Genomic DNA, 110,732 nt, shown 5'->3' with positions numbered 1-110,732 from the left:
CAGCAGGTCGTTCAGCGAATCCAGCGCCCACATGCCGCGGGTGATCTTGCGCACCGTCGAGCCGGCAAAGCTGTTGGCGTGCCAGTCCGTGGAGAAGCGCTGCACCTTATGGAAGCCGTTATTGACCACATCAGCCATGGTGCGCAGCGTCAGCCGGATGATGCCGTTGAAGATGAACCAGCGCAGCGCGACGCTGGTGAAGCCGAGCACCACGACGACGACGAAGGCGCTGAGCGCGCGGTCGGGCGCATTGCCGCCGGCAATGGCATCGACGATGCGGCCGGAGAAGACCGGCACCATGACTTCGGCCAGCGTGCTTGAAATCACCAGCACGATGATGGCGCCGACCAAGGCAGGCCGGTGGCTCCAATGATGAAAAACAAAGCCGAGCACCTGGCGATAGGCATCGGCACGGAAATCGAGCTTCTTGCGCGTCATTGAATTCAGCCCGGCCCATATCGGCGCCGGTCCTCAAATAGAGAGTTGAAAGGCGCACAGCCCAGGCGGGAGACGAAGTGATCCCGTCAGATCAATCGGGCTGTGAAGAAAGAGAAAACCGCATGTCGGGCGCGCTTAAGGCGGGCCGCGAATGGAAATGACCTAGCGTCGGTTCATTCCACGGGAGGTTTCGATGATCACTGATGTCATTCAACGCCTCCCTGTTGTTCGATCTGAAGCGGTGAGCGTTTTGTAGCTGAGCATTTCGGCCTTGCCAAGCGAGAAATTACAACCTGGCGGAAAGTGATGCGGAAACGACACAATTGGGGCGTGGGGAAGGGCAGGTTGCTCACAGCGATTGCAGCGTCGGACGCGATGCGGTTTCGAGGTTTGCCGCACGTAGCAGCGTAAGGATAAGCCCCGAACGATCTGATCTTGCCGTAATTCCGCTGTTTAAGAGGCGGCCGGTATTTTTACTTTGCCGGCCGTTATTTTTCACACGATAGCAGGGAGCTTGCCGGGCACTACAGCGTAAAGTCTGCGATATAGTTCTTTCGCTTTGGAAAGACGGTCTCCATCCGCCTTCTCCGGTTTGCGCCTCGCTGTCTCAGCCCATGGATCCTTGAATTCGTCCGACAGGAAAAGTGCTGTTGCAGCAAGTTCCAGCTCTACCGAGTCCGCTTCAGCGGCCGTCTTCGCGAGTTTCAGACGCTCCGGCGGACCGTTCGGTGCCTCAGGAGCGACCAGAGAAAAATCTGAATAGAAGCCGCCCCATGAGGCCGGGCAAACTTTCTCGGAAACATTTCTCAACGCGACTGCGTCTTCGGTCGCAGTCGCGAGTTCCTCGCTGAATGGACCGTAATGCTTGTACTTAAATTGAAAACCGTCGCCGAGGTTGGCCATCTCCAGAAAAAAGGACACCTTCTGGAGCTTTGTGCGTCCAACTATACGGCCCCCAGCATCTCTAATGATACTTTCGACCTTTTCACTGTCTCGCATTGCCAATCTCCCCATCAACTATTGCGTCGACGACTTTCTGCGTTTCCATGTCACTCCGCTTGCAATAAACTCTGAACAGTTTGAACGGTTTCACAGCAGCGACAACGGCTGATCGTTGCTTCAGATCCACGAGCTTTCCGCCATTCGTATAAATGTTGATCCGATCGAGCGGCCCCTGTGTCTCCTCGACCAGTTTGTAAGGCGACCGTTGGGCCTCATCCAGGTGGATTGGCGGCACATTCGCATCCTGACTCCCTAGCCAATCAGTCAGCTTTTCCTTAATTTTTGCGCAGCATGCATCGATCTCTTCGTCGGCCTTACCTGAGTCTTCAATAGCGTGCGCGACCTTCTCTCGAATATCTACGCATTTCCCCAATTCTCTATACCTCAGCGATTGAGCGAGGCTGGCGATCGCACCATCTGCCGCTTCGCACATGAGTGGCAAAGCTCCCCACACAGAAGTGTCATCGAGACCGAGTGCGGACTCCACATCGTCAGGGTGCCTGGCAAAACGGACTATCGGATGGTTGTTTGGCAGCCCAGTTGTACTTACGCTATCATCTTGAACAAGCATGATTGTTCGGTAGAGCAGTTCGCCGAAAATCTTCTCAGCGCCACGGGTTGCCTTGTGGAAATAGACAGTCGGATAGAGTTGGAAGAGACCAAGAACATAAGCCTCCGCGCCAAAAATTGCTTTGGGACCCAGGACGAAGGTTTCGATCTCGCCAATCGAGGATTCGTCAACACCAAAGGGTACGCTGGCGATCTGCAAGTTTGCGATCAGCCACTTGAAATCGATTCCTGCGTGCTGCGTCCCTGTCATCAGACGATCGCGGCGCATATAATCGAGACGATCGGCATCGAACTGGCTCGAAACCACCGCTCTGTAGACGTTTTTCTTGCCACGACCGCGAATGATATCGGCCACGTCATTTGCGAAACCGCTTCCGAGTTCATTTAGAACCGTTGCGACTTCGCTATCGCGGATAAGGACATCGCTAACATGCTCGTGGTCGGCCATCTTCAGGCCAAGGCGCTTGCCGACGCTCTCGAAGGCATGGCTAAAGGGTCCGTGCCCGAGGTCGTGCACCAAAGCAGCAGCAAGTGCCTGTCGCATCTTAGAATCTTCTACCTTATGTACGTGCCTGCCGATGACTTCCATCAATATGCGCGCGGTGTGGAACACTCCGATACTATGGGCCAGCCGAGAGTGCGTTGCGCCTGGATAGACCAGATCGGAAAATCCAAGCTGCTTCACACGTCGAAGCCGTTGAAAAGGTTTCGTTTGGATGGCTTTCCAAAGAACCCCTTCGAACTCGTCTCGCTCGGTATCGAATTCGATGAGATCATGCAGGGGATCACGAATTCGCTGTCTCATAATTAGATTTGTTCCTACTTTGTTCTGATCTCGATTTCAAGTCAAATTCTTCCTGATTCGCTCTTAAGATGCATTTAAAGTCTGTGGTTGCGATCATTTCTCTATCAAATCGCGACTCTAATGATAGTGAAAGAACAGGCAGCTGATGCCGCGACACCTCATGTTCGTGATGCTTGGAATTCCGCTTCGGGCCAATTTCAGGCCCCGGCATACAATGGCTGCATGTCCGCTTTCATTCTGTAGAGCCCAACAGGGGGGCAGTCCGCTGTCGGCCCTAAATCGGTCGTTCCTTGATGCCCGGCCAACGTCCGCTCCTGGCGCAAACCTGACGCCGATACTCCTTGTGGACTGTTGGGCCTTCCACCTGTTGGAGAAGCAAGATGCGGGGCAGCTTTGACAGTGGGAGTGGTGAGCAGCGTGCCTAGCGGCTCCGACAAGTGGTATAGTTGAATTTCGGTCGTTTCGCCTGAGACGATGCGGGAAAGGAACTATCCCATGGGAGACCAAAAGCGCCCGCTGCAACCTGGAGAAACCGCGCCCGCCTTTACGCTCGCCGCGGCCAATTTCGACGGAATGGTGTCTTTCGCCGATTTGAGGGGGCGCCCGTTCCTGATCGGTTTCTTTCGCGGGCTGCACTGCCCGTTTTGCCGGCGTCAGGTCGAGCAGCTTTCCGGCATACAGCCCGCCCTGCGCGCTGCCGGGGTGGAGACCGTGGCCGTTATCAATACGCCGGCGGAACGCGCTCGGCTGTATTTTCGCCACCGTCCGACGCCGGTAACGCTGCTGTGCGATCCGGACTGCCTGACGCATCGGGCCTACGGCGTGCCGCATGGCGAGTTCCTGCCCGATGGGAGCCGCGAGCAGCCCGAATGGCCTTATCGCGCGACGATGGCGCAGTTCCAGGCGGCGCGCATCAACCCCACGGGTGAGTTGCCGGAACCGCTGCACCCGATGGAAGCCAACTCGGTGCTCAACGCCAAGGACGGCTTCGAACTCGATGAAGCCGATCATGCGATCTTTGCGAAACATGCTACCCAGCTCGTCGGCCACTTCCTGGTCGATGCGAACGGCACCATCGCCTGGGCACGAATTGAGGCGCTGGGCGGGCCGAACAGCCTTTGCATCTTCCCGACCGCAGCGGAGATCATCGCCGCCGCGGGCGAGCTTGGACGCTGACCGGCAGCGAGCCGCCTGCCGGTATGTCGCAAGCTGACGCCGACAGGCGAGAGCCGCGTGAAATGACGACTGCCGCATCATTGGAGGAGGGGCCCGCCGCCTCCATCTGTGCAGCGCATGGGAATTGTGGCATAACTGGGCCATGGCGATACATGTCTTGGCGGTCCATCGCGACACAGTCGGGACGGAACGGGCGGCGGGCGGTTCGCTTGCGGGCGCTTATTCCGTGGGGATTTTCTGCTGGCTGCTGTCGGCCGGCGTCTATATCGCCGCGAAATGGGTTTCTTCGGAGATGCCGCCCTGGGCGCTTTGCTTCTGGCGCGTGCTGATCGCCTGGGCGATCCTGATGCCGATCGTGTCCCGGCATTTCGGGGCGATGGCCGCGCTCGTGCGGGCGCGCGGCCTCGAGCTGCTCTTCATCGGCGGCATGGGGCTTGCGATCTGCCAGGGCCTGATTTTTGTCGGCCTCGAACATGCCGATGCCACGACCGCCGGCATCATCATCGCCCTGATCCCGATCATCACCATGATCCTTGCCCGTTTCATGCTGGCCGAGCCGATGGGACGCTGGCAGGTGATCGGATCGATCCTCGCCTTTCTCGGGATCGTCGTCATCATCGTCAAGGGCAGCCCGGCCGCGCTCCTGCGCCTCGACCTCAATCCCGGAGAGCTGTGGATCGTCGCCGGCGCGTTCTGTTTCAGCCTCTATACGGTCCTGCTCCGCCGGGCGAAATTCGATCTCAATCGCCTTGCGCTGCTGGTCCTCCTGCTCGGCCGGGCGGTGCTGACGGCGCTGCCCTTCTACCTGTTCGAGCTTGTCTCCGACGAGCGCTCGACGCTGAATGCCAGCGGCCTCATCGCGCTCGCCTATGTCGCGATCCCGGGCGGCGCGGTCATGTATTATCTCTTCAATCGCAGCATCGAGGCCTTGGGCGCGGCGCGGGCGGGCGTGCTGCTTTACATCCAGACGATCTTCATCGCCGTGCTCGCCTACCTGATCCTCGGCGAACAACTGCAACGCTATCATCTCGAAGGCGCAGCACTCATCGTCGCCGGCCTGCTTCTCATCATCCTGCTGAAACCGGCGACCGGAGCGAAGGCGACCAAAGCCTGAGGACGAGCGCAATGGCTTTCCCAGTGAGGCTTCCAACAGGTGGGCGGTCGTCCGAACCGACGATTACCGCATCATTGGGGGAGGGGCCGGCCGTTGCTCCGCCACTGCCTGCGGGACGAGCGACAGGGCAGCGATGCCAGCCTCATCGGCCGCGCGCAGAAGCGCTTCGCGGAATTGCTCCGGGGCAATCTTGCCGCTCAATGCGTCGACGCAGGCTTTCACGGCAGCGACGTATTCCTCGCCGTCATCGCAAGGCCAGTCGTTGATCAGGAGACGCGCCGCGTCGCCCAGCGTCCATACGATCTTGCGAGATCTCGGGCCGCGCAAAGCGAACCCAACCGGCGTGAATGCTGATGAGGTATTCCAACACATGTCCTCGCCCCCAAGGCACGGGTATTCTGTCCCCAAACTCAATATACGCGCGTATTTTGTAATTTGGAATTGAAATTTATCGTGAAAGCACCGCTTGGACGCGAAGCGTGGCAGGCCCGAATCCGCTGTCTCCAGAAGTAGGTATCCGTCTCCGCTCTAGAACAGGTCCGCCTCGTCCTTCCAACGAACCAGCGCAAATTGCTCGATCTCATATTCGCTGCGCAGATGATCGCCCCAGGAGAACCAACGCCCGATGGGATCTTCGCCCTCGGGGCGAAAGGTCGATGCCGCGGTGTTCTGATCGCCATCGACGCCGGCTATCAGTTCACTCAGCATTTGGTCCGATCCATCGGGAGAGAGTTTCTCTCCGCCATCGAGGAACCTAGCCGAGACTTTGTCGAGGAATGTTGCTAGGCTCATTGACCCGTCGGGCAGCGCCTCAGGCGAATGAAAGCAAAGGTCGGTCCCACTTTCAGTAAAGCTGTATCTATGCGACGCGGTAGTGACCGCAGCGTGCGGCGGCACAGAGATATGCTCAGCGAAAACCGGCATTCGGTCGAACCGAATCCGACGCCCGCCGTCCTCTAGCATCACATCCTCGATTTCCCAGGGATGGTGGCGCCAGAAGCGCCCCCACCGCGCGAGACCGGACCAATGCAAGTTGAGCCGGTATGCCGAGCGATCCAGAAACAGTGGGCAAACATAAGCCGCATCACCCAGGCCGCGATTGCGCAATCGTTCACGCAAGCGGAATAGGACATTGTGCTGAAAGTCGCGATGCGTCTCCCGCTTCTGGCGCAGCGGGAAGTAGAGGGCGCGCGGCGTCGTGATCAGCCCCGCCTTGCGGCGGTCGGTAACAATCTTCGAGGTGCTGAAATCCGGATAGGCCGTCGGCCGCTTGAACTGCATGTAGAAGGGTCGAAATCCGCGGATTCTGCCGTGGAGCCGTGCATCCGCGCCGAGCCAGCGCTCCTTGCCTCTCGAAAACGGCTCGATCGAAAAGCGATGTCGGGGAAAACTCAACAGAGTCAGGAAGGATTCCAAGGCGAAGCCGACGACATCTTCCGTATAGTTGGCGTCAATTCGCATACCTTGTCTCATAGTTTTCCCTCGCTAGGTTTCCGTCGATTGGCACACCGAAGGGTTCGATGTAAAACCTTCTCACGCGCTTGGATTGCTGCCGCGAGGCGAGATTTACGTCAAGCCGTGTCATTCTTCAAACCAGGGAGGTCTCATGCCGAAGGTAGTCGGATTGACGGTGTGTTCTTCAGGGCGGCGGACCCGCCGGCCTCGCGGGCTGGTATGAGAGACACCTTGGCATTGCCGACCTGCACAAGTCCGTATGGCGGCAGGAGGCAGGGATGACCATTTTTGGCCCTTTCTCCGAAAACACCGACTATTTCGGGCGAGCAGAACAACAGTGGATGATCAACTTCCGGGTCGATGATCTCGATGGGCTCATGGCGAACCTTGCGGCAAGCGGGATCGCGGTGGAAACACGGGCCGCGTGGAACTCCGAAGTCGGCCGCTTTGCCGGGATTCACGATCCTGAGGGCAACCCGATCGAGCTCTGGGAATCCGTGACGGTGTGAGGGCGAAGGCTCGTCAATCCATACTCTGTGAAGGGCAACTGACGGCAGGTGGCCCTAAAGATATCAAGCGCCACCTATCTCTTGAGGAGGAGAAGAATGAAACGCATCGAGAGGGAAGTGAGCGGCGGCTGCCAGTGCGGGGCCGTGCGCTACCACGCGACCGCAATGCTCGACAATTCGCATCTCTGCCATTGCCGCATGTGCCAGAAAGCCTCGGGCAATGCCTTTGCCGCGCTCGTCGCCGCGCCCGATGATGCGCTCGTCTGGACACGCGGCAAGCCTGATGTCTGGAAGAGCTCGGAGCTTGTCGAGCGCGGCTTCTGCGCCAATTGCGGCACGCCGCTGTTTTTCCACCACCTCGAAAACGGCCGCACCAACCTGATGATCGGTTCGCTCGACGATCCGCACGCCTTCCCGCCGCTTGCCAATACCTGCACCGAAAACATGGTGGCGTGGTTCGATACGATCACCGATATGGAAAATACCGGGCCGACCGAAAACAACGGCGCCGACTGGGCGGCGGCGATCAGGAAGAGCAGCAACCAGCATCCCGATCATGACACCGCCGCATGGGCGGCGAGGGAGCGGGATCGCTGAGCACTATTCCCACGGCTGTGCCCGCGGTGCAAAACCAATTGCAAAATAAAAGCAGTCAAGTTAACTTCGGATACTCTGACAACCTCCGCACGGATGCGCCCTCCAGGGAAAGGAAGTGGGTATGGCCAAGCTCGTATTCGGAATGAACCAGTCGCTGGATGGTTACGTCGATCATATGGCGTTTGGGCCGAGCCCGACGCTCTTTCGCCACTTCATCGAGTCCACCCGGCAGCAGGCGGGCAGTGTTTATGGCCGCGTAATGTATGAGATCATGCGGTACTGGGATGAGGATCATCCGGAATGGGGTGCGGACGAGCACGCCTTCGCGGCGGCGTGGCGGAGCCAGCCGAAATGGGTCGTCTCGCGCTCGCTGACGTCGGTCGGGCCGAGCGCGACTCTCGTCAAGGGCGATCTCGAGGGCGCGATGCGGGCCTTGAAGGCCGAGCGGGACGGGGAGATCGAGGTTGCCGGCCCGAACCTGGCGCGGAGCCTGACCGAACTTGGCCTGATCGATGAATATATCATCTATCTGCACCCCGTCGTGCTCGGTCACGGCGCGCCGTATTTCGCCGCGCCCCGGCCGCCGCTGCGGCTTTTGAGCCAGGATCTGATCGACGAGAATGTGATCAGACTGGTTTACGTTCCCGCCTGATGCGGCGCGGCTATTGCCGCGCGGGCTGAAAGAGTTCGACGAGATTGCCGGAGGGATCTATCAGCAGGATCTGCGAGCCTCCGGGGCCGGTGACGACATCGTTGCGGAAGCGGACGCCGCTTGCCCGCAGGCGCGCCACCTCGGCCGCGAGATCGTCGACGACGAGATGAATGCGGTTCCAGCCGCCTGGAACCGGCTGCTCGCCATCGGGCATCGGCCGGCCCGCCGAGCTTGCGGGGCCGCTCAAGAGCAGCCGCAGCGCGCCGCGCTTGACGTCCGCGAAGGCCGGGGCATGCTTGGAAATCAGGGAAAAGCCGAGATGGGCGACATACCAATCGATTGACGCCTCGACGTTCTCGACCATGTAGCGCACGTTGACTGTCTCGTCGGCCATGGCTGCCTCGCAAGGGCTGGAGAAAACGGCGAGAGTTTAACAGACCGGCCTCCGATTGGGAAACCGCCTTCACCGCCGTCTCGGGCAGGTGGGAGGTGCTTTTTGAAGCTACCGGCAACGCATTGCAAAACCCTCGGCCTTGTGCCGAGGATCTGCGCTTGTCGGTTAAGTGACTGAAAATAAGTGTTTTTCCAGCTAGCCAATTATCGTGGTCAGATGCTCGGCACAAGGCCTGATATGACGGAGGAGACGCTGTCGACAAACTCAAGCTGGCGGCTGCGAGGCCGCCGGTTTTCCCGCGCTACATTGCTGGCATGGATATCATCTATGCCTTGCTCATCGTCGCCGCGGCCATAGCGATCATCTATCTGGCCGGCCGATGGAACACATCGGATGCCGATCACTATATGGGTTTCGACAATCTGCGTTCGCGCCGCAAGCGCCAGGCCGAGAGCCCTGATGACGATGGGAAGCCGGAGTGAGCCGCCGTCAGCGTGAGGCGCGCTGACGCAGGATCGCTGCCGCGTTGGCCGGCATCGGCCGTTCGATACGCTTGTAGACGCTGCCGTCGCGCGTTCTGTTCACCAAGCCGACATCGCAGAGTTCGCGCCGCAGCAAAGCGTGATCTCCGAAGAGGTGCCTGTCGCGGAGGAGGGCGCTGACTTCTTTTTCCGGCATTTCGCGCGCCGCCGGAATTTGCGACCAGAGGACCCAAAGCGCGGTTATCTGATCCATCCGCCGCGAGGGCCATCGCATCAGGCGAAGGTCGCCGTCGAAGCTGCGGAGAACCCTGTCGATGAGCTTGCGGTCGATCTCCGGCTCGGCAGCGGGCGCCGATGCGGGAAGGATTTGTTCGCTGCCCGATGGATCGGCCTTGGCGCGCAGGTTCTGGAAATTGCCATGACCGGCGGCTCTGGCGAGCATGTTGAGGAATTGCAGGTGAGAGGGAAGCCCCTGATGCAGGGAGAGCTGCGTGCGCAGCGATTTGGCGAATGCGGAGGTGTCGCTCACGCTGAGCGGAATGAGTTTTCTGGACATGACCTATCCTTTGGTCGTGCCGTTCCAAACGGATGATCGGTGATCGCCCTTCCGACATGGCACGGGATCGGTGTCCATATCTCAGTCATTGTCAGGTTTAGCGTGTTCCGGAGAACGGCGATGCCTGGGTGAACTGTTGACCCAGTGCAGGAATTAGCACTGCGGGCTGGATGTTTCAACTGTCAGCCTTTGGCGAAGTCGGCGGCGGTCAGGGGGATGGGCCGGTAGCCATTGATGTCCGCGATGCCACCGATGCCGCGGCTTCCGCCAGTTGCCAAAGCGACGACATCTCTCATCCTGGCTGGCCTCCCGAAGCAGCTGAGAAGGGCATATAGGCACTGCGGCGCGTCCGGTGCGACGGCTTTTTTAGAAGCGCCGGCGCCTGTTGGATTCGTTCGCGGCAGCCGGCCCCTATTCGACGAGGCCGAGGATCGGGCCGTAGCCGCCGTGCCAGGAGTAATCGTTGCGGCGCAGCGCCGGATCGTAAAGCCCGACGCCGCGCCCGCCATCGAGGAAGAGGGCGTCCGGGCATTGCAGCTCATCGCGGAACAGCCGGGCGAAATCGTGGAAATTCACCGCGTCCTCGCTGATCGCGAAGCGCACCGCGCCGCCGGCGCAGATGCCGACGCCGTTGCGGCGGGTCTTGTCGGTCGAGCCGGGGATGAAGATCGGGTTGAGCTTGCCTGAGATGACCAGCATCGGCCCGGACTGGGTGGCGAAACGCGCGGCCGGGCGGCGCTTCAGGAATTCGTCGGTCGGCAGGATCTTTGCGCCGGCGTCATCGAGAAGGAACACGCCGTTCGGCTTCTTGTAGAAATTCGGCACCGGCCCGGCCGAGCCATCGGTCTTCGCCTTGTTGACGGGCTTCAATTCCTTGCCGTTCTCGACGTAAAGGCCGAGCGGCGAGAAATCCTGCCGATACATGCCGGCATTGACGGCAAAGACGAGCGTGCGCCCCTCGGCCTGCAGGGCTTCGGCAAGGCTTGAGAAATAGCGGTAGGGCTCGCCGGCGGCATCCTTCCAGAACAGCCGCAGGTCGGCTTTGTCAGGATCGACCGTGCAGACGATGTAATCCGCGCCTTCGAAGCTTTGCGGCTCGCAGGGGGCGGCCTGGGCTTGTTGCAGAGAGGCGATCGTTGCCGCCAGCATGGCGACGGCGGCGAGGAGGGCGGGTTTGAGCGATTTGGTCGGCATGCGTTTTCTCTCGGGTCGGTGAGACTGCAATATGTGGTCGGCGGGGCAGGGGCAATGATTGGATCGGGTGGAGGTCGTTAAAACCCCTCCCCACCTCATTTAAAAGCCACTATCAATGTTCTTGTTATGTTCATATCAATCCGCTATGAAGTCTGTCAGTTCCGCAACCGGGAGAGGGACGTTCATGAGTGTCTACGCAACTGTCGGCGCAATCGATTCCGCCAGGTCGAATGCCTTTTACGATGCCGCTCTGGCCACGATCGGCTGGAGCAAACATCAGGAATTTCCGGGCTGGCGCGCCTATTCCGAGGGCGGCAGGGGCGAAGGTTTCATCCTCTGGGTCTGCAAGCCGTTCAATGAAGAACCGGCGACCGCTGGAAACGGCGCGATGATCGGCTTCATGGCCAAGTCCCGCGCCGAGGTGCATGCCTTCTACGAAGCCGCCATGGCGAGTGGCGGAACGGACGAGGGCGGACCGGATCAACGGCCGCAATACGGGCCGAACTGGTACGCCGCTTATTTGCGCGATCCGGCCGGGAACAAGATTGCCGTCGTCTATAATGGGTGACGGGGAAGCGGGGTCGCAGGCCGAACCAAGGGAAGGACTGGGAATGTCTGAGCTGTGGGAAGCCCAGCGGAGGCTGCAGGCCGAGGCCGATGAGGTCGTTCAGGCGCTGCAGCTCGACGCGCTTCTTGGCGATCTCGGACAGCCCCGGCCGCCCCTTTCCCTATTCACGCACCCTGCCGACCGAGTTCGGGCTCGCCGATGCGGCGTGCGGCCGGGGCCAGGGCCTTGGTGACGAAGAGGGCGGCCAGGATGAGGGGGACGACGGTCCAGTAGGAGATGCGGATGCCAAAGTGTTCGGCGATGAAGCCGAGAAGCGGTGGGCCGGCGAAGAAGACGACGAAGGTCGTCTGGCCGAGGGCGGCGACGTTGACCGAGGCGGGGCGGTCGGTGCGGCGGGCCGCTGCCGAGATGGCGAGCGGATAGACCGAGGAGCAGCCGATGCCGGTGAGGCCGAAGCCGAGCAGTGCGATGGCGGGATGCGGCGCGGTCGCGACCATGATCAGGCCGACGGTCGTGAGCGCAAGCAGGGCGATTGCGACCGGGCGCGGATTGAAACGGTCGACGATCGGGTCCATGGCGAGCCGGCCGATGGCGATCGTGAGCGAGAATATGGCGACGCTCAGCCCGCCGATGAAGGGTTCGACCGCAAAGACGTCGCGCATGTAGATGGTCGACCAATCGACGCTCGCGCCTTCGGCGAGAAGGGGTGCCGCGGCGATCAGGCAGAGAGGCATGAGGCCGAGCGTCGGGAGGGCGATATGCGAGGCGTCGCCGGGATGGGCATCCGGCCGCTTCGGCGCATTCGCGATGCCGGAGAAGACGATGGTTCCCGATATCAGCACGGCGGCCAGCACGATGAGGCCATGGATTTCGATGGAGATGCCGGCCTGGCGCATGCCGGCGGCAACGAAGGCGGTGAGGCAGAAGCCGAGGCTCCACATGCCATGGGCGCGGCTCATGATGCGATAGCCGAGCAGCGCCTCGTGGCGGTCGGTCTCGATATTGGCGTTGATTTCGAAGGCGCCGGTGAAAATGCCGGCAAGGAAGAACAGCGGCGCGGCGGCGAGCGCCGACGGCATCCAGGGAATGGCCGCAAACAGGCTCGCCGCGCCGAAGACGGTGGCGAAGGCGGTGCTGCGCGCGCCGAGCCTTTCGATGAGCCGCACCGAAAAGGTCAGGCCGAAGAGGACGCCTGACGACATGGCGACGAGGAGCACGCCGAGCTCGCCTTCGGTCAAGGCGAATTTCACCTGCAGATCCGCCAGGCGAGACAGCAAGGCTCCGAGCGAAACGGCTACGGCGAACTGGATGAAGAAAATGCGGTGATGCGGCTTCATGTCGGGCTTTGCTCCGTGCGCGGGAACTCGACTGCGGAAACGCGGGTGGGATGCTTCGGGTTCGCCGGCACCTGGAATCGTTGCTGTGCGCATGTCCTGGAAGGGCTTTTGCGTGACATGCTTTGGCCTTCGGCGCAATAGCCGGATAAGGCGCGGGCGGCGGTGGGTTCTGAAATCGCGGATTGGCGTAGGGCTTGCCGGCCGCTGCAGTCGGGCGGTTCCGCCGTCGGTCAATCCTGCGGCGCCGGTTGAGCGGAACCTCGCAACTATCGGGAAGCGAATCGAAAAACTCTTGAAGGGCGGCGGCAGCGCATGTGGGCTCTGGATCTAGAGCTAGCCGATATCGGCGTCGGCCCGGAAATAGAGCCGCTGGATGACGGCCATGATCAGGGCGGTCGCCCAGCCGAAGATAATCCAGCCGTTGACCGCTTCGAAGACGGAGACCTGCCGCCAGTCCTTTCCGAGCACGATGTCGCCGTAGCCGACCGTGGTGAAGGTGACGGTCGAGAAGTAGACGGCGTCCTCCAGGGTCGGCAGCGCGCCCGAGGCGTAATAGAGCAGGGCCCAGATGCCGATGTCGAGCACGATGGGTATCAGGAGATAGCTGACCCAGACGACCGTGGCGGCGGTGGCGTGACGGCTGAGATAGTCCGGCTCCATCCGCCTGAAGACACGCAGCCCCACCGCCATGAACAGCGCCTGTATCGCAACCGTCGCCGCGATCAGCGCGGCCGCAAGGAGAAGTTTGACAAACACGATGCCTCCGATGCGCGCGTCAACACGGGAGCTGGCTGTGGCCGCTGCTGCGGGCGGCCAATCGTTCGGACAATGCGATCTGGTTTCCGGCGTCTTCGGCGCGGGCGCGTCTCAGGAGCCAGGCAATGAGGCAACGGGCCTCATGCCGTTCGAGCAGGATTGCGGTGGCGCCCACCTCGGCTGGCCGCCCGGTTTGCCGGTCGACGACGTTGACCAGGTTATGGCGCGTCGGGACGCATCGGTAGCGCGTGGGCATGCTCGCTTCCCCGGGTTCGGTGCGACGCTCGATCCCCGTTCTCTTCGAGAACCGGGCATGTGCGCCGTCGATAAGCATAGCAATCCGTCCGTTCGCCGCATTGAGCGAGATCAATCCTCACCTTCTCCTGTCTTGATCCGGGTCAATGCACGGCGGCGGCCATCGCTGTATGCGTAGAGGTGTCAACGTCAGGTGGACTCCGTCGTGGAAAAGGTTCGACAGGCACAGGGAACCTCACGCTTCGCCGCGGCAAGAAACGCCGTGATGGCCGAGCTTCGCAATGCGCCGCTTCTTTGTCTCCTCGTCTTCGTGCCGGTGGTCATCCTGACCGAGATCGCCGCGCCGGAGGCCCATACCCTGTTGTTCGTGCTTTCGGTGCTCGCCATCGTGCCCCTGGCGGCACTTCTCAGCCGCGCGACGGAAGCGGTCTCGGCCCGCACGGGAGATGCCGTCGGCGGCCTGCTGAACGCCACGCTCGGAAACCTGACGGAACTCGTGATCGCTTTTGCCGCCCTGCAGGCCGGCCAGTATCTTCTCGTCAAGGCATCGATCGCCGGCGCGATCGTCACCAACACGCTGTTCATGATGGGCGGGGCTTTCCTGCTCGGCGGACTGAAATATCATGTGCAGGAGTTCAACCGCGTCAGCGCGCGCTTCCAGGCCTGCCTGCTTTTCCTCGCGACCGTCGCCATGCTGGTGCCTTCGGTGATCGGCAGCGTGGATCAGGGGGCTGACATTTCACATCCGCTCAGCCTCGGCATCGCCCTGATCCTCATCGCGGTCTATGCGATGGGCATGCTGTTTTCGCTGAAGACGCATCGCGAACTCTTCGCCAGCGTGGCGGAAGCAGCGGAAGAACACGGCAACTGGCCGCTCTCAACCAGCATCACGGTGCTGGTCGTCGTCACGCTCTTCGTGGCATTGATCAGCGAAGTCTTCGTCGGATCGGTCCAGGTGGCGGCCGAGCAGATGGGCATGACGCCGGCATTCGTCGGCTTTATAGTCGTGGCGCTGGTCGGGGCGGCGGCGGAAATGACCACCGCCTTTTCCGCCGCGCGCGCGAACCGCCTCGATCTCAGCGTCGGGATCGCGCTCGGCAGCGCCTCGCAGATCGCGCTCTTCGTCGCGCCCATACTCGTCGTCATCAGCTATTTCATCGGCCCGGAGCCGATGTCGCTGCAGTTCTGGCCGGGCGCGGTGACGATGATCTTCATCGCCACGATGGCGGCGACGCTGCTTTCGAATGGCGGGCGCGGCGCCTGGTATGTCGGCGTGCTGGCGCTTGCCGTATATTCTATTTTCGGTCTCACGCTCTTCCTGCTGCCGCCGGCGACGCCCTCGTAAGTGTTTCGCGCGCAACCAAGCGAAGCAACTCCAGCTAAATTAATGCCTACTCCATAGTGATTATTGCACCTTTAAGGTGCAGGTGATAGTTATACTTTGCGAATCAATCCTATTATTCAAATATTGAGAGGGCGAGACATGCATAAGGTCATTGATAGCCCATGGGAATTGGGCCGTTACGCCAACGAGCTGAAAGCATCTGGCGTCGAGACGATCATTCGTTACTATAATCACAGCAATTCGACCCGGTTGCCGCAGAAGCGGATCGAGAAGGCCGAATATGACGATATTCTGGAGGCGGGGCTCTCGCTGGCCGTGGTTTTTCAGCAGAGAGGCGGCGTCGGCGGCAATATCGGCGATCTCGATACCGAGTCCGGGGCGCGGGACAGCGAGCGTGCCCTGGCTCTCGCCGAGACCTATGGGCAGCCGGAGAATTCGGCGATCTACTTCTCCGTCGATCATGATTACTACAAGGCGGCGGATATCGCTTCGATCAAAGCTTACTTCAAGGCCGTATCGAGGGCACTGAACGGCAAGTACCGTGTCGGCGTCTATGGGTCGGGCGCCGTGGGCAAGGCGGTTCGCGATGCCGGTTTCGTGGACTTCATCTGGCTCGCGGCGGCGACAGGCTGGTCGGGCACGCGGGAGATGCTCACCACCGACCAATGGGCGCTCTACCAGATCCATCCGCCGCTCAATTATCGCGGGACCGGCTATGACGGCAATATCGTCGGCGGGAGATGGAAGGATTTCGGCCAGTTCCGCGCCGGCGAGGAGGGCAGCGCCTTCGCGCTCGGCGCCTCACGCGGGCTGGCGGCTGCCGTGGAACGGCATTCGGAGCTTGCCGAAGTCAGCGCCGCCGGCGGGCTCAACCTGCGCCGGGGGCCGGGCGAAAGTTTCGCCGTGGAAAGGGCGCTTCCGCTCGGCACGCCGGTGACGATCCTGGAACGCAACGGCGAATGGGCCAAGGTCGATCTCGACGGCGACGGCACGGTCGACGGCTATATGCATGCGAGCTTCCTGAGGGTGCTCTCCGGCGGCTTCCCGATCGAAGAGGCGATCGGCACGACACCTTACCGTGTTGCCAGGGCGGAGCTGGCAAAGGGTGTGGGCGAGGTGGCCGGCCCGGGCAACAATCCGCGCATCGTCATGTATCACAAATCGACCAATCACTGGTCCGGGACGGATGACAGCGTTGCCTGGTGCTCCTCCTTCGTCAATTTCTGCGTCGAGCAGGCCGGCATGATCGGCACCGACCGGCAGGATGCGCGAAGCTGGAAGAACTGGGGAGAGAACGTGACCGACAATCCGCGGGAAGGCGACATCGCCGTCTTCGCCCGCGGCGCGGTGAGCGGCTCGGACGGGCATGTCGGCTTCTTCGTCGCCGACGAGGGAGGCCCGACGGTGAAGATCCTCGGCGGCAATCAGAGCGACAGCGTCTGCTACCAGAACTATCCGAAGGACGGCGATCTCGGCGGCACGCATTACAAACTGCTCGGCATCCGCAGGGGGTGAGCGGAACGTTGGGCGGGAGTCGGTTGCGGCAGCCCAGCGTGAGGGGCTGCCGCGCCGGCGTTAAAGCCCGGTGCTTTTGCCTTATACTCGGCCCGGCGGAAGAGCCAGGTCGGTAATGCGGGCGGCGCCGAACGCAGTCGTGTGAGGGAGACTCTAGCGACGGACGCCGTGAGCGGCGAGTGAAAGGCAAACATCGCCTGTTGCCGAGCAAGACCACCAACTCGACCTTTGGGCTTTTGCGATCACTCCGGTTTGCAATCGAGTATACAGCTTCTGGGAGAGTGTGGCCGGGCTACCAATCAGCGTCTTAAGTGGCGTTTCACTAGAGGGGGTGAAAATGACGAGATTTCTCAGCTTGTTGATGACTCTTATTTCGATTGGAACCCTGGTGGCATGCACAAGCATTGTTGCCGAACCCACAAATACAAGATCGAAAGTAATCTACGCGAAGGACGGGCGAACCCGATTTGTAACGAAGAACGCGCCTCACGGCACAACTGCAGGCACAATATCCGACCCGCAGCTTTATCTTGTTGAGGAGAGAACCGGCGGTGGCCGCACAACGTTGCACTGGTTTTTTAGCTATACGTACGACAATCGCAGAGGCACCCACGGCTTCAGCAAGAACTCAAGCCATCATTCTCAAAGGCTTTATGTAACGATTTGGAAGGACATAGCGGCTCCGGGGCGCGATAGGCGATTGAAAACTGTATCCACTCAGATACAACGGGGGAGGTGCTGGCGCATTCGCTCTGACGAAGAGGGCATTTTCCCGAGCAACTTCTTCGATCAGATGGATTATTTCACGCTTAGCTGGGATCCCCGTTTTATTTGGGCGAAGAACGCGTGCCCTTGACGTCGTGACCCCGCAGACTCAAAGTTGCGGCCTTTACCAGGCGGTGCGGGCGGCGCCGAGTGCGGTCGTGTGAGGGGAGGAAACCTGGGCGACCTGGGCCTTCAGCGATACGGCGCAGTTTCCCGGAAAACTCAGCTTGTGCAGCATCAAATGCTTCAGCAACGCCTCGGCGTCGCGCTCTTCGGTAAGCGGAAATGTCACGGTCATGCGCGTTCCTCCAACGAAACCACTGAGCATCCGCATAAAGTTAAAATCCAGAATCTGTTGCATCGCAACAAGAAAATTTTAATGATAAAATTAAAATCGATTAATTTTTTGGTGGGGTTTTTAAGATCGTTTTAAATGGGTCCTGGGGGCGCGGGGGCCGAAGGTGTAACGCGCTTAAACCCTCGCAATCAAATCGCGGCCTACGGGTTTCGGGCGTTCGCTGCGCAGGACGATGGCCGTCGTCACCGAGCCGTACCGGGCGACGGAATCGACGATGCGCTCCAGATCGGCCGGCGATGGGACGACGACCTTCAGATGAAAACAGTCTTCTCCCGTCAGCCGCAGCACTTCGATGATCTCCGGCATTTGGGAAAACTGTTTCAGGCAGGGTTTGATATGTTCGTGCGTCGTGCGCAGACGAATGACCGCCATCATGCCGAGCCCGAGGGAGGCAGGATCGACGACAGCCCTGTAGCCCGTGACGATGCCTCGCTCCTCCAGCCGTTTCAGCCGCTCGGAGGCGGCGGGCTGGGAGAGGCCGACCTTCCTGCCGAGTTCCGAAACGCTGATCCGCCCGTCGTTCTGGAGGATCTCGATCATGGCGATGTCTGTCGGATCGAGCCCTGGGCGATTTTCGGAGAATTTTGCCATTTGCCTTGAATCCATCGGTTTCTGCTTCTCTTTTCCGATGGATGCCAATTCTCCCGGCTGATGTAAATCGCCAGAATGCGCCGACAGCAATGAAGAGGTGAAGCAGTGAGCGAATTCATTCATCTGCCCGGCATCGGCAATTCGGGAAGCAGCCATTGGCAGACGCGCTGGGAGGAGGCCGATCCCTCCATCTGCCGTTTCTCGCCGGCAAGCTGGGACGAGCCGGAGCTTTCCGATTGGATTGCGGCGCTGGACTGCGCCGTGCGGGCCGCTGTAACCCCGCCGGTTCTCGTGGCGCACAGCTTGGCGTGCCTGCTGGTCGCGCATTGGCAGACGATCTCGGACGCGCCGGTGGCGGGCGCGTTCCTGGTCGCCGTGCCCGATCCTTCCTCCGCGGCATTCCCTGCACAGGCGGCCGGTTTCGCAGACGTGCCGCAGCAACGCTTCCGTTTCCCATCGCTGATCGTGGCAAGCACCGATGACCCCTATGGTTCGCTGGGCTATTCGCAAACGAGAGCCGCTGAATGGGGAAGCGACTTAAAAATCATCGGCGCGGCCGGCCATATCAATGGACAGAGCGGATTGGAAAGCTGGCCGGAGGGGGTGAGGTTGCTGAAAGCGTTCGCGGGATGAGGATTGCAATCGGGGTGTCGTCAGCCCTGCCCATCCACCTTCATCCTGAAATACACAGCCCCACTATACAGCTATGGCAACGTACAAGGATGAGGTCGGAGAGAGGTTGCGGCGTGAGGCTCGAGCGCCTTCGGGCTACCTCAGGCTGAACGTCTTCTGCTTTCTTTCACTCGTCGTTTTCGCCTTGTTGCCGCTGGCCGGCGAGGGCCGGTTGCCTTCGCGGCGCTCCCGTCTCGTCGCCTGCTACGGGCCGTTGCAACCTCCAGGTCGCATTCCTACGTATCCACCAGATGGAGCGAGGGAGAAACCATGAACAATCAGGGGCCGAAGGCGAGCAATCGGCGGTTCCTTCATGGTTTCAGGTCGTTGTTGGAAGCTGTTATCGAAGGGGCTTGTGAGGCCGATGGGGAAATTGCCTTTCTGGTGATGGCCGCGGCCTTCCTCATCCTTGGCCTCATCTACATACCTGGCGTTTTATACGAACTGATCGGCCGGGGCTGGAGAGCTTGCCGGTATTGGCGCGTTCGGGCGCGGCGTGGCACGGTGCTCGTCCGGCGCTGACGCACCTATCGCCATGCTCGGCGCAAGGCCGAGCATGGCGATAGGGTGGCGGTTAGGCCTTCAGCGCCGCGGCGTAATCGGCGGCATAGGTCTTCAGCGAACGCGGCGGCTTGCCGGTCAGCGTCTGGACATCGCCGGTGACGACGGCGGTCCAGCCCTGGCGGACCGGGTAGAAGATCGAGGCGAGGAAGCTGGCGTAGTCGGCTGGCACGCCGGCGCCGGTGAGGATGCCGATGAAGGCCTCGTCGGTGATGGCGTCATAGGCGACCGGTTTGCCGATGGCCTCGGAAAGGATGGCGGCGGCTTGTGTATAGGACAGGGCTTCCGGGCCGGTGAGGTTGAAGGCTTTGCCGTCGAAGGCCGGCGAGGTGAGGGCGGCGATGGCGCTTGCGGCGATATCGCGGGCGTCGATGAAGCTCGACTTGCCTTCGGCGGCGGGAAGCGCGATCTGGTCGTGGTCGATGCCCGGCTTCCAGAAGGTGTGGAAATTATCGGCGAACCAGTTCGGACGCAGGATGACGTAAGGCGTACCGGATTTTTCCAGCGCGATCTCGACCTGGCGATAGGGGATGGAATCATCGGCATCGACGCCGATGACGCTCTGGAAGACCACCTTCACCTTGCGGCTCGCCGCCGCTTCGATGACGGGCAGCAGCAGGCCTTTGGCATCGACATAGCCGGAGGCGAGAAGCACATGGGCGCGGTCGACGCCTTCGAACGCCGGGCCGAAGGTTTCCGGCCTGGCATAGTCGAAGACGACGCCTTCGGCGCCCGCCACCGGCTTGCCTGCGCGGGAAGCGGCCCTGACGGTCTCGCCCTTGGCCAGCAGCCCTTCCACCACATGCTTGCCGACGGTGCCCGTCGCGCCGAGAACGAGAATTGTGTTGCTCATGCCATTCTCCTTGGTATCTATTGGAAACTATCTAACCATGAGATAGATACAGGCAATTCAGGATTATAAAAGAGAGCACTTTTTCGTAACATGGTTTCGTCAGGGAAACCGCTGGTTTCCCCGAGGAAACCGGGAAGGGAGCAGAGATGACGGCGATGCAACAGGCTTATGACGTCTATGAGGACCGCTGCCCGACGCGGCTGGTGCTGGACCGGCTGGCGGACAAATGGGCGCTGCTCATTCTCGACCGGCTGAAGGGCGGGCCGATGCGCTTCAACCATATCCGCCGCGATATCAAAGGCATATCGCAGAAAGTTCTGGCGCAGACGTTACGGAAGCTCGAGCGCAACGGGCTGCTCTCCCGCACGATCTTTCCGACCGTGCCGGTGACAGTCGAATATGCGCTGACGCCGCTCGGGCGCACCCTGACCGACACGGTTTCGGCCCTGACGCATTGGGCCGAGAAGAATATGGATGCGATCTTTGCCGCGCAGCGGGCTTATGATGAGGCCTATCCGGGGTGAGGTTCTCTTGAGCGCCGGCGGTTGGGCGATGCAAGGAGCAGCGCTGGAGCGTGTGCTTCGAGGCTTCGCCCTTTCGGGCTGCGCACCTCAGCATGAGGGACGTTGGAGGATGCCGAGGATCGGTCGGAGGTCACTCGACCTGGATGTGAATATGGTCGTCGTGGCGGGCGGCGCGGCAGCCCTGGAAGCGGATGTGGGGATCGGTGATCCCGAGCGCGTTCTTCAGATGCGGCTCGATGAAGATTTTCTGCAGGCGGAAGCGGCTGACGCCTTCCGTCGTCAGCCAGGCGATGGCGGCCGAGGTGCGCTGCTCTTCGATCCGGTAGGCCGGAAAGAGCGGCTGCAACGCGTCGAAATCCCAGCGGGTGGTGAGCCAGTCGTGGCGGCCGGCACAGGGCAGTTCGTCGCCGGCGGCGGGTTCCTCGAAGGCGAAATAGCCGATCGGGGAGCGGGTCGCGCCATTCAGGAAGGCGCCGTCGGCATCCTTGTAGTAATAGGCGAAGTCGAGCTTCTTGCCGTCGGTATGCGAGAGATGCGGCAGCAGCGGAAAGCCGTTGAGGAAGGGGAAATTCGCATCCAGCGCGACGGTGACGGTGCCGGGAAATTTCTGATCCATATGCGCGGCGAGCGCCTGTGCGAGATCGCGGACCTCTGAGGTGACATAGTTGCGGTTGAGCAGGCAGTAGATCGGGGAGCGGACCACGAGCCTGTCGGCGGCATTCGACAGGCAGGAGAGGGGCACCCGGCCGAATGCCGGCGCGGTGAGGCTCGCGGCGAAAGCGGCGCCGGCATAAAGCAGCAGGAAGAGGGCGAGCCTTGCGGGAAGACGCCGTATGCCGATGGCGCGGGCGGCGGCAAGCGCGAGGAGATAGGCAATGCCGCCGATCTGGGTGAGCAGGGTGAGGATGACGACGATCAGGGCGTGGAGGGTAAAGCGGAGCACCGGGCGGCCTTGCTGTATGGAGGTTGCATTGCCTTAGGTGAGGTGATGGGGATGCGCAAGATGGGGGCGCGGCGCCTCGTACTTCGAGGTTGCTGCGGGGCGCCATCTCTCCTCCCTCATGCTGAGGTACGCAGCCCGTAGGGCGGAGCCTCGAAGCACGCGCCGCCGCGTTGCTTCTTGCATCACTCAACCGTTGGCGCGCCCGCCTCGTCCTTCAAGGCCCTTCGGGGCACCTCAGGATGAGGCTTCGAGCCCCCTTGCGGGGCACCTCGGGATGAGTCTTCGAGGCCGCTTCCAGGATTCTACTGGTGGTCCATCTGCTGCGACAGCTCGGCGAAAAGCTGCTCGGGGGCGGTTTTCGTCTGGACGAGGTCGACGGCGATGGTGATGGCGCGGCGGCCTTCGACGCTGTCGATGTCGAGCTTTTTCTCGCTGCACCATTGCTGAACGGCGTCGGTGACGAGGTTTATCTCGCTGTCGTCGAGGGAAATGAGAGACTGGAGCAATTTCGTGCCCCCCGTTGAACGGCAAGAGCACGTATGAACTCCCAAGCGGTCCCGCCGAATGATCTGATGGGCCGACGCCGATGATTGTACGCTATTCGAGCGGGAACGCCACGTCTATTTCAGACGGTTCGTTTGTGCACCGTCGCGGGGCGGCGGCTATTTCGCCAGCACGATATGCGTGGCTTTTTCGCTGGCGACATGTTCGGTGACGCGGAAGCCGAGCGCGGGCAGGTCGATGCCTGCAAACATCGCTTCGCCCTGGCCGAGCAGGACGGGGGAGGCGACGAAATGCAGTTCGTCGACGAGATTCGCCTGGAGATACTGGCGCACGGTCGAAACGCCGCCGCCGATCTTGACGTCCTTGCCGCCGGCCGCGGCCTTCGCCTGATCGAGCGCCTCATGAATGCCGCCGGTGATGAAGTGGAAGGTGGTGCCGCCCTCCATGACGATCGGCGCGCGCGGGTAATGGGTGAGGATGTAGGTCGGCGCGTGATAGGGCGGGTTCGGACCCCACCAGCCTTTCCAGGCATCGTCGGGCCACTCGCCGCGGATCGGGCCGAACATGTTGCGCCCGAGGATGAAGGCGCCGAAATTGGCCATGGCGCGCGAGGCGTAATCCTCGTCGATGCCTGTCGAGCCGTCGTCCTTTCCCATCATCGCGCGGAAGGTGCGGGTGTGGAAGAACCATTGGAACATCTCCGGCCCGCGCTTTCCGAGCGGATCATTGACGCTCTGCTCCGGCCCGGCGCCGAAACCATCCACGGAAACGGAAAATCCTGCAACGCGCACCTTGGACATGTTTTCCTCCACCTGATTGCAAATTGAAACTAGTTGTTTTCTCGCATAAGTGATCCTATAATGCAACTGGTTTCTGCAGGAGATGTTTCGTGGATATAGAATTGCGGTCCGGCTGCCCGATCAACCTGACGATGGAAGTGCTCGGCGACCGATGGAGCCTCATTATCATCCGCGACATCATGTTCGGCAACCGCCGGCATTTCCGCGATCTGCTCAACCATTCGGAGGAGGGGATCGCCTCCAACATTCTTGCGGCGCGGCTGAAGCGGCTGCTCTCGCTCGGCTTCATCAGCAAGCGCGACGATCCGAGCCACAGCCAGAAAGCGATCTACAGCCTGACGGAACCGGCAATCCAGCTCGTTCCCGTTTTGGCCATGATCGGCGCCTGGGGACGGCGCCACCTGCCGGTGAGCGAGGATCTCAGCATCCGTGCCGAGCTCCTGGAAGAGGGCGGACAGCCGCTGTGGGACGAATTCATGGAGGACCTCCGGCAGATCCACGTCGTCGATCCGATCGGCGGGGCGAACGGGACGGTGACGTCGCCGGTGCTGAAGCGGCTGACGGCGGCGTTTCTGGCGGTGCGGGAGAGGATGGCGGCTATGTAAGCTGGGGGCGACAATGAAGGGTGTGCCTGGTGGCCCCCTCATCCGACCCTTCGGGCCACCTTCTCCCCGCTGGGGAGAAGGGACCAAGCCGCACGGCCGTCATTCCGACAGCCGAAGTTCTAGAGGGAGTGAGGCGCTGCCACGATTCCGCTTCTCCCCAGCGGGGGTCCGAAGGACGGGCGAGACCCGTGGCTCGCCCCGGTTGATGCCGGCAGGCAGATGAGGGGGCTGCGTGGCAGGGCGTTTCTTTCATTCGCGCCTAGCCGCAAGTGGATCTACCTCACGAACAGTATCACCAACGGCCCCGCCAGCAGGCTGGCGAGGATGAAGGCGGAGAGGAAGTAGGTCTCCAGGATACGGAGGATGAGCTTGAGGTGGGGCATCTTGGTGTCCTGAATTGCGATGCCCGATCCTCGGCGGCAACAATTGCGGCAGCATGACCGGCTGCCTTTCAAGTTCCGCAATGTTGCTGCAACCCTTGCGGCCGAAACCGGGGTGCAAGGGTTGGGTGGCGATGCGGATTTTGTTGATCGAGGATGAGCGGGAACTGGCCGGAGCGCTGTCGGCGGCGCTTGGGAAGCATGGGATCGTGACGGATCACACCGCACATCTGGCCGACGCCGTGGAGCTGACGCGGCAGAATCTCTATGATGCGATCCTGCTCGACCGGCGGCTGCCGGATGGTGAGGGGCTGCGGTTCATTCCGGAACTCCGGCGGACGGGAAGGGATACGCCGATCATCGTGCTGACGGCGCTGAACGAGCCGAAGCAGCGGGTGGAAGGGCTGGATCTCGGCGCCGACGATTATCTCGGCAAGCCGTTTCTGGTGGAGGAGCTGATGGCGCGGCTGAGGGCCGTGCTGCGCCGGCCGCCCAACCTTTCCGAACTGAAGATCACGGCCGGGCGGATGGTGATCGATCCCTTACATTTGAGCGTCAGCGTCGGTGACGTGCCGCTCGATCTGCCCCGGCGCGAGCTTCTGGTGCTCGCCGCTCTCGCCAAGCGCAAGGAGAAGACCGTGCTGCGCTCGACGCTGGAGGCCGCGGTCTACAATTATGAGGAAGAGATCCAGTCGAACGCGCTCGATGCGCATATATCGCGGCTGCGCAAACGGCTGTCCGATGCGGGTGCGGAGGTTTCGATCCACAATATCCGTGGTGTCGGTTATCTCATGAGGGAAGAGTGATGAGCAGGGAAAGCAAGGCCAATCCGTCGCTCTGGTGGCGGCTCAGCTGGCAGCTCAGCCTCGTTTTCGCAGGCGTGGTGACGGCCGTCACCATCGGGCTCTGCTTCTATGGCGCGACGATCCTTTCGCCGAACGTCGCTTTGGAGGACCATGTCACCGCCGCGTTGACGCCGGCCGTTGCGCTCGATGCCGAAGGGCGGCTCGAGATACGGGATACGCCGGAGCTGGAAGCGCTGAAGCGAGAGTATGACGGGCTCTGGTATGTCGCGGCCGTACGGAATGGATCTTACGTCTCCTATGGCACCATTCCTGCCGCTTATGGCGAGCTTGCGCGTCTGACCTATCTGTTCGAAGGGGCCGATATCAGGGGGGCGGCCGGCACGGACGAGATCGCCTCGGTCGAAAGCGCTGAGACCCCGATCGGCGAGCTCAGGGTGCTGTTCGGTGGCGTCGCCGACAAGGGCTGGCCGGTTCTGACCCTGATGGGGGCGGTTTATCCGATCTACGTGCCGCTGTTTGCCATCGCCTTTCCCGCGGTTTTCCTCGCCGTACCCAGGATCGTGCGGCGCGGGCTTGCCAGTGTCAGCGAGGTTGCCCGCAAGGCGTCGGAAATCGAGCCGCGCCGCTACGATGCGCGCCTGCCGCTGGACGGCATTCCGAGAGAGGTCGCTCCGCTGGTGATCGCCTTCAACGAGGCGCTCGACCGGCTTGAGAACGAGCACCGCAAGCGGCAGCACTTCCTGATGGATGCGGCGCATGAGCTGAGGACGCCGATCGCGATCATGCAGACGCGGATCGATGGAACGGCCGAGGGGCAGGACCGCCGGCGATTGCTCGACGACGTCGCGCGTCTGGCCGAGACGGCCGAACAGCTGCTCGATTTCGAGCGCAACGATCAGGCGACCGATCTTCATGAGAACGTCGATCTCGTCGAAATCGCCCGCACGGTGGTTGCCGACCTTGCGCCGTTGGCGATCGGCGACGGCTACCAGATCTCGTTTCAGAGCGAAGTCGAGAGGCTGGAGCGCAAGGGCAGCCCTTCGGCCCTGCCGCGGGCGGTCAGCAACCTGGTGCGCAATGCTATCGATCATGGGGGCGGGAGCGGCATGATTACGGTTTCGGTGTCGGCTTCCGGCGGTGGGCGGATCAGTGTCACCGATGAGGGACCCGGCATTCCGGCCGAGCATCGCGAGCTGGTGTTCGAGCCTTTCTACCGTGTGACGCCGAAGAGCAAGGGGGCGGGGCTCGGCCTCAGCCTGGTCAAGCAGATCGCGCTGAACCACGGCGGCGAGGTCCGCATCGAGAGCCGCGCTGCCGGCGCCGAGGTGGCGATCCAACTGGGATAGGCCGGTTGTTTCCGGCAGCCGATGCTGCCGGAAACGGTGTAATGCTGCGGCAATTCTTGGCCGCCACTTTCGCCCGAGATCATCGGCGACGGAGGCCAGACAGAGTGCACAGCAATTCCTTCCCTTCATCCCTTTCAAGGGCTTCGAAGACCATTTTCATCGCCTTGTCGCTGGCGCTTGCCGCGGCGGGGTGCAGCTCGGTGCCGCTCAAGGAGGGCGGGACGCTGACCTCTTATTCCAATCTCGGTGCGCCCAAGGGCAAGCTCTCGAAATCACGCGTCTATGTCGATGGCCTCAGCCTCGCGCCGATGAAGACGGTCGCCATCGAACCGACGCGCTTCGCCTTCAGCGCCGCGAGCCGCATCAAATCGCCCGATGACCGGGCGATGGTGTCGAACGCGCTCGACCGGGCGCTCTGTATTTCCCTCAGCGACCGATATCAGATGGTGCAGCCCGGCGCGCCCGCGGACCTGACGGTCCGCTCGGTCGTCACCGACATCGTGCCGACCAGCAAGACGATGGCAGGGGTTTCCACGGTCGTGACCGTCGGCACGGGCTTCGTGCTGCCGGTCGGTGTGCCGCGCCTGCCGGTCGGGCTCGGCGGGCTGGCTGTCGAGGCCGAGGCGGTCGACAAGTCGGGCGCGCAGCGCGCGGCGATGGTCTGGGCGCGGGGCGCGAACTCGCTGCAGAACAACCCGCGCGTTTCCCAGGTGGGCGATGCCTACGGCCTTGCGGCAAAATTCAGCGGCGAATTTTCCCGCATGCTGATTGCCGGCAAGGAGCCGAAAGGGCTGGATCTCTCGCTGCCCTCAGGCCAACGCGTGAAATCCTGGTTCGGGGGCAAGCCGAAATACGTCGCCTGCGATGCCTTCGGCCGCGAGCCGGGGCTGATCGGCGCGGTCGCCGCCAAATACGGCGCACCGCCGCAATGGACCGAGAAGAAGCCGAAGGCGTCGGCTTACTGACAACACGCCCGGCCTTACCCCGAGGCTGGGCTGACGGGACGGATGGGGCAGGGACGACACGCCTTGCTCCGTCCGTCTTTGCGTTCGGGTGTTTTTCTCAGGTGAGAGGCAGGAAAAAGCCTCGCACGTTCATGCGGGCTCGCTTGCTGATAACGTCTCCTCCGTCATACTCGGCCTTGTGCCGAGTATCTAACCACTGCAGTTGTTTGGCAGGAAAATATCGTCAACAGCAAAAAGCCCCGCACGTGATGCGGGGCTCCTGCAGTGCCGGCGGACTGGAGTTATCGGCACTGGCGGCGTGGGCCGTAGTTCGGCTGGTAGGTGTTGTCGTAGGCCCGGTAGGACCGATAGCGGGCGTAGCAATATTCGGCATGCGAGCTGTAGCCACGTGAACTGTAAGCGCGCGGCTGCGAGGCGATGATGCCGCCGATGAGGGCGCCGGCTGCGAGGCCGCCGATGATGGCGCCTGCATTGTTATCGTCATAGTCGCGGTAGTGACGATAGCGGCGGTCATAACGGCCATAGCGGTCGTCCCGATAGTAGTTCCGATCGCGATAGTAGTGGCGTCTTGGATACCACCTGCGGCCATTATTGAACTGGCCTGGGCAGTTGGTGAAGTTGTTGCAGCCGACCGCGATGATCCGGGCATCGCTGCCTTCGGCCGCCGGCTGCGCTGCCTGCTGTACCGGCGTCGGCACGAAGGCGGGGCCCGCGGATGCCGGCATTCCGGAGAAGGCCGTCGCTATCGACAGGGCAATGATGGCGAATCTTTTCATATCACTCACCTTGGGTAAACGGATGTATCGAGGGGATAACGCAACGGAAGGGATTTGGTTTCATTTTGGGATGAATGGGCCTTTCACGGGCGGAATATTCGGCGAAACGTTCAAATTGCAAGAAGATGCTCAATGAGATCTTTATGGGCAAGCTGCTTCAATACTCCTGATGTAACGGCATTCTCATGCGTAGCGGAAGGACTATCATGCGGCTCTCCAGGATTCTCGGCGTTCTCTGTCTTTCAACGACCGTGGCGCTGGCGCCTCTCAACATTATCTTTACCGATCTGACCCCGGCTTTCGCCAAGGGCGGCAACGGCGGCGGTGGTGGTAACGGCGGCGGCGGAGGTGGCGGCGGGAATGGCGGCGGCGGTGGAGGCGGTGGAGGGAGCCACGGCAGCGGGAGCGGGAGCAGCGGCAGCCATGGCGGCGGCAGCAGCAAGAGCGGCAGCGGCAAGGGCAGCGCCAGCTCCAGCGGCAAGACGACCGGCAGCCGCAGCGCGAAAAGCTCGGGCAAGACGGTCCAGAGCGGCAAGACGAAGTCGCCCAAGCAGACCGTCAGCACGAAGGGCGCGACCAAAAAGACGACCATCGCTTCGGCTCCTGCGACAAAGCCCGCCAAGAAGCCGGCTGCCGAGCTTGCCGGGCTGAACTCGCTGAAGCGCAACTACCATGCGCTGATGAATACCGCAGATCCCAAGATGGCGGCGATTTCGGCCTATGCCACCGCCTATGCGCAGTATGAACTGGCAAACGGCGTGGCGCCGCCGGCTGACGATCCCGTTCTCGGCGACGCCGCCCTGGCGGAAGCTCTGGCTTCGGCAACCAAGACCGGCACGCTCAGCCCCGAAGCCTTGGCCTGGGCCAAGGACACGCTCGGCATCGGCACGGCCGTCGGCACGATCGACCAGATGAGGGACGCGCTGGCGGCAGCGGCGCCGGCTCCGGTCACGGAAGAACCGGTGACGGAGACCCCGACGACCGAGACCCCGGCAACCGAAACCCCGACTGGCGAAACCGCCGAGGGCAGCGAGGCGACCGACCCGGCCACGACCGTGGAAACGACGCCGACCGAAACGGAAAACACCACGGAAACCACCGAAGCCACGCAGACCGTGGATGAGACCGAAACCTCTGCCACGAGCACCGAGACGACGAGCCCCTGATTTTCCGCGAGAGTATTTGGTTTTGCCGAGTTCATTGCCCCTTGGTCGACGAGGGGCAATGTCGTTTCCGCGGTCCCGACAGCAGATCAGTCCGGCTGCTTGATCTCGATAGGGCTTTTCATGATGATTTCATGATGCGGGAACGGGATGGAGATGCCGGCTTTCTTGAAGGCATCCCAGAGCGCCATCAGGACTTGCCCACGAACATTCGTCAGCCCGTTCGCCGGGTCCGAGATCCAGAAGCGAAGACGAAAGTCGAGCGAGGAAGCGCCGAAGGCGGTTAGCCAGCAGACGGGTGGATTATATTGGTTTGCGACCCGGGGCACGGTCGATGCCGTCGCAATGGCGATCTTAACGACCTGATGCGGATCGCTGTTATAGGACGTCCCGAAATCGACGTCGATGCGGACATAATCACTGGAGAACGACCAGTTGACGACCTGCTGCGAGATGAAGTCCTCATTCGGAATGAGGTACTCCTTGCCATCGCGGGTGATGACGGAAACGAACCGCGAGCGCAGGTCACGGATCGATCCGAACGTATCGCCAAGGGTGATCGTGTCACCCGGCTTGATCGACTTGTCGATCAAGATGATGATGCCGGATATGAAGTTCGATACCACTTTTTGAAGGCCGAAGCCTATTCCGACGCCGACCGCGCCTGAGAAAATGGTCAGCGCCGTAAGATCGACCCCGGTCGCCGACAAAGCGATGGCTCCCGCGATGATGATCAGGCTGATCTTGATGAATTTGCTGATCAGCACCTTGATGGAAGGCGACAAGTCGGCCGACAGCTGAACCCAGTGGGAAAGCACATTGCCGACGAGGACGGCAATCCAGATCAAGGCAACCGCCAGCACGAGGGCTTTGAGCACGAGCAGAAGCGAGAGCCTGACGGCGCCCAAGTTGACCGCGAGCCCGTCAAGAGCAGATAGAACCGGGCCATCGAGACCCACGGCATAAAGAGCGATGTAGCTCCAGCTGCCGATCGCGACGGCGCGTGACAGGGTTGGGTTGCGGATGATTTTGGTCAGGACGGAGATGACGAACCATGCCGCCGCCAGCGTCAGGGCCGTGGACACGAGCCAGCGTTGTGAGGGCCACGCGCTCTTGCTCAGCACGACATTGGCGATCCACAGCCAACACACGAGGAAAAGCCACATCAGCCGGCGCATGAGGGCAATGATGACCCGAAGCAGGTCTGGATTACCCTTGATCCGGCGCGCCTTCGCCTCCATCGCAGGCTCCGTGCGTGAGGCAAGCAAGGACGCAAAACCGTATCCGGCCACGATGATCGCAAGCTGAAAGAACGTCCATTCGTTCAGAATGAACGTCGTCAGCCACTGCTCGGCGATCTCGGTCATCTGCTTGATATTCATGATGATGATCCGATGAATGTCAGCTAGATAAAGGTATCGCACGAGCTGGAAGAAACAAGCTCAGCATTCCTCAGAAAACTCAATGATTTACTGTGACCTCAGCCACCGGAGAGATCAAAAAACGCGCGACGAATGAAAACGCCGATCGCCCCTCGATCCGCCAGCGCAGGCGGGCCATACTCGTCTAGAGAGCGGGAGTGCTTCTTACGCGGAGGCTCGCGGTTTTGTCAGTTCCTTGCCGATATTCTGGCCGGGCATTTCGATGAAATTGTATCCGACCCAGGCAAGCGCATAGACGATCGGCACCGTGATCAGCAGCGTCAGGGCCCAGCGCACGGGGGCGCTGACATCGACGGCGCCGATGAGATAGGCGATGACGGGCTGCATGATCAGGAGGTGGACCAGGTAGGCGCCGAAGGAAAGCTCACCGAGATTGTGGAAAAAGCGATTGCCGAGCCATTCGCTGACGGGCCTGGCCATCTTCGCCGCAGCAGACGGCAGGCGGGCGGTGTGAATGAGCGCAAAGAACGTCAGGACCAGGACGATCCTGGTGATCTGATGCAGCCAGTCCATCTCGCCGCCGAGAGGGGCGATGACGAGATAACCGGCGAAGCCCGCGAAGAGATAAGCGCGCCTTTCATTCGTCCACAGGGCGCCGGCCAGCAGCATGCCGGCCGCGAAGACATGCATCTTGAGCGGCAGGAATGTGGGCATCACGAAAGTGTATCCGATCCTGTGGCTCAGATAGGCTGCGAGAGCGCCGAGCGCCGCAACGCCCGTAATGCCTTTGATCCAGCCGACGCGGCCGACGATCAGCATGATGAACGGCAAGGCCGCGTAGAACTGCATTTCGAGCCCGATGCTCCAATCCGGAAGGGCCGTTCTGAAAGAATAGGAGCGGCTCACCCCGAACAGGAATGAGAAATGCGCGAGGTAGTTCGACAGGCTGCTGTCGAGATACCGGCTGGCGAGCTGCGGCGGCACCCCATTGAACGCATCGATCACCATCCGCGCATCGTAGATGAAGGGCCCAAGCGTCAATGCGGCGACGAGCATGACATAATAGAGCGGCGCAATTCGGAAATAGCGCCGAACCCAGAACGTCACCCATGTGCTCGTCGCTTCCCATGGCTCTCTTCCTCGCCGGCGCTGGTAATGGAAGACCATCAGGAAGCCCGAGAGCATGATGAAAAGGTCCACTCCCAGCTCGGGATCTCCGATGACCGGCACTTTGAAGCCGGTCAATATATGGGCGTGTCCGACCAAAACCCAGAGAGCGGCAAGGCCACGCAAGCCATCGAGGCATTCAATGCGGCCACCGGCGCGAGAATCGCTCATATTTGCAATCCCTCCGTTCATAGTCTGGATTGCAACATTTTCCGCCGCGCATCAATCAATTTTGCGATGCAGCGTTGCAATCGACCGGTCGCGACGGCTGCCGAGTTGATGTTCCCAACCATCCTGCCGCTATGATCGTCCCTCATCGAGGGCTCGATTATTCATGGCAAAACTGACGGTGAAGCAGCGCCTGTTCGTGGCGGAGTATCTGAAGGATCTGAATGCGACGCAGGCGGCGAGGCGGGCGGGCTATAGCGATCGGTCGAAAAATGCTCCGACCCGGCTGATGGCGAACGAGGCGGTGCGCGGCGCGATCGATAAAGCGCTGGCGGCGCAGATGGAGCGAATGGAGATTACGGCCGAGCGGGTGCTTTCCGCCATCGCGCAAATCGCCTTCGGCGACGTGCGCGATGTTTTCGATGAGGAGGGGGCGCTGAAGGCGCCTTCGGAGTGGGACGAGAGGACGGCGGCAGGCGTTGCGGGGCTGGAGATCAATACCTCGGCAAAGGCCAAGGGGGAGGTGGTGCATGTGGCGAAGATCAAGCGGGCGGACCGGCTGAGGGCGCTCGACATGCTGGCGCGGCATCACTCGCTTTATAACGACCGGCTGGAGATCAAGGGGCTGGAGGCGCTGAGCGAGAGGCTGGCGCGCGCCAAGGCGCGCAAGGCCGGCGACGGCGGAGCGGAGGGCTGAGATGGCGGGGCGTGGGCTTGAGATGGGAAAGCGCGGGGCTGGCGATCCGAACGAGGCGATCATCGAGCTGGCGAGCGACTGCCAATTCGATCCGCTGGGGTGGAGCCTGAGCGCGTGGGACTGGGGCGTTGGGGCGCTGGAAGGGCATGCGGGGCCGAGGGCCTGGCAGCGGGATATTTTCACGGTCGTCCGTGATCATCTCGCCGATCCCGCCACACGCTTCCAGCCGCTGCAGATCGCGGTTGCATCCGGCCACGGCATCGGCAAATCGGCCTTCATGGGCATGCTGTCCAACTGGGCGATGTCCTGCTGGAACGAGGCGATGCTGGTGACGACGGCCAATACCGACACGCAGATGCGCACCAAGACGGCGCCGGAGATCGGCAAATGGTTCCGCTCGTCGATAACGGCGCACTGGTTCGACGTGCAGGCGACCTCGATCCGGGCGCGGGACAAGGCGGCGTCGGACAAATGGCGGCAGGATTTCGTGCCCTGGTCCGTGAACAACACCGAGGCCTTCGCCGGGCTGCACAATCAGGGCAAGATCATCGTGCTGGAGTTCGACGAGGCCTCGAAGATCCACGACAAGGTGTGGGAAGTGGCCGAAGGGGCGCTGACCGACGAGAACACCGTGATCCTCTGGATCGTCTTCGGCAATCCGACGCGCAATTCCGGACGCTTCCGAGAGTGTTTCCGCCGCTATCGTCACCGCTGGGTGACACGCCAGATCGACAGCCGCACGGTGGAGGGCACCAACAAGGCCAAGATCGCCCAATGGCGGGAGGATCACGGCGAAGACAGCGATTTCTTCAAGATCCGCGTTCGCGGCCAGTTTCCGAGCCAGTCAGCCATGCAGTTCATTTCAGCAGACGATGTCGACCAAGCGCGTGCGCGCCATCTCCGCCGCGAGCAATATGCCTTCGCACCCGTGATCCTCGGCGTCGATCCGGCCTGGACCGGCGACGACACGCTGGAGATCATGCTGCGGCAGGGGCTTTATTCGAAGAGCCTCGCCTCGCTTTCGCGGAACGACAACGATGTCCAGGTGGCCGGGCTGATCGCGCGGCTGGAGGAGGAGCACCAGGCCGACGCCGTGTTCGTCGACGCCGGCTACGGCACCGGCATCGTCAGCGCCGGCGAGGTGATGGGTCGCTCCTGGCGGCTGATCTGGTTTTCCGGCAAGCCGCTCGATCCCGGCTTTCTCAACAAGCGCGCGGAGATGTGGGGCATGCAGAAGCGCTGGCTCAAGGCGGGCGGGACGCTCGACCCCCAGGACGAGGCGCTCTACCAGGATCTCGTCGGGCCGGAGACGGTGGCGCGGCTGGATGGGAAGATCCAGCTGGAGAGCAAGGAAGACATGAAGGCGCGCGGGCTGCCTTCGCCGAACCGGGGGGATGCGCTGGCGCTGACCTTTGCCGAGCCGGTGGTGAAGCGGGAGAGGGGTGTAACGGCCGGGAGCGGGGTGGATGTGGAGGTGGAGTATAGTCCGCTGGGGTGAGGTGAATGAGGCGGGTGGCCGGCCTCGTCCTTCGAGGCCCCCGCGGGGCGGCTCAGGATGAGGACGGGGAGTCTTTGCGCGTCGAAGGAGCTTCAATCGTCGCAAAGAGTCATTCACGGCGCAGACGCGCCGTGGCTGGATTCCTGTGACAGGCACAGGAATGAGGGAGGATGGGCAGTGGCATCGCACAACGATCAGCCCTAATCCTGAGGTGCGAAGGCCGAAGGCCGGAGCCTCGAAGGACGGGGGCGGGTGATGAGCGCCCACGTTGGTATGCGCATTGTCGAATGAACCGCAGTGGCCGGCCTCGTCCTTCGAGGCCCCTCACGGGGCGCCTCAGGATGATGGCGGAGAGAGGATGATGCTTGATCTCGCTTCGACTTTCGATCCGATGCGCTAATCGATCGTTCCTATGAGTTCGTTGATGAAAAACTCCTTGTTTGGAACCTCGTCGGTCTGCCGGCCGCGGGCGAACATCAATGTTCGCCAGGCATTGCGACCCTCTATTACGATCGTGATCTCCACGGTTGTGTTGGCCGCTGTGAGGCTTTTGCCGGTTGCGCGAAGCGCGGCGTGGCCCCGCACAGTGACGGGCGCCCAGAGCGATGTCAAAACCACTTCCTTTGCCAAGACATCGGCGATGGCATGCGCGTAGCTTATGCGGTCCACATCGTCGAAATCCAGCCGCTGGTATCCCAGCAAGAGTTCGGCGAAAAGCGCATCGGAATTGAAGTAAAACACGTTGCCGTCGCCGTCCGGGAGCTCACCCTCTTTCCATGTTCGCGCGATGTAGGCGGCCCGGTTGGTGATCGGATTTTTCCACGGCCGAAAGTCCTCCAATTCGAGATCAGATCTTACGGTGTCGGAATTCAGGTGGGCGGCGATGCCGACCAGGACCGCAACAGCGAGCATGCCGAGGACAGTGCGCAGCCTGGATGATCCGCCGACGACCGGCGCTTCGTCTAGGTCATAGCTGGCAGGTTTTCCGGCCTTGAGCCGGTGGTATTGGCGCGTGAAGGTAAAGGGCCAGAATATCGGCAAGCCGAGCGCAAGGCCCGCCAGCAAGACCCGAAATTCACGCCGGAAGAAATAGCCCGCCGCCCTTTCACCATCGGGCAGCGGTACTCTAACGCCGACGATCGACTTGCCGATCGTTGTTCCCGTCATCGTCATGATGCAGCCGAGAACAACGGCAGTTATCGGAACCAGAATCAAGTTAAAGGGCGGAGCAAATTTGCCCATAACCGTGAGATAAAGAGCAGGCGCATATATTGACGTCAGCACGCCGAATGCAAAGCTCAAACCCAGCTGGAGCAAGAAGAAGTCAACCAATCGCGCCCAAAACCGCGGCCATGGTCCGGCCAGTGATGCGTTCGCGGAGATTGAGATGGCATCGACAGCCGCGATAGCGCTGTCGGAGCGATTTTCGCCGAGCCGGATGAGTGCTGAATAACCGACAGTCGCGCTCACGAAGAGAGCGATCTGCCATCGCTTCTCAATCATCAAGCTTACAAAACCATTCGCCGAAGCGATCGGCAGCCACGCCGTCATTGCGGCAGATAGCGTCAGATCGATCAGATAGACGGCGGACAGAGCGCAGACTCTCCACCAGAAGCGGGTCGGCGGTGCGATGATCGTGATGATCACCGAAGCTAAAAGACCCCTGAAAAGCGGGCCGGTCTGCACCTTCTGAACATCAAGTCCTTGGAAATGGATAACCGCCGAAAAGCCGACAACTCCGATCGCCGTTGCCAATAGCAGGGCCGCGATATTGGCGACGAGCGGATTTGGGGATGATGTTGCCGTCATTGTCTTGAGGTCGCCGGCTGTCGGCAAAGAGGAAGGCGCGATGGTTCATACTGGCGCTTCCGGTCGAGCGAACCAGCCAAAAGGTCTCGGAAAATCATACATCCCCACGAAAGATCGATTGGGGGAGTTATGCATATTTTGCAATGGGTTGAAAGCGCACCCAGCCGGGCCGCGCACATAATATTTTCGATCTGAAAGCCTGCTCCGCGCTCCCATGCCACTGTCGTCCTTTCCTCGCGAGTTATTCACGGCGCGGACGCGCCGTGGCTGGATTCCTGTGACGGGCACAGGAATGAGGAGGGTGGGGTGAGCGCCTCGGCATCAGGTCAGCGCTTCCCGGCTGTCGGTGGCGACGAGTGTTTCCTTCATTGGCAGGGGTGTTCGTGCCGACAACCATCGGGGACGTAGAGATTGAGGAACCCTCCCGGGTGAGGGAAGAGCGTTGGGCAGGGCAGGGGCGGACACGCACTCTCCCTTGCTGCCTTCCGGCCCTGCCGCGCTCTTCCCTCGTTCATCCGGGCCTTTCCTCGCCAGCAAGATGGATGATGTCCTATGTGTCTGTTTTCCAAGCCTTCCCAGCCTGATCCGCCGGAGCTTCCGCCCGAGCCGGCGCAGTTGAAGCAGCCGGATGGGGCTGCGGTTCGGACTGCCGTCGGGCGGCGGACGGAGGATCGGGTGCGGTCGCGGCCGGATACGATCCTGACTTCGCCGTCCGGTGTGACGACGACGGCGCCGACCGAAAAGAAGACGCTGCTGGGGCAGTGAGGCGGGTGGCGTGGGGCTTGGGGCCGGTGCGGGCAGAGCTTGCGTAAGGGCTGCGGGCACATGCGTTCCCTGTTCGGCGTCATCCTCGGCCTTGTGCCGAGGATCTGCTGAGCCGTCGCAGATGCTCGGGACAAGCCCGAGCATGACGAAAGAGGCGTTGGCCGACCTTTTCACAGCTCAGAGCGCAGTTCCTGTCTGCATCGATCTTACCAGCATGGGGTCTTTCCCGTGCGGACGCACCAAAACGGTCTGACCACTTGGGAAGGACATCAACGCGGCATCGCCCGCGTGCATGGAGGCAAATGAGGCATGAGCGACAACGCACCGGATCATGAAAGCCAGATCACCTATCACCGCCGGCGGATGGAGGAGCTGAAGCGTATCCGTCAGCCGTGGGAGAATGTGTGGCGGCAGCTCGCGGATTATATCGAGCCGACGCGGCTGAGGTTGACCGAGAAGGATGAAGGGGCGGTGAGCCGCGCCAAGATCATCGACAGTACGGGGACATTTGCCCACCGGACGCTGAAATCGGGTATGCATTCCGGCATCACTTCGCCGGCGCGGCCGTGGTTTCGGTTGACGACCTATGATCCTGATCTCAAGGATTTCGCGCCTGTTAAGGAGTATCTCGCGGCCGTCGAGCAGCGGCTGCGCGAGGTGTTTCAGTCCTCGAATATCTACAATGCCTTTCATACCGGCTATGGCGATCTCGGGCAGTTTGGGCAGTCGGTCGGCATTCTTTCCGAAGACAGCGACAAGGTGGTGCGGCTGCAGCAATTGCTGCATGGCAGCTTCTGGATCTCGCGCGATGAGAATGGCAGGGTGACGACGCTTTACCGGCGGTTTCGCTGGTCGGTGCAGCGCATCGTTTCCCGCTTCGGCTACGACAATGTCAGCCAGACGGTGAAGAATTTCTACGACAATGGCCACTATGACGAGATCCTGACGATCTGCCATGCGATCGAGCCCAGGCTTTCGCGCGATCCCGATCGGATCGACAAGCGCAACAAGCCTTTCCTTTCCAACTACTGGGAGGAGCAGGCGGGCGACAGGCGGCTGCTCGAGGAAAGCGGCTTCGACGAGAACCCGCTGATCGGGCCGGCCTGGGAAATTGCCGGCGACGACAATTATGCGACCTCGCCCGGGCAGATCGCGCTCGGCGACATTTCCATGCTGCAGCTGGAACAGCAGCGCAAACTGGAAGCGATCGACAAGCTGGTGCGCCCGCCGATGACCGGGCCGACCTCGATGCGCAACAACCCGGCTTCGCTGCTGCCGGGCAAGATCACCTATGTCGACGATCCCAATGGCCGGGGCTTCCGGCCGGCGATGGAGATCCAGCTCCGGCTTTCGGAGCTCGCGAGCGATATTCGCGAGACCCAGGAGCGCATCCGCCAGGCCTTCTATGCCGATCTTTTCCTGATGCTGTCGCAGATGGAGGGCATCCAGCCGCGCAACCAGTTCGAGATCGCCGAGCGCAAGGAAGAGAAGCTCTTGGCGCTGGGGCCGGTGCTGGAAAATATCTACGGCGCCCAGCTGGAACCGACGATCGACCGGACCTACCAGATCCTCAACCGGCGGCGCGAACTGCCGCCGCCGCCGCGGGAATTGCAGAACCAGGAGCTGAAGATCGAATATATCTCGATCCTCGCCCAGGCGCAGAAGGCGGTGGCGACAGGCAGCATCGAGCGCGGCTTCGCCTTCCTCGGCCAGGTCTCCGCCGTCAAGCCCGAGGTGCTCGACAAGGTCGATGCCGACGAGGCGGTCGATCTCTATTTCGATTATCTCGGCGTGCCGCCCTCCGTTGTCGTGCCCGACGACGAGGTGGCGCAGCTGAGGGGCGCGCGCGCCCAGAAGCAGCAGATGGCCGAAAATGCCGAGATGGCCGCGAAGATGGCGCCGGCGGCGAAATCCGGCGCGGATGCGGCGGCCGTGCTTGCGAGCGCCGGTGAAAACCCGAACGGGGCAGCCCTTCTGCAGCAACTGGGGCTTGGCTGATGCGCGAACTCGACGAAAACCTTTCGCCCGCCGAACGCCAGGAGCGCGAAGCATTAGCCGCCGCCTTCCGCGAGGTCTTCTCGCTGCCGTCGGGCAAACGCATGCTGTTCTGGATGCTGGAGCAATGCGCGATCTACCGCGAAGCCTTTGCCGGCGAGGCGGTGAGCGCGACGCATTATACGCTCGGCCTGCAGGGGGCAGGCCGCAAGCTGATCGCCAAGCTCGACGAGATCGACCAGCGCTTCTACCCGAGCCTGCTGCTCGAAATCGCCACCATCAAAGCCATCGACCGCGAGGTCGCAACCAATAAGAGGAGTGAAGACGATGACGTCGACGCATGAGCGGATCGGCCGGCCGGCCATTAACTGGAGCGCCGAGGGCGCCGGCAGCGGCGGCGGGGAGCCGGAGAATGTGCTGTTTCCCGACGACGTGCCGCAGCAAGGCGGCGCCGGCCGGGCTGACGCGGGCGAGGGCAGCCGCAGCGACGATCGGGCAAGGCCCGCCAAGACCGATGACGAGAATACGCCTGACAAGGCCGGGCAGGACGGCGATGAGGCGGCTTCCGATGAGGCCGACCGGGTGCCGGAGGACGGTAAGTATACGCTTGCCATGCCCGACGGCATCGCCGTCGACGAGGAGTTGCTCGACGCACTCGGCCCCGATTTCCGTGAGCTGGGGCTGACCAACAGCGAGGCGCAGAAGCTTGCCGACCGGTTCATCGCCATCCAGTCGGCGCGTGCGGATGCGCGCGGCAAGGTCTGGGGCGAGACGATTTCGAAATGGGCCGACGATGCGAAGGCCGATGCCGAGATCGGCGGGCGCAAGTGGGACGGCACCGTGCGCGACAGCCGCCGCTTCGTCAACACGATGGGGACGCCGGCTCTGCGCGAATATCTGGAGGCGAGTGGTGGCGGCAACCATCCGGAGCTTATTCGTATTTTTGCGAAGGCCGGGGCGCTCATCAGAGAGGACGATCCGGCCACCGGCGGCGCCGGAGGCACGGGCAGGCCCGTCGATCCAGCGCATGTTCTGTTCCCGAACGATGCACCGAAAGGCTAAAGAGACATGGCAACAATCGGCAATAGCTTCCCTCAACTGATCGACATGCACAAGGGCTCGACCGAGGGCTCGGTTGTCGAGCTGCTGTCGCAGCAGAACCCCATTCTCGACGACGCGATCGCCACCGAATGCAACATGGGCGCCTCCCACCGCCACATGATCCGCACCGGTCTGCCGTCCGTCGCCTGGGGCCGCCTCTACCAGGGCGTTCCGCAGTCCAAGGCGACCATGCAGCAGGTCGACGACACCACAGGCTTCGTCGAGGCCATGTCCGGCGTCGACGTGCGCCTCCTGAAACTCGCGCCCGACCCGGCCAAGGAGCGGCTGACTTCGGCCGCACCCTTCATGGAGGCGATGAACCAGGAGGTGGCGACCGGCATCTTCTACCACAATACCGAGACGACGCCGGAGAAGTTCAAGGGGCTTTCGGCCCGCTACAGCAGCTATTCCGACACGCGCGGCACGATCGCCAACCAGGTGGTGAACGGCGGCGGCACGGGCAGCGACAACACCTCGATCTGGTTCGTCACCTGGGGCGACCACGCAAGCTCGCTGATCTATCCCAAGGGTACCAAGGCGGGCGTCAGCCACGAGGACAAGGGCGAGCAGCGCGTGCTCGATGAAAGCGGCCAGCCCTATTTCCGCAAGGAAGACTACTGGTGCTGGCATGTCGGCATGTTCGTGAAGGACTGGCGCTACAACGCCCGCGTCGCCAACATCGACGTGTCCAACATGCTCGCCGGCAGCGTCGACCTCTGGGCACTGATGCGCAAGGCCTACTACCGCCTGCAGTCGCGCCGCCGCGACGGTGTGGCGAGCCGCATCGCGATCTACATGAACCGCGACGTGCTCGAAATCCTCGACGTCCAGTCGAGCGACCGAAGCCTGCTGGCGGCCAACCCGAACTATACCGGGCTGACGCACATGACCGTCGAGGGCAAGGAAGTTCGCGCCTATCGCGGCATTCCGATCCGCGAGACCGACGCCATCCTCAACACCGAGGCGGCGGTGCCGGCTGCCGTGTAATTCCGGCCTGATCGGCTTTGGCCCGTCGCCAATGGCGGCGGCGGGCAGTTCCCTTCAAGACGAGAGGCATTTCAGATGATTTTCGACAAGCAGAGCCTGCTTTCCGATGCGCAGGCGATCACCGCCGATGCGGCGAGCACCAATGTGATCAACCTCGGCCCGATCGCCACCGGCATCGTTCGCAACATCGGCAAGGGCAAGAAGATCCCGCTTTCGATCCAGGTGGTCGAGGCGTTCAACAACCTGACCTCGCTCGAGGTGAAGGTGCAGGTCGACGACAACGAAGCCTTCGCGACGCCGAAGCAGGTCGGCACCACCGGCGCGCTGGCGCTCGCCGACCTCGCGCTCGGCAAGCGGCTCAATATCGACGTGATCCCGCGCGACGCCGACGAGCGCTTCTTCCGCCTGTTCTACGACGTGACGGGAACGGCGCCGACGACGGGCAAGATCACCGCCGGCGTCGTCGCGGCGACGGAGTAGCCGTCATGGTGAAGGTGATCGCAAACGAAAGGGGCTATTTCGACGGCGAGCTGCGCGACATCGGCGCCGCCTTCGTCGTGCCGGACGAGCTCTGGAACGACGAGGAGAGGCGGCCGAAATGGGCGAGTCTTGCGCCGCAGGGTGCGGGCGGCGCCAGGATCGTCCGGCCGAAAAGCGGCGAGGGCGCCGGCGCCGCTGAAATCCCCGAGGACTGGCAGAGCCTGACGGCGGCAGAGCGCAAGGCGCTGGCGAGAGTGATCTCCGGGGAGCCGGCGCCGAACGCGAAGGACGCTGACGGCGTGATCGCGGCGGAGGTCGAGCGGCGTGCGGGCGAGGTTGGCTCGGGTGAAGACGCATCAAGCCGTGTGTCGGGGAATGGCATCCAGGAAGCGCTTGGGCTGCAGCAGCCGGACTGGGTCATGCCCGCTGGTAACTGACTGACGGGGAGGGCGCATTGCCGCCCGGTGCCGCCCCTCATCCGGCTGTCGCCACCTTCTCCCCGCATGCGGGGAGAAGGGGACGTGCCGCAACCTCTCCGTTCCTCGCCCGCCTCCCATAAGGCACGTTCCCTCGCCCCGTTTACGGGGAGAGGGTTAGGGTGAGGGGCTAGCATCAGCACGAACCGGATGTCGTGCTGATGCGCGCATCCACGCAGATCGATACGCAGCAGATCCTCGGCACAAGGCCGAGGATGACGTCGATAGAGAATATCGCCCTTTCTTCCGCACTCCAAAAAGAAGCATCCTCATGGCCGAGATTTTCAATGAGCAGCGTGTGATCGGTGTGCATATCGTTCCCGACGGGACGGTGCTGCACAATGGGCAGCGCGTGGTGGGCATCCGCGAGGCCGAGAGCGGCGTGCTGTTTACCGACGGCCGGCGGGTTCTCGGCGTCAGCGTGCTTTCCGGCAGCGAAGTCATCTATAACGAGCAGCTCGTCGTCGGCGTGGTGATCATTGCGGACGGGCGCACGCTCTATAACGGGATGCCGGTCGTTCCCGTCAGCGGCAGCGGGCATCCGCCCTGGGTTGCCGATCCGAACCGCTACATGCCGGCGGCGACCCGTGTGGCGTGGCCGGGCGGCTTTACGCAGACCTATGCGGCAGGCCTGAACTATCAGGCTTCCGAACTCTATTTCGGATCGCCCGACTATCCCACCAACAGCTTCCTTATTCCCTTCGTCGGTTTCGGCCTGACCCAAGGCAACAACGCGCCCCAGGAAACCGTCAATCCGAATGCGGACATGCTGATCGACGAGGTGTTCTTCCTGCACCCCGACGGCAACGAGTATCCGGTGCTGTTCGTCGGGATTGCCGCAGCGGCGGCAACCGCGGCAACGGGCATCGTGTGGGGTGAGGTGACGCTGCCGGCGGATTTGCCGAGGCGGTCTATTTTCGGCATCCGGACCGTCTGGCACGGCACGGTCGGCAACACCTATATCGGCGGCTATCGCATTCAGCGCCATCGCGGCGAGAAATATTGGGCGGCCGGCGACCTGGCCTCCGTGCGGGCGCTTGCCGCGGCGAGCGCGCCGAGCACGCCGGACAGGGATCCAGACAGTTTCTACAATACGGTTGGCAACGTCTCGAATTCGCAGCCGCTGGCCTATGGCCCGGCGATGATCTTCGCCAAGGGATGGGACGGGCGGCCGGTGCCGCTCGTGCTCTCCGACAGCCTCATCGAGCGCCAGGAGATCGCCGCATCGGCCGACGAACGCGGCAATATGGGCGTATGGCGCCGCTGGTTCGACGTGGCCGATCCGGTCTGGGGCGAAACCATGCCGCTCATCATGGGCGTGCCGGGCGCAAAATCGCAGCTGGAACTCGCCGGTTCGGGCAGCACGATCGCCACGCTTCGCTGGGGGCTGATCGACATCGTCAAGAACACCTATAATGGCGGCCTGAACCCCTGGACCTTCGTCTTCGACCAGTCGGGACGCAACGACAACAATGCCACCGCAAGCACCTGGGCGAATTTCAAATTCGGCCTGGTTGACCGCGTGAAGGCGCGCTACGGCGCGGGCATCCATGTCGTCGGCGTGACGATCCAGCCGACGGTATCGACCTCGACGGCCTATCGAACGCTCGCCGGCCTTTCGGTTGCGACCCTGTGGAATGCGGTGTCGGGCACGCTGAAATCGGTCAACGACCTGATCAAGGCGAGCAGCCGCTACGCCAGATGGATCGATTTTCTGCCTTACTGGTCGGACAGCCGCTCGCTCGGTTTTCCGCCGACGGCCGAACTCTTTCCGCTCGGCAACGTGATCGGCCATCCCGGCAACCAGGACGGCGTGACCACCTGGAATACGATGGTGCTGCCCGACATCGTTCCCAATGGTGCGCGCATCACCTTCGAGTATCAGCCGGGGCTTTATACCTCCAGAACCGTCATTGCCCGCACCGACAATGGCGATGGGACGATCACGGCGACGGTCAAGGAAGTGTTCGCGACCAATGTGCAGGACAATGCGGCGCTCTTCGGCGCAGGTCTCGGCAGCGACGGCATCGGCGTGCATGAAGATCTTTACGGCATTCTCTACACGGTCGACCGGATGCCGCAGACCGAGAAGTCGAAATTCTATCCGTAAGAATGGTCAGCCCGGCCGGGCTGCACCGCCGGCCAGCAGCCGGAGCTGGCTTTCGTCATGAACGCCCTGCCGGAAAAGCTCGATGATGAGAGCGCCGATATTATCGGCTTTCTCGCTCGCCCTGTCGATTTCGAGTTCGGTGCAGACGGCTTCGTGAACGCGCCTGCAAACGTCGAGATCCGCGGAGGCGAGCGGTTCGTCGCGTGTGCTGAACAGCTTGTCTGACATCGCCTGACCCTTTTTCGATGTCCGTGAATCGCTGTCTGGAAGATAATTTCGTGATGTTTCTTCTGCAAGATGGACGAAGGCCCAAATCTTAAAACAACCGAAAAACGCGATAAATGCGGGCCGAGAGCGATGAAGACGCGCCGAGCGGCCGCCGACGCGTGATCCTGCGATTGCTGAGCGTGGGATCTATCCCGCTTCGGGAGCCTTGCCGCCTTCGCGCGACAGACGCAGCTCTTTCAGCCGCCGCGTCTTCTCCCTGCGAGCCCGCTGCTCCGCCTCGATGGTTTCCTTGGCGGCTCGCTCGGTATTTTCAAAACGATCCTGCCGATACGCCTTTGATGAGGGTTCACGTTCTCTTGTCATGGCTTGGAAACGCAAACGGACGGAAACGGTTTCATGGAAAATGGGAGAAAGCGACCGATGATTTGCCGATCCTGCCGGCTAAACGGCGTTTGGCGGCGGAAACCAACTGAGAGACCGGGCGCCTTGTCGGCGCCCGGTTTTGCGAGCATCAGCCCTTGATGAAAGCCAGCAGGTCGGCGTTGATGACGTCGGCGTTGATGGTGCACATGCCATGCGAGAATTTCTCGTAGACCTTCAGGGTGGCGTTCTGCAGGAGCTTGGAGGAGAGCAGGGCGGAATCGGCGATCGGGACGATCTGGTCGTCGTCGCCGTGCATGACGAAGGTCGGCACGGTGATGCTCTTCAGGTCCTCGGTAAAATCGGTTTCCGAGAAGGCCTTGATGCCGTCGTAATGGGCCTTGGCGCCGCCCATCATGCCCTGGCGCCACCAATTGTCGATGACCGGCTCCGACACTTTCGCGCCGGGGCGGTTGAAGCCGTAGAAGGGGCCGGCCGGAAGATCGCGGTAGAATTGCGCGCGGTCGGCGGCGAGCTGGCTGCGCAGGCCGTCGAAGACTTCGATCGGCAGGCCGCCCGGATTGGCCTCGGTCTTGACCATGATCGGCGGCACGGCGCCGATGATCGCCAGCTTGGCGACGCGGCCCTGCGGCTGGCCATGGCGGGCGACATAATGGGTTGCCTCGCCGCCGCCGGTGGAGTGGCCGACATGGACGGCGTTCCTGAGATCGAGATGCTCGACCACGGCGGCGGCGTCCGCCGCGTAGTGATCCATGTCGTGACCGTCTCCCACCTGGGTGGAGCGGCCGTGGCCGCGCCGGTCATGGGCGACGACGCGGTAGCCCTTGTGCAGGAAGAATAGCATCTGGGCGTCCCAATCATCGGAGCTCAGCGGCCAGCCGTGGTGGAACATGATCGGCTGGGCGCTTTTCGACCCCCAATCCTTATAGAAAATCTCAACGCCGTCCTTGGTGGTGACTGTGCTCATGGCATGGCTCCCTTGGTTGGATTGATGCAGGCTGAAAATGGGCGCGCGTGAAAGATTTGCGCCGAGTGCTGATGTACGTATCTAATCCGGCTTTCTGCCGAATTGATATGACAGATTTCCATAAGAGAATGTGCAGATAAGTAAAGCTGCGGGGGTCACAGTCACAGAGCGTTTTGACGCCGGGCGCCCGCCCTCGTCCTTCTAGGCGATCCTGCGGATCGCGCGTCGGGATGAGGCTCTCTTTGGTGTTGCAGGCGTTTCATGCCGGCAACCATTCCCAGCCTAAGGTCGCTCAACCACGGGGTTGATCGACATGACATCCATTATTTCCATCTGCAATCTGGCGCTCGCCTCCATCGGCAAGGACAGCATCAATGCGCTGAGCGAGCCGACGGTGGAGGCGCGGGCCTGCAACCGTTTTTTTGCGCCGGCGCGGGATGCGCTGCTGCAGGCCTATCCCTGGCGTTTTGCCGGCAGAACACGATCGCTTGCGGCGATCGAGAACGATCGGCCGGGGGAGTGGGCCTATGCCTATGACCGGCCGGTGGACTGCCTGGCGATCCGGGGCATTCGCTCGGCGCTTGATGTGACCGGCGATTTATCGGTCGGCGGCGTTTTTTCCGGTGGCGCGTCTTCTACCGCAGGCGGGCATGCTTATGAAGCCGAGGGCGGCATGATCTATTGCAATCTTTCGCCCGCCTATCTGAATTTCACGGAGCGCCTGACCGATCCGACGAAATATTCGCCGCTTTTCGTCGATGCGCTCGCCTGGCATCTGGCGGTGCGGCTCGCCATGCCGCTGACGCGCGATCCGCAGGTGCGCGCCGATGCGTTCCAGCTTGCCAACAGCACGCAGGCGCTGGCCCAGACGGCGGATGCCAACGAGACCTGGGGCGGCACCGACGAGCAGGACGGGCTGACGGGAGGTCGGGTCAATGGCTGATCTGCGCGCCTACCAGCCGTCCTTCGGGGGCGGGGAACTCTCGCCGGCGCTCTGGGCCCGCGTCGACCAGGCAAAATACGCCAGCGGACTGAAGACGGCGCTGAACCTCTTCATCAATCCACATGGCGGGGCATCGAACCGCGCGGGCCTCGCCTTCATCCGCGAGGTCAAGGCGAGCGCCAACAAGGCGCGGCTGATCCCCTTCCAGTTCAACACCGAGCAATCCTATGTGCTGGAATTCGGCCATCTCTATTTCCGGGTCTTCCGCGATGGCGGGCTCGTTCTGTCCGGCACCACACCTTACGAGGTGACGACGCCCTACGTTCATACCGCGCTCGACGAACTGGTGTTCGTGCAGGAGGCTGACGTGATGTATATCTGTCATCCAGACTATCCCGTACGCAAACTGGCGCGTCTCGCCGACAACAACTGGACACTCTCGCTCGTGACCTTCGCGCCGAAGATCGCCGCACCGACAGGCGTGAGCGCGGCGGCGATCGTCGGGTCTGGAGGCACGACAAACGGCTATTGCGTCTCGGCCATCGATAGTGAAAGCGGCGAGGAAAGCCTCCCTTCGACGGCTGTTTTCGTCAACAACGACCTGACGGTGAGCGGCCGCAAGAACCGCGTCAGCTGGTCGGCGGTCGCGGGCGTCTCGCGCTATATCGTCTACAAGAGCGACAACGGCGTCTACGGCTATATCGGCGGCACGGCGGGGCTCTTCTTCGACGACGACAATATCGCGGCCGATCTTGCGGACACTCCGCAGAAGGCGCGCAACCCTTTCAACAGCGCCGGCAACTATCCCCGCTGCGCGACCTTCATCGAACAGCGCCTCGCTTTTGCATCCACCAAGAACGATCCGCAGGCGGTCTGGCTGTCGCAATCGGCCAATTACGAGAATTTCGGCTATTCCTCGCCCTCCAAGGCGAGCGATGCCGTGACCTTCCGCATCCGCGCCCGGCAGGTGAACGAGATCCGCTCGATGCTGGCGCTGCGCGGGCTGATGCTGCTGACATCGGGCGCCGAATGGATCGTCAGCGGCGGCTCGCAATCCGACGCGATTTCTCCCTCGTCGATCAAGATCGACAATCAGGGCTATCGGGGAGCCGCCCGGGTGCAGCCGATCGTCGTCGGCAATACCGTGCTCTTTGCCCAGGAGCGCGGCGGTGTCATCCGCGACTTCAGCTATGTCTACACCGAGGACAGCTTCGTCGGCAAAGACTTGACCATCCTTGCCCGCCACCTCTTCGAAAACCGGCGCGTCAAGGCCTGGGCCTATGCGCAGGCGCCCTATTCGATCGCCTGGGTGGTGCTCGACAACGGTGCGCTCGTTTCGCTCACCTATCTCAAGGAGCATGACGTCTGGGCCTGGACGCGCCATGAAAGCGGGCCTGACAACGACGCCGTTTTCGAGGATGTCACCGTCATTGCCGAGGGTAATGAGGACGTACCTTACTTCCTCGTCAAACGCACGGTCGGCGGCCAGTCCCGGCGCTATATCGAACGGCTGCACAGCCGCGTCTTTGCCTCGGTCAGCGACGCCTTCTTCGTCGATTGCGGCCTGACCTATAGCGGGGCGCCGGTCAGCGTGATCGGCGGGCTCAGCCATCTCGAGGGGCAGAAGGTGGTGGCGCTGGCCGACGGCAATGTGGTGCGCAACCTGACCGTCAGCGGTGGCGTGGTGACACTCGATGTCGCCGCTTCCAAGGTGCATGTCGGCCTGCCTGTCGTTTCCGCGCTGCAGACGCTCGATATCGATCTCGGCAATGTCGGTGGGCTCGGAACCGTGCAGGGACGGCAGAAATCGGTGAGCAATGTGACGCTCAGGGTCGAGCAGACGCGCGGCATCTTCATCGGCCCGCGTGACGGGGCGCGGGGCGACGCGCATCTCGTCGAATACAAGCAGCGCTCGACGGAAGACTGGGACGATCCGATCGAGCCCATCACCGGCGATATCTCGCTGACGCCGCAATGGGACTGGGATACCGGCGGCAATATGTGGATCAAGCAGTTCGATCCACTGCCGATGACCATTCTCGCCATCATGCCGGATATCACCCTTGGCCGGTAAGATCCGCGTCGTGCCCGTCCGCGCGCTCGATGTGCGCGAGGTCGCCCGGCGCATGCGCAGGGCGGACCGGGAGGAGGTGTGGAAGGCATCCGGCATGACGCCGGCGCAGGCGCTCACCTATTCGCTGCGAAAATCCTCGGCCGCCTGGACGGTTTTCATCGACGGGCGGGCCGAGGCGATCTTCGGTGTCGGCGCGATCAACATTCTCGCCGGCGTCGGCGCGCCGTGGCTGCTCGGGACCGATGCCATCGAACGCCATGCCGCCGGCTTTCTCAGGGGCTCAGTCGAGTGGAGAGACCAACTGTTGCGGCACTATCCCATTCTGAGAAACTTCGTCGACGTCGACAACAGCGTCTCGCTGCGCTGGCTGCGTTGGCTGGGTTTTTCGATTTTCGATCCCATCAGCCTCCGCGGTCATGAATTCCGCCCATTCGAATTGAGGTCCAGCCATGTGTGATATCGGTCTTGCCCTGACGCTCGGCTCGACACTGGTCGGCGCTGCCGGCTCCGTGCAGCAGGGGCAGGCTGCGAAAGCGGCCGGCAAATACAACCAGCAGGTCGCCGAGATGAACGCCGAGCTTTCCGAGCGGCGGGCGCAGGACGCGCTGGAGCGCGGAGCGCAGGAAGAACAGCGCAAGCGGCAGGAAGTGGCGCGGATCATGGGCGCGCAAACTGCGGCGATGGCCGCGAACGGCCTCGACATCACCTTCGGCTCGCCGCTCGACACGCTGATCGATACGGCCACGCTCGGCGAACTCGACGCGCTGACCATCCGCACCAACGCCTATCGTGAGGCCTATGACTTCCGCGTCGATGCCGTCAACCAGCGGGCGGGGGGGACGCTGGAGCGGGCGAAGGGGGATTATGCGGCCAAGGGTGGGTATCTCGAGGCGGCGGGCACGATCCTGACTGGGGCCGGAAAAATCTACGGCAAGCTCAACAAAACCACCGCACCTACAGCAGCCACGAAAGAGAACTGAGTCATGGTCACTGTTCCCGAATACCAAAGCAATGTTGCGACGCGGCCGATCTTTCAGAGCAAGCTCGACGTCAAGGCCGATGCTGAAAACTTCGGCAAAAACGTCGGTATCGGTATGGGGAAGTTGGCAGACGGGCTTGGAAATTTGGGATCGTCTATCTCAGACGTTCAGGCTGCCAGAGAGGCAGCCGCCCAACAGAGCCAGAACCCGCAAGCCGCGGCGAAAGGAGCCGGCGGCGGTGAACAGAAGGCTGCCGCTCCCAAGGAGCTCGATAGCGTCATGCGCGCCAAGGGGCAGGAGAACCAGCTTGCAGCATGGGACCGCAACGCCCGTTACGGCGAGGGTGGCTTCATGACGCTGACCGGCCAGGCGGCGGTCGATGGCCGCGCCGATTACGAGCGGCGGCTCACTGAAAAGCGCAAGGAATTCGGCGCCGGCCTGACGGGCGAGGCGGCCGAGATGTATGGCCGCGCCGCTGACGCCAGGGTCAACGCCTCGCTTCAGAGCGCGGTCGTCTATTCGGGCCAGCAGCGCAAGGTCTGGTTTCAGCAAAATGCCGCCGCGCGTGTCGACAGCTTCGCACGAGATGCGGTGGTGAATTTCACCCGCCCCGACCTGGTGACGAAGAATGTCGCGGCCGGGCTCCTGGAACTGCAGGAGCAGGGGCGGCTGGAAGGCTGGAGCGACGAGACCGTGATGGCGCGCGGCAGTGAGTTCGTTTCCGGCGTCCATAGGGATATCACCCTGCGGCTGGCCGATGACGACCCGATCGCTGCGGACCGCTACCGCAATGACCATGCCGGCCAGATGACGGGCGCCGATAACGACATGCTGACGGAGGCGCTCGAAGGCGAGATCAGCAACGAACACTCCAAGCGCGAGGCGGGCGCCATTCTGACGCAGGGCAGGCGCGCTTCCGTGCCAGTGGGCGATGCCGCGGGCGATCTGATGGACGCTGGCGAACGATCCGGCCGCACGGTTGCGGCTGCCGGGCCGACAAGGCTTCGCCAGGAGCTTGCGGCGCGGGCTGCCGGTACGGGCGCGGAGGCTGTCGACAGGCTGGACGAGAGTTTCGCCACCAATCTTGCGGCGATGATAGAGGATGCGCCGCCCGCCATTCGCGACGGGCTGCAGATCCTCGGCAGCGCGAAGGGGGCGGCCAATGCGATTGATCTCGGTTGGAACGGGCGGGCGCTGAAATCCGGGGCCGCGCCGAAGGAGGTGCTCGACTACATTCACGGCAATGCCGCCCGATACGGCATGTATTTCCCTGTCACCGACGATCCCGAGCAGGCCGCGCCATTTTCCACGCGCGGCGGCACGGTGGCGCCGCGGGGCAACAAGGTCGCGCCGCGCGCGCTCGGCCCTTCCACCGAGGATATCGACAGGAGCCTTGCCGGCATCGGCGATGACAAGGTGCGCCAGCTCACGCAAAACCGCGTCCAGTCCGCGCTGGAGACCCAGGCGAGGGCCGAGGAGGCGCGGACAAAACAGGCCAAGGCCGAGCTCTGGCGGGCGATCGACGCCGGCAAGACGCCCGACGACGTGCCGCGGGAGATCCGCCAAGTGGCCGGCATGGAGACGGTGTCGGCGGCGTGGAACTACATGCAGACGGTGGCGAAAGGCCGGGCGGGGCAGGGCGACGAGGTTCTGTTTTACGATATGCGCAGATATGCCGCGATGGACCCTGATGGATTCGCCGGTGTCGATCTCAACGATTATCGCGGCCGGCTGGGTGCTGAGGCATTCCGCGAACTGTCGGAGCTGCAGAACGCCGCGCTGAGCGGGCAGGCGGTGATCAAACGCGAGGGCCTGCAGCTGGCCGATGCCTTCGCGCAATCGCAAAAGCAGCTCGACTCCATCGGCATTACTGCAAACGGCAAGTTCGGCGCCGAACGTCAAGCGGCGATCCAGCAGGTTGCCCGGTTTCAGAACGCGCTTGCGTCCGAGATCGCCGCGTTCAAGAAAGAAAATGACGGCAGGACGCCGAACGAATTCGATATTGCATCGATCCGCAACAAGCTGCTGCTGCCGCTCGTACTGCGCGAGCCGGAGCCGGTGATGGAGACCCCTGTGCTCGAGATGGCCGATTGGGGAGATCTCCCGCCCGATGCCCGGCAAGTGCTGGCATCCGAACTTTCGCGCGACCTCGGCAGGGAGGCGAACGAGGCCGAGGTGATGGGCTATTATAAGGGTTTCGCTTCGCTTCTGACGCTGGCCGCCGGGGCTGACGGCGGCAGCCGCCATTCGTGATGCCAACCGTCTGGATTCTAAACTTGTCTCCCCACCATATTTGGAGACAAGCTATTGGAAACGCTGCCGGAAAAGAGGATTCAAAAGACTGGGCGGTTAGGAGCCAACCTTGCCGCCGGTGATGCCGTACCGCGCACCCCTGATGACCACCCTGAGCAACCGGCAAATGATCTCCGAAGCGCGGAGATACCAGGCGCTCCCGTGCCGATGCCTGAGGTCTCGATACCAAAGACCGGCTGGTTAGGCGGCAACGCTGCCGCGGCCGATGCCATTCCGGGCTCCCCTAACAACTCGGAGCGGGCAACGAGCGATCTTCGAAACGCGGAGACGCAAAGCGGCTCGGTGCCGCTGCCGGAAACGAATATACGAAGGAGTGGCCGGCTCGGAACTGACGCTGCCGCGGCCGATATCATCCTCCGCTCTTCAGATGAAGACCCCGATCAGGTGGCGAGCGATCTACGCATTGCTGAGGATTATGCCGGAGCAACAGGCCGTCCGGCGCCGCCGCTGGAACTGGTGAAGCAGCATCGGGAGAGTTTCCGGCAGGCGACGCAGGAAGCGCGAAATGCGGAAATCCTTTCGACGTCGCCCATCCTTGCCGCTTTGCTGCGCAGGCCAGGCAATGCGGCTTTGGCTAGCGACGACGTGGAAGCTCTTGGGTATTTTGAACGGGTATCCAAGGTGACGGTCACACAGGTGCCGCTGGTCAAGGAAGGTCCTCCAGCGCCGCCCGAGAAGACCGTTCGTGAGGTGCTGGCGGAAGACATCGCGGGGGCGAGGGGCAAGGGCAAGGAGGAGGTCGCAGCCCTAATCGATCGGATATTGAAGCAACCGGAACTCGACTCGAACGAGTGGATACCGGTGCTCCACGATGTGGTCGCCGGGAAACATACGCGCGAAGAAGCGTTGCGTCAGCTCAATGCGCAGCTTACCCCTGCCGGTATAGCGACAAATGAGGCCGTGAAGGGCTTTCTGGGAGAAGTCACCTCGAAGGTCGGTATGACGATAGAGGGGACGGGCGCTGTGATCCGGCCGTTGGTGCCACATGATGATCCTACCGCTCGCAATTCCATGCTGTTTTCTATCGCCGCGATCAATCCGAAGACTTGGGCCCCAGATGAAATAGAAGCGGTAAGACAGAAATTATATGAACAGAGCGCCCTCGATCACGAGGAAGGGAAGAAGTATATCGACGGCATCGTGTCAGGCGAGTTGACGCCAGAGCAGATCCTTTCTTCACGTAAGCAGGCGCAGCCTAATTTCCTTGAGAGAGCGGTAGATGTCATCCAGGATAGCGGCGCGTGGCTGAGTGACAATAGTGAAGCTTACTTCGCTGCTCGGGCTGGGATGGAAGAAAGCTGGCCTCGGCAAGCCGGCAAGGCACTCGGTTCGGCTGCCCCCGCCTTTGCTGTCGCGCTGCTTTCGCGTGACAAAGTAACCAAATATTACACTGCACTGGAGAGCGCCGGTGAAGCAGCGCGAGACGCCCGCAAAGCGGGTCAGGACCGAACCGAGCAATCGATTGCAGGTTACTGGGCCTTGCCCGCTGGATATCTGAGTGGTGTGAAGGCGGAGCGCTTCGTTCCCATCGGCACAGCGCAGCGCCTTGGCGTCAACCTTCCAAAATCTGGCGTCGGGAAATTTCTGACCGATGTCGCCATCGAGGGCGCAGGCGCCGCCGTTCAAAGCACGATCAAGCAAGCCGCGCAGAACGCGATCGCGAAGTATCTCTATGCGCCAGATAAGAGCCTGTTCGATAAGATTCCGAGCAGTGGCGCGACCGATGGCGCCGCCAACATGGCGCTGAAAGCAACTGAGCTCGTCGTCAGAAAAATGCTGCGCGGCCGCATGCCGAGCACCGGGGCGAAGGCAGCTGTAGGGAGGCAAATGGTGAGCGTAGCGGAGATATCCGTACGGGCTCAGGCATCCAAGCTGCGTCAACGCGATCCAGAGAAGTTTGGTGAGTTTGTCGCGCAGGTAACGCGGGACAGTCCTGCCGAGAGCATTTACGTTCCGGCCGACCAATTCGTCGATTATCTCAGGAAACAAGGGATCGATCCGCACTCGGAAATCGACCACCTCGGCTGGATCAGCCGCGGCGATCTTGACGCTGCGATCGACGCCGGCGGCGATCTGAGAATCCCGACAGCCACTTATGCCGCAAAAATTGCCGGCTCCAAACACGATGCATTCTTTACAGAGAATGCCCGGCTGCACCCTGTTGACATCTCGGCGAAGCAGGCTGCCGATCCTGAACGGCGTAAGGGGGAGGCGCAGAAAGCAGCGGAGGATGCACGCGTCGATCAGCAGGCGCGTGAGGCAGTCGAGGGTACGGCGAAGGATGCTGAAACCGCCCGCGTCAATCGCGGGACCCGCCGCTTCGTGAAGAAAGCGCCCGGAGATGGCGAGGCTGTGAACGTGACCGAGGAGGCGCGGCGCGCTGTCGAGGGCGTGGATTCGGACGCCGGGATCGCTCCTGTCAAGGGGAAGGCGACCCGCAAAGGGACGAAAACCTCCGGAAACGCCGCATCCGTCGATGCTAACGAGCAATCGCGGCGCGCTGTTGAGGGTTTCGATAAGGATGCTGAGGTCGCCCGTGCCAAGCGAAAGGCAAGGCGCATTCAAAAAAACGCACCTTGAGGGCCAAAGTCTCAGTTCCGCGAGGCGCGCTGGGGAGTGACCTTCAGGTCACCCCCATACGTTCCACGTTTTGTTTCCAATGATCGGCAGAACAGCCTTGCGAAAGCTGTCTGCCGGATCGGGCGTGCCGATAACCGGTGGGCCCTGACATTTCTCTCTGCAATATCCAACCCGAACCAGATGGGGAAACAACCATCCGCCCTTATCGTCTTCTTGAAACCAAGCGAGTGATGGCACATGACGATTTCAAGCACGAACAGCCGGTCCGGTCCTTATCCTGGCAATGCGGTGACGACAGTATTCGACTATGATTTCTTCATCGCGGACGAGCGACATCTGCTCGTCATCAAGCGGCGCGCCAATGGCGATGAAGAGATCCTGACGCTCGACGCCGATTACAGCGTTTCCGGCGTCGGCAATCCCGAGGGCGGTTCGATCGATACCGCGGCGAGCGGCGCTCCGTCTGCCCAGGAGACGATCACCCTGCTGCTCAACGTGCCCTTCACTCAGGAAACGGAGCTGGAGAACCAGGGGCCGTTTTCGGCAAAGACCATCGAAACCGCGCTCGATGTCGCTGCCCAGCGCGACCTGCAGCTGAGCGAGCGGCTGGATCGGGCGATCGTCGTCTCTCCAACCTCGACCCCGACGGAAATCGCCGAGCTGATCAACGGCGTTTTACGCCTGGCCTCGATCATTGAACCGGTGACGGAATTGGCGAGCGTGGCGCAGAGCATTCCGCCGGCGGCGAACGTCGCGGTGCAGATCGCGACCGTTGCGACTGTCGCGGCACAGGTGGCCGCCGTTGCCGCGATCGCAGCGCAGACGGTCGCCGTTGCCAGCGTTGCCGGGGATGTCGGGACCGTGGCGGCCAATATCCGGGACGTGACGAATTTTGCCGACGTCTATCTCGGCGCTTCCGCGGTCAATCCGGTTCTGAGAGCGGACGGTTCGGCGCTGCAGGTGGGCGATCTCTATTTCAACAGCGCGGATCGGGGCATGCGGGTCTATGGCGGCGCCGGTTGGGTGCCGACCGACGGGACGGTGACGGCCGCGAAAATCTCCGATCTGCAGGCCGACAGGGACGCCATCGCTGCCAAGCTGGTCATGCCGGATTTCGTTCGCGGGCTGGTTCCGAGCCCCAATGCCGGCGTGCCGCTCACCAACCTCGATATCGGCGCCGGCGATGCGCGCTTCGGCGGGAGATATATTTCCTTTGCCGGGACCCTGACCAAGAGGCTGAACGCCGCCTGGTCGGAAGGCTCCGGCAACGGTTTTCTCGACACCGGCGCGGTCGCGGCAAGCAAGACATATCATGTCTATGTGTTGCGGAAGCTTGCGGACATCAGCGTTGGCGATTTCATCGCGTCGCTTTCCAATAATTCGGCAGGTGTGACGGTGCCGGTCGGTTGGGAAATTCTGCCGAACGGCCGGATTGGGTCGGTTTTGACGAATGCGAGCTCGCAGATTGTTGGGTTCAGGCAATATGGGAGCCGGGTGAAACTCAATACCAACATCCAGGAATTGGTAAGCTCAGCTGCTTTCGATTTTCCCACCTACAATCCGGTGGGGCTTCCTGAGGGCATTTCCACGGATGCTCGTCTGTTCCTTCAGGCGCAAGCCGACGCCAACTCCGCGGTCAACCTCCGCTGCGACACTGAGGAGACGCCTGGCGCAGCTGGCGATGCCAGCCTCTATATCAACATCGCTGCCGGCTCCACAAGGCTTCAGATCGGGGCCAAGGTGCGCACCACGGCAGTCGGCCTCATGTGGGCGCGATTCGACATATCGATTGGCACCGGCAATTGCATCGTTAGCACCCATGGCTGGGATGACTACACCGTGCCAAGGATGCCCACCTGATGCCAATGTCTATACGGCTCGCGATGAAAACGGGAAAATCAACGGACGGCGTGAGAGTTCGATCGGGTCTCCAAATGCTCCCGTCGCTTTCCCGGCTTTCGGGTCCTTCTGAACTCCGCCCGACAAAACAGATCGGACAAATTCATGGATGAGCAAGTCAGAGCCGAGATCGAGAAGCTCCACGAAAGGATGAGTGGGTTGAAGGAGCGCGTCGTCAATCTGGAAGCGCAGCAGCCGCACATCAATGCCGCCTTGGCGCGGATCGAAGGCAGCGTCGAGAAGCTGACGAACAGGATCGGCAAGGCCATTTGGGCTGTTCTCACTCCCGTCATCGTCCTGGCGGCCGGCGTCGCCTTCAAGATCATCATGTCGGGTTCCCTCGCGAAGTTTACTCCGTAGTTCAGTGCTCAACTCTTTCGGCTCCAAGGAGACATCCGATATGACAAGCGTGATCATTCGCATTACCTTGCGTTATCTCGCCGCCGCCCTGGTGGCGAAGGGCGTCTTCTCGCCGGAGATCGGCGGCGTGATTTCAAACGACCCAGATCTTTCGATGATTGCGGAAATAGCCGCCGGCGCCTTTATCGGTCTGTCCGCTGAAGTCTGGTACTATCTCGCCAACCGCTTCGGATGGGCGCGATGAGCTGGCTTGCGAAGCTTTTTCTCGGCGGCGTGATGGAGACGTTCACGGCGCCGCTGCTTTCGGCCTGGAGGGCGAAGCTCGATGCGGAAACCGATGAGAGACGTCTTGCGGCCGAGCAGGCGATCAAAGGCATCGAGGCGGCGCGCGATATTGCGGTTGCCGAGGCCGCCGATCGCTGGAGTGCGACACGGGTCGGCCGCTGGCTGATCGTCGTTCCCTTCGGTCTCTGGTGGGCGTCGATCTATCTCGTCCAGATCATCAATCCCTGGTTCGGCTTTCACCTCGTCGTGGTCGACGTTCCCCCTGATATTCACAGCATGGCGCTGGTGCTCATTCCTGCGATCGTGATCGGTGATGCCGGTGCGATGATCGCGCGCCGGTTTGCCCGCTGATGTCTCGTTGTATGCCGCCACCCACGCTCACTTGAACCCAATTCACCGCCCAACCATCTAATCCCTAGACAACAGCGCCATGGCGAACGTCGCAATCGCGATTGCTTCGCCGGCGGCGGGGCGGCCGTTCTTGCCGCCTGAGGATCAGGCAATGGGTTATATGGATAAGGAGATCGTGCCTCAGAATGACGGGGCGCTGATCGATGCCTATTCGCAGTCGATTGCGGCCGCGGTCGATGTCGTCGGGCCGGCGGTCAGCCGGATCGAGAGAGTTGGCGGCCGGCAGGGGCATGGGTCGGGTTTTGCGATTTCGCCGGATGGGCTGATCATCACCAACAGCCATGTGGTCGATGATGCCAAGGTGGTGCGGATCAGCACGCCCGACGGCTTCGTCACCGAGGGGCGGGTGCTCGGCCGGGATGTCGATACCGATATCGCGCTCATCCGCGCCAACTCCAGCACGGGCGCCTGGGCAAAGCTCGGAGATTCCCAGCGCCTGCGCAGGGGGCATATCGCGATTGCGATCGGCAACCCGCTCGGCTTCGAATGGACGGTGACGGCCGGCATCGTTTCGGCGCTTGGCCGTTCGATGCGGGCGGCGAGCGGACGGCTGATGGAGGACGTGATCCAGACCGATGCGGCGCTCAATCCCGGCAATTCGGGCGGGCCGCTGGTCTCTTCCGGCGGAGAGGTGATCGGCGTCAATACTGCGGTCATCCAGGGCGCGCAAAGCATCGCCTTTGCCGTGGCGTCGAATACGGCCAATTTCGTGGTTTCGGAGATCCTCCGCCACGGCCAGGTGCGGCGCGCCGTCATCGGCATATCAGGCGATACGATCGTGCTGCCGCGCCGCGTGGCGCTCGCGGCCGGCACGGCGCAGACGACCTCCGTGCGCATCCGGCGCGTCGAGCCGGATGGACCGGCGGCAAAGGGTGGGCTGCAAGAGGGCGATTATATCCTCGCGATCGACGGCAGCCCGGTCGGCGGCGTCGATGACATCGTCAGGCTGATGGACGGCAGCAGGATCGGCCGGGAGACGGAGATCCTGGTGTTTTCGGTGGCGGGTCTGATCGAGAAGAAGAGCCTGGTGCCGATCGCGCGGTCCTAGGCGGGCGATTTCGGCGTCATGGAGCCCTCGGAGGACGAGGCGGGTGTGCTGACGTCAGGTAACATTGCACAGGGAGCGGCGCTGCGGCATCTGTCCGATCATCTGGCATCCCAATATACTGGCGGAAGATTTGGGAAGCGAGCCAACCTCTCCACCGTCATTCCTGTGCCTGTCACAGGAATCCAGCCACCGCGCGTCGGCGCGGTGAAAGACTTTCATTCAACGGTTATAAAGACTCTCCCGCGCCCAAGGACCTGGGCGCACTGGATTCCTGTGACAAGCACAGGAATGACGGAGAGGAAGTTAGCGTTCCCGATGAGGCCTGGGAGGACGAGGCGGGTGTGCGGTGTCCGATGACGCAGCCGCAGCCGATATCGCGTGCCACTCGCCTTACGGAATGACGGCGAGCACCGGGGTGGCGGTGTCGAGCAGGGTTTCCTCGGTGGCGCCTGACGCGGTCTGGATGCGGGCTTCGCCGGTCTTTCGGGCGCGTTCGACCTTGGCCATGATCTGATCGCCGCCGCGGGTGCGGCAAATGGAGAGCACGCCGATCGCCGCCGCCTCGACCTCGTCGGTGTGGCCGAACAGGATGACGGCATCATCCCAGATCGACAGCGGGCCTGAGGCCGCCCGCACCTGGGCGGCGATCACCTGGCCGTCGACGAAGTCCCGGACGGCGGCCTTGGCGCGGTCGATGACGGCCTGGGGCAGCGGGCGCGGCTCCTTCAGCCGCTCGACGGAGCCGGCCTCGTTGATGACAGCCGCCAGCAGGATGCGGGTGGGTGTTCCGTCCGGCTCGACCGAAACGCCGGCATGATTGAGAACGTCCGAGAGCGAAACGCCCAGGAACAATGCAATCTGGTTTGCTTCTTCCATCTTCATTCTCCGCGTGCCAGACAGCATGCGCGACGCGGCCGAAGGATCTATGCTGAGATGCCGCGCAAGGCCCCTGACAGATTTCTGCCGTTCGTCCAGCTTCTGGAAAAACCACTTCTTATCGATTTCGGTCATCCCGGTTCCTCACATCGTTTGATGGAACCGAGTTGTTGCAGATTTCGCAACAGACGGCAAGCGGATGCGACATCGTCGCATCGGATTGCGTTAGTCGCATGAGTGACGGGGATGCCGCCACTGATACCGGCGATTTGGAACCCCTGTTGTTTCCTCTTTGTTCTGCAGCCTAGATAATTGACACCGGCGGGCTGAGTCAATAGAAATGAGGAAAATATTCCTTTATCTGGCTCGTATCAAAATATGCCACATTTAATTTAGGGAATAAAATCCCATTTTTGGCCTGGGTGGGGTTGACGGTGTGATCAGTGCATCATATGTTGCTATTATCGCATCAATCGAGGAGCGGATGTGCAAAAGCTCGGAAAGGACCACAAGACTCCATGGCGAAAGGTTCACGAGAAAATCGGCCTTTCCCCGGCGGAGCTGGCGCGGGCGATGGGGCGTCACCGCTCGAAGATCAGCCGGGCGCTCGGCAATAGCGAAGGGCTGATCAGCGGCCGCGACCAGCTGCTGCTGATGAAGGCGGCGCGCGAGCGCGGCATCGAGCTTTCGGCGGATGACATGCTGCCGGAGCGGCGATGAGCGGGCGCGGCACACAGATTTTGGAAGAAGAGGCAGGCCGGACATATGGACGGCGAACAAACCGAAAGGGATGGTGAATCCGATGACAGCAGTGGACAGGAAAGTCAGATTGTCGCCCGCGACGACCAAGCGGCCGGTTTCGGGCATGACGGTTGAACCGGCCCGGAAAGAGCGCGTCATGGAGAAGGTGGGGGCGGGAGCGGCCGTGATGGAGCCGATCAACTGCCCGTGCTGCAAGCAGCCGGTGGCAGCGCCGACGCTGGAAATCGTCGTCGATCGTTATGATGTGACGCCGCTTCAGGCGCGTATTCTCGGCGCTGTCTGGCGCGGCAAGGGCATGCCTGTTCAGACAGAGCGGATTTTCGATGCGATGTATGTCGACGATGCCGATGGCGGGCCGTCGCCGACGCGCATGTATGCCGCCTTCAAGGTGGCGCTCTGCCATCTCCGCACCCGGCTGGAGGGTTCCGGCATCGGCATCGAGAATGTCGGCTATCGCCAGGGATACCGGCTGGTGATGCCCGGCGAGATCGCGCCCGCTCGCCGCAGTTGACGGCTGGTCCGTGAACCAAATCCGCCGCCCGAGCTTGCACCCGCCAAAAGTTGTGACGATCACAGCGACCAGATCAGGGGTCGGATATGACCGAAGTCGAACGTATCAGGCGGGAGGTCTGCCTGTCCGAGGTGGCGGCGCGCCATGGGGTGGCGCTGAAGCCGGCCGGGCGCGAATTCACTGCCTGCTGCCCCTTCCATGCCGAGACGACACCCTCCTTCACCATCTTCCCCGGAAAGGATCATGTCGAGCGCTTCCACTGCTTCGGCTGCGGCGCGCATGGTGACGTGATCGATTTCGTCAGAAAGATCAAAGGGGTCGATCTCGCGGAAGCGCTCGGCATGCTTGGCGGCAGCACCGCGAGGCCCCATCCTGCGCCCGCGAGGGCGCCGGTGTTCGATCCCTATGCCGATATCGTGCCGCTGGCGCCGCCTGCCGCGCCCATCGAATGCGGCAGGCCGGTGCGGCTCTACAATCCGAAGCGACGGGGCGAGCGATCCGAATGGGGGAGCTTCGCGCCGTCGATGGTCTTTCCCTATCGCAGGCCGGACGGCGGCCTGATCGGCTATGTCCTGCGTCATGAGCTTGGCCAAGGCGGCAAGGAAACGCCGATGGTCATGTGGGTGCGCCTGGCGGACGGCCGCCAGACCTGGTGCCGTTTTCCCTTTGCCAAGCCGCGCCCGCTCTATGGCTTGGACAGGCTGGGCGAGGCGAGGGCGGTGCTCGTGGTCGAGGGCGAGAAGTGCCGCGATGCGCTCTCAGCTGCGACGGGACGCACCGTCGTCTCCTGGCCCGGCGGCGCGCAGGGGGTGAAACATGCCGACTGGTCACCGCTGGCCGGCCGCAACGTCGTCATGTGGCCGGATGCCGACCGGCCGCATCCGGAAACCGGGGTGATCTCAGGTTTGAAGGCCGCCGACGATATCGGCGCGATCCTCACCGGCCTCGGCTGCAGCTACCGTGTCCTCGGCGTCGTTCGATAGGCGGCGCGCAGCACTCATGGCATCCCCTCCCTATCTCTATGCCGACTGGCTCTCCGGGCGCACGCCTCCCAAGGGCTGGGATGCGGCCGATGCCGTCGGCGACGGCTGGACCGAAGACGAGCTCTCCGCCTTCATCCGTGACGCGGCGCGGCCGTGGACGCCGCCCGTGGCGGAGGCGCACAAGGCGCGGCCAGCAGCTATCGGTAAAACCATCGCCACCAATGATGACTGGCAGATGGAACTGCTGCGCGGCGAAAAGGGCCGGATCAAGCCGGGCGCCACCCGCAACTGGGCGCTGTTCCTCGAGCATCACCCCGATCTTTCCGGCATCTTCGCCTTCGACGCCTTCAAGATGGGCGTCGTGCTGATGCGCCGGCCGCCCTGGGAGCGCGCCAGAGGCAATTGGCGCGAACGCGCGTTGCAGGATCGCGATTACAGCGAGGCCGTCATGTGGCTGGAGGCGAACGACATGACGCCCAAGGTCGCCAACATCGCTCCGGTCATCCAGACGGTGGCCGAACATGCGCGTTTCGACCGGCTGACCGATTATCTCGAGGGCCTGGTCTGGGATCGCAGGCCGCGGCTGCACAATTGGCTGACCTATTACATGGGCATCGAGGATACGGCCTATGCCCGCACGGTCGGCCTGCGCTGGCTGATATCGAGCGTGGCGCGCGGGCTGGAGCCGGGCTGCAAGGTCGATACGATGCCGATCCTCGAAGGGCCGCAGGGCGCGCGGAAATCCACCGCGGTGCGCATGCTCTATGGCGACGATTTCTTCACCGACGAATTGTCCGATATCGGCTCGAAGGACGCGATGATGGAGATGCAGGGCATCTGGGGCCTGGAGGTCGCGGAAATGCACCGCTTCAACGCCTCGGAAACCAGCGCGGTGAAGAAGTTTCTGCGCAAGCAGACAGATCGTTTCCGCCCGCCCTACGGCCGATCGGTGGTCGAGGCGCCGCGGCGTGTCTGCCTCTGCGGCACGATCAATCCCGATGGCAACCCCTATCTCAAGGATACCACGGGCGGGCGCAGCTTCTGGCCGCTGACGGTCGGGCGCATCGATATCGAGGCGATCGCCGCCGATCGCGATCAGCTCTGGGCTGAAGCCGTGGCGCTGTACAGGGCGAAGACCCCCTGGTGGGTGCAGGAGGAAGAGCAGCCGGCGGTGGTCGCCGAGCAGGAGAAGCGCACCGATGTCGACGTCTGGGTCGAGGTAATCGTTCCGACGCTGAAAGGTCGTAGATCGGTCTCCCAGTACGATATTTTGAAAAGCCTCGGCATAGCGGCCAAGGACGCTGACTGGCGCCACGCCGGCCGCATCGGCCGCATCATGAAGAAACTCGGCTGGACCGCCAGCCGCGACCGCAGAGGCGGGGAGGACCGGGTGGTGTTTCTCAATCCTTCGTTCGCGGAGGGTGTGGATGAGGACAAGGTGTTTTGAGCGGCGAGGCGGGCGGTGGCGCTGCCGCTGAGAAGAAGGTTGAGCGATGAGGCGGCCACCGCCGTCATCAACATTTTCGGCGGATGGCCGCAGGCGTTCGATCCCGACAACTCTTCATCGGCAATGGTTGGCGCAGTTTCATCCGAAGGGAAATTGCCATGGCCAAAGGAAACATGTCAGCCTGCCTCCCGATCACGCTGGCTTACGAGGGCGGCTTCACGGCGGACAGGCGCGATCCAGGGAACTGGACCGGCGGCGCCGTCGGCAAGGGCACGCTGAAAGGCACGAAATACGGCATCGCCGCCGCCAGCTATCCCAATCTCGATATATCACGGCTGACGCTTGCCGACGTGACGCCGATCTATCAGCGGAACTATTGGCGGCCGCTCGGCGCCGAGGCTTTGCCGGCAGGTCTCGACCTGGTGACATTCGATTTCGGCGTCAATTCCGGCACGGCGCGGGCGGCCAGGACGCTGCAGGCGGTGGTCGGCGCCGATGTCGACGGCGTGGTCGGCGCCGAGACGCTGAAGAAGGCGGCGGCGAGCGATATCAAAAAGGCGATCCAGTCCCTTTGCGCGCGGCGCCTCGGTTTTCTCCGGGGGCTGAAGACCTGGGCGACCTTCCGCGGCGGCTGGTCGAAGCGGGTCGCCGATGTCGAGGCGAGGGGCGTTGCCATGTGGCTTGCGGCGTCGGCGCATGCCGATCCGAAGGCCGTGCTGCTGGAGGAGGCCGGCAAGGCGGATGCGGCCGCGAAGAAGCAGCGGCGCAGCGCCGGTGGGAGCACTGTGCTTGCAACGGGCGGCGTAGGCTCGAATGCGGCGCTTGGCGGGGAGGTCAACTGGCTGCTGATCGTGGGTGTCGTCGCGGTGGTGGTGATTGCGGGTCTGTTGGTGATGAAGGCGCGGCAGAACAGGGAGCGCGCTGCGGCTTACCAAGCGTTGGCAAAGGTGTCGTGAGTAGAAGGAAGGCTGGGCGGTGCGACAATCCCTTCTCCCCAGCGGGGAGAAGGTGGCCCGAAGGGTCGGATGAGGGGGCGGGTGGCACAACCGTAGTGCATGAAGTGTCGGCGGAGGCTATTATAGAGGGAGTGCCGTGTGGCCCCCTCATCCGCCCTACGGGCACCTTCTCCCCGCTGGGGAGAAGGGGGAATCGAGAGGTCCTTCGGACCCCAGCGGGGGACAAGAGGGAGCGCGCGCTCTAAGCGCTCACCGCTTCCTGCTCAGCCCCGGAAAAATCCACCGCGGCAAAGGCTGCGGCCAGCACTTCCGGGCCGGCGCCGGTTTTGGCGGCGTCGGTGGAGAGGATCTGGCGGTAGCGGCGGGCGCCGGGGAGGCCGGTGAAGAGGCCGACCATGTGGCGCGCGACATGCTGCAGCCGGCCGCCGCTGGCGATATGGCGCTCGGCATAGGCCATCATCCGGTCGCGGAGCGCCAGCCAGTCCGGTTCGGCGGCCGGCGCGCCGAAGAAGCGGTGGTCGACGTCGGAAAGGATCGCGGCGTTCTGATAGGCGGCCCGGCCGAGCATGACGCCGTCGACATGGGCGAGATGGGCTTCGGCCTCGTCGAGCGTGCGGATGCCGCCGTTGATGCCGATGAAGACGTCAGGCCAGCGCTCTTTCATCCGGTAGACGATCTCGTAATCGAGCGGCGGGATCTCGCGGTTTTCCTTGGGACTCAGGCCCTTCAGCCAAGCCTTGCGGGCGTGGATCCAGATGGCGTCGGCGCCGGCATCGAGCACGCGGGCGATCAGCGCCGGCAGGGCTTCTTCCGGCTCCTGTTCATCGACGCCGATCCGGCATTTCACCGTCACCGGCACGGTCGCGACCGTCTTCATCGCCGCGACGCATGCGGCCACCGTCTCCGGCGTCAGCATCAGGCAGGCGCCGAAGGTGCCCGACTGCACCCGGTCCGAGGGGCAGCCGACATTGAGGTTGATCTCGTCATAGCCGTAGGGTTCGGCGAGCTTCACCGCTTCGGCAAGCTTTGCCGGGTCCGAGCCGCCGAGCTGCAAGGCCAGCGGATGTTCCGCTGTGTCATGACCGAGCAGGCGTTCGCGCGGCCCGTGGATGATCGCGTCGGCCACCACCATCTCGGTATAAAGCAGCGCCTCCCGGCTGATCTGGCGATGGAAATAACGGCAATGCCGATCCGTCCAGTCGATCATCGGCGCCACGGCGAAAATCGGCTTCTTCTCAGTCATCGACGTTTCATCGTTCCTTGTTGTCATGGCGCCTCAAAGCGGGTGCCGCACCGCCGTATGGGCGGGATCATTCGTTAAGCGCGCATATAACACTTAGGTCTGCGATCGACAAATCGAAGCGCCGCGCAAACAAAAACGGCGCCCCTTGCGGAGCGCCGTCCATGCCGCCGAAGCGATAATCTAGCTTACGAAGCCGAGATGTTGACGGCCTTCGGGCCCTTGCCCATGCGATCCGGCTCGGTGTCGAAGGTGACCTGCTGGCCTTCGCGCAGCGACTGGATGCCAGAAGCCTGCAGCGCGGAGATGTGAACGAAAACGTCCTTCGCGCCGCCGTCCGGCGTGATGAAACCAAAACCCTTGTCCTGGTTGAAGAATTTTACGGTGCCCTTGGTGGCCATTGGGATAGTCCTTTTCCCTTAGTCTGTGTAGTATCCGCCCCCCCGAAAGGAAGCGGACGGCTTTAGCTTTCGCCCCGGTCGTCTGGGACGAAGGGTCAGTCGGAGAAGTCACGTACGGGGAAAGAACGTCTACGTAGGCGGGTATTCCCGCGCCGCCTCCCGTTACGGAAGGGATTACCACATCGGTCCAGTCACCGGCATGCAAATGCCCGAGTGGCTGGATTGGTGCCAGCATTTCGGCCAAAAAGCAAGCGGCATTATTGTGGCATAGCTGCTATTATGACAGGAAATGCCGAAGATTCAGATACTTGACGAAAAGTTAGCGAATGCTTGTGCTGCCGTGCCATATCGGGATTGCGTGCCAAAACGGGATGAAGCGTCGAATTTGACAGCCGGGCACGGATTCCCCCAGAAGTAGTTTGGGGTAGGGATATGCGCTGCCGAAGGGATCGAGCTTCGCCTTTGGGCGGTCTCATCGAGAATCACGCCGCGACGCTTGCGCTCACAAAAAGCGAGAGCGCCGCATATCCTTCCGGATGCGGCGCTCCTGATGTCTAAGCCGTTTCGAACGCTTTCACGTCCGGGCGATGGCAATAACTAAATCAAAGCGTCGTGCAGGAAGCTCGACGGCTCGAAGACGTCCTTTACGGCGATCGTAAACTCGTGGCTGGTGGTGTTTCCGGCCGCGTCATAGGCTTCGGCGGTGAAGGTCAGGCTGTGAGTGCTCTCGAAGTCGATCGCGGCCTTGGTCTGGATCTTGTTGCCGACGAGCTTGAAGATGCCGTCCGCGTCGTCCGTCAGCCGCCACTTCACCGTGCCGCCTTCCGGATCCTTTGCCGTGAGCAGGCCGACCGAAGTGCCGATCGCCATGTTCTCGGAGACCGAGCTGCGCGAGAAGGCGAGATTAACAGGAGCCTTGTTGACCGGCGCTTCGTTGACATCGAGGACGTTGATCGTGATGTCCTTTTCGACGGTCGTCTTGCCGTCCGAGACGGCGACCTTGATCGTGTGCGACTGATCGGTCTCGTAGTCGAACGTCTTGGAGGTGACGATGCGATTGCCCTTCAGCCGAAAGTGATCGTCGGCCCCGTCGAGCAGCGTGTAGGTGAGCGTATCGCCGTCGGCGTCCTTGGCGCTGAGCAGGCCGAGCGTCGTCCAGATCGGCGTGTCCTCGGACAGGGCGGTTTTCGAGAGCTGGATGTTCGTCGGCGCCGCATTGCCCTCGGGCGTGAAGCCTCCCGTCGCGAAGTCGTAGACGCCATCGGCGAAACGGGCGAATTCGACGTCCGTCAGCGTATCCGTTCCCTCGGCGGCACTCGTCAGGATGTGGTCGCCATTGCTCAATGCGAAGGAGTAATTGGCGAAATTGCTGGAGAAGATCGCGGTGTCGATGCCGGCGCCGCCATTAATGGTGTCGTTGCCGGTGCCGCCAGTCAATTTGTCATTGCCGGCATTGCCATTGAGGATGTCGTTGCCGCCGCTGCCGTCGAAAATGTCGTTGCCCGCGGTGCCGGTAAATTCGTCGTTGCCGCCGCCGGTCTTGACGTCGATGCCGGAGACATAGCCGGTGACGAAAGCTCCATGGCCTTCCAACTCGTCGGAAAGATCGAGGTGAGCGCTGTCCGTCAATGCCAATGCGGGGTTGAAATCGTGGAACGGATCGGTCGACCAGACGATTTTATCAAAGCTCTCGAACTGCGCGCTCGAACCGGAAACCCAATATCCCGCCGTTTCAAGGACTTCGATGTTCTTGATCGTCAGGCCTCTTAGCTCAGAGGCTTGGAGCGAATCAATTCCGGCACCGCCATCGATCGTTCCGGAAACCAGTGGAGTGAATCCATCTAAGGCGATGGCATCATTGCCGTCGCCCGCATCGATGTCGAAGACCTCAGGGATACGGCCGCCGGGCTCACCATCGGAGATCGTATCGTTGCCCGCGCCGCCTCTGATGATGTCATTTCCGACGCTGCCCACGATCTGGTCATTGCCGTCGCCGCCGTTCAGAATATCATTGCCGTCTCTGCCGGCGAGCATGTCATTGCCATCTCCGCCATTCAGCGTGTCATTACCATCACCGCCATAAAGCTGATCGTTTCCTGTGCCGCCATTCAGCGTGTCTGCGCCGTTACCGCCTGAGATGGTGTCGTTGCCCGCGCCTGTCGTGATCACATCGTCGCCGCTTGAGCCTGTCACATTTGCGGAACCCGAGCCCAGTTCATCGGAAAGGTTTACCGTCCCGGAATCCGAGATGACCAGGTTGACCGAGGCGAGAGGATTGCTTTCGGAGTCGCGGATGATGTCGTAAGCTTCGAACTCGGCGCCGGTCTTGGTAATCGTGGCGCCGTGCGTATCCAGAATATTCAGCGGCGTACCGGGCTCGGTACTGTTGACCGTGAAGGTCTGCGTGGCGAAATTGTAGACGCCATCGGCAAACCGTGCGAATTCGACATCCGTCACGGTATCCACGCCTTCCAGCGCGCTCGTCACGACACGGCTGCCATTGTCGACCGCTAGGGAATAATTGGCAAAATTGCCTGAAAAGACTGCCGTGTCGATACCGGCGCCGCCATTGATGGTGTCGTTGCCTGCGCCGCCCGTCAATTTGTCATCGCCGGCATTGCCGTTGATGAGGTCGTTGCCATCGCTGCCGTCGAAAATGTCGTTGCCGCCGGTGCCTGTGAAGTCATCGTCGCCGCCGCCGGTCTTGACGTCAATACCGGAGGCGTAGCCGGCAATGAAAGCGCCGCGATTTCCGAGCTCGTCGGAAAGATCGAGGTGGGCGCTGTCCGTCAAAATCAAGTCGGCTTTATAATTCAAGGTCGGATCGGTCGAATAGACGATCTTGTCGAAGCTTTCGAACTGCGCGCTCGAACCGGCAACCGGCCATCCCGCCGTTTCAAGGACCTCGATGTTCTTGATCGTCAGGCCCCGAAGCGACGGAGCTTCGAGACTATCAATCCCGGCACCGCCGTCGATCGTTCCGGAATTGAATGAAGCGAGTGTCGCAACGGTTATTGCATCGTCGCCGTCACCCGCATCGATGTCGAAAACCTCAGAGGCAAAGCCGAATTGCTCACCATCCGAGATCGTATCGTTGCCCGCGCCGCCTCTGATGACGTCATTTCCGGCTTCGCCGTAGAGCAGGTCATTGGCGTCGCCGCCATTCAGCGTGTCATGGCCAGTTCCACCACGGATCAGATCCTCTCCGTCGCCGCCATTCAGCGTATCATTGCCAGCTCCACCATAGATCAGATCCTCTCCATCGCCGCCGTTCAGCGTGTCTGCGCCGTCACCACCATTGATGGTGTCGTTGCCTGCGCCCGTCGTGATCGTGCTGCCGCCGCTCGAGCCGGTGACATTTGCGGAGACCGAGCCCAGCTCGTCGGCCAGATCCGCCACGGACGAATCGGAGACGGTGAGAGACACAGGTGCGGATGGGTTGGCAGCGGAGTGACGGATGACGTCGTACGCTTCGAACTCAGCGCCGGTCTTGATAACTGTAGCGCCGTTCGTGTCCAGAATATTCAGGGCCATATTAAACTTTCCAAAAAGATGCGTTGTATTCTGTAAAACGAGAAATCTTCAGAAGAACTGTTCTTGCTGGCTCAACGGACGACAACCCTTCGGGGATCTATGCCAATCCGCAACTAAGTTTTCAATGGAGAATTGTGTTTTTTTATTGATTTTTTAATCAATCGGTAAGGTTAAGTGCCTGATTTCGACTTCGAATTTGGGAACTCGAAGATGTATTTTAGTCTTTTAAATGATAAGCTTTGCGTGGGGATATTAAGCTTCCGGTAGAAAACTACGGGGTGGTGGTGTTTTCCCGATTTCTGACGCCGCGGTCGGGGCCGGAGGAAAATCCAGATGAGATTGTGGATAGGTGAGCTGGCGGCGGGCGCGGGCCGCCTCATGCGAACTTGATCAGACCCGCCTCCGTCGGCCTGAAGCCGCAGGCGCGATAGAAGCCGGTGAGATCAGGCTCGAAATCGACATGCAGCCACTCGGCGCCGCGCTCGCGGGCAAGGCTCGTCGCCTGCCTCACCATGCGCGTCGCGATGCCTTGCCGCCGCATCTCGGGATGGACCGATGTGTCGAGGAGGAAGGCATGGATGCCGCCATCCCAGGCGACATTGACGAAGCCGACGAGCCTGCCGTCGTGATAGGCGCCGATATGGGCGAGGCTGCGGGAAAGGATGGCGGCGAAATCCCGGCTGTGCGGGCTGCCCCAGGCGGCGGAGAAGAGCGCGTTCAGTTCGGCCGAGGCGGGGAAGGGGTCGATGCGCAGTTCCAGCATGGGCGGTTGTCTTTCCTCAGCGGGCGTGGACACGCCATGCCTTCACTCTTCATCACCCAGTAGCGCACTCAAACTCCACGGCTGCTCGCCCTGCTGGTTGGCGATATCCTCCACCTTCCAGCCGCCATGCTCCTTCACCAGCGTATAATAGAGCGTCACCTTTTCGCCGTTGCGAAACTCCACCTCGAGCTCGGCCCGGCCATCCATCAGGATCGGCTGGCCGATCCTGACATCGCTCGCCTCGCCATCCTGTCCCGCAATGACGGGATCGAAATCGATCGCCCCGACTTCGCCTTCTTCGGTGTTGTCGAGGTCGGTCTGCAGGAGTTCGTTCAGGTGGTCGGAGAAGAAGGCCGAATAGGGTGAGGGGGTGTTGTCGCTGCTTGTGGGGTCGAAGGTGTAGAGGGCCTGGAGGAGCGCCTTCGGGGTTTTGAATGTCTCGGCGAAAGCGGGGGAGGCGATCAGGGCGGAGAGGGCGAGAGCGAGGGCGGGCAGGCGCATGCGGGCTCCTTTTGGTGATGGGAAAGGTATAGCACGGCGATCTCGCGTCCGGAATTGCGCTGCGCGCGCCTTCTAACGGCTCGATGACAGGGCGATCACCTCTCCTCCGTCATCCCTGTGCTTGTCACAGGGATCCAGCCTGCCCAAGTCCTTGGGCAGGGGAGACTCTTTGCACCAAAAGAGATGAGTCATTCACCGCGCAGACGCGCGGTGGCTGGATTCCCGTGACAAGCACAGGAATGACGGAGGAGAGGGTGTGCCGCGTTTCTAATTCCTGTCCCCCAACAAGGCACTCAAACTCCGCAGCACCTCGCCCAATTGCCGGTAATATGCTCCAGCTCCCAACGGCCACGCTCTCAAGCGGTCAATGTCGCGTCATCGCTGCGCCGTTGCGGAACAAGCGGTCGGAAGATAAGGGCGCCTAAATCTGCCCCCATATTTTCCGTAACGGTGCTTCCAGGCATTCGGCCATCTTCCGATCCTGCTCCGCGGTAGTATCGCCGATGCCTGGATTGTGGGCCTCGAGGGCAAAGCGGCCGAACCCGGCGGGCCAGACATACCGCAAGTCGTTCAAGGATACGGTGGCGCCACAACAAGGGGCCACGGACATGAGGTTTTTAAAACCACTGGCGGAAGCGGCTTCCATTGCCTCTCCCCACCATTCCTCGGCATCCGCGCCGCAGGCGCTGCACTTCACGCCAGACCAGTTTTCGCCGGGATCGTAGAACCTGATCTCGTCCTCGAAGCTCGATGTCACTTCGTCTGCCCCGGGAACGATCGTTTCCAGCAGGGAGACCGCCTTGGTGGCATTTGCCGGGGATGGTTGCCAGGACGGGTCGGTCGGGATGTAGCGGAGGATGGTGTCGGACATTTGGCTCCTTGGTGGTCACTAGCGCACGTTCATCGAGTTGCAATAGGTATCCAATGCTCGAGGCGCGGCTGGCCGTTGGTTGGTCGGATCGCTCTTAAAGCTGCTGTTCTACTAGCGATCTCTTCTTTACGTTGAGGGATACTGGTCCATTGACCGAACTCTGGTTAAGAAAACCTTTGTCTGCCAAGGCCTTCAACGAGACGTCAAAGGTGATAACCGTTTTGCAATAGTGGTTCTTGAGAGTACTCGGCGATATTTCTTTCTTTCCCCAGTATTTCTTTCTTGTCATTACGGCCAATATCTGTCGGGCGCCTACATCAAGATCCATCCTTTGAGAGAATCCAATAATCGATTGATCCAAACTCTCAAGTGTGTCTTCAATAGAATCTATGCCAAAATAGTGGCTGTGAGTTTGCTTGACAGTAGCAATGTCCGACGATCCAATGAGAACCACTTCGAATTTCCTATCTTCTGTATACTGCTTTTCATACTTAATATAAATTTCGACGGCGGTTGCGGGATCGCGTCCAACAACATCCCACGTAACAAAATTTCCGGTCGACCAATCAAAGACCAATACCCAGTTATTCAAACCGTTGGGATTCTTTGATTCTATCTCAATCAATGTTTTGACAATGTCGTCGTTTACATATCCGGCCGAGACATTTCCACGGTCTGAGTTTTTAATTATCTTTTCTGCCACCTCTTGCAGAGAATTAAGGCTCAGCTTCTGCCTGACGCTCGGAAGACGTCCGGCCTCCATCTCGAAAAATATGTCGGAGAGTTCTTTGAAGTAGTTAATGACGCTTGCATTCCCTTCCTGCTCCTTGAGCAGGTACCCATATATGACGGAAGTCCTCTCGATGCTTTCAGCCCAATAGTGTTGAATTTTACTCCTTATTGTAATTCAAGGCTTAGCTTGTTAATTTCTATTATTAGATGTACGGCGCGGTATCCGGTTACATCTCTTCCCTTTTCGTGATAATCCGTCTTCTTTTTAAGATGTAAACTTTTTTGCTGATGAGTTTTCTCTTCAAGAAAGGCCAGCAAGTTGTCTACGTCTGTATTTTTGTCTACGATTATTCGTAGGCCCCCAATGTCTTGTAGTTGCGTCAGGCGGACGCTGAACCTGATTAGTTTTCGAAGGATTTGAGGCTTTCGCTTTAATCTTTGCGCGATATAGTATCGCCCACCATATTCAGTAAGCATTTTTATGTCGGAGGTTATTTTAAGCTATTTTATTTTTCTATATTGTTTCAATTTTGACTTTACCGCCCCGGCCGCCCAGTCTTCCCCTTCGTCCGCCCCTTGCGCTTCTGCTCCCCCGGCTCCTCATAACTCCCGGCGCCAACCCGGCCGCGTACCACCGGCCGCACGCCGTCATTCTGCTCCGGCTGGCCTTCCAGCAGCGGTGAGAACCGCTTCGTGCCCTTGGCGGCATCGGGCTTGTCAGGCACATGGCCCGTCACCGGTTTTTCCGTCCGTCCCACGGTCATTTCGTCGAGGGTGTTGCGGCGGAAGAGGCTCTTGTTGTCGGCGGGGGTGGCGACGTGGCGGCCCATTTCGTCGAGGTCTGGCTTGCGGAAGAGCGGCGTGGTGGTGTCGGTGCCGGGGCCCATGTCGTCGAGGGTGGGTTTTGAGAAGTAGGTGGGTGTGGCCCCCTCATCCGCCCTGCGGGCACCGCCCGGGGTCGAGCCGCTGGTCTCGACCCGTCCTTCGGACCCCCGCTGGGGAGAAGGGGAGTTGCCGCGGCCCTTTGCTTCCATCGACTTGGCTTCCTCGCGCGCCATCGGGTCGTCCATGGCCGCCAGTTCCACGGCCTTGAGGCGTTTGATTTCGTCGCGGAGGCGGGCGGCTTTTTCGAAGTCGAGGTCGGCGGCGGCGTCGCGCATGCTCTTTTCGAGCGCGTTGAGGTGGGCCTGCAGGTTGTTGCCGACGAGGTTGCCGCCGTCGGCGAAGCCTTTGCCTGCGGCGCCCGAGATGTCGGCGCGGACGTGGTCGCGTTCGTAGACAGAGTCGAGGATGTCGGAGATCTTGGCCTTGACGGATTCCGGCGTGATGCCGTTTTCGAGGTTATAGGCCATCTGCTTTTCGCGGCGGCGGCCGGTTTCCTCCATGGCGCGCTTCATCGAGCCGGTGACGTTGTCGGCATAAAGGATGACCTTGCCGTCGACGTTACGTGCTGCACGACCAATGGTCTGGATCAGCGAGGTTTCGGAGCGGAGAAAACCTTCCTTGTCGGCGTCGAGGATGGCGACGAAGCCGCATTCGGGAATGTCGAGGCCCTCGCGCAGCAGGTTGATGCCGACGAGCACGTCGAAGGCGCCGAGGCGCAGATCGCGGATGATCTCGATACGCTCCAGCGTGTCGATATCGGAGTGCATGTAGCGCACGCGCACGCCCTGTTCATGCAGATATTCCGTGAGGTCTTCGGCCATGCGCTTGGTCAGCACGGTGCAGAGGGTGCGGTAGCCCTTGGCCGCAGTGTCGCGGATTTCGCCGAGCACGTCGTCGACCTGGGTGCGGGCGGAGCGGACCTCGACCGGCGGGTCGATCAGGCCTGTGGGGCGGATGACCTGTTCGGCGAAGACGCCGCCGGATTGTTCCATCTCCCAGCCGCCGGGGGTGGCCGAAACGGCGATGGTGTCGGGGCGCATGGCGTCCCATTCCTCGAAGCGCAGCGGCCGGTTGTCCATGCAGGAGGGCAGGCGGAAGCCGTATTCGGCCAGCGTCGCCTTGCGGCGGAAGTCGCCGCGATACATGCCGCCGATCTGCGGCACGGTGACATGGCTTTCGTCGATGAAGACGATGGCGTTGTCGGGGATGTATTCGAACAGCGTCGGCGGCGGATCGCCGGGGTCGCGGCCGGTGAGATAACGCGAATAGTTCTCGATGCCCTGGCAGGAGCCGGTGGCTTCCAGCATCTCGATATCGTAGCGGGTGCGCTGCTCCAGGCGCTGAGCCTCCAGCAGGCGGCCGGCCTTTTCGAGCTCGGCGAGGCGCAGCCGCAGCTCTTCCTTGATCGCCTTGATGGCGCCGTTCAGCGTCGGGCGCGGCGTGACATAGTGTGAGTTGGCGTAGATCTTCACCGATTTCAGGTCGCCGGTCTTCTGGCCGGTCAGCGGGTCGAACTCGGTGATGGCGTCGATTTCGTCGCCGAACATGCTTATGCGCCAGGCTGCGTCTTCCAAGTGGGCGGGGAAGATTTCGATGGTGTCACCGCGCACGCGGAAGGAACCGCGCGTGAAATCCATGTCGCGGCGCTTGTATTGCTGGGCGACGAGATCCGCCAGCAGTTGGCGCTGGTCCAGCCTGTCGCCGACCGACATCTGGAAGGTCATGGCCGTATAGGTCTCGACCGAGCCGATACCGTAAATACAGGAGACCGAGGCGACGATGATGCAGTCGTCGCGTTCGAGCAGCGAGCGCGTCGCCGAGTGGCGCATGCGGTCGATCTGCTCGTTGATCGAGCTTTCCTTCTCGATATAGGTGTCGGAGCGCGGCACATAGGCTTCCGGCTGGTAGTAATCGTAGTAGGAAACGAAATATTCCACGGCATTGTCGGGGAAGAAGTTCTTGAATTCGGAATAGAGCTGGGCGGCCAGCGTCTTGTTCGGCGCCAGGATGACGGCCGGGCGCTGCGTTTCCTCGATCACCTTGGCCATGGTGAAGGTCTTGCCCGAGCCGGTGACGCCGAGCAGCACCTGGCTGCGGTCGCCATTCTCCAGGCCCTCGACGAGATCGCGGATCGCCGTCGGCTGGTCGCCGGCCGGCTTGTATTCGGAATCCATGCGGATGGTGATGCCGCCTTCGGATTTATCCGGGCGGGCGGGGCGGTGCGGTGTCCAGATCTTGCCGTTCTTGTGCAGCGGGTTGCCGCTTTCGATCAGCTTCGACAGCGCCTCCACCGTGGCGGTGACGCTGCCGGGCGCCAGACTGCCGGCATCCTCCAGCGAGATGTCGAGACCGGCGACGGGATTGAGGCCGGCAGCGGCGCGCGTCTTCGGATCGGAGGAACCGCCGATCGAGACGCCGCGCGCTGTCTTTGAAGCGCTCACGCTGCCGGCGCTCTGCGCCTTCGCTCCGCGGGGGCCTCGCATCGGCTCGGACGCCCGTTCGGGCTTGCGGCCTTCGGCCGATCGCGCGGCGACGGCTTCGGCGTGCTTGCGCGCTTCGTTCTCCACCTTCTTGCGGTGCTTGCCGGCCTTGGAGGCAATCTCGCGCTGGCTTTCGACGCCCGCCGCCTCGGCATCCGCCTCCAGCTGCTTCACCCAATCGGCGACGGAGCCGGAGAGGGGGGCTCCCTCGAACGACGACTGCGGGGCTTCCTCGAAGCCATTCGGGGCGGGGGATTTCTTCGGAGATTTGGCCATGGCGCGAATATGGAGAGAGTCAGCGCGAAAGGGAAGAGGCAAAGAGTACAAAAGGGAAACGAATGAATCGTTCGGATTGGCTCAACAATTGGCCGGCTGGTGGATGACGGGCGGAGCACCCGCCTCGTCCTTCGAGGCCCCTTCGGCGCACCTCAGGATGAGGCTCTCCTGAGCGCGGGAACCGGCATCGGCCCTCAGCCGTTAGTCTCCCGTCATTTCAGTTTCGGGTGTGACTGCCATTAGCGACCATTCCGCCTTCTGGAAAAAACCGATCTCGATCGATCTTGATACCGGCGAACGGCTGGTTCTCCGCTCACCGCAGGATGCGCTTTACGCACTCGTTTCCGACTGGCCGATCCACGGCGGCGTCCATCAGCAGAGGGCGGTCGATTTCTGCCGGGCCTGGCTCGCCGGGCGCATGCCGGCCGAGACTGTGCGGCAGGCTTTCATCCTGGCGGCGCTGGAGGCTGGTGTGGCGATCAATGATGATGGGGATGGGACGGAAGCTCGGTTTTGAACTCTCAGGACAAGGCAGTGGCCCTGCCTTATCCGCGCGTCATGCGGCGGCATCACGCCGTCAAAACCAGAGATCCCGCACGCAGCGCCCGTCGGAGGGAAGGTCGTCGAACGTGTCTAGCCCATCGAAATGGTCGATCGGCAGGTCGGCGACGAGATCCGGCGGCGCAAGCCGCAGGTTGACGGCCATGCGGCGGCGGCCTTCCTTTTGCAGGCGCAGGCTGCGCCAACTGAGCACGCAGGCGCAGGTCGGGCAGAACAATATTTCGAGCGACGGGTTGTCCTTGCCGGCGCGGGTGTAGGAGGCGGTCTCGCCGCTGAGGGTGATGCGCTCTCCTTCATAGTCGTAGGCCCAGAGGGTGCCGTAGCGCCTGCAGAGCGTGCAATTGCACGCGGTAATCGAGCCGGGATCGCCTTCGAGCGCCCAGCTCGCCTTGCCGCAATGACATGAGCCCGTCAGCATGATGGTCGGTCCATCCTGTCTCTATTCGATGACGGCATCCTGCCTCAACGGGGCAACGCTCTCAACCCGCAAGAACCGTCCTCACGCTATGCTCAAGCAAAGACGCTTTCTCTGGAATGATCCGCCCGGGGCGCTTTGCAGTACCATACGAGAGTGGCAATCGTTCCGATGGGAAACAATAGTCCGAGAAGCTGGTGCCATCCGCTTCGGTTGACGTCGTGAAAGCGTCGGCTGGCCATGGCGATCGACGGAAGAAACGTGGCCAGCGACCATATATGGTTCAAGGTTTGGCTGCGATCCACGAGGTATAAGGCGATGGCGACGAGAGCGACGAAGAGCGTCGAATACCAGAACTCCGATCGGCTCGCCCTGCCGCGGAAGGTCACGTAGTTCTTGAAATAGCTGCCGATCGCCTGGCCGAAACCCATGGGCTGCGCCAGTCCGCCGAAGCGGTTCGGCCCGGCCGGCGGCTTTCTGAAGATGAAGATCACCGGCACGACGATCACGATCAACAGGATCAACCAGTGTCACAAAGAAAAACTGCCCATGAGATTCCCCCACGATTGAAGTGGCATAGAGATAAGCAATCTTCGTTTCGGGAGGATTAATCGGCTTGCAATCCGATGTTTTCGGCAATCACAGGATGAGAAACCGCGGCTGTTAGCCTGGAGATGCTTCGAAGAAGGCCGCAGCGCCGTCGCTCAGCGCTTGACCAGCACGCGCGCCTGCACCGGCTGCTCGATGCCCTTCAGGGACAGCATGCGCGCTTCGGCGCCGTCCGTCAGCTCGGGCGCCTCGGCCGCCGTTTCCGCCGAGACCAGGATCTCGCCCGCCGCAGCCTGGGATTCCAGCCGGGCGGCCTGGTTGACCACGCCGCCGATTGCGGTGAAATCGCTGCGGAAGCTGGAGAATTCGCCGATCTGGACCTCGCCGGAATGGATGCCGACGCCGACGCCCAAGGTGCGGCCGGGCAGGGCGGCGGGCGCCAGGCCGTTCAGGGCCGCGGCGCAGTTTCGCTGGATCTCCCGCGCGGCCAAGATCGCGGCGCTCGCATGATCCTTGCGGACGATCGGAAAATTGAAGATCGCCATCAGGCCGTCGCCCATCTGCTTGTTGACGATGCCGTCATGCGCCCAGATCGCCTGGGCGCAGCGATCCTGGAACTGGCTGACGATTTCGCTCAGGCGCGCGGCCTCGATGCGCTCGGAAAGATCGGTAAAGCCCCTGATGTCGGCGAACAGGATGGTGGCGTCGACCGTGATCTGGCGCTGCTTCTTCACATATTGGAAAGAGCGCTCGCAGATCGTGCAGATGTCCGGATTCATCTTGCTGCGGGTGATGCCGAAGGCGCGGAAGGGAAGCGCCAGCGGGCCGCCGATCGGGATCGGCATGTGCATCTGATCCCAGCAGCCGCGGCAGATCCTGGCGCTGCCGTGTCTTGTAGTCTCGGTGAAAGTGGATTCTGTCGTCATGTCGAGCGATCCATCGCCAATGGGTGAGGGAAGCTTCCGTCAGTCCGCGGCTTTTGGCAACTCTTGTGTTGGCTCGGTGGCGTCTGCACGTGCATTGCCGGTCACACTTGTTACTCCCACTGTGCAACGCCAGCTGCGAAACTATCTCCGACCAATGCGCGATGAACCGGCTTCAATGATGGAGGCGCGGGAATTCGCCCCACTAAGGAGATCGAAGCGATGACTGCAACAGTTCAGAATGGAAAGGGCGGGCAGCCCATGCAGACGCCGCCCGTCGTGTCGCAGCAGGCCTGGGAGACGGCCCACAAGCAGCTTCTGGTGAAGGAGAAGGCCCAGAGCCGCGCCCGCGACGCGCTTGCCGCCGAGCGGCGGCGCATGCCGTGGATGGCGGTCGAGAAGAACTATGTCTTCGAAGGCCCGCAGGGCCGGATGAGCCTGCTCGATCTGTTCGAGGGGCGGCGGCAGCTCATCGTCTACCGCGCCTTCTACGAGCCCGGCGTCTTCGGCTGGCCCGAGCAGGCCTGCCGCGGCTGCTCGATGGTGGCGGATCAGGTCGCCCATGTCGCCCATCTCAACGCCCGCGACACCACCCTGGTCTTCGCCTCGCGCGCGCCGCAGGCCGATATCGCCGGGCTGAAGGCGCGGATGGGCTGGACGATGCCCTGGGTGACGATCACCGACGGTTTCGACAATGATTTCGGCGTCGACGAATGGCACGGCACCAATGTGTTCTACCGCGACGGCGATCGCATCTTCCGCACTTATTTCGTCAACAATCGCGGCGACGAGCAGATGGGCGGCACCTGGAACTATCTCGACATCACGCCGCTCGGCCGCCAGGAGGTCTGGGAGGATTCGCCCGAGGGCTATCCGCAGACGCCGACCTACAAATGGTGGAATTGGCACGACAGTTATGTTGCCGATGCCGCGCCGGACAAGAAATGGGTCGAAGTCTCAGATGTCGGCGAGGCGGCGTTCCGGGAGGAAAGCGCCAAGGGGAAATCTTGAGTGGGGTTCAGGATCAGCCCGTTGCTTTATAATGCGGTTGTGCGTTTCGGGATGGGTGTGCCACACGACACGCCTTTAAAGGAAAGTGGCTGGGTAGAGTTGGCGCGATGATCGAGACCTGGATTACCCCCGTTGCCTTGCCGGCCACCGACCATGCATAGTGGCCGGCGAGGCGGAGGGGTTGATAATGAGATTGCACGCGGTTGTTTTGATGATGCTTCTCGCACCCGCGGCGGCGCATGCCGAAAGGCGCTGCGGCTGGCTGGACAATCCCTCGACGCGGAACTGGTCGCTCATGGATGCCAGTGGCGGCTGGACCATCATGGAGAATGGCAGCGGCTACAAGGCCGAGGGAATGGACAAGATTCCCGACCTTACGACCGGCGAATATGTCTACACCTATGCCACGCACGGCTATGGCTGCGCCTGCATGGACGTGGAAACGGACGGCGAGGGGGGGATCAGCCGCATCCATTCCGTGCGGCAATTGCCGCTTTCCCGATGCCGGAACGATGCCGCCATCCGCTGGTTCCTCGATAAGGACTAATGAGCGGGCAGGCTGACTGCCCTAGCGCTCAACCTTATATCCCTGAAAGTGCGTGAAGAAGGGCGGGTCCGCTGTCTCGCGGCTGGAACTTTCGCGTCTGAACGGTGTTCGAGGCATGCATCGGGCGGTCGCGCCGATGACGCAAGAACTCGGTTACTATTTCTGCACGCATGTCTTTTGGATTGGAAACATTCGAGGGGAAGTTGCGTTGTATGGGTTACCGGCGGTGTGACCGGCGGCCTGCTTGTTCATGGGAGGAGGATGATCCATGAAAGTGATGATCGTTGAAGACGAGAACTTCATCGCCTTGGAACTCGAGCGCATCGCGCAGGATGCCGGCCACCAGACCGTCGGGCCGGTTTCGACGATCGAGCAGGCGCTGGCCTATGCCCCGCGAAGCGATGTCGCGCTCGTCGATCTCAGCCTTTCCGACGGGCTCAGCGGCGCGCAACTCGCCCGCCGGCTGATCGACCGTTACGGCGTCGACGTCATCTTCGTTACCGGCAGTCCGGAAAGCGTCGGAAACGGCATCGAAGGCGCCGTCGACGTGATCGGCAAGCCCTTCACCGACGAGAGGATCGCCGGGGCGCTCTCGCGGGCGCAGGCGCTTCGCGGAGATTACGAAGGCAGGAACGCTGTATTCTGAGCGAACAAAGTCGTATTCTTCCCTTACCCTTGTCATCGGGAGGAGACGCTTGGGATGAAGCATGCGCTCATTGCCGTTTTCTTCGCCCTCACCGCCTGCGCCGGCACTGCCGGCGAGCCGCAGGCGCTCCCGGACAGTCTCACCTATGGCGGCAAGACCATCCATTCGCCCTATCGCCCGGGAATGGTGGTCCAGCACACTTTTCTCGGCGCGTTCGGCTACCGCGTCTTCGAGACCTATGTCGTTCAGCCCGATGGGACGCTCAAGCTGACCTCGCAAAGCACGGGGCCGGATTTCCTCTGGCGGTGAGCAAGGTCGGCGCGGCGGTAATCTTCTCTGATCCACGACAAATCCATCATGTTACTCTCAATCTGGTCCGGCGCCCTGCTTGCGACGAGTGCCGCGCGGAACCATAATCATAGGCGCAGACATGGTCCTTGAACGGGGAGGCTTCGATGCCGTCGAGTTTCAATGTCGAAAGTGCCGATGGTTATGAGCGGCTGATGGGGCGCTGGAGCCGAAGGCTGGCGCCGATGCTGATCGATTTCGCGGGGCTTGCGGATGGAGATCGGGTGCTCGATGTCGGTTGCGGCACCGGCAGCCTGGCATTCACGCTGGCGGAAAAGCCCGGCCTGCGGGAGATTGCCGCGATCGACTATTCGCCGGTATTCGTCGCGGCGGCGCAGGCGCGCAACACCGATCCCAGGATCACGATCCGGCAGGCGGATGCCTGTGCGCTGCCCTTCGAGAATGATCGCTTCGACAGGGCGATATCGCTGCTCATGCTGCATTTCGTGCCGGAGGCTGATAAGGCGGTGGCCGAGATGGCGCGTGTCGTGCGGCCCGGCGGCGTGGTCGCCGCCGCCGTCTGGGACCATTACGGCGGCATGTCGGGCATGCGGATGATGTGGGATACGGTCGTCATGCTCGATGAGAATGCGCTGCCGTTGCGCCGGAAATATTGTTTCCAGCCGATGATGCGGCCGGGGGAGATGAAGCAAAGCTTCATCGCGCAGGGACTTGCCGACGTCGAGGAGACGTCGCTCCTGATCCGGATGGATTACCTCTCTTTCGACGACTATTGGGGACCGATCGCCGCCGGCGAGGGGCCGCTCGGCAAGTATGTGGCAGGGCTGGAGCCGGGCAAGAGAAAGGCGGTCGATGCCGCCCTCAGGGCGGCTTACGAGGCGGGCGAGCCCGATGGGCCGCGGTCGTTCGCGTCCGTTGCGTGGGCGTGCCGGGGCAGGGTGGTGTGAGAAGGCTGGGAGGTGCCCAGCTTTCGGGTTAGCAGCGCTGCCTTGCTTGAGCCGCGACGGAATGCCGCTCCCATCACGGCCAATGTGATGGAACGAGGCTGATATCGCTGACGTTGTTTTCGCTGTCTCCGGCTGCGCAATCCTTCCCTCACAACCGCAGCCGCGACAGCCGCAACCCGCCCGTTTCGGGCACCCCTTCCGACGGCATCCGGAATTGCCCCGCCTCGCCGCCGCTTTCGGACGGAGGAATTCAGATGTCCGCTTTGGAAAGCCTGCGCCTGCTGACGCCGCAGCAGCGCAACACCGTCATTGCCAGCTATCTCGGCTGGACGCTCGATGCTTTCGATTTCTTCATTCTCGTCTTCGTTCTCAAATATATCGCCGAGGAATTCCACACCGACGTCCCCGCCGTTTCGGTGGCGATCTTCCTGACGCTTGCGATGCGGGCGCTCGGCGCGCTGATCTTCGGGCTGGCGGCCGACCGATACGGGCGGCGCATTACACTGATGGCCGACGTGCTGCTCTATTCTCTGTTCGAATTCCTGACCGGCTTCTCCACCGGCCTCACCATGTTCCTGGTGCTCCGGGCGCTTTACGGCATCGCCATGGGCGGCGAATGGGGCGTCGGCGCTTCGCTCGTGATGGAGACGGTGCCGGAGGAGAGCCGCGGCATCGTTTCCGGTATCCTGCAGGCGGGCTATCCCTCGGGCTATCTCATCGCCTCGGTCGTGTTTTTCCTGCTTTTCCCCGTCATCGGCTGGCGCGGCATGTTTTTCGTCGGCGCGCTGCCGGCGCTGCTGGTGCTCTACATCAGGCGCAATGTCGAGGAGAGCCCGGCCTTCCTGAAGCGGCAGGGCGCGGGGCGCCGGCCGTTCCTGACGGTGCTGCGCGAAAACATTCCGCTGTTCCTCTGGGCGGTGCTGCTGATGACGGCGTTCAATTTCTTCAGCCACGGCACGCAGGATATCTATCCGACTTTCCTCGAAACCCAGCGCAATTATTCGAGCTATACGGTCGGCGCCATCGCCATCGTCTATAATATCGGGGCGATCTGCGGCGGGCTGTTCTTCGGGGCGCTGTCGCAGCGGATCGGCCGCAAGCGGGCGATCGTCACGGCCGCGCTGATCGCCGTGCCCGTCGCGCCGCTCTGGGCCTACGCGCCGGGACCGGTGCTGCTCGCCATCGGCGCCTTCCTGATGCAGTTCTTCGTCCAGGGCGCCTGGGGCATCGTGCCGGTGCATCTAAACGAGCTGTCGCCGGACGAGGTGCGCGGCACCTTTCCCGGCTTCGCCTACCAGCTCGGCAACCTGCTCGCCTCGGGCAATGCGACGCTGCAGGCGGGCCTCGCCGCCCGCTGGGATGGCGATTATGCCTTTGCGCTGCTGATCGTCGCGGCCGTGGTGGCGCTCGTCGTCGCCGTGCTCGCCGGCTTCGGCTACGAGAAAAAGGATGTCCGCTTCGGCAGGGAGGAGGCCGAAGAACCGCATGGCGCGATGCGAATCTAGCGCGGCCTGTGGTTCAAGAGGCCGGTGGCAGGTGTCGCCGGCCTCCGACGAGGTCTCTTCCGTCATGCTCGGCCTTGTGCCGAGCATCTGACCACGGTAATTTCTTGGCAGTAAATCGTTTATTTTCAGATGCTTATTTGACGTGTGCAGATCCTCGGCACAAGGCCTGGGATGACGTCGCGAGTTTTGCAGCGGTTTGTCAGCAGCCTGATGTCTGAGGCGCTGCCGCCGGCCTCTCTGCTTCCGGGGACTTGCCGCCGAACGATGGCGTGCTAGGTAAGGGCGCGCCGGCATCTCGCCGGATCAACTATTCCCTCCATAGCCCCGAGTATTCTCCATGCCATTTTCTCCCGCAGCCGTTTGGCCCGTCGTCATGCTATTTGCCTCCAACATCTTCATGACTTTTGCTTGGTACGGCCATCTCAAGCATAAGAGCAGCGCCATCTTTCTGGCCATCGTCGTCAGCTGGGGCATTGCGTTTTTCGAATATTGCCTGGCGGTGCCGGCCAACCGCATCGGCTCGGCGGTCTATACGACGGCGCAGTTGAAGACGATGCAGGAAGTGATCACGCTGATCGTCTTTTCCGGTTTCTCGATCTTCTGGCTCGGCGAGAACCTCACCTGGAACCACGCGATCGGCTTCGCGCTCATCGCAATCGGAGCATCCTTCATCTTCCGGGCGTAAACTTTAGGCTTTTCAATACATTACAAATCGTCCATGTCTAGATAACGCCGCATTTCCTACAGAATCCGCTGTCAGCCTGTCACCAACTAGTGATCAGGAGTTGACCGGCCATGAGCCTCTCTTTCCCGACGATGGCGGCGATCCGCTTTGGTTATGGCTTGCGGCCGGACGAGGCGCCGCCGCAGAGCAAGGATGAGCTGATCGGCCAGATCGCCGAGGGCGTGGCGGTGACGCCGGATTTTCCGCTCGGTGGCCCCGACATGCGCCACCGGGCGATCCTCAGCCTGCAGGCGCAGCTGAAGCAGATCCGCGAGGACGCCAAGACGGTGACCGACGATCCCACGCGGCGCGAGATGCGCAAGGGCGTGCAGCAGCAGGCGCAGCAGCAGTTCCAGCATGACGTAAACCTGCGGCTGATGCAGGCGGTGCTGTCGCCCTATGGCTTTTACGAGCGGCTGGCGACCTTCTGGACCGATCATTTCTCCACCAGCGCCAATAAGAGCCTGCCGATGCGGCTCATCGTGCCGCTTTACGAAGCCGAGGCGATCCGGCCGTTCATCGGTGGCAAGTTCGGCGAGCTCCTGCGCAACGCCACGGCCCATCCCGCCATGCTGATCTATCTCGACCAGGCGGATTCGCTGGGGCCGGATTCGGCCGGCGGCATGAAGCGCAACAAGGGGCTGAACGAAAATCTCGGCCGGGAGCTGCTCGAGCTGCACACGCTCGGCGCCGGCAGCGGCTATACCCAGGCGGATGTGACGGCGGCCGCCATGGTGCTGACCGGGCTCACCGTCGACCGCAAGGAGATGGATATCGTCTTCCGGCCTGGCATATCCGAGCCGGGCACGCATGAGGTGCTCGGCGTCAGCTATGGCGGGCGCAAGCGTTCGCGCGACGATTATCTCGACATGCTCGACGACCTCGCCGTCCATCCAAAGACGGCGGCGCATATCAGCCGCAAGCTGGCGGTGCATTTCGTCTCCGACCAGCCCGATGAGGGCATGGTGGCCGACATGGCGGCGGCCTGGAAGAAGACGGATGGCGATCTCACCGCCGTCTACACCGCCATGCTCGACCATCCCGCCGCCTGGCGCGACGAGGGCGCCAAGGCGCGCCAGCCTTTCGATTATGTCGTCGCGGGTCTCCGGGCGCTGAATGCGGGGCCGGTCAACGGCGTCGTCGGCAGCTTCCTGGCGGCCAACCAGCAGGGCACTGATGAGGGCGACATGGCGGCGAACACGCCCGGCATGGCCGGAGCGCCTGTCACAACGGACCCGGCCGGCGAGGCGAGGGACAAGCGGCTCAAGGCCTTCCGGACGGCGCGGGCGCTGGGGCAGGGGGCGCTGAAACGCATGGGCCAGCCGACCTGGCTGCCGCCGAGCCCGGCCGGCTTCGAGGAAGGTTTCTCCGCCTGGATCACCGGCAGCCAGCTCGCCGAGCGGCTCGCCTGGGCACGGCGGGCTTCGGCGCAGTTCGGCCGAGACGAAGATCCGCGCGAATTCCTGAAATCGACGCTTGCCGATGCGGCGCGCGACGAGACGATCCGCGTGGTGTCGCAGGCGCCGAACAAGATCAGCGGATTGACGCTGGTGCTGGCATCGCCCGAATTCAATCGCCGATAGGAGGCTTTCGTCCATGAACAGGATCTCGCTGTCGCGCCGCGGTTTTCTCACCTCCGCCTGCTGTCTTGCCGCCGCTCCCGTCTTCACGCCGGTCACGTTCGCGGCGATGCCGGGCGACAATCGTTTCGTCACCATCGTGCTGCGCGGGGCGATGGACGGGCTTGATCTGGTGCAGCCCTATGGCGATGCCGGTTTTGCCGCGCTTCGCCCGACCTTGGCGCTGACGCCGGAGACCGGGCTTCTCGATCTCGATGGGCATTTCGGCCTCAATCCGGCCGCTGCCGATCTTATACCCCTGTGGAAGAGCCGCGAGCTCGCGTTCGTGCATGCGGTCTCGACGCCCTACCGTGACCAGCGCAGCCATTTCGACGGGCAGGACATGCTGGAATCCGGCGGCGAGCATGTCGCGGAGGAAAAGACCGGCTGGCTGAACCGGGCGCTTGCCGTCATTCCGCGCTCGGATGCGCGCAAGGCGATCGACGTCAACACCTCGACGGAGCTGATCCTCTCCGGCCCGAACAATGTCGATGTCTGGGCCTCGGATTCCAATCTGGCGCCGGCGCGCGACGAGATGCAGTTCCTGGCGCGGCTCTATGCCGGCGATCCGCCTTTTGCCGCAGCCCTTGCCGAGGCGACGCGCGCCGACAGCGCCGCGATGATGGTCGAGCCGGACGGCCAGCGCGGCGAGAAGACCGCCGATGTCGCAGCACTCGCGGCCAACATGCTGAAGGGCGATTACCGCATCGCCAGCTTCTCGATCACGGGCTGGGACACGCATATCGGCCAGGCCGGTCAGTTCAAGCGGCCGGCGCAGGATCTCGCGCAGGCGATCAACACGCTGAAGACGACGCTCGGGCCGGAAATCTGGTCTAAGACGGTGGTGCTCGCCATGACCGAATTCGGCCGCACCGTCCGCCAGAACGGCTCCGGCGGCACCGACCACGGCACCGGCGGCTGCGCCGTACTTGCCGGCGGCGCGATCAACGGCGGCCGCATCCTCGGCCGCTGGCCGGGGGTCGGTGACGGCCAACTGCTCGACGACCGCGACCTGATGCCGACGGCAGACGTGCGCGAGGTGGCGGCGGCGATGCTCTATCGGCAGTTCGATGTCGGTGTGAATGATCTGACGGGGAAGATTTTTTCGGGGCTAGGGTTTGATAAGGGATCGCAGTTTTTGAAGGTGTGAGAAGTGCTTTCTCAAAGTGGGATCGATCGGCCGGTGAACCAATTGCAGGGCCGGACGCTCTGAGGGAGGTTAAGCATCGGGCGGCCGCCTGCTCTTGGCGAGGCACAATCTCTCCTCCGTCATTCCTGTGCTCGTCACAGGAATCCAGCAGCCGCGTGTCCACGCGGCGGAAGACTTAAAAGCGTTGCCGAAGAATAGTCATATCCTTGCCAGGCGAGGGGTGCCTGTTCTCTTTTCAAGAGTCCTTTCGGCTTGCAGACGCAAGCCGGCTGGATTCCTGTGACAAGCACAGGAATGACGGAGGAGAGGTTGTGCTTCGTCGAGGGAGCAGCCCTGCGATCGATTCACTGGATCGATCGCTCCCGCTTCGCGGGATCGCTGCCAACTCTTCGCTTGGGCTCAGGGCGTTCGTCGCTGCAATCGATTCACTGGATCGATTGTTCGGGCTTCGCCCGACCACTCCTCACTCCAAAACATCATAAAGCCTGAAGATGAAGCTCACCTGGTAAGCGAGGTTGGCGATGACGAAGATGGTGTGGAAGCGGCGGTTGGGGGTCCAGGCGGCGATGGCGCAGAGCAGGATATAGGCGATGTTGCGGGCGGGATATTCCCAGCCGAGGGAGAGGATGCGATCGTGGCCCTTGATTGCGGTATCCAGGATATCGACGGCGTAGGTCAGGCCGAGGATGCCGAAGAACCATTTGCGCCTTGAAATGAAATATTCCTCGTAGCCGCCATATTCGTCGAGGCTTGCCGGGAAGAGCAGGGCGCAGAGCAGGAAGAACAGGCTGCAGAAGCAGACGAGGAAGAGATAGATGCCGAAGCCGATGACGGGCACGGCCTGCAGGCGATATTCCCACCACCAGATATGGATGATGAAGAGAAACAGGGACAGCGCCCAGCCGAGATGGATGGGATAGACCTTCGCCTTGGCGGGATGCTGGACGATGCCGGCGACGCCGGTCAAGAGCCTCGCAAGCGAGAGGCTGATGACCATGCCCATCACCACCTTGATGTGCAGGAACACTTCAGGCGAGCTGACCGTTTCCATCCCTATCCCCGGTTTTGAGGCTTGTCACTCCGCGGGGACTGCCTTGGGTTTGCCCTCTTCGTCGAGCGCCACCATGATGAAGGTGCCGGCGGTGACCTTTTCCATCTTGGCGTAGCGCGAGCGATGCGCCCAGGCTTCGACGATCAGCGTGATCGAGGTGCGCCCTACCCGCTCGACATCGGTATAGACCGACAGCGTATCGCCGATCTTGACCGGCAGCTCGAAGGCCATCTCCTTGACGGCGGCGGTGACGACGCGGCCCTTGGCGCGCTCGGCGGCGCGGATGCCGGATGCAAGGTCCATCTGCGCCATGACCCAGCCGCCGAAGATATCGCCGGCGGGATTGGCATCGCCCGGCATGGCGAGCGTGCGCAGCGTCAGTTCACCTCTCGGCTTGGCGGCTTCGGTCATCAAGGGTTCTCCATCTGGTGCGGGCGGAAGGCCGGCGATTCACTGGGAAGCAGCCTAGTGCAAAGACTGTGAGCTGTAAAAGACGCCGATGCCAGGTGCGCCAGTCACTTCGAGGTGGCTGCGGTCGCCGGCGGTTGAAAAATGCTGTGTCAGCATCCGCTTAAATTCCATGGGATTTCAATTGGTTGAATTTTGCAACCTCTGCCTCACCTTGCGTTATTTGATTGCTTTCTAATAAAGCTTTACGCTCCAGTAATTCCGGTGGTTCAGAATGTGAGCGATCTCACATGTAGGAATCGCCGGTAACCCCATGCGCAACGTCAAGATTTCCACCCGTCTTTACTGCCTCGTCGGCTTCACGCTTGCCGTGCTTGCGGCGACGATGGTCTTCTTTCTCAACTATTCCTACTCCGAGCTGGAAGCGGAGCGGAAGGCGGGGCTGGCGCAGCTGGATGCGACGGCGCTCGGCATTTTCGACAAGTATTACAAGATGGAGCAGGCGGGCACGATGACCCGCGAGCAGGCGCAGGCAGCCGCCAAGGACGTGATCGGCGCGATGCGCTACGGCGCCGACGGCTATTTCTGGATCAACGACATGCATCCCAAGATGGTGATGCACCCGATCAAGCCGGCGTTGAACGGCACCGATATTTCCCAGATGAAGGACCCGACCGGCAAGTTCCTGTTCGTCGAGTTCGTCAACAAGGTGAAGAAGGACGGTAAGGGCTTCGTCGATTATTACTGGCCGAAGCCGGGCGCTGAAGAGCCGGTGCTGAAATATTCCTATGTAGCCGGTTTCGAGCCCTGGGGCTGGATCGTCGGCACCGGCGTCTATGGCGACGACCTTGCCGCGCTCTATCGCCAGAATGCGATCTGGGCCGCTGTGCTTTGCCTGCTCGGTGCCGTCGCGACGATCGCGATCGCCTTTGCCATCGTGCGCAGCGTGACGGCGCCGATCGCGCGGCTGAAGACGGCGATGAATGCGATCGCCGCCGAGGAAGCATCGGTGGAGATTGCCGGCAGCGAATGCCGCGACGAAGTCGGCCAGATGGCCAAGGTGCTGCTGGTGCTCCGTGACTCCGTCGACGAGCGCAGCGCGCTGCGCGGGCGGGAAGACGAGAGGCAGCGGCAGATCGATGCAGAGCGCCGCGGCAACGAAGCGAACCTGCGCTCGGCCTCCGAACGGCAGACCCACGCAATGCAGGCGCTCGGCGTCGGCCTGGAGAAGCTCGCCGGCGGCGACCTGACGGTTTCGATCGGCGATATCGGCGAGGATTACGCCAAGCTCAGGGGCGACTTCAACGCCGCCGTCGATGCGCTGAACGGCGTCATTCATGCGATCTCCGAATCGAGCCGCGTCGTCAACGACAGCGCGTCCGATATCAGCGAGGCGACGGGCAACCTGTCGAAGCGCACGGAACAGCAGGCCGCCGCACTCGAAGAGACGGCGGCAGCGCTCGACGAGATCACCGCGACGGTCAAGACCGCATCCGAGCGGGCCAACGAGGCGCGCGAGATGGTGGCCGAGACCAAGGCGAGCGCCGGGCGCTCCGGCGACATCGTCCGCAATGCCGTGACGGCGATGGGCCGGATCGAGGAATCCTCGAGCCGCATCAACCAGATCATCTCCGTCATCGACGAGATCGCCTTCCAGACGAACCTTCTGGCGCTGAACGCCGGCGTCGAAGCCGCGCGGGCAGGCGAGGCGGGCCGCGGCTTTGCCGTCGTCGCCCAGGAAGTGCGCGAACTCGCCCAGCGTTCCGCCAACGCGGCCAAGGAGATCAAGGCCCTGATCAGCAGTTCGGCAACGGAAGTCGAGGGCGGGGTTGCGCTGGTGCGCTCGACCGGCGACGCGCTGCTGGAGATCGAGGCGCTGGTCAACCAGGTCAACGATCACGTCGCATCGATCGCGACGGCGGCGCGCGAGCAGGCGACGGGCCTCAACGAGATCAACAGCTCGGTCAATCACATGGACCAGATGACGCAGCAGAATGCGGCGATGGTCGAGGAGACGACGGCGGCAAGCCGCACGCTCGCCGACGAAAGCACGCAGCTGAAGACGCTGCTTGCGAATTTCCGCCTGCGCGAGGCGGGGCGGCAGGCCGAGGCCAGATACACACGGGCAGCGTGAGTTGAACGAGAGATTAAAGGCCGGGCGACCGGCCTTTTTCAGTTCCGTCGCGTTCAGATTGTGCGGGTAAGTTTTCATTCACCGTTTTTAATTAAAATTGGACCGAGTTTTTTCGGTCACTGCACTGCCGGCCTACGGAAGCGATAAGAGTATGGCGTTTGTTTCCTTTCCTCGGCGATCCCTTTTGCCCGTGCTGCTTTCGGTGGCGCTGACCACCTGTTCGATCAGCGATGGGCTCACGCCACCGGCCAATGTCGACAGCGGCACCAGGGTCAGTTCGATCTCGCCGGCGCGGGCGCCGGCCGCGCGCATGGCGCCTGCGGTGCGCATGGCGCCGGTGGAGAGCCAGGCCTCCTATCCCGTTTCTGGTGCGCCTGTCGGCAGCAGCCAGGGCTCCGTCGATTACCTCGATACGCCGAACCTTGCCGGCACCGGCCAAGCCGCGCCGATGGCGCGGAGCGCGCCGGGCGGGCGCAAATTGCCGATGATCGACAGCGACGAGGCGATGGCGGCAGGCCAGCAGACCGAGAATTGGGGCGGCACGCAGAACCTCGCGATCCCATCCGGCGGCGTCAACATGGATGACGAGCTCGGGGCCGAGCCGGTCGTCGGCCTGGCACAGGAGCAACAGCAGCAGATCGCCGAGAGCAACGCCACCGAGCCCGTCGTCGACGGCATCGGCACCGATACTCCGACCCAGCTGAACCAGCCCGCGCCGCGGGCCATTCCGCAGCCGGCCGCGCAAGCGCAGATGAGCCGGGCGCCGACCTGGAACGACGGCAGCCCGGTCGTGGCGCCGACCCGCGTTCCCGAAGAGGACGAGGCCGAAGAAGTTGCGATGCTGCGGCCGAACAACCCGATGATGAGCCAGCCCGCCGCACCTGTCGACCCGAGCGTCATGCCGGCCTCCGAGCTTGCCTGCCGGCGCGAACTGAAGCGCATGGGCGTGCTCTTCGACGACAAGCCGCCGATTTCGCAGGGGCCGGCCTGCCAGGTGCCCTATCCGGTGTCGCTGAAGGGGCTTTCCGGCAATATCGGCGTCAAGCCGGCCGTGACGCTGAACTGCCAGGTGACGCTCGCCTTCGCCAAATGGGTGAAGAACGAACTGGCGCCGTCCGCCCGCTTTCGCTATTGGAGCGGCATCAAGACGATCCAGCCGCTCGGCGGCTATTCCTGCCGGCGCATGAACAACAGCCGGCAGAGATACAATCCGATGTCGGAACACGCCCGCGGCAATGCCATCGACGTCGGCAAGTTCGTGCTGAAGAACGGCCACGCGATCGACGTGCGCAAGAAGGGCCTGTTCTCGCTGCGCGAGGGCCGCCTCCTGAAGGCGGTGCGCACCGACAGCTGCCGCTATTTCAACACCGTGCTCGGGCCGGGCAGCAACCCGGAACACTGGAACCACTTCCACTTCGATCTGCGCTCCCGCAAGAGCGGCAAGGTCTATTGCGACTAACACATCGGCCGCTGCCCGCAAGAAAAGGGTTCATCCGAGCCGCCGGACGCGCTATGGACCGGGGAGGCGGATTGCTATTGGAAAGTCTGATCCATGAGCTATGAATTCCATGTCGGCCAGAAGGTCGTCTGCATCAACGATACCTTCAAGCATGTCAGCATCGACCAGCTCATCCGCAAGGGCGAGATCTATACGATCCGCTGGGTCGGCGAATATACCCATTATGTCGACGGCACCTTCATCGGCGTGAAGCTCGCGGAAATCCATCGCGGCAATGATGACGGGCCGGAAGGTTATGGCGCTGCCGACATGCCCTATCGCGCGACGCGTTTCCGCCCGCTGGTGAAGGACAAGATCGCATCGCTCCGCAAGCTCCTGGCGCCGACGCCGGATGCGCCGGTGGAGCCGAAGGAGAAGACCAAGAAGAAAGAGAAGGTCTGAGGACCGCTTCCGCGTCGGCGGCATCAGCGCTGCGGTGACATGATTGTGCCTTCCGACCGCCTATGCGACAGTCGGCGCGTGACACGCCGAGGAGGGGCCGGTGCGGACGATTTTGAAGATGCTGGTGCTGTGCGCCGCCATTGCCATGAGTATCGCAGCAGCAGGAACAGCGGCGGCCGACCCGCTGGTTTTCAGCTATCACGGATGGCAGGTCGATCTTACCAATGCCAGGGGCGCCGAGCCTGATAAGGAGATGGTCGCGGCCGTCAAAAAGCAGCTCGACATCGTCGAGCACGTCAAGCTGAAGCCCGACATCCTTACCTTCATGCGGACCATTCCGATCTGGGCCAATCCCGCCGCCGCGGGTTTCGGCCCCGGCCATTACAGCAGCAAGACCGGCATCGACCTGCGTGTCCGGAGCCTCGATCCCGACAAGCCGATCATCCTGCACGAGCTTCTGCATGCCTATAACGACCGGATGCTCCCCGGCGGATTCGGCAATGGCGATGTCAGGCAATTCTTCAACAACGGCCGGGGCCTCTGGCCCGGCGATTCCTACATGATGAGCAACGACCGGGAATTTTTCGCGGTCACGGCGAGCGTCTACCTCTACGGCGATATCGACCGGCCGCCTTATTCACGCGGCCAGTTGCGGCAGAAGCAGCCGCGATATTACCAGTGGCTTGCCACGCTATTCGATGACGGCCGGCCGCGCTCTTAGAGCGCCGGGGTTCCTTCTTTCGAAAAACGATCTCGATTTCGGGCCGGTGCGGCCTAAAGCGCGTCGCGATCTTTCAGATTCGCTCCTCGCGCTTTAGTTCTTTGTTTTTACGCATGTCGTTGTCCCAAAACCGCTGCACAGTTTTGCGCGACATGCTCTAGCCGAACTTTTCCGTCGCGTCGGCCTTGCCGAAAACCCAGTAACCGGATGCCTTCATCCAGCTCAGCGGATAGCTGCGTTCCGTCAGCAGACAGGCGCGGATATCGCGCGTCACCGAGGCTTCCGCGGCGATCCAGATGAAGGTCTACGGTTCGGAGTGTTTCGGCTCGTTGCGATAAATAAAACTTCCCGATCGGGATGATTTTGTGAGGCTGATGTTTTTACTTCCCGATCGGGAAGAATTGCATTGATTCTGAGGAAACTTCCTGTACGGTAAGCTATCAGTGGAGATGCTCGATGTTCAAGTGCGCACGCGATTTCGGCGCTGCCGTCCGGGAAAAACGCAAAGGTCTCGGCTGGACCCAGGCCGAGCTCGCCACTCGCTCCGGCACGGGCGAACGCTTCATCGTCGAACTCGAATCCGGCAAGCCTAGCTGCCAGCTCGAAAAGGCGTTGATCGTTGCTCGCACCGTCGGCATTAAGATCGGCGATCTCAAGACAGCCCCGGTGACCCCAACCGCATCGGACGATGACCTTGGTTTCCTGCCGACCTTCGGTGATGGTCGATGACAACCATCTTCTACGAAACCTTCCCCGTCGCGCAAATGATTTTCGAAGGCGAATGGCGGCTTCACTACGATCCATCCTGGGAAGCGCGCCGCTTCGCTTTTCCGGTCTCGCTGACGATGCCGATGCGCTCAGGAGCGGTCGGTGCCGATGTACTGCTGCCGTGGCTTGCCAACCTGCTTCCGGAAACGCATCTCGCCGAGATCGGTCAGCGACTGAAAGTCTCTCCCCAAGACATCGTTGGCCTGCTTGGTCACATCGGCCGTGACACCGCCGGAGCGCTGTCGATCGGCGAACCGCGGAAGGCGGGTGTCAACCTGCGGCCCATTCCGGGCGGAGAGACCCTGGAGCGCATCCTCAATGAACTTCCGGCCAAGCCCTTCTTGGTGGGGGAGCGGGGTGTCTCAATGTCGCTTGCAGGGGTCCAGGAGAAGCTGCCTGTCTTTGTCGATGAGGGCGGCGCCATCTCGATTCCCGTCGATGGAACACCGTCGACCCACATCATCAAGCCGGACACAAGGCGGCTCGCGGGAAGCGTCGAAAACGAAGCCTTCTGTCTCGCTCTCGCGCGGGCATGCGGATTGGATGCTGCCGAGGCAACCATAGGCATAGCAGGCAAACGACGCTATCTGCTGGTGAAGCGCTATGATCGGTTCACTGACGCGGAGGGTGAAATCCGGAGGCTGCATCAAGAAGACCTCTGCCAGCTAACGGGCCATTTCCCATCGCAGAAATACGAGCGATCCTCGACAGCTCGTGGCGTGACCCTGAGATTGATGTTCGGCGCCGTCAGCGATCTCGTTTCACCTGCTGAACGTCTGAAGCTTCTCGATGCGGTGATCTTCAACGTGCTGATCTGCAACTCGGATTCGCACGCCAAGAATTACTCGATCCTGATCGGTGCCGGTGGAACCGCGAAGATGGCGCCCCTTTACGATTTGACATGTGCAGCTGTGTATCGTCCGGTTGACCAAAGCCTGCCTCAAGGCATTGCCGGACGGTTCATCGCGCTTGACTTGAGGAACTCTGATTGGCAGGCATTGGCCGAGGAGCTCGGCTTGAGCGGTGCATCGACCGTCAAGAGGGTAGAGGAACTTGCGGGACTTGTCGGCAGCGCTTCTCAGGATATAGCACCGCAAATCGCTGCCATGGCTGGCGATCCGACGGGAGTCCTTGAACGCATCACTCATAATGTTCAGAAGAGATGCAGGCGAATTCGGGTGCAAGCCCGCAGTTAAGCCAACTTAGAACGACCAGTGATCCATGTTTTTCACTTTTCTGTCGTCCCAGGCTTTGGGCTTGGGATCCGTTCCGTAGCGCCCTATAGGCGCTATACGGAGGCTCGGGGGGCGAGCACAACGGGGAGTGGGCGGTTCGTGTGGCTAAAGCGCGTCGCGATCTTTCAGATTCGCTCCTCGCGCTTTAGATCTTTGTTTTACGCATGTCGTTCTCGCAAAACCGCCGCACACTTTTGCGCGACATGCTCTAAATGGGCCGCGGACGGTACGGCCTTGCTCCTGGCATGGCAAAGGCTTGCGCTGTCGCCTTTTCACGAGAAAAACCTCGGATGAGCATTCCCAGGACGCATCCCTTCACCTTCGATCCGACAGTTCTTCAGGGTGACATGAACCGCCGTGCCGGTTGCGGGAGGCGTCAGCCGCGGTCCTGCCATGGGTTGATCATCGGGACGCCGGCGGCTTCAAACGGGGCGGTGTCGTGGGTGGCCACCGTGAGGCCGCGTGCGGCGGCCGTGGCGGCGATGTAGCCGTCGGCCTTGCCGACTGCTCTGCCTGCCGCCTTGGCTTGCGCCATCAGGGCGGCATAGGCTTGTGAGGCGCTGAGGTCGAAGGGCAGCACGCGCCCCTCGAACAGCGGCAGCACATCGCCCTCCAGCCGGTCATGCAGGGTCGTGCGGCGCTTGCCGGCGGGCAGGGCCGCAATGCCGAAACGCAGCTCGGCGATTGTGACCGCCGAGAGGTAGAGGGTTTCGATGGCTTGGGCGTCTATCCACGCCAGCACACGCGGATCGGGCGTGGGCTTCCATGGTTCTGAAATCACGTTGGTATCGACGAGGATCATTCAAACCTCATCGGATCTGCCGGGGTCTTGTCGCGCAACTGGTCGAACAGTTCCGCGTCGGCATCGGTCAGCTCCGCTTCGCGAGCGATTGATGCCAGCAACGAACCGAGCTTGACCCGCTCCGGGGGACGGACGGCCGTCTCCAGAATGTCTCGAATTTCCGCCTCGGTGCTGCGGCCGTTGGTGGCCGCGCGAATGCGAAGCGCGCGATGCACCTCGTCGGGCAGGTTCCGAACGGTGACGCTCGCCATCGTGCTTCCTTTGGGATTGATTGCGATGATATCATTATATGTCATGTGATTGCATTCTTGCAATGCCGCCTGCTGCAAAGGCCGAGCCGCGTTGGGAGGGGTGAAGGTCTCACGGCGGAAACCTGCGCCGATCCCTCAAATTTCGTAGGCAAGCGTACCGCTACGGTGAAATCTGGCCTCGCTGCGGGATGGGGCACAGGCTATGGACCTCTACGCCGCTCCTGTTTTCCCGGGAGCGGATCAAACTTGGGCCTCGCTTCGGCGGGGCTTTTTTCTTGAACGGGCGGCCGTATCGGGAATATTCCCGTGCAGTGCGAGATTTAGCCTTTCCGGCCTGATGCAAGGGGCGTATTCAGCCAGGGCGCGGTGTTTTTCCGCGCTCCCTCGCGCGGCAGATCTCCGATCGGCTTCCTTCCCGCTTGCCTGCCGCGTCATCCGGAATTTTCATTGGCAGATCCATGACCACGGCAGAGACGAGCGAGCAGGGGCAAGAGGCGGCGGGCAGCCGCCAGGCGAAGATCGTGGCGCTGGTCGTCGCCGTTTCCTTTTTCATGCAGATCCTCGACGGCACGATCGTCGCCACCTCGCTGCCGCAAATGGCGGCAAGCTTCGGCGTGCAGCCGGTGTCTATGAGCATCGGCATCACCGTCTACATGCTGACGATGGCGGCCTTCATTCCGCTCTCGGGCTGGCTCGGCGATCGTTTCGGCGCGCGCCGCGTCTTCCTGGTGTCGATCGGCGTCTTCACCGGCGCTTCGCTCTTCTGCGGCCTCTCCGGCAGCCTCACGGAATTCGTGCTGTGGCGTGCGCTGCAGGGGGCGGGCAGCGCGCTGATGACGCCGGTCGGTCGCATCATCGTGCTGAAGAACGCCCGCAAGTCCGAACTCGTCCAGGCAATTGCGCTGATCACCTGGCCGGCGCTGACGGCGCCGGTGGTCGGCCCCGTGCTCGGCGGCTTCATCACCACCTATGCCAGCTGGCATTGGAATTTCCTGATCAACATCCCGATCGGCATCATCGGCATGGGGCTGGTGCTGCGCTTCGTGCCGGAGCAGCGCGAGTCCGATCCCGGCCGGCTGGATATCCTCGGCTTCATCCTGAGTGCTGCGGGGCTGACCTTGCTGCTTGCCGCGCTCGAGCTTTCGGTCAAATGGGAAGGCGGGCTTTGGCCGGTCATTTCATTGCTGGCGGCGGGCATCGTCCTGTCTGTCATGGCGACGCGGCACTTCCTCGCCGTCGACAATCCGCTGCTCGATCTCTCGGCCTTCCGCGTCCAGACCTTCTCGATGTCGACGCTTTCGGCGGGCACGGCCTGCCGGACGGCGATCAATGCGACGCCTTTCCTGCTGCCGCTTCTGTTCCAGCTCGGCTTCGGGCTGAGTTCGATTGCCGCCGGCACCTATCTGCTCGTCTATTTCCTCGGCAATTTCAGCATGAAAGCGGTGACGACGCCGCTCCTGCGCTTCTTCGGCTTCCGCACCGTGCTTGGGCTCAACGGCCTGATCGCGGCGCTTTCGATCGTCGCCTGCGGTTTCCTGACGCCCGACACGCCGCCGTTTTTCATGCATGCGCTCCTTTTCCTCGCCGGCCTGTCGCGGTCGATGGAATTCACCGCGCTGAACACGCTCGCCTTCGCCGATATCGGCCCGGCGCAGCGAAGCTCGGCCTCGACGCTGTCGAGCATGCTGCAGCAGGTATCGATGCTGCTCGGCGTCGCGGTGGCTGCCGCCGTGCTCAACATTTCCTCGGCTCTGAGAGGCGCCGATAATCCCGTGCTGGCCGATTTTCGCTGGGCTTTCCTCGTGGTCGGCGTGATCGGCATCGTCTCGTCGCTGCGCTTTCTGCAATTGCCGAAGGAAGCGGGCGCCGAAGTTTCCGGCCACCGAAAGTTCCAGAAGAGCTAGCGCCGCCTGCGACAAGAGCGGGGGCTGTTTACCTCAGGCGGTCAATGCAATACGACATTGCCATGCTGACGACTCGGGCGCTTGCGGGCGGTCGTCGCTTAGAGAGAACGCCGGGAGATGGAATGAGCAATTCTAGCGGCGATGCGGATGCCCTGATCCACATCCTCTATATCGACGACGACGAGGGGCTCGCCCTGCTGATGCAGAAAAACCTTGCGCGGCGCGGCTTTTCGGTCGAGTGGGCTCGGAATGGCGCCGCCGGCCTGGCGCGGCTCGGCGAGGGCGGCATCGACGCCGTGGTGCTCGATCATCTCCTCGGCGGCGAGACCGGGCTCGATATCCTGCCTTGCATCACGTCCCTGCCGGACCATCCGCCCGTCATCTATGCCACGGGTTCGGACGATACCGGCATTGCGGTGGCCGCACTCAAGGCCGGCGCCGATGACTATATGCTCAAGGGGATCTCGGCCGATTATTTCGACCTGCTCGCCGCCGCCCTCGAACAGGCGCTGGAGCGGGCGCGTTTCCGCCGCGAAACGGCGCAGGCGCAGGAGGTGATCCGCCAGCAGCGCGATCATGCCGAAATGCTGCTTGCCGAAGTCAACCACCGCATCGCCAACAGCCTCGGCCTCGTCGGCGCGCTGATCCGCATGCAATCCTCGATGACGAAGGACCAGGTGGCGATCGATGCGCTGCACGAGACGCAGATGCGCATCAATGCGATCGCGAGTGTCCACCGCCGGCTCTACACCAACCGGCAGGTCGGCTCGGTCAAGGTGGACGAATATCTGGACAGCCTGCTCACCGAACTCGAAGCCTCGATGCGCGACGACAAGCGGCCGCACAGCATCGTGCTGGCTGCAAAACCGGTCAATCTGGCGACCGACAAGGTGATCACGCTCGGACTGATCGTCAGCGAACTCGTCACCAACGCCTTCAAATATGCCTATGCGGAAGCGGTGCCGGGCGAAATCCGGGTCTTCGTCGACCAGACGGACGGGGAGCTGCGGGTTGTCGTGGAGGATGACGGCGAAGGCTTCGACCCGTCGAGCCCGGCCAGGGGGACCGGCTTGGGCACGCGCATCCTGACGGCGATGGCGGCGAGCTTGAAATCGGATTTTGCCTATGATCCCGGGCATGACGGGACGCGGGCGACGCTGGTGTTTTCGTTGGGTGAGGGGAAGTAGGCTGAGGTGGAAGGTCACGATGAAGGGTGTGCCCGCAGCCCCCTCATCCGCCTGCCGGCACCTTCTCCCCGCTGGGGAGAAGAGACTCACGGCAACGTCTCGGTTCCCTCTTCTCCCCAGCGGGGAGAAGGTGCCCGTAGGGCGGATGAGGGGGCTGCTCGGCACGCCTTATCCTATTTTTACAATAACTTACCAACATAACATCATCAAGCTAACGTAGCGGGAGGAAAGCATGACCACGATCCGCACACCTCGAGAGATCTATGATTTCTGGTTCGTCCGATGCGGCCCGGAGCTGTGGTTTCGTCCGCCGCCGGAGCTCGATGTCGAGATCCGCGATGTTTTCCGCGATACGCATCTGGCGCTTGCCGCAGGTGTGGGCGACGAGTGGCGGGCCGATCCGCTGAGCAGGCTGGCGGCCGTCATCGTGCTCGACCAGTTTCCCCGCAACATCTATCGCGGCACCGGGCTCGCCGTCGCGACCGACGGGCTGGCGCTTCGGGAGGCCAAGCTCGCGCTTGCTGATGGCGCCGACCAGGCGGTGGAAGATGCATGCCGGACCTTCTTCTACCTGCCCTTCGAACACGCCGAGAATCTCGACGAGCAGGAGCGTTCGGTGGCGTTGTTCACGGCGCTCGGCGACGAGGAATATCTCGATTTTGCGATCCGCCACCGCGACGTGATTGCCGCCTATGGCCGCTTTCCCCACCGCAACGCCATGCTCGGGCGGGAATCGACGGCTGCGGAACTTGATTATCTAGCCCAGCCCGGCGCCGGCTTCTGAGCTGTTTTGGGCGAACGGGCGCGGCACGGAACAAGCTCGGCGCAAGGCGCTTTCGGTATCTTCCGCCTTTCTGTCGCCTTTGTTTGCGATGAAAAGCGAGCATTCAATTTTGACGACAACCTTTCCGGAGGCCTTTTTGCGGCTGAGATCCATCCTGCTTCGCGCCATTCTTCTCATGACGCTGGCGCTCGCCGGCGCGCATTTCGAGAGTGCGGCAGCCCTGGCGCAGGAGCCGCAGCCGCAGGCGGCAGCAGCAGAGGAGCCGCTCGTCGATACGCCGTCTGCCCAGGCGGCGAAGGAGATCGACAAGGCGAAGGCTGAGCTTGCCTCGCTTCAGGACGGCGTCAAGGAGAATGCCGACAATGACGATGCGCTGGTCGGGCTTGCGACCAAGGCGGACGAGCTCAGCCGCGCCGTCATCACCATATCGGTCAATTTGCGGCCGCGTTTCGACCAGATCAAGAACCGGCTGGCGGAGATCGGCGAGCCGCCGAAGGATGGGCAGCCGCCGGAGGCGCAGATCGTCACGGACGAGCGCAACGCGCTTGCCGCCGAGCGGGCGCAGATCAACGCGGTGACGGGCGATGCCGAAAACCTGTCGATTGCGGTAACGAAGCTTCTCAACGAGATCATCGAGATGCGGCGGCAGCTTTTTGCCGATACGCTTTTCAAGCGCACCGAGATCTCGGTCTCCGTTCTCGACGATGCCGCCAGCGCCTTCGTGCGGGAAACCGGCGAATTCGTGCAGGCCCTGTCGAGCTGGGCCAGCTTCGTCTGGAAATTCAAGCGTTTCCCGCTGTTTGCCGCGATCCTCCTGTCGCTCGCGTCGGCGCTGATCCTGCTTTCCGGCAGCTACCGGCTGTTCGGCTCCTATCTGCGCCGCGACGAGGCGGTCGAAAACCCATCCTATATCGGCCGGCTGTCGATCGCCTTCTGGTCGACGCTGATCCGCACGCTGGCGCTTTCGGTGCTGCTCGTCACCTCCTTCTTCTTCCTCAACAGTTTCAACGTGCTGAGGCCCGATATCGCGCCCGTCATCGGCGCGCTGTTCGGCACGATCGGGCTCGTCTATTTCGTCGGTCGCTTCGTCAACGCGATTTTCGCCCCGCACGAACCGCGCTGGCGGCTGGTGCGGCTTTCCAATCTCGGCGCGCGCTCGATCGGCTATTGCCTGCTGGCTATGGCCGTCATCAACGGGCTCGACTATCTCTTCAGCAGCATCGGCGAGGCGATGGGCTCGCCGCTGGTGCTGACCGTCGTCAGAAGCCTGATCGCCGCGCTCATCATCGGCATCATCCTGATCGCCGTCTCCTTCGGTAAGCCGATGCTGGCAAGAAGCGGCGATCCGGATGCGCCGGGCCGGCATTGGCCGCGCGGCATGGCGATCATCCTGCGTGTGGTCGGCGCTGCCCTGATCGTTTCGGCGCTCTCGGGTTATGTGGGGCTGGCGCGCTTCGTCGCCACGCAGCTCATCATCACCGGCGCCGTCGTCGCCACCATGTATGTCGGCCTGCTTTCCGGCAAGGCGATATCGCGGCAGGAGAGCTTCGGCGATACCTTCTTCGCGCGTTTCCTGACGCGCCGCTTCAACCTCGGCCCTGTGGCGATCGACCAGGTCGGCCTGCTCGTCGGCCTTGCCATCTATGCGGTGGCGCTGATCGTCGGCATTCCGCTCATCCTGCTGCTCTGGGGCTTCCATGTGCAGGACCTGCAGCTCATCGCCTTCCGTCTGTTCACCGAGGTCAAGCTCGGCGGCATCAGCATTTCGCTGCTCGGCATCTGCACCGGCATCCTGCTCTTTGCCGGCGTCTACCTGCTGACGCGCTGGATACAGCGCTGGCTCGACGGCAATGTGATGGCGCGCAGCCATGTCGATCTCGGCGTGCGCAATTCGGTCAAGACGGGCATCGGCTATCTCGGCGTCGGCATTGCGGCGATCATCGGCGTCTCGGCGGCGGGCATCGATCTGTCGAGTTTCGCGCTCGTCGCCTCGGCGCTCTCGGTCGGCATCGGTTTCGGCCTGCAGAACATCGTCTCCAACTTCGTCTCGGGCTTGATCCTGCTCGTCGAGCGGCCGTTCAAGGTCGGCGACCATGTCGTCTCGGGCACGGCCGAAGGCATCGTCAAGCGCATCTCGGTGCGCGCCACCGAGATCGAGACCTTCCGCAAGCAATCGATCATCGTGCCGAATTCGGAGCTGATCAACGGTCTCGTCGGCAACTGGACACACCGCAACAAGATCGGCCGCTCGGAAATCCCGGTTTCCGTCAGCTACGACGCCGATCCGCAGAAGGTGATGGATATCCTGCTGGAACTGACGGCGAAGATTCCGCTCGTCATGCGCAATCCGGAGCCGCATGTCGAATTCCTGCGCTTCGGCCCGTATTCGCTGGATTTCGAGCTGCGCTTCTTCCTCGCCGACATGGGCGACGGCATGACCGTGCGCAACAATCTCAGGATCGAGATCCTTCGGCGCTTCAAGGCCGAGGGTATCGAAATCCCGCTGCCGCAGAGCGATCTCACCATCCATCGGGATGCCGCGCCTCTCCCTCTCAACGCGCGCAAGGATCAGGCGGACGGCCAGGAAACGCTCCGGGACAAGCCGGTGGAAGACGAGGAGCGGCCGGTGCGGCAGCTGCGCGGGCGGACGGCGGAGGGCGGCCTGAAGAGCTGAACGGCTCATTCAGCCATCATTCACAGGTCTATGTGCATCATCCCTGACAATCGGGATCGCTGCCGAGGGCAGCACCGATCGTTCGAGGGGAGGGCGCATCCGCGCCGCCGCACATGATGGCAAGATTTGCCGCCGTTCTGCTTGTCCCGCTGCTTGCCGCGCCGGCGGCCCATGCGGCATCCATCACCAACACCGATCCCGCCGCCGTGGTGCTCGTCATCACCGAGGGCGGCCAGCGCGTCGAGGTCGTGGTCGATGCCGGCGCTTCGGAAAGCCTCTGCCCCTCCGGCTGCTTCATGACGACGCCCGACGGCGACCGCATCGGCCTCGACGGCGGCGAGACGATCGACATCGTCAAGGGCTCGGCGATCGTCAAGTAGCGCCCCGCAGGGTCAGACGATCCGCTTGCCTTCGGCGTCGAGCACCTTCTCGCCGTCTTCCTTGGTGAAGGCGCCCTTGTGCGTTTCCGGCAGGATTTCCAGGACCAGTTCGGAGGGCCGCGACAGGCGCGTGCCGAGCGGTGTCACGACGAAGGGCCGGTTGATCAGGATCGGATGCGCCAGCATGGCTTGGAGAAGCTGCTCGTCCGTCAGAGCGGGATCGTCGAGGCCGAGTTCGGCATAGGGCGTGTCCTTCTCGCGAAGGGCCTGACGCACGGTGAGGCCGGCATCGGCGATCATCTTGATCAGATCCTCACGCGACGGCGGCTCCTTGACGTATTCGATGATCGTGGGTTCGATCCCGGTGTTGCGGATCATCGCCAGCGTATTGCGCGACGTGCCGCAGGCCGGATTGTGGTAGATGGTGACGTTCATAGTTTTGCCTCTGACGATAGCGTTGACGACGCGCCGGGCTGTAGCAGCCAAGTGAACAGGAGAAGGGCTGCGACAGCCCCTGTTATTTCGGCAATCCAGAATCCGGGAAGATCGATCGGGCGGATGCCGGAGAAAGTGTCGGTCAGCGAGCGGGCCAAGGCGACGGCCGGATTGGCGAAGGAGGTCGAGGCGGTGAACCAGTAGGCGGCGGTAATATAGAGCCCGACCAGCCACGGCACCGCCTTCTGCTCGAAGCGGATGCCGGCGAGAATGATGCCGACCAGCCCGAAGGTCGCGAAACCTTCGGAAAACCATTGCGCGCCGCCGGTGCGCACCTTGCTCGACAATTCGACGATCGGCAGAGAGAACATCAGATGGACGACGACGGTTCCGACGATGCCGCCGGCGACCTGCGCCAGCACATAGCCGGCGAGATCGCGTTTCGCCAGCGCGCGCGACATGGCAAAGACCAGCGAAACGGCCGGATTGAAATGGGCGCCGGAAATCGGCCCGAGCACGGTGATCAGCACCACCAGGATCGCGCCGGTCGCAAGTGTGTTGCCGAGCAAAGCGAGCCCGACATCCCCAGTCAACGAGCTTGCCATGATGCCCGACCCGACGACGGTTGCGACCAGCATGGCGGTGCCGAGGGCCTCGGCCACCAGCCGGCGCGGCAGATCGAACGATGCCATCAGCCAGCCCCTGCCGGTTTTGCGGTCGTGCCTTCCATCGCGCCGATCTGGCGCAGATGCTGCTCCAGCGCCAGCTTGTCGATCGACGACAAGGGCAGGCTGAGGAAGGCCATGATCCGGTTCTTGAGGAAGCGGGCGGCCTCAGCGAAGGCGCGGCCCTTCTCGACCTCGCTGCCCTGGATGGCGGCCGGATCCTCGACGCCCCAGTGAGCGGTCATCGGGTGGCCGATCCAGACCGGGCAGGCTTCGCCATGGGCGCTGTCGCAGACGGTGAAGATGAAATCCATCTCCGGCGCGCCGGGCTTGGCGAACTCGTCCCAGCTCTTCGAACTGAAACCGGCCGAGGGATAACCCAGTGCCGCGAGCTCCTTCAGCGCCAGTGGATTGACCTCACCCTTCGGCTGGCTGCCGGCGGAATAGGCTTTGAACCGGCCTTTGGCTTCGGTCTCCATGATGGATTCGGCCAGGATCGAGCGTGAAGAATTGGCGGTGCAGAGAAAGAGCACATTGTAAACGCGGCCTGTGGTCATTGCAGTTCCTCCTTGATTGCAGGGGCACAGCATGCGGCGACGGTGGCGGCGGGGGCGCAGATCTCGGCGTTGCCGCTGCAGCAATCCTCCATCAGGAAGCGGATCAGGCCGCCGAGCGCTTCGTAATTGGCGGTGTAGATGATCGAGCGGGATTCGCGCTGCTGGGCGATCAGGCCGGCTCGTTCCAGCTCCTTCAGATGGAAGGAGACATTGGAGGGGGAGACGTCCGCCCTTTCGGCGATGGCGCCCGCCGCCATTCCGTCGGGACCCGATACGACAAGCATGCGAACGATCTGGAGGCGCGTTTCCTGCGAAAGCGCGCCGAATGCGGCGAGGGCTTGACGTTGATCCATATTTCAATAATCCTTGAATTGTTGAAATGAGGATTAGCGCAAATGAATGTCATCGACAACGGTAAAATTCAAGCGGAAGACATCAACCTGGGCCTGCTGCTCAACGCGCTCTCCGGCGACAAAGACGCGCCGCTGGTTTTTCACTACGACGGCCGGCCGGTGAATCAGGGCTATCATATCACCGAGGTCAAGGCGGGCCAATTCGCAGGCCTCGATTGCGGCGCCAATCCCGAGGCATGGACGGAGATCTTCATCCAGCTTTGGGACATCGAGGAGGGCGAGCGCACGCATATGCCGGCCGGCAAGTTCCATGCGATCATCCGCAAGGTGACGGAGCACGTACAGCTCGACGGCTCCGCCAGGCTCACCTTCGAGGTCAGCGACGGCGTGCGGCCGATGCAGCTTTATTGCGCGGCGATGCCGGTTTCATGCGCCGGTACGATGCATGTCGAGTTGTCGCCGAGGCCGGCAAGCTGCAAGCCGCGCGACCGGTGGCTGGCGGAAGAAAACGAGAAGGCGGCGGCTTGCTGCGGACCGGCAGCGGCAAGGACCGGGTGCTGTGCCTAAGACCCCGTGAAACTGCGTGCGGGCAGCGTCACGGTTGTTGACTGACCATCAGTCAGTGGCGTAAACAAGAGCAGCCGGCTTGATGTCGGCGCCATCCGTTTCACCGCCCGGAGATCGCCATGAGCGCGCAGACCTTGCTGAATTCCCTGTTCCGATACAAAGCCAGCATCGACGAGGAACTTCTGGACGCGCTGAGTGCGCTCGGTGAAGAGGGCCGATCCGATGCCTTTTCCTCAGCCCTTCGTGTGCTCAACCATGCCCATCTCGTCGACCGCATCTTCGCCGCCAATCTTCAGCGGGAGGTTCACGACTACACGGCGAGCTGGAGCAGCGTCGCGCCGCCTTTGGCGCAGCTTTCGGCCGATATCAGGGAGACGGACCGTTGGTATGTCGACTACACCTCGCGTATAACGCCAGATGAAATGGAAGAAGTCGTCGACTTCACCTTCACCGATGGCGGGCGCGGACGCATGTCCCGCGAGGAAATGCTGGCGCATGTGGCGACGCATGCCGGTTATCATCGCGGGGAGGTCGGTCGCCTGCTGCCTGAAATCGAAAACGCCGCGATGCGCGACGTGTTTGCCGGCTACCTGCACAGGGCCGAGCCATCGCGCCGCCAGTGAGAATGGACCATGCCGGCCGATCCCGTTTCAAAACCGAGAACCAAGCCTGCTGAAGAGCGCCGCGACGAGCTGATGACCGCGGCCGAACGGCTGTTCCTGGCAAAGGGCGTGGAGCAGACCACCATCGAGGAGATCACATCAGGGGCAGGGGTCGCCAAGGGCACCTTCTACCTGCACTTCTCCTCGAAGGCCGATGTTCTGGAAGCGCTGCGCGGCCGCTTCGTGCAGGGCGTTCTGAACGGTATCGTCGCGGCAGTCGAGGGACAGCGGCAGGAGGATTGGCGCGGCAAGCTGGCGGCGTGGTCGGCCGCCTGCGCGACCGGCTATCTCGATGCGGCCGGCCTGCATCACCTCGCCTTCGTGGCGGCGCCTCCGGCAACGCGGGAAGGGCTTTCCAGCAACATCCTGATCGCGCATCTGAGCGAGCTCATCGCCGCCGGGGCAGCCGATGATGCCTGGCCGGTCGACGATCCCGGCTTTACGGCGGTGTTTCTGTTCAATGCCCTGCATGGCGTGGTCAATCAGCCCGGCATCGCCGAGACCCCGTCGGCCCGCGCCGAATTGCTGCATAAGATCGAGGCGCATTTCCTGCGTTCGCTGGGCTTGGTGCTTGGGGGCAGTTGAACTGCCATTCCCCGTTGCGGGCGCTCATCACCCGCTCCGCGCATGAATTCTTAATCATATCCGCAAAGAAACCGGAGCCGGCCCATCTGGTTGCATCTTCGTTTCATATCGGGACGCGCTGATTAATAATTATTCAAATCAATTGATGTATCAAATCGACCCGGGGACAGATTTACATCAAAGGTTTGCTATGGCGTTTCTAGGTATTTCGGGGATGCAATATTCCGGGGAAATGTTTGCCGGTGCGCGGATTATTGTCGCGGAAGATTCCAACGTATTCACCTCGATGATCAGCAAACGCCTCAAGGAGCTGTTCGACATCGATGTCGAGATCTGCCGCAGCTTCGAGGATCTGCAGTTTTCCTATGACAAGTCTTCCGAGCCGATCACGCTGGCGATCTCGAACATCAACCTGCCCGGCGCCGAAAACGGCGAAGCGTTGGAATATCTGGTCGACCTCTCCATTCCCACCATCGTCTTCACCGGCACCTTCCAGGAAGGCATGCGCGACAAGCTGATGGCCAAGGATATCGTCGATTACATCCTCAAGGACAATGTCTTCGCCGTCGACCTGCTGGCGGAATCGATCTGCCGGTTCCTGACCAATCATCGCCATCACGTGCTGATCGTCGACGACAGCGCCACGGCGCGCGCTTTGCTGTCGAGCCGGCTGAAGCGCTATAATTTCCGCGTCAGCACCGCCGAAAACGGCGTCAAGGCGCTGGAGATCCTGAAGGCCAATCGCGATATCGGCCTGATGATCACCGATTACAACATGCCCGACATCGACGGGTTCGAGCTGACACGGCGCATCCGCGCCCATATCGGCTCGCATGAATTGCGCATCATCGGCGTCTCCTCCTCGTCGAACCGGCTGCTTTCGGCACGGTTCCTGAAGGCCGGCGGCAATGATTTCATGCTGCGCCCCTTCATCGACGAGGAATTCTACTGCCGCGTCAACCAGAACCTCGACACGCTGCTGCAGATCCAGTCGATGCGTAAGGAGCGGGCGGTTGCCTGACGGCCGCTCCAGAGGGATGGCGAGGAAGCCGGGGGCTGTCTTCGGCGGCGGACGTCGAATTTCTGCAATTGCAAGTAATCCTATTATTTGTCCCCTTCACGCGGATGGGCCTCTCGGCTATCGTCCGCCGCGCCGGGGGGAGGGCCGAGTCGAGCCCGTGAGGCGCATGGGGGAGTAGCGGCCGTGGCTTTTCAGGGGGATTTCCAGCGGGATGGCATCGGGCTGCGCTCCAGCGGCCTCAAGATACTTCTGGTTGAAGATTCCAGGATGTTTTCCGCCGTGCTCTGCCACCGGTTCCAGACGGAACTCGGCCTTACCGTCAAATCCTGCTCGTCGCTGAAGGCGCTTCGCAGGGAACTTTCCGACGATGGTCACGGCTACACCATGGCCGTCGTCGATCTCAACCTGCCCGACTCTCCCTATGGCGAGGCGCTCGACTGCACGATCGAGCACGACATCCCGGCCATCGTCTTTACCGCGACATTCGATCTCAATACGCGCAACAGGATCATGGAGCGCAATGTCATCGATTATGTGCTGAAGGACAACGAGTTCGCGCTCGACAACCTGGTCGCGACTGTGCGCCGCGCGATCTCCAACCGCAAGACGCGGGTGCTGGTCGTCGACGATGTCGTTTCGGCCCGCCAGGTGCTCGTCGATCTCCTGAAGGCGCAGCAATATCTCGTCGTCGAGGCGAATTCGGGGCTCGAGGCGCTCGCTGCACTCGAAGCCTATGGCGATATCGAACTCGTCGTCACCGACCATCACATGCCCGATATGAGCGGCTACGAGTTGACGCGGCGCATCCGCCATCGCTTCGGTTCGGACCGGCTGCGCGTCATCGGCGTTTCCTCCTCCAACGACCGCATGCTGTCGGCCAGCTTCCTCAAGGCCGGCGCCAGCGACTTCGTCTACCGGCCCTTCGTTGCCGAGGAGCTGCAATGCCGCATCGCCAACAATGCCGAGACGCTGGCGCAGATGCGCCAGCTCAGAGCGGCGGCGGCCTGCGATTACCTCACCGGCCTCTATAACCGCCGCTATTTCTACGATAACGGCCCGAAGCTGGTGAACGAGTGTCTGCGGCTGAAAGTGCCGAGCTCGGTTGCCATTCTCGATATCGACCATTTCAAGCGGCTGAACGATACATACGGCCACGAGATCGGCGACAAGGTGCTGAAGGCCGTTGCAAACCGGCTGTTCACGATCTTCGAAGGCAGCGACAATCTGCTCTCGCGCCTCGGCGGCGAAGAATTCGCCATCCTCTTCCCGCAGATGGATTCGGCCGCCGCTACCAAGCTCTGCGACGAGATCCGCTCGGACATCTCACGGCTGAAGGTGACGGCCGACGACGAGGATCTCGGCGTCACCATCTCGATCGGCATTGCCGAAATCGGCAGCTACGAAACCTTCGAAAATTATCTCAACGCCGCCGACCAGTTCCTCTACATGGCCAAGCACCGCGGCCGCAACCAGGTCTATTCCGACGCCAGGATGACGGAAGAGGCGGCGCAGTAGGGCCGTTTCTGGTTTCATGCCGCGTCGTCAGTCGCCGCGCCTGCCACTCATCCCGCTATGCTCGTTCTAAGTACCCGGTAGCCGAGGTGAGAGGGGAGAGCGCCGACGTTTCGATTCCCTCTTCTCCCCAGCGGGGAGAAGGTGCCCGTAGGGCGGATGAGGGGGCCGGAGACGCAGGCGTTTCAACAGTGCTTGTGCAGTCTTCTACCATGATTGGGCATGCGGTTTCCGCCTGCGTGCCGGGATAGTTTACGATGGAAAGGGTGTTCCGTGTGGCCCCCTCATCCGCCTGCCGGCACCTTCTCCCCGCCGGGGAGAAGAGAATATGTCGCGCCATCTTCGTTCCTCGACCGCTCTCGAACAGCACGTCCTCGCCCGCGACCGGAGGCAGATGCTCGGGACAAGCCCACTGGTGTCCGGTTTAAATTTGGTGGACAAGGCGCACGGTGTTGATTCTACTCGTATTCGGATGTTTGGCGACAATCCCGGACACGAAAGAGAGGCAACACCGTGCGGCACGAGAATAGCGTCTTTCATGATCTGTTGAAGCGAATTCCGTGGGCGGCCTTCGAAAGACTTGTGGAGGAGCATCAGGCCGACAAGCACGTGCGGCGACTGTCGACGAAGAGCCAGTTGGTCGCGCTACTCTACGGCCAGCTTTCCGGGGCCGTCAGCCTGCGCGAGATCGTCGGCGGCCTGCAAAGCCACAGCAGCGGTCTTTACCATCTCGGCGCCCGCCCGGCGTCACGCTCGACCCTTGCCGACGCCAATGGCCTGCGCCCGAGTGCGGTTTTCGCCGAGCTGTTCGCGCAAATGGTGTCGCGCGCCGGGCGCGGGCTCAAGCGGGCCGTCGGCGAGGCGGTGCATCTGATCGACAGCAGCAGTCTGCGCCTTTCCGGAGCGGGATCGGATTGGGCACGCTTTTCCGATCAGGCCTGTGGCGCCAAGGTTCACGTCGTCTACGATGCCAATGCCGAACGGCCGATCTATGCGGCGGTGACGCCGGCCAATGTCAACGACATCACCGCCGCCAAGGTTATGCCCATCGAGGCGGGCGCCACCTATGTCTTCGACCTCGGCTATTACGATTTCGGCTGGTGGGCGAAGCTCAATGCCGCCGGCTGCCGCATCGTCACGCGCCTCAAATCCCATACCAAATTGGCCGTCACCGAGGAAAGAGCGGTTAGCCTGGTTGGAACCATCCTGTCGGATCGGGTCGGCCTCCTGCCGCAGCGCATGGCGAAAAGCCGCAGGAACCCGATGAGCGTGCCGGTTCGGGAGGTCTGCGTGCGGATCGAAACCGGCAAGATATTGCGCATCCTTTCCAACGATCTCGATGCTCCGGCTGAAGAGATCGCCGCGCTCTACAAGCGCCGCTGGGCGATCGAGCTGTTCTTCCGATGGGTCAAGCAGACGCTGAAGATCCGCCATTTCATCGGCAATAGCGAGAATGCCGTGCGCATCCAGATCGCCGTCGCCCTGATCGCATACCTGCTGCTGCAGATGGCCAAGGCAGACCAGACCACCGTCGCAAGCCCGCTCGCCTTCGCCCGCCTGGTGCGCGCCAATCTCATGCACCGACGCAGGATCGACCGCCTGTTGCGACCCGCCGG

At 62.1% G+C, this 110,732-nt stretch carries 114 protein-coding genes and 2 pseudogenes (1 of these 116 running past the window's edge); 71 read left to right on the top strand and 45 right to left on the bottom strand.

The annotated features are described in order from the left end of the window. From ATY78_RS26380 to ATY78_RS26370, 3 genes are all read right to left on the bottom strand, one after another. Window positions 1-438: the 5' portion of an ABC transporter ATP-binding protein gene (locus ATY78_RS26380; RefSeq protein ID WP_088685242.1), read on the bottom strand. Its footprint begins 1,353 nt before the window's first position; the window shows 438 of its 1,791 coding nt (coding positions 1-438); its start codon is at window positions 436-438; its stop codon lies off the left edge, out of view. A 495-nt stretch (window positions 439-933) separates the two neighbouring features. Continuing rightward, complete coding sequence (locus ATY78_RS26375; RefSeq protein WP_088685241.1) at window positions 934-1,437, bottom strand: hypothetical protein; 504 nt, start codon at window positions 1,435-1,437, stop codon at window positions 934-936. Then, window positions 1,424-2,815: an HD domain-containing protein gene (locus ATY78_RS26370; RefSeq protein ID WP_088685240.1), complete on the bottom strand. Its 1,392-nt coding sequence runs from the start codon at window positions 2,813-2,815 to the stop codon at window positions 1,424-1,426. Before ATY78_RS26370 ends, ATY78_RS26375 begins: the two co-directional genes overlap by 14 nt. A 495-nt stretch (window positions 2,816-3,310) precedes the next feature. On the opposite strand from ATY78_RS26370, the gene ATY78_RS26365 reads away from it, so the two are divergent. Together ATY78_RS26365 and ATY78_RS26360 are read left to right on the top strand one after the other, a co-directional pair. Then, window positions 3,311-3,991, top strand: coding sequence for a redoxin domain-containing protein (locus ATY78_RS26365; RefSeq protein WP_088685239.1), 681 nt, complete (start codon window positions 3,311-3,313; stop codon window positions 3,989-3,991). A gap of 142 nt (window positions 3,992-4,133) precedes the next feature. Then, on the top strand, window positions 4,134-5,105 hold the full coding sequence (locus tag ATY78_RS26360; RefSeq protein ID WP_088685238.1) for a DMT family transporter: 972 nt from the start codon (window positions 4,134-4,136) through the stop codon (window positions 5,103-5,105). Between the two features lie 63 nt (window positions 5,106-5,168). Here ATY78_RS26360 and ATY78_RS26355 read toward each other — a convergent pair whose 3' ends face one another. Together ATY78_RS26355 and ATY78_RS26350 are read right to left on the bottom strand one after the other, a co-directional pair. Continuing rightward, complete coding sequence (locus ATY78_RS26355) at window positions 5,169-5,477, bottom strand: DUF982 domain-containing protein (protein ID WP_088685237.1); 309 nt, start codon at window positions 5,475-5,477, stop codon at window positions 5,169-5,171. A 156-nt stretch (window positions 5,478-5,633) separates the two neighbouring features. Then, on the bottom strand, window positions 5,634-6,566 hold the full coding sequence (locus tag ATY78_RS26350) for a hypothetical protein (protein WP_190237530.1): 933 nt from the start codon (window positions 6,564-6,566) through the stop codon (window positions 5,634-5,636). A gap of 145 nt (window positions 6,567-6,711) precedes the next feature. Between ATY78_RS26350 and ATY78_RS26345 the strand changes: the two are divergent. The 3 genes and pseudogenes from ATY78_RS26345 to ATY78_RS26335 all read left to right on the top strand — a co-directional run bounded on the left by ATY78_RS26345 (window position 6,712) and on the right by ATY78_RS26335 (window position 8,318). After that, a pseudogene (locus tag ATY78_RS26345) lies at window positions 6,712-7,069 on the top strand (VOC family protein). A gap of 96 nt (window positions 7,070-7,165) precedes the next feature. Beyond that, a complete protein-coding gene (locus ATY78_RS26340) occupies window positions 7,166-7,666 on the top strand; it encodes a GFA family protein (RefSeq protein WP_088685235.1) in 501 nt (166 codons plus the stop codon). Window positions 7,667-7,787: 121 nt separating this feature from the next. Beyond that, the gene (locus tag ATY78_RS26335) at window positions 7,788-8,318 is read left to right on the top strand and encodes a dihydrofolate reductase family protein (protein ID WP_088685234.1); all 531 of its coding nucleotides are present in this window, start codon (window positions 7,788-7,790) and stop codon (window positions 8,316-8,318) included. Window positions 8,319-8,328: 10 nt separating this feature from the next. Here the strand turns inward: ATY78_RS26335 and ATY78_RS26330 are convergent, their stop codons facing one another. Next, on the bottom strand, window positions 8,329-8,712 hold the full coding sequence (locus ATY78_RS26330) for a VOC family protein (RefSeq protein WP_088685233.1): 384 nt from the start codon (window positions 8,710-8,712) through the stop codon (window positions 8,329-8,331). Between the two features lie 314 nt (window positions 8,713-9,026). On the opposite strand from ATY78_RS26330, the gene ATY78_RS28670 reads away from it, so the two are divergent. After that, window positions 9,027-9,194, top strand: a complete 168-nt coding sequence (locus tag ATY78_RS28670) for a hypothetical protein (protein WP_190237529.1) — start codon at window positions 9,027-9,029, stop codon at window positions 9,192-9,194. 7 nt (window positions 9,195-9,201) lie between these two features. On the opposite strand, the gene ATY78_RS26325 is transcribed toward ATY78_RS28670, so the two are convergent. After that, window positions 9,202-9,750: a DUF2087 domain-containing protein gene (locus ATY78_RS26325; RefSeq protein ID WP_088685232.1), complete on the bottom strand. Its 549-nt coding sequence runs from the start codon at window positions 9,748-9,750 to the stop codon at window positions 9,202-9,204. Between the two features lie 411 nt (window positions 9,751-10,161). Beyond that, window positions 10,162-10,944, bottom strand: coding sequence for a phosphodiester glycosidase family protein (locus ATY78_RS26320; RefSeq protein ID WP_088685231.1), 783 nt, complete (start codon window positions 10,942-10,944; stop codon window positions 10,162-10,164). 184 nt (window positions 10,945-11,128) lie between these two features. Here ATY78_RS26320 and ATY78_RS26315 point away from each other — a divergent pair, with 184 nt between their 5' ends. Further along, on the top strand, window positions 11,129-11,512 hold the full coding sequence (locus ATY78_RS26315) for a VOC family protein (protein ID WP_088685230.1): 384 nt from the start codon (window positions 11,129-11,131) through the stop codon (window positions 11,510-11,512). 164 nt (window positions 11,513-11,676) lie between these two features. Here ATY78_RS26315 and ATY78_RS26310 read toward each other — a convergent pair whose 3' ends face one another. From ATY78_RS26310 to ATY78_RS26300, 3 genes are all read right to left on the bottom strand, one after another. Next, on the bottom strand, window positions 11,677-12,849 hold the full coding sequence (locus ATY78_RS26310; protein ID WP_088685229.1) for an MFS transporter: 1,173 nt from the start codon (window positions 12,847-12,849) through the stop codon (window positions 11,677-11,679). Window positions 12,850-13,182: 333 nt separating this feature from the next. Then, window positions 13,183-13,605, bottom strand: coding sequence for a potassium channel family protein (locus ATY78_RS26305; RefSeq protein ID WP_088685228.1), 423 nt, complete (start codon window positions 13,603-13,605; stop codon window positions 13,183-13,185). 19 nt (window positions 13,606-13,624) lie between these two features. Further along, window positions 13,625-13,975 (bottom strand): hypothetical protein, encoded by a 351-nt coding sequence (locus ATY78_RS26300; protein WP_088685227.1) that lies wholly within the window; start codon window positions 13,973-13,975, stop codon window positions 13,625-13,627. Window positions 13,976-14,125: 150 nt separating this feature from the next. Here ATY78_RS26300 and cax point away from each other — a divergent pair, with 150 nt between their 5' ends. The 3 genes from cax to ATY78_RS28345 all read left to right on the top strand — a co-directional run bounded on the left by cax (window position 14,126) and on the right by ATY78_RS28345 (window position 17,576). Continuing rightward, window positions 14,126-15,205, top strand: a complete 1,080-nt coding sequence (gene cax, locus ATY78_RS26295) for a calcium/proton exchanger (RefSeq protein WP_088685226.1) — start codon at window positions 14,126-14,128, stop codon at window positions 15,203-15,205. 138 nt (window positions 15,206-15,343) lie between these two features. Beyond that, a complete protein-coding gene (locus tag ATY78_RS26290; RefSeq protein WP_088685225.1) occupies window positions 15,344-16,720 on the top strand; it encodes a TIGR02594 family protein in 1,377 nt (458 codons plus the stop codon). Between the two features lie 337 nt (window positions 16,721-17,057). Then, window positions 17,058-17,576 (top strand): hypothetical protein, encoded by a 519-nt coding sequence (locus tag ATY78_RS28345; protein ID WP_141105679.1) that lies wholly within the window; start codon window positions 17,058-17,060, stop codon window positions 17,574-17,576. A 33-nt stretch (window positions 17,577-17,609) separates the two neighbouring features. Here ATY78_RS28345 and ATY78_RS28665 read toward each other — a convergent pair whose 3' ends face one another. Together ATY78_RS28665 and ATY78_RS26285 are read right to left on the bottom strand one after the other, a co-directional pair. Beyond that, window positions 17,610-17,783, bottom strand: coding sequence for a hypothetical protein (locus ATY78_RS28665; RefSeq protein WP_190237528.1), 174 nt, complete (start codon window positions 17,781-17,783; stop codon window positions 17,610-17,612). A gap of 174 nt (window positions 17,784-17,957) precedes the next feature. After that, complete coding sequence (locus tag ATY78_RS26285) at window positions 17,958-18,434, bottom strand: Lrp/AsnC family transcriptional regulator (RefSeq protein WP_088685224.1); 477 nt, start codon at window positions 18,432-18,434, stop codon at window positions 17,958-17,960. A 105-nt stretch (window positions 18,435-18,539) separates the two neighbouring features. Between ATY78_RS26285 and ATY78_RS26280 the strand changes: the two genes are divergently transcribed. Both ATY78_RS26280 and ATY78_RS26275 read left to right on the top strand, forming a co-directional pair. Beyond that, complete coding sequence (locus tag ATY78_RS26280; protein WP_088685223.1) at window positions 18,540-19,067, top strand: alpha/beta hydrolase; 528 nt, start codon at window positions 18,540-18,542, stop codon at window positions 19,065-19,067. A 309-nt stretch (window positions 19,068-19,376) separates the two neighbouring features. Next, a complete protein-coding gene (locus tag ATY78_RS26275) occupies window positions 19,377-19,628 on the top strand; it encodes a hypothetical protein (RefSeq protein WP_088685222.1) in 252 nt (83 codons plus the stop codon). A 52-nt stretch (window positions 19,629-19,680) separates the two neighbouring features. Here ATY78_RS26275 and ATY78_RS26270 read toward each other — a convergent pair whose 3' ends face one another. Next, window positions 19,681-20,520 carry an SDR family oxidoreductase gene (locus ATY78_RS26270; RefSeq protein ID WP_088685221.1) on the bottom strand — a complete coding sequence of 280 codons (840 nt, stop codon included), beginning with the start codon at window positions 20,518-20,520 and terminating at the stop codon, window positions 19,681-19,683. Window positions 20,521-20,666: 146 nt separating this feature from the next. Between ATY78_RS26270 and ATY78_RS26265 the strand changes: the two genes are divergently transcribed. Further along, a complete protein-coding gene (locus ATY78_RS26265; RefSeq protein ID WP_190237527.1) occupies window positions 20,667-21,044 on the top strand; it encodes a helix-turn-helix domain-containing protein in 378 nt (125 codons plus the stop codon). Window positions 21,045-21,174: 130 nt separating this feature from the next. Here the strand turns inward: ATY78_RS26265 and ATY78_RS26260 are convergent, their stop codons facing one another. From ATY78_RS26260 to ATY78_RS26250, 3 genes are all read right to left on the bottom strand, one after another. Continuing rightward, a complete protein-coding gene (locus tag ATY78_RS26260; protein WP_348626701.1) occupies window positions 21,175-22,005 on the bottom strand; it encodes a hypothetical protein in 831 nt (276 codons plus the stop codon). A 284-nt stretch (window positions 22,006-22,289) separates the two neighbouring features. After that, entirely contained in the window at window positions 22,290-22,493 is a 204-nt protein-coding gene (locus tag ATY78_RS26255) for a hypothetical protein (RefSeq protein ID WP_088685219.1), read from the bottom strand. Window positions 22,494-22,649: 156 nt separating this feature from the next. Then, on the bottom strand, window positions 22,650-23,291 hold the full coding sequence (locus tag ATY78_RS26250; RefSeq protein ID WP_088685218.1) for a dihydrofolate reductase family protein: 642 nt from the start codon (window positions 23,289-23,291) through the stop codon (window positions 22,650-22,652). An 89-nt stretch (window positions 23,292-23,380) separates the two neighbouring features. Between ATY78_RS26250 and ATY78_RS26245 the strand changes: the two genes are divergently transcribed. From ATY78_RS26245 to ATY78_RS26225, 4 genes are all read left to right on the top strand, one after another. Further along, window positions 23,381-23,896 carry a helix-turn-helix domain-containing protein gene (locus tag ATY78_RS26245; protein WP_088685217.1) on the top strand — a complete coding sequence of 172 codons (516 nt, stop codon included), beginning with the start codon at window positions 23,381-23,383 and terminating at the stop codon, window positions 23,894-23,896. A 514-nt stretch (window positions 23,897-24,410) separates the two neighbouring features. Then, window positions 24,411-25,082 carry a response regulator transcription factor gene (locus ATY78_RS26235; RefSeq protein ID WP_088685215.1) on the top strand — a complete coding sequence of 224 codons (672 nt, stop codon included), beginning with the start codon at window positions 24,411-24,413 and terminating at the stop codon, window positions 25,080-25,082. After that, window positions 25,082-26,428 carry a HAMP domain-containing sensor histidine kinase gene (locus tag ATY78_RS26230; protein ID WP_088685214.1) on the top strand — a complete coding sequence of 449 codons (1,347 nt, stop codon included), beginning with the start codon at window positions 25,082-25,084 and terminating at the stop codon, window positions 26,426-26,428. Before ATY78_RS26235 ends, ATY78_RS26230 begins: the two co-directional genes overlap by 1 nt. Before the next feature lie 41 nt (window positions 26,429-26,469). Continuing rightward, window positions 26,470-27,393, top strand: coding sequence for a DUF3313 domain-containing protein (locus tag ATY78_RS26225; RefSeq protein WP_088685213.1), 924 nt, complete (start codon window positions 26,470-26,472; stop codon window positions 27,391-27,393). Between the two features lie 281 nt (window positions 27,394-27,674). On the opposite strand, the gene ATY78_RS26220 is transcribed toward ATY78_RS26225, so the two are convergent. Further along, a complete protein-coding gene (locus ATY78_RS26220) occupies window positions 27,675-28,169 on the bottom strand; it encodes a BA14K family protein (protein WP_088685212.1) in 495 nt (164 codons plus the stop codon). Window positions 28,170-28,375: 206 nt separating this feature from the next. Here ATY78_RS26220 and ATY78_RS28660 point away from each other — a divergent pair, with 206 nt between their 5' ends. Continuing rightward, window positions 28,376-29,335 (top strand): hypothetical protein, encoded by a 960-nt coding sequence (locus tag ATY78_RS28660; RefSeq protein WP_190237526.1) that lies wholly within the window; start codon window positions 28,376-28,378, stop codon window positions 29,333-29,335. Between the two features lie 86 nt (window positions 29,336-29,421). Here the strand turns inward: ATY78_RS28660 and ATY78_RS26205 are convergent, their stop codons facing one another. Together ATY78_RS26205 and ATY78_RS26200 are read right to left on the bottom strand one after the other, a co-directional pair. Next, window positions 29,422-30,714, bottom strand: a complete 1,293-nt coding sequence (locus tag ATY78_RS26205) for a mechanosensitive ion channel domain-containing protein (protein ID WP_088685209.1) — start codon at window positions 30,712-30,714, stop codon at window positions 29,422-29,424. A 204-nt stretch (window positions 30,715-30,918) separates the two neighbouring features. Next, window positions 30,919-32,052 carry an acyltransferase gene (locus ATY78_RS26200; protein ID WP_088685353.1) on the bottom strand — a complete coding sequence of 378 codons (1,134 nt, stop codon included), beginning with the start codon at window positions 32,050-32,052 and terminating at the stop codon, window positions 30,919-30,921. Window positions 32,053-32,215: 163 nt separating this feature from the next. On the opposite strand from ATY78_RS26200, the gene ATY78_RS26195 reads away from it, so the two are divergent. Both ATY78_RS26195 and ATY78_RS26185 read left to right on the top strand, forming a co-directional pair. Further along, window positions 32,216-32,746, top strand: coding sequence for a terminase small subunit (locus ATY78_RS26195; protein WP_088685208.1), 531 nt, complete (start codon window positions 32,216-32,218; stop codon window positions 32,744-32,746). 1 nt (window position 32,747) lies between these two features. After that, window positions 32,748-34,244 (top strand): terminase, encoded by a 1,497-nt coding sequence (locus ATY78_RS26185; RefSeq protein WP_245313632.1) that lies wholly within the window; start codon window positions 32,748-32,750, stop codon window positions 34,242-34,244. A 396-nt stretch (window positions 34,245-34,640) separates the two neighbouring features. Here the strand turns inward: ATY78_RS26185 and ATY78_RS26180 are convergent, their stop codons facing one another. Further along, a complete protein-coding gene (locus tag ATY78_RS26180) occupies window positions 34,641-36,053 on the bottom strand; it encodes an RDD family protein (RefSeq protein WP_141105677.1) in 1,413 nt (470 codons plus the stop codon). A 552-nt stretch (window positions 36,054-36,605) separates the two neighbouring features. Between ATY78_RS26180 and ATY78_RS26175 the strand changes: the two genes are divergently transcribed. From ATY78_RS26175 to ATY78_RS26140, 8 genes are all read left to right on the top strand, one after another. Beyond that, window positions 36,606-36,818 carry a hypothetical protein gene (locus ATY78_RS26175; RefSeq protein WP_088685205.1) on the top strand — a complete coding sequence of 71 codons (213 nt, stop codon included), beginning with the start codon at window positions 36,606-36,608 and terminating at the stop codon, window positions 36,816-36,818. 309 nt (window positions 36,819-37,127) lie between these two features. Then, complete coding sequence (locus ATY78_RS26170; protein ID WP_088685204.1) at window positions 37,128-38,816, top strand: portal protein; 1,689 nt, start codon at window positions 37,128-37,130, stop codon at window positions 38,814-38,816. Next, complete coding sequence (locus tag ATY78_RS26165) at window positions 38,816-39,157, top strand: hypothetical protein (protein ID WP_088685203.1); 342 nt, start codon at window positions 38,816-38,818, stop codon at window positions 39,155-39,157. The genes ATY78_RS26170 and ATY78_RS26165 overlap by 1 nt, the downstream gene beginning before the upstream one ends. Next, window positions 39,141-39,875 (top strand): hypothetical protein, encoded by a 735-nt coding sequence (locus ATY78_RS26160; RefSeq protein ID WP_088685202.1) that lies wholly within the window; start codon window positions 39,141-39,143, stop codon window positions 39,873-39,875. Before ATY78_RS26165 ends, ATY78_RS26160 begins: the two co-directional genes overlap by 17 nt. Before the next feature lie 6 nt (window positions 39,876-39,881). Continuing rightward, entirely contained in the window at window positions 39,882-40,901 is a 1,020-nt protein-coding gene (locus ATY78_RS26155; RefSeq protein WP_008535504.1) for a major capsid protein, read from the top strand. Window positions 40,902-40,976: 75 nt separating this feature from the next. Then, on the top strand, window positions 40,977-41,381 hold the full coding sequence (locus ATY78_RS26150) for a Bbp16 family capsid cement protein (protein WP_088685201.1): 405 nt from the start codon (window positions 40,977-40,979) through the stop codon (window positions 41,379-41,381). 5 nt (window positions 41,382-41,386) lie between these two features. Further along, window positions 41,387-41,818, top strand: a complete 432-nt coding sequence (locus ATY78_RS26145; protein WP_088685200.1) for a hypothetical protein — start codon at window positions 41,387-41,389, stop codon at window positions 41,816-41,818. A 547-nt stretch (window positions 41,819-42,365) separates the two neighbouring features. Then, window positions 42,366-43,967 (top strand): hypothetical protein, encoded by a 1,602-nt coding sequence (locus ATY78_RS26140; RefSeq protein ID WP_088685352.1) that lies wholly within the window; start codon window positions 42,366-42,368, stop codon window positions 43,965-43,967. A 6-nt stretch (window positions 43,968-43,973) separates the two neighbouring features. Here ATY78_RS26140 and ATY78_RS26135 read toward each other — a convergent pair whose 3' ends face one another. The 3 genes from ATY78_RS26135 to ATY78_RS26130 form a co-directional block, all read right to left on the bottom strand. Next, a complete protein-coding gene (locus ATY78_RS26135; protein WP_088685199.1) occupies window positions 43,974-44,195 on the bottom strand; it encodes a hypothetical protein in 222 nt (73 codons plus the stop codon). Window positions 44,196-44,381: 186 nt separating this feature from the next. Further along, entirely contained in the window at window positions 44,382-44,558 is a 177-nt protein-coding gene (locus ATY78_RS28655) for a hypothetical protein (RefSeq protein ID WP_190237525.1), read from the bottom strand. Between the two features lie 148 nt (window positions 44,559-44,706). Next, window positions 44,707-45,543 (bottom strand): alpha/beta hydrolase, encoded by an 837-nt coding sequence (locus ATY78_RS26130; protein ID WP_088685198.1) that lies wholly within the window; start codon window positions 45,541-45,543, stop codon window positions 44,707-44,709. A gap of 313 nt (window positions 45,544-45,856) precedes the next feature. Here ATY78_RS26130 and ATY78_RS26125 point away from each other — a divergent pair, with 313 nt between their 5' ends. The 11 genes from ATY78_RS26125 to ATY78_RS26075 all read left to right on the top strand — a co-directional run bounded on the left by ATY78_RS26125 (window position 45,857) and on the right by ATY78_RS26075 (window position 58,436). Continuing rightward, window positions 45,857-46,486: a hypothetical protein gene (locus tag ATY78_RS26125; RefSeq protein ID WP_088685351.1), complete on the top strand. Its 630-nt coding sequence runs from the start codon at window positions 45,857-45,859 to the stop codon at window positions 46,484-46,486. After that, window positions 46,479-48,560, top strand: a complete 2,082-nt coding sequence (locus ATY78_RS26120; protein ID WP_088685197.1) for a hypothetical protein — start codon at window positions 46,479-46,481, stop codon at window positions 48,558-48,560. The genes ATY78_RS26125 and ATY78_RS26120 overlap by 8 nt, the downstream gene beginning before the upstream one ends. Then, window positions 48,550-49,017: a hypothetical protein gene (locus ATY78_RS26115; protein ID WP_088685196.1), complete on the top strand. Its 468-nt coding sequence runs from the start codon at window positions 48,550-48,552 to the stop codon at window positions 49,015-49,017. The genes ATY78_RS26120 and ATY78_RS26115 overlap by 11 nt, the downstream gene beginning before the upstream one ends. Beyond that, window positions 49,010-49,540, top strand: coding sequence for a hypothetical protein (locus ATY78_RS26110; protein ID WP_088685195.1), 531 nt, complete (start codon window positions 49,010-49,012; stop codon window positions 49,538-49,540). Before ATY78_RS26115 ends, ATY78_RS26110 begins: the two co-directional genes overlap by 8 nt. 3 nt (window positions 49,541-49,543) lie before the next feature. Then, on the top strand, window positions 49,544-51,793 hold the full coding sequence (locus tag ATY78_RS26105; protein ID WP_088685194.1) for a hypothetical protein: 2,250 nt from the start codon (window positions 49,544-49,546) through the stop codon (window positions 51,791-51,793). A gap of 54 nt (window positions 51,794-51,847) precedes the next feature. Then, complete coding sequence (locus ATY78_RS26100; RefSeq protein WP_141105675.1) at window positions 51,848-54,433, top strand: hypothetical protein; 2,586 nt, start codon at window positions 51,848-51,850, stop codon at window positions 54,431-54,433. 237 nt (window positions 54,434-54,670) lie between these two features. Continuing rightward, window positions 54,671-56,293: a hypothetical protein gene (locus tag ATY78_RS26095; RefSeq protein WP_088685192.1), complete on the top strand. Its 1,623-nt coding sequence runs from the start codon at window positions 54,671-54,673 to the stop codon at window positions 56,291-56,293. Window positions 56,294-56,437: 144 nt separating this feature from the next. Next, the gene (locus tag ATY78_RS26090) at window positions 56,438-56,692 is read left to right on the top strand and encodes a hypothetical protein (protein WP_088685191.1); all 255 of its coding nucleotides are present in this window, start codon (window positions 56,438-56,440) and stop codon (window positions 56,690-56,692) included. A 40-nt stretch (window positions 56,693-56,732) separates the two neighbouring features. After that, window positions 56,733-56,936 (top strand): hypothetical protein, encoded by a 204-nt coding sequence (locus ATY78_RS26085; protein ID WP_088685190.1) that lies wholly within the window; start codon window positions 56,733-56,735, stop codon window positions 56,934-56,936. Continuing rightward, complete coding sequence (locus tag ATY78_RS26080) at window positions 56,933-57,328, top strand: hypothetical protein (protein WP_088685350.1); 396 nt, start codon at window positions 56,933-56,935, stop codon at window positions 57,326-57,328. Before ATY78_RS26085 ends, ATY78_RS26080 begins: the two co-directional genes overlap by 4 nt. A gap of 151 nt (window positions 57,329-57,479) precedes the next feature. Next, complete coding sequence (locus tag ATY78_RS26075) at window positions 57,480-58,436, top strand: trypsin-like peptidase domain-containing protein (protein WP_088685189.1); 957 nt, start codon at window positions 57,480-57,482, stop codon at window positions 58,434-58,436. Between the two features lie 390 nt (window positions 58,437-58,826). Here ATY78_RS26075 and ATY78_RS26070 read toward each other — a convergent pair whose 3' ends face one another. Further along, window positions 58,827-59,447, bottom strand: coding sequence for a helix-turn-helix transcriptional regulator (locus ATY78_RS26070; protein ID WP_088685188.1), 621 nt, complete (start codon window positions 59,445-59,447; stop codon window positions 58,827-58,829). A 351-nt stretch (window positions 59,448-59,798) separates the two neighbouring features. Between ATY78_RS26070 and ATY78_RS26065 the strand changes: the two genes are divergently transcribed. The 5 genes from ATY78_RS26065 (at window position 59,799) to ATY78_RS26045 (ending at window position 63,971) form a co-directional block, all read left to right on the top strand. Next, window positions 59,799-60,032, top strand: coding sequence for a hypothetical protein (locus ATY78_RS26065; RefSeq protein ID WP_088685187.1), 234 nt, complete (start codon window positions 59,799-59,801; stop codon window positions 60,030-60,032). 82 nt (window positions 60,033-60,114) lie between these two features. Next, the gene (locus ATY78_RS26060; protein WP_245313630.1) at window positions 60,115-60,585 is read left to right on the top strand and encodes a hypothetical protein; all 471 of its coding nucleotides are present in this window, start codon (window positions 60,115-60,117) and stop codon (window positions 60,583-60,585) included. Between the two features lie 86 nt (window positions 60,586-60,671). Continuing rightward, window positions 60,672-61,568: a CHC2 zinc finger domain-containing protein gene (locus ATY78_RS26055; protein WP_088685186.1), complete on the top strand. Its 897-nt coding sequence runs from the start codon at window positions 60,672-60,674 to the stop codon at window positions 61,566-61,568. Window positions 61,569-61,584: 16 nt separating this feature from the next. After that, complete coding sequence (locus ATY78_RS26050) at window positions 61,585-63,015, top strand: virulence-associated E family protein (protein WP_088685185.1); 1,431 nt, start codon at window positions 61,585-61,587, stop codon at window positions 63,013-63,015. 158 nt (window positions 63,016-63,173) lie between these two features. Beyond that, window positions 63,174-63,971, top strand: coding sequence for a glycosyl hydrolase 108 family protein (locus tag ATY78_RS26045; RefSeq protein ID WP_210191815.1), 798 nt, complete (start codon window positions 63,174-63,176; stop codon window positions 63,969-63,971). A 241-nt stretch (window positions 63,972-64,212) separates the two neighbouring features. Here the strand turns inward: ATY78_RS26045 and dusA are convergent, their stop codons facing one another. The 8 genes from dusA to uvrB form a co-directional block, all read right to left on the bottom strand. After that, window positions 64,213-65,214, bottom strand: coding sequence for a tRNA dihydrouridine(20/20a) synthase DusA (gene dusA / locus ATY78_RS26040; RefSeq protein ID WP_088685184.1), 1,002 nt, complete (start codon window positions 65,212-65,214; stop codon window positions 64,213-64,215). 185 nt (window positions 65,215-65,399) lie between these two features. Beyond that, window positions 65,400-65,612, bottom strand: a complete 213-nt coding sequence (locus tag ATY78_RS26035; RefSeq protein ID WP_003540801.1) for a cold-shock protein — start codon at window positions 65,610-65,612, stop codon at window positions 65,400-65,402. 597 nt (window positions 65,613-66,209) lie between these two features. After that, window positions 66,210-69,146: a metal-binding protein gene (locus ATY78_RS26030; RefSeq protein WP_088685183.1), complete on the bottom strand. Its 2,937-nt coding sequence runs from the start codon at window positions 69,144-69,146 to the stop codon at window positions 66,210-66,212. Window positions 69,147-69,522: 376 nt separating this feature from the next. After that, window positions 69,523-69,909 (bottom strand): GNAT family N-acetyltransferase, encoded by a 387-nt coding sequence (locus ATY78_RS26025; protein ID WP_088685182.1) that lies wholly within the window; start codon window positions 69,907-69,909, stop codon window positions 69,523-69,525. Between the two features lie 42 nt (window positions 69,910-69,951). Then, a complete protein-coding gene (locus tag ATY78_RS26020; RefSeq protein ID WP_088685181.1) occupies window positions 69,952-70,410 on the bottom strand; it encodes a DUF3828 domain-containing protein in 459 nt (152 codons plus the stop codon). Window positions 70,411-70,831: 421 nt separating this feature from the next. Next, on the bottom strand, window positions 70,832-71,281 hold the full coding sequence (locus ATY78_RS26015) for a hypothetical protein (protein WP_088685180.1): 450 nt from the start codon (window positions 71,279-71,281) through the stop codon (window positions 70,832-70,834). A gap of 94 nt (window positions 71,282-71,375) precedes the next feature. Then, entirely contained in the window at window positions 71,376-72,044 is a 669-nt protein-coding gene (locus ATY78_RS28755) for a hypothetical protein (RefSeq protein WP_210191814.1), read from the bottom strand. 505 nt (window positions 72,045-72,549) lie between these two features. Further along, window positions 72,550-75,654, bottom strand: coding sequence for an excinuclease ABC subunit UvrB (gene uvrB, locus ATY78_RS26005; RefSeq protein WP_141105673.1), 3,105 nt, complete (start codon window positions 75,652-75,654; stop codon window positions 72,550-72,552). A gap of 229 nt (window positions 75,655-75,883) precedes the next feature. Here uvrB and ATY78_RS28650 point away from each other — a divergent pair, with 229 nt between their 5' ends. Next, window positions 75,884-76,171: a DUF982 domain-containing protein gene (locus ATY78_RS28650; protein WP_190237536.1), complete on the top strand. Its 288-nt coding sequence runs from the start codon at window positions 75,884-75,886 to the stop codon at window positions 76,169-76,171. 60 nt (window positions 76,172-76,231) lie between these two features. Here the strand turns inward: ATY78_RS28650 and ATY78_RS25995 are convergent, their stop codons facing one another. The 3 genes from ATY78_RS25995 to ATY78_RS25985 all read right to left on the bottom strand — a co-directional run bounded on the left by ATY78_RS25995 (window position 76,232) and on the right by ATY78_RS25985 (window position 78,105). Then, the gene (locus tag ATY78_RS25995; RefSeq protein WP_088685179.1) at window positions 76,232-76,633 is read right to left on the bottom strand and encodes a GFA family protein; all 402 of its coding nucleotides are present in this window, start codon (window positions 76,631-76,633) and stop codon (window positions 76,232-76,234) included. Window positions 76,634-76,725: 92 nt separating this feature from the next. Then, a complete protein-coding gene (locus ATY78_RS25990; RefSeq protein WP_245313629.1) occupies window positions 76,726-77,154 on the bottom strand; it encodes a DUF805 domain-containing protein in 429 nt (142 codons plus the stop codon). Window positions 77,155-77,334: 180 nt separating this feature from the next. Next, window positions 77,335-78,105, bottom strand: coding sequence for an adenylate/guanylate cyclase domain-containing protein (locus tag ATY78_RS25985; RefSeq protein ID WP_088685178.1), 771 nt, complete (start codon window positions 78,103-78,105; stop codon window positions 77,335-77,337). 219 nt (window positions 78,106-78,324) lie between these two features. On the opposite strand from ATY78_RS25985, the gene ATY78_RS25980 reads away from it, so the two are divergent. From ATY78_RS25980 to ATY78_RS25940, 9 genes are all read left to right on the top strand, one after another. Next, window positions 78,325-79,113 carry a thioredoxin family protein gene (locus ATY78_RS25980; protein WP_088685177.1) on the top strand — a complete coding sequence of 263 codons (789 nt, stop codon included), beginning with the start codon at window positions 78,325-78,327 and terminating at the stop codon, window positions 79,111-79,113. 187 nt (window positions 79,114-79,300) lie between these two features. Then, the gene (locus tag ATY78_RS25975; protein WP_190237524.1) at window positions 79,301-79,660 is read left to right on the top strand and encodes a DUF4087 domain-containing protein; all 360 of its coding nucleotides are present in this window, start codon (window positions 79,301-79,303) and stop codon (window positions 79,658-79,660) included. Window positions 79,661-79,928: 268 nt separating this feature from the next. Further along, a complete protein-coding gene (locus ATY78_RS25970) occupies window positions 79,929-80,306 on the top strand; it encodes a response regulator (protein WP_088685176.1) in 378 nt (125 codons plus the stop codon). Window positions 80,307-80,360: 54 nt separating this feature from the next. Further along, window positions 80,361-80,615 carry a hypothetical protein gene (locus ATY78_RS25965; RefSeq protein ID WP_088685175.1) on the top strand — a complete coding sequence of 85 codons (255 nt, stop codon included), beginning with the start codon at window positions 80,361-80,363 and terminating at the stop codon, window positions 80,613-80,615. A 146-nt stretch (window positions 80,616-80,761) separates the two neighbouring features. Further along, window positions 80,762-81,562: a class I SAM-dependent methyltransferase gene (locus tag ATY78_RS25960; protein WP_088685174.1), complete on the top strand. Its 801-nt coding sequence runs from the start codon at window positions 80,762-80,764 to the stop codon at window positions 81,560-81,562. 254 nt (window positions 81,563-81,816) lie between these two features. Then, entirely contained in the window at window positions 81,817-83,067 is a 1,251-nt protein-coding gene (locus ATY78_RS25955) for an MFS transporter (RefSeq protein WP_088685173.1), read from the top strand. A 337-nt stretch (window positions 83,068-83,404) separates the two neighbouring features. Next, window positions 83,405-83,752: a DMT family protein gene (locus tag ATY78_RS25950; protein ID WP_088685172.1), complete on the top strand. Its 348-nt coding sequence runs from the start codon at window positions 83,405-83,407 to the stop codon at window positions 83,750-83,752. A 110-nt stretch (window positions 83,753-83,862) separates the two neighbouring features. Continuing rightward, window positions 83,863-85,374 (top strand): DUF1800 domain-containing protein, encoded by a 1,512-nt coding sequence (locus ATY78_RS25945; RefSeq protein ID WP_088685171.1) that lies wholly within the window; start codon window positions 83,863-83,865, stop codon window positions 85,372-85,374. A gap of 13 nt (window positions 85,375-85,387) precedes the next feature. Next, window positions 85,388-86,560 carry a DUF1501 domain-containing protein gene (locus ATY78_RS25940; protein ID WP_088685170.1) on the top strand — a complete coding sequence of 391 codons (1,173 nt, stop codon included), beginning with the start codon at window positions 85,388-85,390 and terminating at the stop codon, window positions 86,558-86,560. A 463-nt stretch (window positions 86,561-87,023) separates the two neighbouring features. Here ATY78_RS25940 and ATY78_RS25935 read toward each other — a convergent pair whose 3' ends face one another. Both ATY78_RS25935 and ATY78_RS25930 read right to left on the bottom strand, forming a co-directional pair. Then, window positions 87,024-87,611, bottom strand: coding sequence for a hypothetical protein (locus tag ATY78_RS25935; RefSeq protein ID WP_088685169.1), 588 nt, complete (start codon window positions 87,609-87,611; stop codon window positions 87,024-87,026). Between the two features lie 24 nt (window positions 87,612-87,635). Continuing rightward, entirely contained in the window at window positions 87,636-88,022 is a 387-nt protein-coding gene (locus tag ATY78_RS25930; protein WP_064691979.1) for an acyl-CoA thioesterase, read from the bottom strand. A gap of 310 nt (window positions 88,023-88,332) precedes the next feature. Between ATY78_RS25930 and ATY78_RS25925 the strand changes: the two genes are divergently transcribed. The 4 genes from ATY78_RS25925 to ATY78_RS25910 all read left to right on the top strand — a co-directional run bounded on the left by ATY78_RS25925 (window position 88,333) and on the right by ATY78_RS25910 (window position 92,774). Continuing rightward, window positions 88,333-90,153, top strand: coding sequence for a methyl-accepting chemotaxis protein (locus ATY78_RS25925; protein WP_088685168.1), 1,821 nt, complete (start codon window positions 88,333-88,335; stop codon window positions 90,151-90,153). A gap of 151 nt (window positions 90,154-90,304) precedes the next feature. Then, window positions 90,305-91,612, top strand: a complete 1,308-nt coding sequence (locus ATY78_RS25920; RefSeq protein ID WP_088685167.1) for an extensin family protein — start codon at window positions 90,305-90,307, stop codon at window positions 91,610-91,612. A 93-nt stretch (window positions 91,613-91,705) separates the two neighbouring features. Next, window positions 91,706-92,053, top strand: coding sequence for a CAP-Gly domain protein (locus ATY78_RS25915; RefSeq protein WP_088685166.1), 348 nt, complete (start codon window positions 91,706-91,708; stop codon window positions 92,051-92,053). A 100-nt stretch (window positions 92,054-92,153) separates the two neighbouring features. Then, window positions 92,154-92,774, top strand: coding sequence for a hypothetical protein (locus ATY78_RS25910; protein ID WP_088685165.1), 621 nt, complete (start codon window positions 92,154-92,156; stop codon window positions 92,772-92,774). A gap of 157 nt (window positions 92,775-92,931) precedes the next feature. Here ATY78_RS25910 and ATY78_RS25905 read toward each other — a convergent pair. Continuing rightward, a pseudogene (locus tag ATY78_RS25905) lies at window positions 92,932-93,087 on the bottom strand (SIP domain-containing protein); the annotation flags it as partial. A gap of 143 nt (window positions 93,088-93,230) precedes the next feature. Here ATY78_RS25905 and ATY78_RS25900 point away from each other — a divergent pair. Then, on the top strand, window positions 93,231-93,503 hold the full coding sequence (locus ATY78_RS25900; protein ID WP_088685164.1) for a helix-turn-helix domain-containing protein: 273 nt from the start codon (window positions 93,231-93,233) through the stop codon (window positions 93,501-93,503). Further along, window positions 93,500-94,738, top strand: coding sequence for a type II toxin-antitoxin system HipA family toxin (locus ATY78_RS25895; protein WP_088685163.1), 1,239 nt, complete (start codon window positions 93,500-93,502; stop codon window positions 94,736-94,738). The genes ATY78_RS25900 and ATY78_RS25895 overlap by 4 nt, the downstream gene beginning before the upstream one ends. A 415-nt stretch (window positions 94,739-95,153) precedes the next feature. Here the strand turns inward: ATY78_RS25895 and ATY78_RS25890 are convergent, their stop codons facing one another. Both ATY78_RS25890 and ATY78_RS25885 read right to left on the bottom strand, forming a co-directional pair. Next, a complete protein-coding gene (locus ATY78_RS25890) occupies window positions 95,154-95,579 on the bottom strand; it encodes a type II toxin-antitoxin system VapC family toxin (RefSeq protein ID WP_088685162.1) in 426 nt (141 codons plus the stop codon). Further along, entirely contained in the window at window positions 95,576-95,830 is a 255-nt protein-coding gene (locus ATY78_RS25885) for an Arc family DNA-binding protein (protein WP_088685345.1), read from the bottom strand. Before ATY78_RS25885 ends, ATY78_RS25890 begins: the two co-directional genes overlap by 4 nt. Window positions 95,831-96,288: 458 nt before the next feature. On the opposite strand from ATY78_RS25885, the gene ATY78_RS25880 reads away from it, so the two are divergent. The 5 genes from ATY78_RS25880 (at window position 96,289) to ATY78_RS25860 (ending at window position 102,759) form a co-directional block, all read left to right on the top strand. Continuing rightward, window positions 96,289-97,734 carry an MFS transporter gene (locus ATY78_RS25880; RefSeq protein WP_088685161.1) on the top strand — a complete coding sequence of 482 codons (1,446 nt, stop codon included), beginning with the start codon at window positions 96,289-96,291 and terminating at the stop codon, window positions 97,732-97,734. 122 nt (window positions 97,735-97,856) lie between these two features. After that, window positions 97,857-98,921, top strand: a complete 1,065-nt coding sequence (locus tag ATY78_RS25875) for a histidine kinase dimerization/phosphoacceptor domain -containing protein (protein ID WP_088685160.1) — start codon at window positions 97,857-97,859, stop codon at window positions 98,919-98,921. 232 nt (window positions 98,922-99,153) lie between these two features. Further along, window positions 99,154-99,705, top strand: a complete 552-nt coding sequence (locus tag ATY78_RS25870) for a DUF924 family protein (protein WP_088685159.1) — start codon at window positions 99,154-99,156, stop codon at window positions 99,703-99,705. Window positions 99,706-99,841: 136 nt separating this feature from the next. Continuing rightward, on the top strand, window positions 99,842-102,379 hold the full coding sequence (locus ATY78_RS25865; RefSeq protein ID WP_088685344.1) for a mechanosensitive ion channel family protein: 2,538 nt from the start codon (window positions 99,842-99,844) through the stop codon (window positions 102,377-102,379). A 113-nt stretch (window positions 102,380-102,492) separates the two neighbouring features. Continuing rightward, on the top strand, window positions 102,493-102,759 hold the full coding sequence (locus ATY78_RS25860) for a hypothetical protein (RefSeq protein ID WP_088685158.1): 267 nt from the start codon (window positions 102,493-102,495) through the stop codon (window positions 102,757-102,759). Between the two features lie 12 nt (window positions 102,760-102,771). Here ATY78_RS25860 and arsC read toward each other — a convergent pair whose 3' ends face one another. Genes arsC through ATY78_RS25840 form a run of 4 tightly spaced genes read right to left on the bottom strand, consistent with a single transcriptional unit; the run spans window position 102,772 to window position 104,769 of the window. Further along, window positions 102,772-103,194 carry an arsenate reductase (glutaredoxin) gene (gene arsC / locus ATY78_RS25855; protein WP_088685157.1) on the bottom strand — a complete coding sequence of 141 codons (423 nt, stop codon included), beginning with the start codon at window positions 103,192-103,194 and terminating at the stop codon, window positions 102,772-102,774. Then, window positions 103,191-103,886 carry an MIP/aquaporin family protein gene (locus ATY78_RS25850; protein ID WP_088685156.1) on the bottom strand — a complete coding sequence of 232 codons (696 nt, stop codon included), beginning with the start codon at window positions 103,884-103,886 and terminating at the stop codon, window positions 103,191-103,193. Before ATY78_RS25850 ends, arsC begins: the two co-directional genes overlap by 4 nt. Next, the gene (locus tag ATY78_RS25845) at window positions 103,886-104,416 is read right to left on the bottom strand and encodes an arsenate reductase ArsC (protein ID WP_088685155.1); all 531 of its coding nucleotides are present in this window, start codon (window positions 104,414-104,416) and stop codon (window positions 103,886-103,888) included. Before ATY78_RS25845 ends, ATY78_RS25850 begins: the two co-directional genes overlap by 1 nt. Beyond that, window positions 104,413-104,769, bottom strand: coding sequence for a metalloregulator ArsR/SmtB family transcription factor (locus tag ATY78_RS25840; protein WP_088685154.1), 357 nt, complete (start codon window positions 104,767-104,769; stop codon window positions 104,413-104,415). The genes ATY78_RS25845 and ATY78_RS25840 overlap by 4 nt, the downstream gene beginning before the upstream one ends. Before the next feature lie 42 nt (window positions 104,770-104,811). Here ATY78_RS25840 and ATY78_RS25835 point away from each other — a divergent pair, with 42 nt between their 5' ends. The 6 genes from ATY78_RS25835 to ATY78_RS25810 all read left to right on the top strand — a co-directional run. Continuing rightward, complete coding sequence (locus ATY78_RS25835) at window positions 104,812-105,336, top strand: DUF6428 family protein (RefSeq protein WP_088685153.1); 525 nt, start codon at window positions 104,812-104,814, stop codon at window positions 105,334-105,336. A 119-nt stretch (window positions 105,337-105,455) separates the two neighbouring features. Continuing rightward, window positions 105,456-105,959, top strand: coding sequence for a DinB family protein (locus tag ATY78_RS25830; RefSeq protein WP_088685152.1), 504 nt, complete (start codon window positions 105,456-105,458; stop codon window positions 105,957-105,959). A gap of 9 nt (window positions 105,960-105,968) precedes the next feature. Continuing rightward, a complete protein-coding gene (locus ATY78_RS25825; RefSeq protein WP_088685151.1) occupies window positions 105,969-106,583 on the top strand; it encodes a TetR/AcrR family transcriptional regulator in 615 nt (204 codons plus the stop codon). Between the two features lie 190 nt (window positions 106,584-106,773). Continuing rightward, the gene (locus ATY78_RS25820) at window positions 106,774-107,604 is read left to right on the top strand and encodes a response regulator (protein WP_088685150.1); all 831 of its coding nucleotides are present in this window, start codon (window positions 106,774-106,776) and stop codon (window positions 107,602-107,604) included. A 183-nt stretch (window positions 107,605-107,787) separates the two neighbouring features. Continuing rightward, window positions 107,788-109,119, top strand: coding sequence for a diguanylate cyclase (locus ATY78_RS25815; protein WP_088685149.1), 1,332 nt, complete (start codon window positions 107,788-107,790; stop codon window positions 109,117-109,119). 510 nt (window positions 109,120-109,629) lie between these two features. Further along, a partial coding sequence (locus ATY78_RS25810; protein WP_141105672.1) for an IS4 family transposase occupies window positions 109,630-110,732 on the top strand: 1,103 nt, incomplete at its 3' end.

The sequence above is a fragment of the Rhizobium sp. R635 genome, assembly GCF_002211285.1.
GTDB lineage: Bacteria > Pseudomonadota > Alphaproteobacteria > Rhizobiales > Rhizobiaceae > Rhizobium.
The sequence above is the reverse complement of the archived record's forward strand: the minus strand, read 5'-3'. Positions and strand labels throughout refer to the sequence as shown.

What these genes read in the sequence shown, in the direction of transcription:
- ATY78_RS26375 (WP_088685241.1), bottom strand. Translation starts at nt 1,437, where the DNA reads ATGCGAGACAGTGAAAAGGTCGAAAGTATCATTAGAGATGCTGGGGGC.
- ATY78_RS26370 (WP_088685240.1), bottom strand. Translation starts at nt 2,815, where the DNA reads ATGAGACAGCGAATTCGTGATCCCCTGCATGATCTCATCGAATTCGAT.
- ATY78_RS26365 (WP_088685239.1), top strand. Translation starts at nt 3,311, where the DNA reads ATGGGAGACCAAAAGCGCCCGCTGCAACCTGGAGAAACCGCGCCCGCC.
- ATY78_RS26360 (WP_088685238.1), top strand. Translation starts at nt 4,134, where the DNA reads ATGGCGATACATGTCTTGGCGGTCCATCGCGACACAGTCGGGACGGAA.
- ATY78_RS26355 (WP_088685237.1), bottom strand. Translation starts at nt 5,477, where the DNA reads ATGTGTTGGAATACCTCATCAGCATTCACGCCGGTTGGGTTCGCTTTG.
- ATY78_RS26350 (WP_190237530.1), bottom strand. Translation starts at nt 6,566, where the DNA reads ATGCGAATTGACGCCAACTATACGGAAGATGTCGTCGGCTTCGCCTTG.
- ATY78_RS26340 (WP_088685235.1), top strand. Translation starts at nt 7,166, where the DNA reads ATGAAACGCATCGAGAGGGAAGTGAGCGGCGGCTGCCAGTGCGGGGCC.
- ATY78_RS26335 (WP_088685234.1), top strand. Translation starts at nt 7,788, where the DNA reads ATGGCCAAGCTCGTATTCGGAATGAACCAGTCGCTGGATGGTTACGTC.
- ATY78_RS26330 (WP_088685233.1), bottom strand. Translation starts at nt 8,712, where the DNA reads ATGGCCGACGAGACAGTCAACGTGCGCTACATGGTCGAGAACGTCGAG.
- ATY78_RS28670 (WP_190237529.1), top strand. Translation starts at nt 9,027, where the DNA reads ATGGATATCATCTATGCCTTGCTCATCGTCGCCGCGGCCATAGCGATC.
- ATY78_RS26325 (WP_088685232.1), bottom strand. Translation starts at nt 9,750, where the DNA reads ATGTCCAGAAAACTCATTCCGCTCAGCGTGAGCGACACCTCCGCATTC.
- ATY78_RS26320 (WP_088685231.1), bottom strand. Translation starts at nt 10,944, where the DNA reads ATGCCGACCAAATCGCTCAAACCCGCCCTCCTCGCCGCCGTCGCCATG.
- ATY78_RS26315 (WP_088685230.1), top strand. Translation starts at nt 11,129, where the DNA reads ATGAGTGTCTACGCAACTGTCGGCGCAATCGATTCCGCCAGGTCGAAT.
- ATY78_RS26310 (WP_088685229.1), bottom strand. Translation starts at nt 12,849, where the DNA reads ATGAAGCCGCATCACCGCATTTTCTTCATCCAGTTCGCCGTAGCCGTT.
- cax (WP_088685226.1), top strand. Translation starts at nt 14,126, where the DNA reads ATGGCCGAGCTTCGCAATGCGCCGCTTCTTTGTCTCCTCGTCTTCGTG.
- ATY78_RS26290 (WP_088685225.1), top strand. Translation starts at nt 15,344, where the DNA reads ATGCATAAGGTCATTGATAGCCCATGGGAATTGGGCCGTTACGCCAAC.
- ATY78_RS28345 (WP_141105679.1), top strand. Translation starts at nt 17,058, where the DNA reads ATGACGAGATTTCTCAGCTTGTTGATGACTCTTATTTCGATTGGAACC.
- ATY78_RS28665 (WP_190237528.1), bottom strand. Translation starts at nt 17,783, where the DNA reads ATGACCGTGACATTTCCGCTTACCGAAGAGCGCGACGCCGAGGCGTTG.
- ATY78_RS26285 (WP_088685224.1), bottom strand. Translation starts at nt 18,434, where the DNA reads ATGGCAAAATTCTCCGAAAATCGCCCAGGGCTCGATCCGACAGACATC.
- ATY78_RS26275 (WP_088685222.1), top strand. Translation starts at nt 19,377, where the DNA reads ATGAACAATCAGGGGCCGAAGGCGAGCAATCGGCGGTTCCTTCATGGT.
- ATY78_RS26270 (WP_088685221.1), bottom strand. Translation starts at nt 20,520, where the DNA reads ATGAGCAACACAATTCTCGTTCTCGGCGCGACGGGCACCGTCGGCAAG.
- ATY78_RS26265 (WP_190237527.1), top strand. Translation starts at nt 20,667, where the DNA reads ATGACGGCGATGCAACAGGCTTATGACGTCTATGAGGACCGCTGCCCG.
- ATY78_RS26250 (WP_088685218.1), bottom strand. Translation starts at nt 23,291, where the DNA reads ATGTCCAAGGTGCGCGTTGCAGGATTTTCCGTTTCCGTGGATGGTTTC.
- ATY78_RS26235 (WP_088685215.1), top strand. Translation starts at nt 24,411, where the DNA reads ATGCGGATTTTGTTGATCGAGGATGAGCGGGAACTGGCCGGAGCGCTG.
- ATY78_RS26230 (WP_088685214.1), top strand. Translation starts at nt 25,082, where the DNA reads ATGAGCAGGGAAAGCAAGGCCAATCCGTCGCTCTGGTGGCGGCTCAGC.
- ATY78_RS26225 (WP_088685213.1), top strand. Translation starts at nt 26,470, where the DNA reads ATGCTGCGGCAATTCTTGGCCGCCACTTTCGCCCGAGATCATCGGCGA.
- ATY78_RS26220 (WP_088685212.1), bottom strand. Translation starts at nt 28,169, where the DNA reads ATGAAAAGATTCGCCATCATTGCCCTGTCGATAGCGACGGCCTTCTCC.
- ATY78_RS28660 (WP_190237526.1), top strand. Translation starts at nt 28,376, where the DNA reads ATGCGGCTCTCCAGGATTCTCGGCGTTCTCTGTCTTTCAACGACCGTG.
- ATY78_RS26205 (WP_088685209.1), bottom strand. Translation starts at nt 30,714, where the DNA reads ATGAATATCAAGCAGATGACCGAGATCGCCGAGCAGTGGCTGACGACG.
- ATY78_RS26200 (WP_088685353.1), bottom strand. Translation starts at nt 32,052, where the DNA reads ATGAGCGATTCTCGCGCCGGTGGCCGCATTGAATGCCTCGATGGCTTG.
- ATY78_RS26195 (WP_088685208.1), top strand. Translation starts at nt 32,216, where the DNA reads ATGGCAAAACTGACGGTGAAGCAGCGCCTGTTCGTGGCGGAGTATCTG.
- ATY78_RS26185 (WP_245313632.1), top strand. Translation starts at nt 32,748, where the DNA reads ATGGCGGGGCGTGGGCTTGAGATGGGAAAGCGCGGGGCTGGCGATCCG.
- ATY78_RS26180 (WP_141105677.1), bottom strand. Translation starts at nt 36,053, where the DNA reads ATGACGGCAACATCATCCCCAAATCCGCTCGTCGCCAATATCGCGGCC.
- ATY78_RS26175 (WP_088685205.1), top strand. Translation starts at nt 36,606, where the DNA reads ATGTGTCTGTTTTCCAAGCCTTCCCAGCCTGATCCGCCGGAGCTTCCG.
- ATY78_RS26170 (WP_088685204.1), top strand. Translation starts at nt 37,128, where the DNA reads ATGAGCGACAACGCACCGGATCATGAAAGCCAGATCACCTATCACCGC.
- ATY78_RS26165 (WP_088685203.1), top strand. Translation starts at nt 38,816, where the DNA reads ATGCGCGAACTCGACGAAAACCTTTCGCCCGCCGAACGCCAGGAGCGC.
- ATY78_RS26160 (WP_088685202.1), top strand. Translation starts at nt 39,141, where the DNA reads ATGACGTCGACGCATGAGCGGATCGGCCGGCCGGCCATTAACTGGAGC.
- ATY78_RS26155 (WP_008535504.1), top strand. Translation starts at nt 39,882, where the DNA reads ATGGCAACAATCGGCAATAGCTTCCCTCAACTGATCGACATGCACAAG.
- ATY78_RS26150 (WP_088685201.1), top strand. Translation starts at nt 40,977, where the DNA reads ATGATTTTCGACAAGCAGAGCCTGCTTTCCGATGCGCAGGCGATCACC.
- ATY78_RS26145 (WP_088685200.1), top strand. Translation starts at nt 41,387, where the DNA reads ATGGTGAAGGTGATCGCAAACGAAAGGGGCTATTTCGACGGCGAGCTG.
- ATY78_RS26140 (WP_088685352.1), top strand. Translation starts at nt 42,366, where the DNA reads ATGCCGGTCGTTCCCGTCAGCGGCAGCGGGCATCCGCCCTGGGTTGCC.
- ATY78_RS26135 (WP_088685199.1), bottom strand. Translation starts at nt 44,195, where the DNA reads ATGTCAGACAAGCTGTTCAGCACACGCGACGAACCGCTCGCCTCCGCG.
- ATY78_RS28655 (WP_190237525.1), bottom strand. Translation starts at nt 44,558, where the DNA reads ATGACAAGAGAACGTGAACCCTCATCAAAGGCGTATCGGCAGGATCGT.
- ATY78_RS26130 (WP_088685198.1), bottom strand. Translation starts at nt 45,543, where the DNA reads ATGAGCACAGTCACCACCAAGGACGGCGTTGAGATTTTCTATAAGGAT.
- ATY78_RS26125 (WP_088685351.1), top strand. Translation starts at nt 45,857, where the DNA reads ATGACATCCATTATTTCCATCTGCAATCTGGCGCTCGCCTCCATCGGC.
- ATY78_RS26120 (WP_088685197.1), top strand. Translation starts at nt 46,479, where the DNA reads ATGGCTGATCTGCGCGCCTACCAGCCGTCCTTCGGGGGCGGGGAACTC.
- ATY78_RS26110 (WP_088685195.1), top strand. Translation starts at nt 49,010, where the DNA reads ATGTGTGATATCGGTCTTGCCCTGACGCTCGGCTCGACACTGGTCGGC.
- ATY78_RS26105 (WP_088685194.1), top strand. Translation starts at nt 49,544, where the DNA reads ATGGTCACTGTTCCCGAATACCAAAGCAATGTTGCGACGCGGCCGATC.
- ATY78_RS26095 (WP_088685192.1), top strand. Translation starts at nt 54,671, where the DNA reads ATGACGATTTCAAGCACGAACAGCCGGTCCGGTCCTTATCCTGGCAAT.
- ATY78_RS26090 (WP_088685191.1), top strand. Translation starts at nt 56,438, where the DNA reads ATGGATGAGCAAGTCAGAGCCGAGATCGAGAAGCTCCACGAAAGGATG.
- ATY78_RS26085 (WP_088685190.1), top strand. Translation starts at nt 56,733, where the DNA reads ATGACAAGCGTGATCATTCGCATTACCTTGCGTTATCTCGCCGCCGCC.
- ATY78_RS26080 (WP_088685350.1), top strand. Translation starts at nt 56,933, where the DNA reads ATGAGCTGGCTTGCGAAGCTTTTTCTCGGCGGCGTGATGGAGACGTTC.
- ATY78_RS26075 (WP_088685189.1), top strand. Translation starts at nt 57,480, where the DNA reads ATGGGTTATATGGATAAGGAGATCGTGCCTCAGAATGACGGGGCGCTG.
- ATY78_RS26070 (WP_088685188.1), bottom strand. Translation starts at nt 59,447, where the DNA reads ATGACCGAAATCGATAAGAAGTGGTTTTTCCAGAAGCTGGACGAACGG.
- ATY78_RS26060 (WP_245313630.1), top strand. Translation starts at nt 60,115, where the DNA reads ATGACAGCAGTGGACAGGAAAGTCAGATTGTCGCCCGCGACGACCAAG.
- ATY78_RS26055 (WP_088685186.1), top strand. Translation starts at nt 60,672, where the DNA reads ATGACCGAAGTCGAACGTATCAGGCGGGAGGTCTGCCTGTCCGAGGTG.
- ATY78_RS26050 (WP_088685185.1), top strand. Translation starts at nt 61,585, where the DNA reads ATGGCATCCCCTCCCTATCTCTATGCCGACTGGCTCTCCGGGCGCACG.
- ATY78_RS26045 (WP_210191815.1), top strand. Translation starts at nt 63,174, where the DNA reads ATGGCCAAAGGAAACATGTCAGCCTGCCTCCCGATCACGCTGGCTTAC.
- dusA (WP_088685184.1), bottom strand. Translation starts at nt 65,214, where the DNA reads ATGACTGAGAAGAAGCCGATTTTCGCCGTGGCGCCGATGATCGACTGG.
- ATY78_RS26035 (WP_003540801.1), bottom strand. Translation starts at nt 65,612, where the DNA reads ATGGCCACCAAGGGCACCGTAAAATTCTTCAACCAGGACAAGGGTTTT.
- ATY78_RS26030 (WP_088685183.1), bottom strand. Translation starts at nt 69,146, where the DNA reads ATGGCCCTGAATATTCTGGACACGAACGGCGCTACAGTTATCAAGACC.
- ATY78_RS26025 (WP_088685182.1), bottom strand. Translation starts at nt 69,909, where the DNA reads ATGCTGGAACTGCGCATCGACCCCTTCCCCGCCTCGGCCGAACTGAAC.
- ATY78_RS26020 (WP_088685181.1), bottom strand. Translation starts at nt 70,410, where the DNA reads ATGCGCCTGCCCGCCCTCGCTCTCGCCCTCTCCGCCCTGATCGCCTCC.
- ATY78_RS26015 (WP_088685180.1), bottom strand. Translation starts at nt 71,281, where the DNA reads ATGTCCGACACCATCCTCCGCTACATCCCGACCGACCCGTCCTGGCAA.
- ATY78_RS28755 (WP_210191814.1), bottom strand. Translation starts at nt 72,044, where the DNA reads ATGGAGGCCGGACGTCTTCCGAGCGTCAGGCAGAAGCTGAGCCTTAAT.
- uvrB (WP_141105673.1), bottom strand. Translation starts at nt 75,654, where the DNA reads ATGGCCAAATCTCCGAAGAAATCCCCCGCCCCGAATGGCTTCGAGGAA.
- ATY78_RS25995 (WP_088685179.1), bottom strand. Translation starts at nt 76,633, where the DNA reads ATGCTGACGGGCTCATGTCATTGCGGCAAGGCGAGCTGGGCGCTCGAA.
- ATY78_RS25985 (WP_088685178.1), bottom strand. Translation starts at nt 78,105, where the DNA reads ATGACGACAGAATCCACTTTCACCGAGACTACAAGACACGGCAGCGCC.
- ATY78_RS25980 (WP_088685177.1), top strand. Translation starts at nt 78,325, where the DNA reads ATGACTGCAACAGTTCAGAATGGAAAGGGCGGGCAGCCCATGCAGACG.
- ATY78_RS25975 (WP_190237524.1), top strand. Translation starts at nt 79,301, where the DNA reads ATGAGATTGCACGCGGTTGTTTTGATGATGCTTCTCGCACCCGCGGCG.
- ATY78_RS25970 (WP_088685176.1), top strand. Translation starts at nt 79,929, where the DNA reads ATGAAAGTGATGATCGTTGAAGACGAGAACTTCATCGCCTTGGAACTC.
- ATY78_RS25965 (WP_088685175.1), top strand. Translation starts at nt 80,361, where the DNA reads ATGAAGCATGCGCTCATTGCCGTTTTCTTCGCCCTCACCGCCTGCGCC.
- ATY78_RS25960 (WP_088685174.1), top strand. Translation starts at nt 80,762, where the DNA reads ATGCCGTCGAGTTTCAATGTCGAAAGTGCCGATGGTTATGAGCGGCTG.
- ATY78_RS25955 (WP_088685173.1), top strand. Translation starts at nt 81,817, where the DNA reads ATGTCCGCTTTGGAAAGCCTGCGCCTGCTGACGCCGCAGCAGCGCAAC.
- ATY78_RS25950 (WP_088685172.1), top strand. Translation starts at nt 83,405, where the DNA reads ATGCCATTTTCTCCCGCAGCCGTTTGGCCCGTCGTCATGCTATTTGCC.
- ATY78_RS25945 (WP_088685171.1), top strand. Translation starts at nt 83,863, where the DNA reads ATGAGCCTCTCTTTCCCGACGATGGCGGCGATCCGCTTTGGTTATGGC.
- ATY78_RS25940 (WP_088685170.1), top strand. Translation starts at nt 85,388, where the DNA reads ATGAACAGGATCTCGCTGTCGCGCCGCGGTTTTCTCACCTCCGCCTGC.
- ATY78_RS25935 (WP_088685169.1), bottom strand. Translation starts at nt 87,611, where the DNA reads ATGGAAACGGTCAGCTCGCCTGAAGTGTTCCTGCACATCAAGGTGGTG.
- ATY78_RS25930 (WP_064691979.1), bottom strand. Translation starts at nt 88,022, where the DNA reads ATGACCGAAGCCGCCAAGCCGAGAGGTGAACTGACGCTGCGCACGCTC.
- ATY78_RS25925 (WP_088685168.1), top strand. Translation starts at nt 88,333, where the DNA reads ATGCGCAACGTCAAGATTTCCACCCGTCTTTACTGCCTCGTCGGCTTC.
- ATY78_RS25920 (WP_088685167.1), top strand. Translation starts at nt 90,305, where the DNA reads ATGGCGTTTGTTTCCTTTCCTCGGCGATCCCTTTTGCCCGTGCTGCTT.
- ATY78_RS25915 (WP_088685166.1), top strand. Translation starts at nt 91,706, where the DNA reads ATGAGCTATGAATTCCATGTCGGCCAGAAGGTCGTCTGCATCAACGAT.
- ATY78_RS25900 (WP_088685164.1), top strand. Translation starts at nt 93,231, where the DNA reads ATGTTCAAGTGCGCACGCGATTTCGGCGCTGCCGTCCGGGAAAAACGC.
- ATY78_RS25895 (WP_088685163.1), top strand. Translation starts at nt 93,500, where the DNA reads ATGACAACCATCTTCTACGAAACCTTCCCCGTCGCGCAAATGATTTTC.
- ATY78_RS25890 (WP_088685162.1), bottom strand. Translation starts at nt 95,579, where the DNA reads ATGATCCTCGTCGATACCAACGTGATTTCAGAACCATGGAAGCCCACG.
- ATY78_RS25885 (WP_088685345.1), bottom strand. Translation starts at nt 95,830, where the DNA reads ATGGCGAGCGTCACCGTTCGGAACCTGCCCGACGAGGTGCATCGCGCG.
- ATY78_RS25880 (WP_088685161.1), top strand. Translation starts at nt 96,289, where the DNA reads ATGACCACGGCAGAGACGAGCGAGCAGGGGCAAGAGGCGGCGGGCAGC.
- ATY78_RS25875 (WP_088685160.1), top strand. Translation starts at nt 97,857, where the DNA reads ATGAGCAATTCTAGCGGCGATGCGGATGCCCTGATCCACATCCTCTAT.
- ATY78_RS25870 (WP_088685159.1), top strand. Translation starts at nt 99,154, where the DNA reads ATGACCACGATCCGCACACCTCGAGAGATCTATGATTTCTGGTTCGTC.
- ATY78_RS25860 (WP_088685158.1), top strand. Translation starts at nt 102,493, where the DNA reads ATGATGGCAAGATTTGCCGCCGTTCTGCTTGTCCCGCTGCTTGCCGCG.
- arsC (WP_088685157.1), bottom strand. Translation starts at nt 103,194, where the DNA reads ATGAACGTCACCATCTACCACAATCCGGCCTGCGGCACGTCGCGCAAT.
- ATY78_RS25850 (WP_088685156.1), bottom strand. Translation starts at nt 103,886, where the DNA reads ATGGCATCGTTCGATCTGCCGCGCCGGCTGGTGGCCGAGGCCCTCGGC.
- ATY78_RS25845 (WP_088685155.1), bottom strand. Translation starts at nt 104,416, where the DNA reads ATGACCACAGGCCGCGTTTACAATGTGCTCTTTCTCTGCACCGCCAAT.
- ATY78_RS25840 (WP_088685154.1), bottom strand. Translation starts at nt 104,769, where the DNA reads ATGGATCAACGTCAAGCCCTCGCCGCATTCGGCGCGCTTTCGCAGGAA.
- ATY78_RS25835 (WP_088685153.1), top strand. Translation starts at nt 104,812, where the DNA reads ATGAATGTCATCGACAACGGTAAAATTCAAGCGGAAGACATCAACCTG.
- ATY78_RS25830 (WP_088685152.1), top strand. Translation starts at nt 105,456, where the DNA reads ATGAGCGCGCAGACCTTGCTGAATTCCCTGTTCCGATACAAAGCCAGC.
- ATY78_RS25825 (WP_088685151.1), top strand. Translation starts at nt 105,969, where the DNA reads ATGCCGGCCGATCCCGTTTCAAAACCGAGAACCAAGCCTGCTGAAGAG.
- ATY78_RS25820 (WP_088685150.1), top strand. Translation starts at nt 106,774, where the DNA reads ATGGCGTTTCTAGGTATTTCGGGGATGCAATATTCCGGGGAAATGTTT.